At 38.2% G+C, this 105,303-nt stretch carries 114 protein-coding genes, 1 pseudogene and 1 other annotated feature; of the genes and pseudogenes, 28 read left to right on the forward strand and 87 right to left on the reverse strand.

Features of this window, described 5'->3' with window-relative positions; all coding sequences use genetic code 11:
• The first annotated feature begins 85 nt into the window (after positions 1-85).
• The 10 genes from comGA (at position 86) to M5A78_RS12810 (ending at position 5,654) form a co-directional block, all read left to right on the forward strand.
• Entirely contained in the window at positions 86-1,204 is a 1,119-nt protein-coding gene (gene comGA / locus M5A78_RS12770; RefSeq protein ID WP_319942287.1) for a competence type IV pilus ATPase ComGA, read from the forward strand.
• Entirely contained in the window at positions 1,146-2,222 is a 1,077-nt protein-coding gene (gene comGB, locus M5A78_RS12775) for a competence type IV pilus assembly protein ComGB (protein ID WP_319942288.1), read from the forward strand. Before comGA ends, comGB begins: the two co-directional genes overlap by 59 nt.
• 18 nt (positions 2,223-2,240) lie before the next feature.
• The gene (comGC, locus tag M5A78_RS12780) at positions 2,241-2,561 is read left to right on the forward strand and encodes a competence type IV pilus major pilin ComGC (RefSeq protein WP_248735658.1); all 321 of its coding nucleotides are present in this window, start codon (positions 2,241-2,243) and stop codon (positions 2,559-2,561) included.
• Entirely contained in the window at positions 2,558-2,998 is a 441-nt protein-coding gene (gene comGD / locus M5A78_RS12785; protein ID WP_248735659.1) for a competence type IV pilus minor pilin ComGD, read from the forward strand. The genes comGC and comGD overlap by 4 nt, the downstream gene beginning before the upstream one ends.
• Before the next feature lie 46 nt (positions 2,999-3,044).
• Complete coding sequence (locus M5A78_RS24955; RefSeq protein ID WP_406603697.1) at positions 3,045-3,320, forward strand: hypothetical protein; 276 nt, start codon at positions 3,045-3,047, stop codon at positions 3,318-3,320.
• A complete protein-coding gene (gene comGF / locus M5A78_RS12790; protein ID WP_248735759.1) occupies positions 3,277-3,744 on the forward strand; it encodes a competence type IV pilus minor pilin ComGF in 468 nt (155 codons plus the stop codon). Before M5A78_RS24955 ends, comGF begins: the two co-directional genes overlap by 44 nt.
• Positions 3,741-4,124, forward strand: coding sequence for a competence type IV pilus minor pilin ComGG (gene comGG / locus M5A78_RS12795; protein ID WP_248735660.1), 384 nt, complete (start codon positions 3,741-3,743; stop codon positions 4,122-4,124). Before comGF ends, comGG begins: the two co-directional genes overlap by 4 nt.
• A 93-nt stretch (positions 4,125-4,217) precedes the next feature.
• On the forward strand, positions 4,218-4,403 hold the full coding sequence (locus tag M5A78_RS12800; RefSeq protein WP_248735661.1) for a YqzE family protein: 186 nt from the start codon (positions 4,218-4,220) through the stop codon (positions 4,401-4,403).
• A gap of 225 nt (positions 4,404-4,628) precedes the next feature.
• On the forward strand, positions 4,629-5,327 hold the full coding sequence (locus M5A78_RS12805; RefSeq protein ID WP_248735662.1) for a helix-turn-helix transcriptional regulator: 699 nt from the start codon (positions 4,629-4,631) through the stop codon (positions 5,325-5,327).
• 84 nt (positions 5,328-5,411) lie between these two features.
• Complete coding sequence (locus M5A78_RS12810; protein ID WP_248735663.1) at positions 5,412-5,654, forward strand: DUF2626 domain-containing protein; 243 nt, start codon at positions 5,412-5,414, stop codon at positions 5,652-5,654.
• Positions 5,655-5,691: 37 nt separating this feature from the next.
• Here M5A78_RS12810 and M5A78_RS12815 read toward each other — a convergent pair whose 3' ends face one another.
• Together M5A78_RS12815 and M5A78_RS12820 are read right to left on the reverse strand one after the other, a co-directional pair.
• The gene (locus tag M5A78_RS12815) at positions 5,692-6,786 is read right to left on the reverse strand and encodes a class I SAM-dependent methyltransferase (protein WP_248735664.1); all 1,095 of its coding nucleotides are present in this window, start codon (positions 6,784-6,786) and stop codon (positions 5,692-5,694) included.
• Positions 6,787-6,935: 149 nt separating this feature from the next.
• Positions 6,936-7,571 (reverse strand): MBL fold metallo-hydrolase, encoded by a 636-nt coding sequence (locus M5A78_RS12820; protein ID WP_248735665.1) that lies wholly within the window; start codon positions 7,569-7,571, stop codon positions 6,936-6,938.
• Positions 7,572-7,781: 210 nt separating this feature from the next.
• Here M5A78_RS12820 and M5A78_RS12825 point away from each other — a divergent pair, with 210 nt between their 5' ends.
• Positions 7,782-7,958 carry a DUF2759 domain-containing protein gene (locus M5A78_RS12825; RefSeq protein ID WP_248735666.1) on the forward strand — a complete coding sequence of 59 codons (177 nt, stop codon included), beginning with the start codon at positions 7,782-7,784 and terminating at the stop codon, positions 7,956-7,958.
• Positions 7,959-8,010: 52 nt separating this feature from the next.
• On the opposite strand, the gene M5A78_RS12830 is transcribed toward M5A78_RS12825, so the two are convergent.
• The 3 genes from M5A78_RS12830 to M5A78_RS12840 all read right to left on the reverse strand — a co-directional run bounded on the left by M5A78_RS12830 (position 8,011) and on the right by M5A78_RS12840 (position 10,532).
• Positions 8,011-9,138 carry a YqgU-like beta propeller domain-containing protein gene (locus M5A78_RS12830; RefSeq protein ID WP_248735667.1) on the reverse strand — a complete coding sequence of 376 codons (1,128 nt, stop codon included), beginning with the start codon at positions 9,136-9,138 and terminating at the stop codon, positions 8,011-8,013.
• Positions 9,139-9,342: 204 nt separating this feature from the next.
• Positions 9,343-10,317, reverse strand: a complete 975-nt coding sequence (locus tag M5A78_RS12835; protein ID WP_248735668.1) for an ROK family glucokinase — start codon at positions 10,315-10,317, stop codon at positions 9,343-9,345.
• A gap of 5 nt (positions 10,318-10,322) precedes the next feature.
• Positions 10,323-10,532: a YqgQ family protein gene (locus tag M5A78_RS12840; RefSeq protein WP_248735669.1), complete on the reverse strand. Its 210-nt coding sequence runs from the start codon at positions 10,530-10,532 to the stop codon at positions 10,323-10,325.
• 228 nt (positions 10,533-10,760) lie between these two features.
• Here M5A78_RS12840 and M5A78_RS12845 point away from each other — a divergent pair, with 228 nt between their 5' ends.
• Positions 10,761-11,624, forward strand: coding sequence for a hypothetical protein (locus tag M5A78_RS12845; RefSeq protein ID WP_248735670.1), 864 nt, complete (start codon positions 10,761-10,763; stop codon positions 11,622-11,624).
• Here the strand turns inward: M5A78_RS12845 and M5A78_RS12850 are convergent.
• The 19 genes from M5A78_RS12850 to M5A78_RS12940 form a co-directional block, all read right to left on the reverse strand.
• Positions 11,587-13,149 carry a rhomboid family protein gene (locus tag M5A78_RS12850; RefSeq protein WP_248735671.1) on the reverse strand — a complete coding sequence of 521 codons (1,563 nt, stop codon included), beginning with the start codon at positions 13,147-13,149 and terminating at the stop codon, positions 11,587-11,589. The genes M5A78_RS12845 and M5A78_RS12850 overlap by 38 nt on opposite strands.
• Before the next feature lie 194 nt (positions 13,150-13,343).
• The gene (locus M5A78_RS12855) at positions 13,344-13,538 is read right to left on the reverse strand and encodes a hypothetical protein (protein WP_248735672.1); all 195 of its coding nucleotides are present in this window, start codon (positions 13,536-13,538) and stop codon (positions 13,344-13,346) included.
• Positions 13,539-13,636: 98 nt separating this feature from the next.
• The gene (locus tag M5A78_RS12860; protein WP_248735673.1) at positions 13,637-14,590 is read right to left on the reverse strand and encodes an L-lactate dehydrogenase; all 954 of its coding nucleotides are present in this window, start codon (positions 14,588-14,590) and stop codon (positions 13,637-13,639) included.
• A gap of 135 nt (positions 14,591-14,725) precedes the next feature.
• Complete coding sequence (locus M5A78_RS12865) at positions 14,726-15,535, reverse strand: DUF92 domain-containing protein (RefSeq protein ID WP_319942289.1); 810 nt, start codon at positions 15,533-15,535, stop codon at positions 14,726-14,728.
• Positions 15,532-16,098 (reverse strand): 5-formyltetrahydrofolate cyclo-ligase, encoded by a 567-nt coding sequence (locus tag M5A78_RS12870; protein WP_248735674.1) that lies wholly within the window; start codon positions 16,096-16,098, stop codon positions 15,532-15,534. The genes M5A78_RS12865 and M5A78_RS12870 overlap by 4 nt, the downstream gene beginning before the upstream one ends.
• Positions 16,099-16,248: 150 nt before the next feature.
• Positions 16,249-16,398: a 50S ribosomal protein L33 gene (rpmG, locus tag M5A78_RS12875; protein WP_015594975.1), complete on the reverse strand. Its 150-nt coding sequence runs from the start codon at positions 16,396-16,398 to the stop codon at positions 16,249-16,251.
• Positions 16,399-16,452: 54 nt separating this feature from the next.
• Positions 16,453-17,085, reverse strand: a complete 633-nt coding sequence (locus M5A78_RS12880) for a hypothetical protein (protein ID WP_248735675.1) — start codon at positions 17,083-17,085, stop codon at positions 16,453-16,455.
• A gap of 17 nt (positions 17,086-17,102) precedes the next feature.
• Positions 17,103-18,353 carry a glycosyltransferase family 4 protein gene (locus M5A78_RS12885; protein WP_248735676.1) on the reverse strand — a complete coding sequence of 417 codons (1,251 nt, stop codon included), beginning with the start codon at positions 18,351-18,353 and terminating at the stop codon, positions 17,103-17,105.
• Complete coding sequence (locus M5A78_RS12890; protein ID WP_248735677.1) at positions 18,346-19,029, reverse strand: DUF4912 domain-containing protein; 684 nt, start codon at positions 19,027-19,029, stop codon at positions 18,346-18,348. Before M5A78_RS12890 ends, M5A78_RS12885 begins: the two co-directional genes overlap by 8 nt.
• A gap of 487 nt (positions 19,030-19,516) precedes the next feature.
• Complete coding sequence (gene phoU / locus M5A78_RS12895; RefSeq protein WP_248735678.1) at positions 19,517-20,176, reverse strand: phosphate signaling complex protein PhoU; 660 nt, start codon at positions 20,174-20,176, stop codon at positions 19,517-19,519.
• A gap of 13 nt (positions 20,177-20,189) precedes the next feature.
• Positions 20,190-20,963 (reverse strand): phosphate ABC transporter ATP-binding protein PstB, encoded by a 774-nt coding sequence (gene pstB / locus M5A78_RS12900; protein ID WP_248735679.1) that lies wholly within the window; start codon positions 20,961-20,963, stop codon positions 20,190-20,192.
• A 12-nt stretch (positions 20,964-20,975) separates the two neighbouring features.
• On the reverse strand, positions 20,976-21,782 hold the full coding sequence (pstB, locus tag M5A78_RS12905; protein WP_248735761.1) for a phosphate ABC transporter ATP-binding protein PstB: 807 nt from the start codon (positions 21,780-21,782) through the stop codon (positions 20,976-20,978).
• A gap of 32 nt (positions 21,783-21,814) precedes the next feature.
• Positions 21,815-22,702: a phosphate ABC transporter permease PstA gene (pstA, locus tag M5A78_RS12910; protein WP_248735680.1), complete on the reverse strand. Its 888-nt coding sequence runs from the start codon at positions 22,700-22,702 to the stop codon at positions 21,815-21,817.
• Positions 22,702-23,568, reverse strand: coding sequence for a phosphate ABC transporter permease subunit PstC (gene pstC, locus M5A78_RS12915; protein ID WP_406603698.1), 867 nt, complete (start codon positions 23,566-23,568; stop codon positions 22,702-22,704). Before pstC ends, pstA begins: the two co-directional genes overlap by 1 nt.
• Positions 23,569-23,705: 137 nt before the next feature.
• The gene (locus M5A78_RS12920) at positions 23,706-24,635 is read right to left on the reverse strand and encodes a phosphate ABC transporter substrate-binding protein (RefSeq protein WP_248735682.1); all 930 of its coding nucleotides are present in this window, start codon (positions 24,633-24,635) and stop codon (positions 23,706-23,708) included.
• 310 nt (positions 24,636-24,945) lie between these two features.
• Complete coding sequence (locus tag M5A78_RS12925) at positions 24,946-27,129, reverse strand: peptidoglycan D,D-transpeptidase FtsI family protein (RefSeq protein ID WP_248735683.1); 2,184 nt, start codon at positions 27,127-27,129, stop codon at positions 24,946-24,948.
• Positions 27,130-27,320: 191 nt separating this feature from the next.
• Positions 27,321-29,414 (reverse strand): peptidoglycan D,D-transpeptidase FtsI family protein, encoded by a 2,094-nt coding sequence (locus M5A78_RS12930; protein ID WP_248735762.1) that lies wholly within the window; start codon positions 29,412-29,414, stop codon positions 27,321-27,323.
• 212 nt (positions 29,415-29,626) lie between these two features.
• Positions 29,627-30,844, reverse strand: a complete 1,218-nt coding sequence (locus tag M5A78_RS12935; protein ID WP_248735684.1) for an MFS transporter — start codon at positions 30,842-30,844, stop codon at positions 29,627-29,629.
• A gap of 121 nt (positions 30,845-30,965) precedes the next feature.
• Positions 30,966-31,574 carry a superoxide dismutase gene (locus M5A78_RS12940; RefSeq protein ID WP_248735685.1) on the reverse strand — a complete coding sequence of 203 codons (609 nt, stop codon included), beginning with the start codon at positions 31,572-31,574 and terminating at the stop codon, positions 30,966-30,968.
• 373 nt (positions 31,575-31,947) lie between these two features.
• Between M5A78_RS12940 and M5A78_RS12945 the strand changes: the two genes are divergently transcribed.
• Entirely contained in the window at positions 31,948-32,643 is a 696-nt protein-coding gene (locus M5A78_RS12945) for a Crp/Fnr family transcriptional regulator (protein ID WP_248735686.1), read from the forward strand.
• Positions 32,644-32,670: 27 nt separating this feature from the next.
• Here M5A78_RS12945 and M5A78_RS12950 read toward each other — a convergent pair whose 3' ends face one another.
• Positions 32,671-33,153: a DUF456 domain-containing protein gene (locus tag M5A78_RS12950; RefSeq protein ID WP_248735687.1), complete on the reverse strand. Its 483-nt coding sequence runs from the start codon at positions 33,151-33,153 to the stop codon at positions 32,671-32,673.
• A 172-nt stretch (positions 33,154-33,325) separates the two neighbouring features.
• Here M5A78_RS12950 and M5A78_RS12955 point away from each other — a divergent pair, with 172 nt between their 5' ends.
• From M5A78_RS12955 to ispG, 3 genes are all read left to right on the forward strand, one after another.
• Positions 33,326-34,102, forward strand: a complete 777-nt coding sequence (locus M5A78_RS12955; protein ID WP_248735688.1) for a DUF1189 domain-containing protein — start codon at positions 33,326-33,328, stop codon at positions 34,100-34,102.
• 96 nt (positions 34,103-34,198) lie between these two features.
• On the forward strand, positions 34,199-34,531 hold the full coding sequence (locus tag M5A78_RS12960) for a hypothetical protein (RefSeq protein ID WP_248735689.1): 333 nt from the start codon (positions 34,199-34,201) through the stop codon (positions 34,529-34,531).
• A 115-nt stretch (positions 34,532-34,646) separates the two neighbouring features.
• Positions 34,647-35,747, forward strand: coding sequence for a flavodoxin-dependent (E)-4-hydroxy-3-methylbut-2-enyl-diphosphate synthase (gene ispG / locus M5A78_RS12965; protein WP_248735763.1), 1,101 nt, complete (start codon positions 34,647-34,649; stop codon positions 35,745-35,747).
• Positions 35,748-35,804: 57 nt separating this feature from the next.
• On the opposite strand, the gene M5A78_RS12970 is transcribed toward ispG, so the two are convergent.
• Positions 35,805-36,158 carry a hypothetical protein gene (locus M5A78_RS12970; protein WP_248735764.1) on the reverse strand — a complete coding sequence of 118 codons (354 nt, stop codon included), beginning with the start codon at positions 36,156-36,158 and terminating at the stop codon, positions 35,805-35,807.
• A gap of 380 nt (positions 36,159-36,538) precedes the next feature.
• Between M5A78_RS12970 and M5A78_RS12975 the strand changes: the two genes are divergently transcribed.
• Positions 36,539-37,198, forward strand: coding sequence for a hypothetical protein (locus M5A78_RS12975; RefSeq protein WP_248735690.1), 660 nt, complete (start codon positions 36,539-36,541; stop codon positions 37,196-37,198).
• A 267-nt stretch (positions 37,199-37,465) separates the two neighbouring features.
• Here the strand turns inward: M5A78_RS12975 and M5A78_RS12980 are convergent, their stop codons facing one another.
• Genes M5A78_RS12980 through M5A78_RS12990 form a run of 3 tightly spaced genes read right to left on the reverse strand, consistent with a single transcriptional unit; the run spans position 37,466 to position 39,506 of the window.
• Positions 37,466-37,876: a Fur family transcriptional regulator gene (locus M5A78_RS12980; protein WP_248735691.1), complete on the reverse strand. Its 411-nt coding sequence runs from the start codon at positions 37,874-37,876 to the stop codon at positions 37,466-37,468.
• Positions 37,873-38,736, reverse strand: a complete 864-nt coding sequence (locus M5A78_RS12985) for a metal ABC transporter permease (RefSeq protein ID WP_248735692.1) — start codon at positions 38,734-38,736, stop codon at positions 37,873-37,875. Before M5A78_RS12985 ends, M5A78_RS12980 begins: the two co-directional genes overlap by 4 nt.
• Before the next feature lie 2 nt (positions 38,737-38,738).
• Positions 38,739-39,506 (reverse strand): metal ABC transporter ATP-binding protein, encoded by a 768-nt coding sequence (locus M5A78_RS12990; RefSeq protein ID WP_248735693.1) that lies wholly within the window; start codon positions 39,504-39,506, stop codon positions 38,739-38,741.
• A 165-nt stretch (positions 39,507-39,671) separates the two neighbouring features.
• Between M5A78_RS12990 and M5A78_RS12995 the strand changes: the two genes are divergently transcribed.
• Complete coding sequence (locus tag M5A78_RS12995; protein WP_248735694.1) at positions 39,672-39,929, forward strand: DUF2624 domain-containing protein; 258 nt, start codon at positions 39,672-39,674, stop codon at positions 39,927-39,929.
• 36 nt (positions 39,930-39,965) lie between these two features.
• Here M5A78_RS12995 and M5A78_RS13000 read toward each other — a convergent pair whose 3' ends face one another.
• On the reverse strand, positions 39,966-40,859 hold the full coding sequence (locus M5A78_RS13000; protein WP_248735695.1) for a deoxyribonuclease IV: 894 nt from the start codon (positions 40,857-40,859) through the stop codon (positions 39,966-39,968).
• Positions 40,860-40,881: 22 nt separating this feature from the next.
• Entirely contained in the window at positions 40,882-42,198 is a 1,317-nt protein-coding gene (locus M5A78_RS13005) for a DEAD/DEAH box helicase (RefSeq protein ID WP_248735696.1), read from the reverse strand.
• Positions 42,199-42,462: 264 nt separating this feature from the next.
• Between M5A78_RS13005 and M5A78_RS13010 the strand changes: the two genes are divergently transcribed.
• Both M5A78_RS13010 and M5A78_RS13015 read left to right on the forward strand, forming a co-directional pair.
• Complete coding sequence (locus M5A78_RS13010) at positions 42,463-43,227, forward strand: YqfQ family protein (protein ID WP_248735697.1); 765 nt, start codon at positions 42,463-42,465, stop codon at positions 43,225-43,227.
• A gap of 139 nt (positions 43,228-43,366) precedes the next feature.
• Positions 43,367-44,314: a 4-hydroxy-3-methylbut-2-enyl diphosphate reductase gene (locus tag M5A78_RS13015; RefSeq protein ID WP_248735698.1), complete on the forward strand. Its 948-nt coding sequence runs from the start codon at positions 43,367-43,369 to the stop codon at positions 44,312-44,314.
• An 88-nt stretch (positions 44,315-44,402) separates the two neighbouring features.
• Here M5A78_RS13015 and M5A78_RS13020 read toward each other — a convergent pair whose 3' ends face one another.
• From M5A78_RS13020 to rpsU, 25 genes are all read right to left on the reverse strand, one after another.
• A complete protein-coding gene (locus M5A78_RS13020) occupies positions 44,403-45,518 on the reverse strand; it encodes a Nif3-like dinuclear metal center hexameric protein (RefSeq protein ID WP_248735699.1) in 1,116 nt (371 codons plus the stop codon).
• A complete protein-coding gene (locus M5A78_RS13025) occupies positions 45,505-46,224 on the reverse strand; it encodes a tRNA (adenine(22)-N(1))-methyltransferase (RefSeq protein ID WP_248735700.1) in 720 nt (239 codons plus the stop codon). Before M5A78_RS13025 ends, M5A78_RS13020 begins: the two co-directional genes overlap by 14 nt.
• Before the next feature lie 89 nt (positions 46,225-46,313).
• Complete coding sequence (gene cccA / locus M5A78_RS13030; protein ID WP_248735701.1) at positions 46,314-46,676, reverse strand: cytochrome c550; 363 nt, start codon at positions 46,674-46,676, stop codon at positions 46,314-46,316.
• A gap of 187 nt (positions 46,677-46,863) precedes the next feature.
• Complete coding sequence (locus tag M5A78_RS13035; protein ID WP_248735702.1) at positions 46,864-48,006, reverse strand: acyl-CoA dehydrogenase family protein; 1,143 nt, start codon at positions 48,004-48,006, stop codon at positions 46,864-46,866.
• A 526-nt stretch (positions 48,007-48,532) separates the two neighbouring features.
• The gene (gene rpoD, locus M5A78_RS13040; protein WP_248735703.1) at positions 48,533-49,663 is read right to left on the reverse strand and encodes an RNA polymerase sigma factor RpoD; all 1,131 of its coding nucleotides are present in this window, start codon (positions 49,661-49,663) and stop codon (positions 48,533-48,535) included.
• Between the two features lie 40 nt (positions 49,664-49,703).
• Complete coding sequence (gene dnaG, locus M5A78_RS13045; protein ID WP_248735704.1) at positions 49,704-51,512, reverse strand: DNA primase; 1,809 nt, start codon at positions 51,510-51,512, stop codon at positions 49,704-49,706.
• A gap of 96 nt (positions 51,513-51,608) precedes the next feature.
• Complete coding sequence (locus tag M5A78_RS24810; protein ID WP_319942290.1) at positions 51,609-51,824, reverse strand: DUF188 domain-containing protein; 216 nt, start codon at positions 51,822-51,824, stop codon at positions 51,609-51,611.
• 457 nt (positions 51,825-52,281) lie between these two features.
• Positions 52,282-53,091, reverse strand: coding sequence for a pyruvate, water dikinase regulatory protein (locus M5A78_RS13055; RefSeq protein WP_248735705.1), 810 nt, complete (start codon positions 53,089-53,091; stop codon positions 52,282-52,284).
• Positions 53,092-53,120: 29 nt separating this feature from the next.
• The gene (locus M5A78_RS13060; protein ID WP_319942291.1) at positions 53,121-53,753 is read right to left on the reverse strand and encodes a helix-turn-helix transcriptional regulator; all 633 of its coding nucleotides are present in this window, start codon (positions 53,751-53,753) and stop codon (positions 53,121-53,123) included.
• A gap of 131 nt (positions 53,754-53,884) precedes the next feature.
• Positions 53,885-55,267 carry a glycine--tRNA ligase gene (locus M5A78_RS13065; protein ID WP_248735706.1) on the reverse strand — a complete coding sequence of 461 codons (1,383 nt, stop codon included), beginning with the start codon at positions 55,265-55,267 and terminating at the stop codon, positions 53,885-53,887.
• Between the two features lie 105 nt (positions 55,268-55,372).
• Positions 55,373-55,559, reverse strand: a binding site (T-box leader).
• A gap of 50 nt (positions 55,560-55,609) precedes the next feature.
• The gene (gene recO, locus M5A78_RS13070; RefSeq protein WP_248735707.1) at positions 55,610-56,362 is read right to left on the reverse strand and encodes a DNA repair protein RecO; all 753 of its coding nucleotides are present in this window, start codon (positions 56,360-56,362) and stop codon (positions 55,610-55,612) included.
• 34 nt (positions 56,363-56,396) lie between these two features.
• Positions 56,397-56,540 carry a YqzL family protein gene (locus tag M5A78_RS13075; protein WP_248735708.1) on the reverse strand — a complete coding sequence of 48 codons (144 nt, stop codon included), beginning with the start codon at positions 56,538-56,540 and terminating at the stop codon, positions 56,397-56,399.
• A gap of 159 nt (positions 56,541-56,699) precedes the next feature.
• Positions 56,700-57,620: a GTPase Era gene (gene era / locus M5A78_RS13080; RefSeq protein WP_248735709.1), complete on the reverse strand. Its 921-nt coding sequence runs from the start codon at positions 57,618-57,620 to the stop codon at positions 56,700-56,702.
• On the reverse strand, positions 57,610-58,011 hold the full coding sequence (locus tag M5A78_RS13085) for a cytidine deaminase (RefSeq protein WP_248735710.1): 402 nt from the start codon (positions 58,009-58,011) through the stop codon (positions 57,610-57,612). The genes era and M5A78_RS13085 overlap by 11 nt, the downstream gene beginning before the upstream one ends.
• Positions 58,012-58,212: 201 nt before the next feature.
• Complete coding sequence (locus tag M5A78_RS13090; protein WP_248735711.1) at positions 58,213-58,593, reverse strand: diacylglycerol kinase family protein; 381 nt, start codon at positions 58,591-58,593, stop codon at positions 58,213-58,215.
• Positions 58,577-59,047: an rRNA maturation RNase YbeY gene (gene ybeY / locus M5A78_RS13095; protein WP_248735712.1), complete on the reverse strand. Its 471-nt coding sequence runs from the start codon at positions 59,045-59,047 to the stop codon at positions 58,577-58,579. The genes M5A78_RS13090 and ybeY overlap by 17 nt, the downstream gene beginning before the upstream one ends.
• Complete coding sequence (locus M5A78_RS13100) at positions 59,044-61,218, reverse strand: HD family phosphohydrolase (protein WP_248735713.1); 2,175 nt, start codon at positions 61,216-61,218, stop codon at positions 59,044-59,046. The genes ybeY and M5A78_RS13100 overlap by 4 nt, the downstream gene beginning before the upstream one ends.
• 172 nt (positions 61,219-61,390) lie before the next feature.
• On the reverse strand, positions 61,391-62,371 hold the full coding sequence (locus tag M5A78_RS13105) for a PhoH family protein (protein ID WP_248735714.1): 981 nt from the start codon (positions 62,369-62,371) through the stop codon (positions 61,391-61,393).
• Positions 62,368-63,561: a sporulation protein YqfD gene (gene yqfD, locus M5A78_RS13110; RefSeq protein ID WP_248735715.1), complete on the reverse strand. Its 1,194-nt coding sequence runs from the start codon at positions 63,559-63,561 to the stop codon at positions 62,368-62,370. The genes M5A78_RS13105 and yqfD overlap by 4 nt, the downstream gene beginning before the upstream one ends.
• On the reverse strand, positions 63,558-63,860 hold the full coding sequence (yqfC, locus tag M5A78_RS13115; RefSeq protein ID WP_248735716.1) for a sporulation protein YqfC: 303 nt from the start codon (positions 63,858-63,860) through the stop codon (positions 63,558-63,560). Before yqfC ends, yqfD begins: the two co-directional genes overlap by 4 nt.
• An 88-nt stretch (positions 63,861-63,948) precedes the next feature.
• Positions 63,949-64,431, reverse strand: coding sequence for a hypothetical protein (locus M5A78_RS13120; RefSeq protein WP_248735717.1), 483 nt, complete (start codon positions 64,429-64,431; stop codon positions 63,949-63,951).
• A 34-nt stretch (positions 64,432-64,465) separates the two neighbouring features.
• Positions 64,466-65,461 carry a flotillin-like protein FloA gene (floA, locus tag M5A78_RS13125; protein ID WP_248735718.1) on the reverse strand — a complete coding sequence of 332 codons (996 nt, stop codon included), beginning with the start codon at positions 65,459-65,461 and terminating at the stop codon, positions 64,466-64,468.
• 15 nt (positions 65,462-65,476) lie between these two features.
• Positions 65,477-66,112, reverse strand: coding sequence for an NfeD family protein (locus M5A78_RS13130; RefSeq protein WP_248735719.1), 636 nt, complete (start codon positions 66,110-66,112; stop codon positions 65,477-65,479).
• Between the two features lie 126 nt (positions 66,113-66,238).
• On the reverse strand, positions 66,239-66,685 hold the full coding sequence (locus tag M5A78_RS13135) for a GatB/YqeY domain-containing protein (protein ID WP_248735720.1): 447 nt from the start codon (positions 66,683-66,685) through the stop codon (positions 66,239-66,241).
• 15 nt (positions 66,686-66,700) lie between these two features.
• On the reverse strand, positions 66,701-66,874 hold the full coding sequence (rpsU, locus tag M5A78_RS13140) for a 30S ribosomal protein S21 (RefSeq protein ID WP_007087607.1): 174 nt from the start codon (positions 66,872-66,874) through the stop codon (positions 66,701-66,703).
• Between the two features lie 216 nt (positions 66,875-67,090).
• On the opposite strand from rpsU, the gene M5A78_RS13145 reads away from it, so the two are divergent.
• Positions 67,091-68,032, forward strand: a complete 942-nt coding sequence (locus tag M5A78_RS13145) for a Na/Pi symporter (protein ID WP_248735721.1) — start codon at positions 67,091-67,093, stop codon at positions 68,030-68,032.
• Positions 68,033-68,062: 30 nt separating this feature from the next.
• Here the strand turns inward: M5A78_RS13145 and deoC are convergent, their stop codons facing one another.
• The 13 genes from deoC to gpr form a co-directional block, all read right to left on the reverse strand.
• Entirely contained in the window at positions 68,063-68,737 is a 675-nt protein-coding gene (deoC, locus tag M5A78_RS13150; RefSeq protein ID WP_248735722.1) for a deoxyribose-phosphate aldolase, read from the reverse strand.
• A 112-nt stretch (positions 68,738-68,849) separates the two neighbouring features.
• Complete coding sequence (mtaB, locus tag M5A78_RS13155) at positions 68,850-70,223, reverse strand: tRNA (N(6)-L-threonylcarbamoyladenosine(37)-C(2))-methylthiotransferase MtaB (protein ID WP_248735723.1); 1,374 nt, start codon at positions 70,221-70,223, stop codon at positions 68,850-68,852.
• Positions 70,224-70,230: 7 nt separating this feature from the next.
• Positions 70,231-70,980, reverse strand: a complete 750-nt coding sequence (locus tag M5A78_RS13160; RefSeq protein WP_248735724.1) for a 16S rRNA (uracil(1498)-N(3))-methyltransferase — start codon at positions 70,978-70,980, stop codon at positions 70,231-70,233.
• A gap of 97 nt (positions 70,981-71,077) precedes the next feature.
• Positions 71,078-72,019 carry a 50S ribosomal protein L11 methyltransferase gene (gene prmA, locus M5A78_RS13165; RefSeq protein WP_248735725.1) on the reverse strand — a complete coding sequence of 314 codons (942 nt, stop codon included), beginning with the start codon at positions 72,017-72,019 and terminating at the stop codon, positions 71,078-71,080.
• 16 nt (positions 72,020-72,035) lie between these two features.
• The gene (gene dnaJ, locus M5A78_RS13170) at positions 72,036-73,169 is read right to left on the reverse strand and encodes a molecular chaperone DnaJ (RefSeq protein WP_248735726.1); all 1,134 of its coding nucleotides are present in this window, start codon (positions 73,167-73,169) and stop codon (positions 72,036-72,038) included.
• A gap of 179 nt (positions 73,170-73,348) precedes the next feature.
• Positions 73,349-75,184 (reverse strand): molecular chaperone DnaK, encoded by a 1,836-nt coding sequence (gene dnaK, locus M5A78_RS13175; protein WP_248735727.1) that lies wholly within the window; start codon positions 75,182-75,184, stop codon positions 73,349-73,351.
• 30 nt (positions 75,185-75,214) lie between these two features.
• Entirely contained in the window at positions 75,215-75,811 is a 597-nt protein-coding gene (grpE, locus tag M5A78_RS13180; protein WP_248735766.1) for a nucleotide exchange factor GrpE, read from the reverse strand.
• Between the two features lie 110 nt (positions 75,812-75,921).
• A complete protein-coding gene (hrcA, locus tag M5A78_RS13185; protein ID WP_248735767.1) occupies positions 75,922-76,953 on the reverse strand; it encodes a heat-inducible transcriptional repressor HrcA in 1,032 nt (343 codons plus the stop codon).
• 120 nt (positions 76,954-77,073) lie between these two features.
• Positions 77,074-78,213, reverse strand: a complete 1,140-nt coding sequence (hemW, locus tag M5A78_RS13190; protein WP_248735728.1) for a radical SAM family heme chaperone HemW — start codon at positions 78,211-78,213, stop codon at positions 77,074-77,076.
• Positions 78,214-78,294: 81 nt separating this feature from the next.
• Positions 78,295-80,130 carry a translation elongation factor 4 gene (lepA, locus tag M5A78_RS13195; RefSeq protein ID WP_248735729.1) on the reverse strand — a complete coding sequence of 612 codons (1,836 nt, stop codon included), beginning with the start codon at positions 80,128-80,130 and terminating at the stop codon, positions 78,295-78,297.
• Between the two features lie 553 nt (positions 80,131-80,683).
• The gene (locus M5A78_RS13200) at positions 80,684-81,010 is read right to left on the reverse strand and encodes a DUF3679 domain-containing protein (protein WP_248735730.1); all 327 of its coding nucleotides are present in this window, start codon (positions 81,008-81,010) and stop codon (positions 80,684-80,686) included.
• Between the two features lie 18 nt (positions 81,011-81,028).
• Positions 81,029-82,234: a stage II sporulation protein P gene (spoIIP, locus tag M5A78_RS13205; RefSeq protein WP_248735731.1), complete on the reverse strand. Its 1,206-nt coding sequence runs from the start codon at positions 82,232-82,234 to the stop codon at positions 81,029-81,031.
• Positions 82,235-82,805: 571 nt separating this feature from the next.
• The gene (gpr, locus tag M5A78_RS13210; RefSeq protein WP_248735732.1) at positions 82,806-83,930 is read right to left on the reverse strand and encodes a GPR endopeptidase; all 1,125 of its coding nucleotides are present in this window, start codon (positions 83,928-83,930) and stop codon (positions 82,806-82,808) included.
• A gap of 194 nt (positions 83,931-84,124) precedes the next feature.
• Between gpr and rpsT the strand changes: the two genes are divergently transcribed.
• Positions 84,125-84,385 (forward strand): 30S ribosomal protein S20, encoded by a 261-nt coding sequence (gene rpsT / locus M5A78_RS13215; protein ID WP_248735733.1) that lies wholly within the window; start codon positions 84,125-84,127, stop codon positions 84,383-84,385.
• Positions 84,386-84,483: 98 nt separating this feature from the next.
• On the opposite strand, the gene holA is transcribed toward rpsT, so the two are convergent.
• Positions 84,484-85,500, reverse strand: coding sequence for a DNA polymerase III subunit delta (gene holA, locus M5A78_RS13220; RefSeq protein ID WP_248735734.1), 1,017 nt, complete (start codon positions 85,498-85,500; stop codon positions 84,484-84,486).
• A gap of 315 nt (positions 85,501-85,815) precedes the next feature.
• Here holA and M5A78_RS13225 point away from each other — a divergent pair, with 315 nt between their 5' ends.
• Positions 85,816-85,950: a YqzM family protein gene (locus tag M5A78_RS13225; protein WP_248735735.1), complete on the forward strand. Its 135-nt coding sequence runs from the start codon at positions 85,816-85,818 to the stop codon at positions 85,948-85,950.
• 156 nt (positions 85,951-86,106) lie between these two features.
• Here M5A78_RS13225 and M5A78_RS13230 read toward each other — a convergent pair whose 3' ends face one another.
• From M5A78_RS13230 to M5A78_RS13240, 3 genes and pseudogenes are all read right to left on the reverse strand, one after another.
• On the reverse strand, positions 86,107-88,434 hold the full coding sequence (locus tag M5A78_RS13230) for a DNA internalization-related competence protein ComEC/Rec2 (protein ID WP_248735736.1): 2,328 nt from the start codon (positions 88,432-88,434) through the stop codon (positions 86,107-86,109).
• Between the two features lie 104 nt (positions 88,435-88,538).
• Positions 88,539-88,985: pseudogene (locus M5A78_RS13235) on the reverse strand (ComE operon protein 2); the annotation flags it as partial.
• A 71-nt stretch (positions 88,986-89,056) separates the two neighbouring features.
• Complete coding sequence (locus M5A78_RS13240; protein ID WP_248735738.1) at positions 89,057-89,701, reverse strand: helix-hairpin-helix domain-containing protein; 645 nt, start codon at positions 89,699-89,701, stop codon at positions 89,057-89,059.
• 86 nt (positions 89,702-89,787) lie between these two features.
• On the opposite strand from M5A78_RS13240, the gene comER reads away from it, so the two are divergent.
• Complete coding sequence (gene comER, locus M5A78_RS13245; protein ID WP_248735739.1) at positions 89,788-90,612, forward strand: late competence protein ComER; 825 nt, start codon at positions 89,788-89,790, stop codon at positions 90,610-90,612.
• A gap of 69 nt (positions 90,613-90,681) precedes the next feature.
• Here comER and M5A78_RS13250 read toward each other — a convergent pair whose 3' ends face one another.
• The 8 genes from M5A78_RS13250 to M5A78_RS13285 are packed head-to-tail and all read right to left on the reverse strand — an operon-like array spanning position 90,682 to position 95,727.
• Positions 90,682-91,437, reverse strand: coding sequence for a class I SAM-dependent DNA methyltransferase (locus M5A78_RS13250; RefSeq protein ID WP_248735740.1), 756 nt, complete (start codon positions 91,435-91,437; stop codon positions 90,682-90,684).
• A complete protein-coding gene (gene rsfS / locus M5A78_RS13255) occupies positions 91,434-91,790 on the reverse strand; it encodes a ribosome silencing factor (RefSeq protein WP_248735741.1) in 357 nt (118 codons plus the stop codon). The genes M5A78_RS13250 and rsfS overlap by 4 nt, the downstream gene beginning before the upstream one ends.
• A 3-nt stretch (positions 91,791-91,793) precedes the next feature.
• Positions 91,794-92,360 (reverse strand): bis(5'-nucleosyl)-tetraphosphatase (symmetrical) YqeK, encoded by a 567-nt coding sequence (gene yqeK / locus M5A78_RS13260; RefSeq protein ID WP_248735742.1) that lies wholly within the window; start codon positions 92,358-92,360, stop codon positions 91,794-91,796.
• On the reverse strand, positions 92,350-92,919 hold the full coding sequence (locus M5A78_RS13265; protein ID WP_248735743.1) for a nicotinate-nucleotide adenylyltransferase: 570 nt from the start codon (positions 92,917-92,919) through the stop codon (positions 92,350-92,352). The genes yqeK and M5A78_RS13265 overlap by 11 nt, the downstream gene beginning before the upstream one ends.
• A 27-nt stretch (positions 92,920-92,946) precedes the next feature.
• Complete coding sequence (yhbY, locus tag M5A78_RS13270) at positions 92,947-93,237, reverse strand: ribosome assembly RNA-binding protein YhbY (RefSeq protein ID WP_248735744.1); 291 nt, start codon at positions 93,235-93,237, stop codon at positions 92,947-92,949.
• Positions 93,237-94,070: a shikimate dehydrogenase gene (aroE, locus tag M5A78_RS13275; protein ID WP_248735745.1), complete on the reverse strand. Its 834-nt coding sequence runs from the start codon at positions 94,068-94,070 to the stop codon at positions 93,237-93,239. The genes yhbY and aroE overlap by 1 nt, the downstream gene beginning before the upstream one ends.
• A 31-nt stretch (positions 94,071-94,101) precedes the next feature.
• On the reverse strand, positions 94,102-95,208 hold the full coding sequence (gene yqeH / locus M5A78_RS13280) for a ribosome biogenesis GTPase YqeH (RefSeq protein ID WP_248735746.1): 1,107 nt from the start codon (positions 95,206-95,208) through the stop codon (positions 94,102-94,104).
• Positions 95,209-95,211: 3 nt separating this feature from the next.
• Entirely contained in the window at positions 95,212-95,727 is a 516-nt protein-coding gene (locus tag M5A78_RS13285; protein ID WP_248735747.1) for a YqeG family HAD IIIA-type phosphatase, read from the reverse strand.
• Positions 95,728-96,203: 476 nt separating this feature from the next.
• On the opposite strand from M5A78_RS13285, the gene M5A78_RS13290 reads away from it, so the two are divergent.
• A complete protein-coding gene (locus tag M5A78_RS13290) occupies positions 96,204-96,344 on the forward strand; it encodes a sporulation histidine kinase inhibitor Sda (RefSeq protein WP_248735748.1) in 141 nt (46 codons plus the stop codon).
• Positions 96,345-96,429: 85 nt separating this feature from the next.
• Here the strand turns inward: M5A78_RS13290 and M5A78_RS13295 are convergent, their stop codons facing one another.
• Entirely contained in the window at positions 96,430-97,212 is a 783-nt protein-coding gene (locus M5A78_RS13295; protein ID WP_248735749.1) for a phosphatidylserine decarboxylase, read from the reverse strand.
• Between the two features lie 121 nt (positions 97,213-97,333).
• On the opposite strand from M5A78_RS13295, the gene pssA reads away from it, so the two are divergent.
• Both pssA and sigK read left to right on the forward strand, forming a co-directional pair.
• Positions 97,334-97,873 carry a CDP-diacylglycerol--serine O-phosphatidyltransferase gene (pssA, locus tag M5A78_RS13300; protein ID WP_248735750.1) on the forward strand — a complete coding sequence of 180 codons (540 nt, stop codon included), beginning with the start codon at positions 97,334-97,336 and terminating at the stop codon, positions 97,871-97,873.
• A gap of 344 nt (positions 97,874-98,217) precedes the next feature.
• Entirely contained in the window at positions 98,218-98,934 is a 717-nt protein-coding gene (gene sigK, locus M5A78_RS13305; protein WP_066090313.1) for an RNA polymerase sporulation sigma factor SigK, read from the forward strand.
• Between the two features lie 1,183 nt (positions 98,935-100,117).
• Here sigK and M5A78_RS13310 read toward each other — a convergent pair.
• Together M5A78_RS13310 and M5A78_RS13315 are read right to left on the reverse strand one after the other, a co-directional pair.
• Positions 100,118-101,092 carry a F510_1955 family glycosylhydrolase gene (locus M5A78_RS13310; RefSeq protein WP_248735751.1) on the reverse strand — a complete coding sequence of 325 codons (975 nt, stop codon included), beginning with the start codon at positions 101,090-101,092 and terminating at the stop codon, positions 100,118-100,120.
• A gap of 43 nt (positions 101,093-101,135) precedes the next feature.
• The gene (locus M5A78_RS13315) at positions 101,136-101,816 is read right to left on the reverse strand and encodes a response regulator transcription factor (RefSeq protein ID WP_248735752.1); all 681 of its coding nucleotides are present in this window, start codon (positions 101,814-101,816) and stop codon (positions 101,136-101,138) included.
• A gap of 198 nt (positions 101,817-102,014) precedes the next feature.
• Here M5A78_RS13315 and M5A78_RS13320 point away from each other — a divergent pair, with 198 nt between their 5' ends.
• Positions 102,015-103,814 carry a M3 family oligoendopeptidase gene (locus M5A78_RS13320; protein ID WP_248735753.1) on the forward strand — a complete coding sequence of 600 codons (1,800 nt, stop codon included), beginning with the start codon at positions 102,015-102,017 and terminating at the stop codon, positions 103,812-103,814.
• Between the two features lie 480 nt (positions 103,815-104,294).
• Here M5A78_RS13320 and M5A78_RS13325 read toward each other — a convergent pair whose 3' ends face one another.
• The 3 genes from M5A78_RS13325 to M5A78_RS13335 are packed head-to-tail and all read right to left on the reverse strand — an operon-like array spanning position 104,295 to position 104,776.
• Complete coding sequence (locus M5A78_RS13325) at positions 104,295-104,435, reverse strand: YrzI family small protein (protein WP_248735754.1); 141 nt, start codon at positions 104,433-104,435, stop codon at positions 104,295-104,297.
• A gap of 29 nt (positions 104,436-104,464) precedes the next feature.
• A complete protein-coding gene (locus M5A78_RS13330) occupies positions 104,465-104,605 on the reverse strand; it encodes a YrzI family small protein (RefSeq protein ID WP_248735755.1) in 141 nt (46 codons plus the stop codon).
• 30 nt (positions 104,606-104,635) lie between these two features.
• Positions 104,636-104,776 carry a YrzI family small protein gene (locus M5A78_RS13335; protein WP_248735756.1) on the reverse strand — a complete coding sequence of 47 codons (141 nt, stop codon included), beginning with the start codon at positions 104,774-104,776 and terminating at the stop codon, positions 104,636-104,638.
• Between the last annotated feature and the right edge of the window lie 527 nt (positions 104,777-105,303).

Here is a 105,303-nt window from a genome sequence, read left to right on the forward strand (position 1 = left end):
ATGTGAAAATTTCACATGGTGCCTGACACCCTTATACATATCTTTGTAAAAAAAATTTAAAAATAAAGAAGGAAAAGATAGAAACGTGTCGAATAGTAAGCAAAGACAATATAAAAAGGTGGTGTTTGCCATTGTTAGTGCAATTGAAATATTAGCAAACAGGATTGTCACAGATGCGGCACGAAACCAGGCGACAGATATTCACATTATTCCAAGGAAAAACGACACACTTATTCAGATCCGTTTAACCAACAAGCTTATTCCTCGATTATCCCTTCCAAAAGATGAATGCGACAGATTAATCTCACATTTTAAATTCACAGCCAATATGGATATCGGAGAAAGACGACGCCCCCAAAGCGGAGCCATTTTTTGCGAGGTAAACGGTCAATTAATGGGCCTTAGACTTTCGACACTCCCATCTAACAACAGAGAAAGCCTTGTCATCCGGCTTTTACCCCAACAAGAACAGATTCCCTTTCATCAGCTCTCATTATTCCCAGCAATGACACGAAAACTACTTGCCCTACTCAAACATGCTCATGGTTTAATAATCTTCACCGGGCCGACTGGCAGCGGAAAAACGACCACCCTCTACTCCCTATTAAATGAAACGGCCCACTTATTTCATCGCAATGTCATCACACTCGAAGATCCAATCGAAAAAAACTATGACTCTGTTCTGCAAGTTCAAGTCAACGAAAAAGCAGGTGTTACCTATGCTGCAGGCCTTAAGGCAATTCTTCGTCATGACCCCGACATCATAATGGTCGGTGAAATCCGGGATGCCGAAACAGCGAAAATTGCTGTTCGAGCCGCTTTAACGGGCCATTTAGTTCTCTCTACCATGCATACCCGGGATGCTAAGGGAGCGGTTTACAGACTCCGTGAATTTGGCGTGAATTGGCTAGAAGTTGAGCAGACATTGATTGCCGTTACCGCACAAAGACTAGTAGAACTTACATGTCCATTTTGCGGAAGAGAGTGCTCCCCATATTGTTATTCCTACGGCAGATGGAAACGGGCAAGTGTGTTTGAGCTATTATCAGGCCGGAATTTAAACAGCGCCATGAAAGCTGCAAAGGGCGAAAAAATTGAAACACATTACCGAACGATTAAAGAAGTGATTAACAAGGGCATCGCACTTGGATACATTCAAGAATCAGAATATGAACGGCTGGTGTATGATGATGAAACGTCATAAATGGTCTGTAAATGAACAAGCCAGTTTCTTGAAAAGAACTGGTGAATTACTCGCAAGGGGATATCCAATTGCGGAAGCAATTGAGTCCATAGCATTACAATTACCTTTGAAACGAAAGGAGGAATTAAATCGTTGTTTAGTAGAGTTAAAAAATGGCTCACCCTTTCATGATGTCTTAAGTAATCTTAGTTTTCACAAAGATCTAATTGGGTATGTTTATTTTGCCGAACAGCATGGCAGCTTTTCGGACGCCTTACTTGAGGGCAGTGAACTCGCCTTATTAAAGGATAAGGATTTAAGAAAGCTTTTAAAATTACTGCAATATCCCATGCTGCTCCTAATGATAACTGGCTTTCTTTTTGTTTTCGTGGAAAACACATTACTGCCAAAGTTTACAAGCCTTTTTTCATCTCTCGGTCTTGAAGAGAATTTTTTCACAAAGGTCATCAATAAGTTTGATCAATATTTCCCAATTGTGATTGAGTCTGTCCTGATTATCCTATTAATAGGGGTATTCTATTATTTTTTTGTATTTCGTAAGATCTCCGTCCTTCAACAAAGGTCACAACTCGTTCGCATTCCAATTGCAGGCAGGATCCTCAAATTACTGTTTACCCACTACTTTTCCATTCAACTCAGCTTCCTTTTATCCGGTGGAATATCGGTCTCTGAAGCATTAAGTCTCTTTGAAAAAAACCAACGACAACCTTTTTACAGCAATCTGGCAAAGGAAATTAAATATAAGCTTGTAACCGGAGAAAAATTGGAGACCATCATTGCCGCTTTTTCATTTTTTGAAAGAGAATTCCCGATGATTGTCAAACATGGACAAGAAAATGGAAAATTAGAACAGGAGTTATTATTTTTCAGCAAGCACTGTGTTACGAATATGGAGGAAATGATTGAAAAAAACTTCAAAACCATCCAGCCTATTTTATATTTGTTTATTGGATTTCTTGTAGTGTCAATGTATTTAGCAATACTACTACCAATGTTCCATCTATTGGATGGAATTTAAAAAATGGAGGTTTAAAAAATGAATTTAAAAAAGAGGAATAATGAAAAGGGGTTCACATTAATCGAAATGTTGATTGTCATGCTTGTTATTTCTGTTTTGCTAATTGTTACGATTCCGAACGTCGCCAAACATAATTCAAATATCAACAATAAAGGCTGTCAGGCATACGTGAAAATGGTTCAAGCTCAAGTCCAAGCGTATGAAATGGATAAGAACAAGATTCCAACACTTGCGGAGCTTAAAACAGAGGGATATCTAAAGGAAGATGCAAAAGGCTGTCCAAACGGTAATGAAGTAGTAATTGATTTAGAGGGAAATGTTACAACTGTTGAAAAATGATTATCAATCAAAAGGGGTTCACATTAATTGAGTCATTAGTGGTTCTCTCGATATTTATGATTATTTCCTCGGTAACAGTCTTCTCCTTAAAGCCACAGCACTCCATGATTGAAGATGAGGCCTTTTTAACCCAACTAAAAGCAGATTTATATTATGCGCAAAACTATGCAATATCGCATCAGCATGAGGTATCTGTTGTTTTTGTGCCAAGTCAATACAGGTACTATATGATTTTGGATACAGAGCTGCCACCGATTGTCGAGAGAAATTACTCAACCAATATTTATCTCACCGAAGGATCCATTCCCTTATATTTCAAATTCTTAATTGATGGGAATATAAACAAGTTTGGCTCCTTCTTTATCCAAACAAAAAAGAGGAACTATAAAATTAATTTTTTGATCGGAAAGGGACGGTTCTATGTTGCGGAACAATAAAGGTTTTTTTTTACTTGAACTGCTCCTGTCATTATCAGCGTTGATTATGCTTAGTTTGTTTTTGCTCCCGTTATTGATGGAGCTAAGGGGCCAATCGATAAAATTGGAAATCGAGAATAGGACAAGGCAAATTATGTATGAAGAATTACAAGCAAAATTAATCGAAAATCAAACTTTTGTAAATTACACATTGAGACAAAATCGAGTGGAATACAAAATTATCTGGAAAGATTCTCGAGTGGCTGGCCAAATGGAGGTGTGCGTGAAAGTTGAAAGAAATGCTTTTCTACCCCAAACCGAAATATGCGGTTTGCTCGAATGAAAAAGCCTTTACGCTCCTTGAGGTGTTATTTGCCTTTTCTATTTTTACCATCATTATTTTCTTTATGACACCTGTTTTTCAAATTATCCTAAACAATAAGGATTCGCATGCACAAATACAAGCAATGGAGTGGGAAGTTTTTTGTAGCCAAATAAAAAAGGAAATTCGCCTGTCCACCCGGGCACAAGTAATCGCAAACCGATTGATTTTAACAAAGGATACGGAAACCATTCAATATGAGAAGTATGGTTCAAACCTAAGAAGGCGTGTGAATTCCACTGGACATGAAATTCTCCTCCAAAATGTATCACAATACTCCTTCACTCTTTTAAATAATGCCGTTAAGGTAAATGTCACGGATCTCTGGGGAAAAGAATATTCGGTTGTAGTCTACTCATTAGTCGACTGGAATACAGTCCCATGAAAAATAATGAAAAGGGGTTTACTTATCCACTTACGTTGTGCTTATTGTTACTTTTTCTATTATTTTTCTCGATACACGTTGAACAATTACTAACCGAAAGAAAGATGGCACATGAAACAGCTGCTATTTTACAACAGGAATATTATTTCCTTTCTTCTGTAAAAAAAATTGAAGGGATATTTCAGACTGGAGGAACCATCCCTTCAAAAGGAACAATTACCTATGTAAATGGAAACATGGATTACCAAGCCGAAACACCAACTGGGTATGTTCAAAAGGTCAATTTCACCCTTCGCCTCCGATCTGATGAACCTATCATCGGGCGTGGATTTTTTGATACAAGGACCAAAAAATTAATAAAATGGGTAGAATTGAAATAAAAATAATGGGCATACTGAAAGAAAAGCGCAAGTGCCCTTTTAGCGGCGTCGAAGTATAAATATAATACTCCTTCATAAAAAGGTGGTATGTCCATGAAGACAAATGACTATGTAAAATACATGACCCAAACCATTGTTAAATATGCGGATCAACCAAAAGATGAAAGAAAACGGATCCGTACTGAACGAAAACAAGCAAGAGCTTCTTTTTGGTATCGCTGGTTCGGAATTCTCCCCTATATCCTCTATTGGGAAGTTAAGAAAAGACGGAAGGTTTAAAGAAGCGAACAATACTTGCTTCTTTTTTTCTTTAAATCTATAAAACAAGTGGTAACAAACACAAACCTTTTAAAATATACATCATTTTTATAATATTGTTACAATATAAAGGCAGTAATTGTGAACATTTTCTAAACATATAGTGTTAACATTGTTAACCTCATTCCTTTGTTATTATCTCTGTATTATAATGTAGTAAATTATGGGGGTCCGAGGTGAATAGAGATGGAACAAACATTAAAAATTACAAACGTTTTGTCAGATCCAACACGATACTATATTTATCAGTACATTACGAAACGCCATCAAGAAGTAACCGTACAAGAGGTAGCCGAAAATTTTAATATTCATCCGAATGTAGCTAGACTGCATCTATCAAAGCTTGAGGATGTTAACATGTTAGCATCTGAAACAAAGAAAACGGGTAAAGGTGGAAGACCAAGCCGATTATATCGTCTGTCTGACGACGTTATTCAGCTGCATTTTCCGTACCGTGACTACATGCTTTTGTCCAAAGTGGCCATTCAAACGATGATTTCACTTGGTGAAGTTGGCAAGGAAGCACTTTTCTTAACAGGTAAACGGTTTGGTACCGAAGTGATTGAGCAGGAAATGGCAAAAAGATCACTTGGTGAGGAATTAGAATTCGATCAAAAGCTAACGATATTAAAGAGTGCTGCAACCCTTGCAGGTTTCTATCCTGAATTTGAAGCAAACGGTGAAAAAACAAAAATCTACTTCCAAATATTTAATTGTCCGTTTAAAGAGGTGGCCGAAGATCATTCGGAAACAGTTTGCAGTATGCACCATGAGTTTCTCAAAGGAATGTTCGGTGCTCTTTTCGAAACAGTTGAGTTAATTGAAAAAGAAAATATGATTACAGGCTGTGAAACTTGCTCTTATCAAGCACTTGTAACAAACTAATTCGAAACCATTATTTACATTACACCTCCTTTTACTTTATAATATTGTAATGATGGTATCGATGGGGTAAAAGGAGGGATACATATGGATCGCATGTTCAGAGTATGTGGTTTCTGGACGGGCATTTTTACCGTAATGTTTTATCTAGGTGGTATGGATAAAACCGCAATGTTATTCTTAGCCCAAACAGGATTCTTCGTTCTGCTTAGCTATCTTAAACTTTCTGAGCGAATGTACTTATGGGTATTCGGAGGATATTTAACAGTTTTCTTCGCAGGCTTCACCTATTGGACTACGTTCATGATGCCGCTTGGCGGAGGTCAATAAGCAGTAAAAAACGCCGGTTATAGCTCCGGCGTTTTTTCTATTTGTCAGGAAACACGTCCCTTTCACTCAAAGATAAACCTTTTTGCTGAATAATTATGTGAAAATAGGAGCTCATTCCCGCTGGCATAATTAAACTCCGAATCGCCCGGTTGCGCTTACTGACCTCTGAAAATGGATTCGGGTCATAATTATTTTCTAATTCGTTCAAGATACCTGCCTTTAATAAAAATTCATCCTGCCTTAACTTTGTTAGCAACTCCAAATTTACTTGCTCACCTTTTTGAATCAGATAATCAAAATGGATATGGGTGGTAATATCCATTTCTCCCGGATACTTCAATACATCATCAATCATATTATGCTGATAATATCCTCTTAAACTCCCCTTTGCTCTACGCGGGTCCTTCCATTCCGCGTTCGTATACCCATAATCAGCTGTGACAACCAATCCTTTTGTTAAAGTTCGCGAAATCTCTTGGAGTATCATCTCCATTGCTAAGGGAATCTCTATCCGCTGATTTTCTTTTAATTCGATGTGACTCTCCGTTAAAAAGGAATAGATTTCTGGATTTGATAATGGAATTTGCTGTTCAAACAATTCATCGTCTTGATAGCCGACCATCACCTCAAAAAGCTGGCCGTCGTTCTTTTCAATTACATGGACAGGCAATGCATCAAAAAGTTCGTTCGAAAAGATTATTCCTTGAAATTCCTTCATCTGGTCCAAACTCTCTATCTGGACCACCGAAAAATCGGGCATCAGTAATTCGCTTTGCAGTTTTCGATGAAAAGGACTGCTTTCTACAATATAATATTGTAAAGGAACTTTAATGGATTCATTCCATTCTTGTAAAAAAGCTTTTGCAAAACGGCCATTTCCAGCTCCAATTTCGCAAAAGATCGGTTCCAAATTTGTTTCGTTACAGACATTGGAAAACCATTTTGCCATCAATCTACCGTAAACATCAGAAATATTGCTAGTGGTAATGAAATCTCCTTGCCGCCCAATTTTCTGCTTGTCCTTCATGTAATAACCAAGTTCAGGATGATATAGAACAGCTCCGATATAATCAGCATAGGAAATCAGCTTTGTTGGAGAAAGTGAAATTAACTGCTGTAAATATGTAATCATAGAAGCTCCTTTTCGAATTAACACTATTGACACAGTGAAAACTTTATTATATTGTTAGGATAGTAGCTTAACAATATCCCCTCCCATTATATGAAATAGAACATCCCCCAGAAAAGCCCTTCTCTTAATCTGAGAAGGGCTTTTCTTTTTTAAAATCCATTTAAAAATGGATTGCTGTCCATTTCATCACCAATTGCTGTTACAGGGCCATGTCCCGACAAGACATACGTTTCTTCTGGCAGGGCCAAAAGCTTGTCATGAATGCTTTTTATCAATTGTGATTGATTACCACCCGGAAGGTCAGTACGGCCGATACTGCCTTGAAATAAGGCATCACCTGAGATAACAAACCTTTCCTTCTCAAAATAGTAAGAAACACTTCCCGGGGAATGACCAGGCGTATGAAAAACACTGAATGTAAAATCATTGATTTCCATCGGTCCCTCATTTTTTATGATATGGTCGGCAGGACTTACTCTGATTGAATCCTGAAACATAAATAATTGTGAGCCATTTAAGGCAGGGTCACTTAACCACTTTTCTTCCTTTTTGTGTATGTATACGGGGATCTTATAGGTATCTCTTACTTCATTAACCGCTCCAATATGATCGAAATGTGCATGTGTTAAAAAAATCGCACAAGGTGTTAATTTTCTCTGATTCAGCAAATGAATCAGCTTTTTTCCTTCACTTCCAGGATCGAAAATTAAACAGGAACGTTGAGAATTTTCTACGATATAACAGTTTGTTTGCAGAGTCCCTAAGGGAATTTGCTGCCATTTCATTAATAATACCTCCAATAACAAATTGCGATACCATCATTTTACACTATTTTACCTAAAGTAAGAAAGCAATGCTTAACATTCCACGTTTTTGCCCTCGACAAATGAAAGAAAAAAATATAAAATAGGAAACGAATGTATATAATATAGTTACATAATTTTCTTTGAATTATTAGGCGTTTGCCTGCTTACGACTAAAAAGGGGGATTTTCCATGGGTTTAGTTATTATTTTTGCTATCGTAACCCTGCTTGCAGCATTCGGAGCATATAGTGCAATAAAGAATAAAAACTTATTAGGCGCTTTTTGGGGTTTAGCTTCTTTCGTTGTTTTTGGCTGGTTTGTCTTTATGACAATTAAAGAATCTGGATTTCCAATGGGGACCCACTAAGATAAAAGACTGCCGGTTGGCAGTCTTTTTTTTTCAATAAATAAGGATAAAGTCATTCCTTAATTAGCTTATATATTTTTCTTCCCTTTATGTCGATAATTTTTTCATATCGATTGCCATAAAGAAGCGCCTCTCCTGAGGGTGAAAAATTGATTGGCTCATTTTCCAGACCGGTCATAATCCGTTCGCTGCTCCCTTTCTTAAGATAATAAGCCATGAGTTCGAATCCACCCCTATAGGAATCAACCTCCCCGCTATTTAAGGGCTTAAAAGTCATAAATTGACCCTTTTGCTCATTAAAGTCATAAAAAGGAACTAACCAATCGGAAAACTTTGTTAGCTGCGGGATGGAAAACGTAAATATCTCTTTATTCTGCTTATCAAAAAAAGAATATGTTGCTTTTGTTTGATCTTGATCATTAACTGTGATTGTCATCAGGAGGTGACGAAAGGTAGAAAATTGGAACACTTTTGGAAACAATGTTTGTTCGTTTTCATTATCTAAACCCTTTACCATTAAGGGAGCAAATAATGCAGGATTATCTTCATCCCAATTTAGAAATGCAAGTTTTTTTTCATCCAGCCACTTAACAAAAGGCTGTGGCAAGGAAACTACGGTTGATTTTGAATTTTTCATGTCCAATAACATGATTTGAAAGGTCCAATCTTCATTAAATTTTGAAACAAGGACTTGTGATTCATTAATTGGATTCCATTCAAATACAAGGTCATAGGAGGGGATGGCTTCTCGATATTTCTCATTTCCCTTTGCATCGATGATGGTAATTAATCCTTCATAAGATGACGGTGCTGAATGGATCAAGATAAATTTCTTGGATGGACTAATTTGCACGTTAACAATTGGACATTCACTTTTATAAATTAATTCACTTTTGCCAGTTAAAAGCTGATACCGATATACCATTGAAGTTTGTTCTAAATTAGTGATATAAAGAACCTCTTCATCAGAAATCCAGCCACTAAGCTTGTAAAATTCCCCTTCTGGGATAGAAATAGGTAATTTCCATTCACTCCCTGTTAAAAGAGAAGCCTTCGGTTTTTCATTTTTAGCGGGAATTTTAGGCTTTGCCTGTTCCTTATTTGTACACGCACTTAAAAGGAGGGGCAAAAAAATAAAAACGAGTATTAACATATACTTTCCATACTTTAGTCGATTCAATTTAAACCAATTCCCCCTCCCTTTAAACCTCACATATGTTAGTACGTTTTTTTGACAAAAATGTTTCAAGGTTTTCATAATGTTTCAATAAATAGGAAAAAAGCCGTAAATTGCCGGCTTTTTTAAAGTATTAGAATTTATATCATTCGACTTTGAGAATTGTCCAGCGCAAGTACCAAGGCGCTTGTGTTTTTCTTGAATAACTTATTGATTTAATTTATTTTTTATCAACCAGGCAGCGCCAAGAACCCCTGCATCATTTCCTAAGGTTGCTAGAGCGAGTTGTGTGGACTTCCTAACGGCTGAAAAGGCAAACTTAGCAAAGTATTCTTTTACGGAGTCTAATAAAATATCTCCAGCTTTTGAAACTCCGCCGCCAAGAACGATTTTTTCTGGATTAAGGGTATTGGCAATATTTGCTGTGACGAACCCTAAATGAAAGGAAACTTCATTCAATACCTGTTGCGCCAATTCATCACCATTACGAGCAGTATCGAAAACATCTTTGGCGGTAACTTTTCCGTTCTTTACAAGCAGTGCTCTTAATTCACCCGTTGACTCAGCTTTTTTAAGTTCACCCATCGCTAACCGGACAATCCCAGTCGCAGAAGCAACCGTTTCAAGACACCCTGTCTTACCACAATTACAAGGAGCACCATCAAATGGGATTACCGTGATATGGCCTATTTCTCCTGCGGCACCGTTGATACCCTGAATAATATTTCCATTTGCGATGACCCCGCCACCAACACCAGTTCCCAGTGTAACACAAACAAGATCCTTCGCTCCATTCCCTGCACCCTTCCACATCTCACCCAATGCCGCGCAGTTTGCGTCATTTTCAACTGCCGCTTTTAGTGAAGTGGAAGCTTCAAGACTTTCCTTTAGTGGAAAGTTATCCTTCCAGCCTAAATTCACCGCGTTTAAAATTGTCCCAGTTTCATAGTCCACTGGTCCTGGTGCACCCATGCCAATGCCTAATAATTTTGCCTTTGTTTGGCCAAGGTCATTAAGTTTTTCATTGATAGCCTTTTCTATATTGGAAGTAATGAATTGTCCCTCATTTGAATTATCAGTCGATATTTCCCATTTATAAACAATTTCCCCATCCATTGTAATAAAAGCTAATTTCGTAGTGGTTCCACCTAAGTCAACCCCTACAATCCATTGATTAGACAATTTATTCACCTATCTTTATTTTTTTCTTTTTGAAATTGAATTTCGTGACGTATTATTAAAAGTGCTGTTTGAAATTCACGTGTTTCTATCAACTGTGATTGATATAGCTCTTTTAGCTCTGTTTCCATTAATTCAAGGTCGGCAACTCGATCGCCTATATAAATAATCGTGCCAAATTGCTTTAAAAATTGCTGAATTTCATAAACCGTTTTCATCAAGGGAGTCCCACCTTAATTTTAATAATGGAGAAAAATAATTAAGATTTCTAAAAAAAGTATAACCCATGCGGCATTTCCCCTCAAGGCAATAATGTTAATAAATATTTTTATTGACCCTTTCTGGGATAAAACATCCTCAACTGTCATTTCTTCAATAGATTTCCCATATAACAGTAATAGGACAAACAAGGTATGTACGTAAAACCACGGGAGGATGAAGTCATTGTGAAAAAAATATATTTTCTAATTGGCATATTGATTTTAGGTATTACTGCAATGGTTTTTTTCCATTCCAAAAATCCTAAAGCACAGGAAAGTATTACTTTTTTCCCAATTGATCCAAAAGTAACCTTTATAACAACTGAAACGTCCCTTGAGCTTGTAAACCATAATTCTTTACTTTGGAAAATTGACTCTACTCTTGATCGAAAAGCTTATCTACGCCAAGATGTCGGATTTTTATTTTCAAATGGCAGGCTAATCGGACAACTTGGGAATTGGAAACAAAACAAGGCTACAATTATCCAAGAAAAACGGGTATCCAGTGATAAAAGTGCCTTTTTGCAAGCAATCAGCTTCCATTATGCCGAGCTTCATAAGAATGAAGGACAGATTTACAGTTCACAGGCCTTATCGGCTGATCAATTGTATATCGTCCTTCAAGACGAAAACACAGATTATTCCTTTCGGGATCCAAAAACAAGAGAACAGAACAAATCGAAACAGGAATTGGATGAACAGACAGAACGAATGCTACAATACAGCTGGAATAAGGGTGTCAGGCACTATGGTATTCATTTACGTGACTATCAGGCTTTTCCTTTAAATCAATTCAACAAACGGGCAAAGTCCGGTCTTCCAGGTTTTACAAAACAAGAAACGGATACGATTGTTGGTCAATTATGGGAAGGCCTTTATAAAAATTATTTCCTTGGAATAAAAAGGCAAGATGGGACAACTGTAAATCCGATTGGCAGCACCCTCCCACTTATCCTATTAGCCAATAACAAATCACATCTATTAGTATTAACTGAGACAGTAAGAGGCGAGCCTATTCTCTTACGCCAGATGATTGAAGATATTGATTAATTTCATGAACTAAATTCGTATATTCCTTTTTATTCGGGTTTAGCTCAGCTGCTTTTTCAGCGTACTTTTTCGCCTGTACAAAATCATTCTGTTCAAGATAAATAAGAGCCAGATTATAATTGGCCTCAGGGAAATCAGGATCCAATTGTAAAACCTTATGCAAATGGATCCGAGCATCATCAAGCATGTTCTGCTTGATTTCAGTAAAGGATAATAAAAAATATATTTGTGTTGAAGGATGATCTGATTTTTCTTCCACTTTCTTCAATTCATTATATGCTTGTTGATAGTTCTCTTGTTTAATATTTTCCTGCGCCAACAATAGCATAGAGTTTTCATCCATACTTTTTGCTGAATGACTAAATCCGTAAGATAAGGAACCCCAAACTAAAGAAAGGGATAAAATTAGAAATGCCATCTGCACTAGTGGCTTTTTCTGCTTAGGAAGATGCAACATTCCTGCAGCAAGGAACCCCCCGATTAATCCACCGATATGTCCTGCATTATCAATGCCATTACGTGAAAATCCAAAGAATAAATTGATTAAAATAATGACAATGAAAGCCGGACCCAATGTCCGGGAAAAAAGCTTCGGATTCATTAAACCAAAATAAAGCAATGCACCTGCGCAGCCAAAAATGGCTCCACTTGCTCCTGCAGAAATATTATCAACAAACAAAAAACTACCTATGAACCCAAGTATTCCAGCAAAAAAGTAGATAAATAAAAAGCGGATATTGCCAAAGATTCGTTCAACCATTGTTCCTAAGAAATACAAGCTGATTGTATTCATTGCTAGATGTGCAAATCCAATATGAAGAAAGATTGGTGTAAGGAATCGCCACCATTCTCCGTTATAAATATATGGATTAAATTTTGCCCCATACTTAATTAAAGTCGATGTATTGGTACTCCCTCCATGTGTCTCAAGCCAGAAAAACATAGCCACCTGAATGAGCATTAATAAATAGGTAAATAAAGGTTTGCCATTAGTAAAAATCGCCTTTTCTGATTTTACTTTTTCCATGGCATATTCGAGGGTAGCTTTTTTTTGATTCTCGGCTTCCTCCACGGAGTATTCATCATTAATCGGGAAGGTTAACTCGCTTTTAAGCCAATCTGTCAGCCGTTGAAAACCCGGCTCATAATCTTCACTCGTCAATAATATCGAGTTTACTTCCGTCTTATTTCCGTCTGGATTGATAAATGGCTTAGCAAGTCGATATTCATATTCATCAACCGGCGGAAATTGGCTGATGTAAATGTTGATCACCTTTAATTCATTTCGACCTATTTGCTTGCGCACTCTTTCCCCATTGGAAGCAGTAAATTCGATATCTCTTTGCATGGCATTGCTCCAGTCTAAATCATGGAGCAGCATTCGTATGATGGGAGCTTTCTTATTTTCTAATTTTTCAAGCCATAGTTCTTTTTGATTTTCAAATAATTGAATAATACGATAACCATGATCAGAGATGAAAGAATAGGCCAGCCTCCAAAAGATGTAACTCTCTCTAGTATTCATTTCTCCCCTACTTTCTATCACTAGTGCCATATTGGCTTCATCGATAAATGACAATCAGATAATAAATATACATTCATTTTACCGTGTTTCTTTCATTATAGACTAAATTCAGAGTTTACATAAATGTAACAACGTGAAATGATAATAATTAACTATTTAGACAAATTACCAAAATAAAAAACCATCTGTGGTTTTCACCATTCAGATGGTCCTCCAAATACTGATTTCATCATTTTGTTTTTTATTCCTGGAAAGCTCATAATCGAGCCTACCGCAAGACGGCGCATCCAGCCAGAAGCAAGTAGAACATTGAGAATCCGGTATCTGTACCGGAAGGCAAAATAACCAATGGAACCAATCATCAAAATGGATGTTAACATGCGAGACATTGTCATCCCTCCTACGACTATTCTGTGAAGATGACATCAATTTTATCCCTATGTCAGTAAAAAAAGGCCAAATTCAAAAGAATCTGCCCCTTTTCGTTTTATATTTTCTGAAAAACTGGCTCCATTGTTTTCTTTAATACATTAACAGAGTTCGTGAATTTTACCTGTTCATCATCATTTAAGTCTAACTCTACTATTTGTTTAATCCCTTTACGATTAACCACTGCAGGAACACCAATGTATATATCCTTTTGCCCATATTCACCTTCAAGATAGGCAGAAACAGTTAAAACTGAGTTTTCATTTTGCAAAATCGCTTTTGTTAATCTCACTAAGCCCATAGCAATTCCATAGTAGGTGGCACCTTTTCGTTCAATAATATGGTATGCAGCATCGCGAACATTCAAAAAGATTTGATTAAGGTCTTCTTTGTTATATCCCTCTTTATTTTTTGTCCAATCCGAGATGGACGTACCTGCAATATCGGCGTGGCTCCAAACCGGCAATTCGGTATCCCCATGTTCACCAATAATATAGGCATGGACGTTACGGGTATCCACATCAAAATAGTCTCCTAGCAAATAGCGAAAACGAGCCGTATCTAAAATCGTACCAGAACCGATCACTCGCTCTTTTGGAAGTCCGGAAAACTTCCAAACTGCATAGGTTAAGATATCCACCGGATTAGTAGCAACGAGGAAAATACCATCAAATCCACTTGCCATAATTTCTTCGACAATGGCTTTAAAAATCCTTGTATTTTTCTCTACAAGGTCAAGTCTCGTCTCACCAGGCTTTTGGTTTGCTCCTGCAGTGATTACAACAAGATCTGCTTCACCACAATCAGCATAGCTGCCATACCAAATTTTTGTACGTGAAGGTGCGAATGGAAGTCCGTGATTTAGATCCATTGCGTCTCCTTCAGCCTTTTCTTTATTTAAATCAATTAAGACAAGCTCTTCTGTTATTCCTTGATTCAACATGGCAAAGGCATAGCTTGAACCAACAAAGCCTGTTCCTATAAGAGCAACTCTATTCACACGTTTCAACATAAAGATTCCTCCTAACAAAGATATAAAAGTAGGATAAAGCTTGGGTTATTTTCTCCTACAACTATATTGTATATTATTTCATAAATTTTTTTCACTAAGTATTTCAATGTAACCGTTGTCTATTTATAAATTTTGTTAAAATAAATGGCTGGGAAAATTAATGAACAAATGAATAAGGAAAATCGCCATCATCGCCGCAAGAAACCCTGAAAGGAAATTAACCATATCATTATCCACATAAGCAGTCCCTTTGATTCGCCTCGTCGGTAAATGGCAATGTACTTCTTTTTCGGTTTCCATTCCACATTGATCACAATGATATACTTGTTGATAAAAGGCGCCAATGAAGGTATCAATTATATTTCCGATAAAACCAAATAAAAAAATAAGGAAACTAAGCAGGATGTCCAAATGGAACAGCCAAAAACTGAGCAGTGAAATGAGCAGCGAACCAGCAACTGCAGCTAGAGTTCCTAATAAACTTATTGCTCCTGATGTTCCCTTTTCAACTCGTTTTAAGGTTCGTATGTAGATGGGAGCCTTTTTGCTGAGCGGACCAATTTCCGATGCCCATGTATCAGAGTTTGCACTGGCAAGGCTAACAGCAAAGCCAATTAACCAAGTACTATCTGGGTTAAAATAATAGATGAAACTAAAAAGCCCGGCAGCCCCGCCATTTGCGAGCACTTGACGCCAATCTCTTGTTGCACCTTTTGCCAATTTTTCTTCGATTGGATTTTTTACAGAACTTTTATATTTGGACCAAAGACTTGAAGTCAAAAAGAATGCACCAAGTAGAACCAGACCGTTTACACCAAATCCAAGGAAGACGGCAAGTCCTACCATTACAGCAGCAAAAGCACCAGATTTAGTCAATGATTTGAGTTTATTTCCCAATAGTCCTGTTAGAATAATAACAGCGAAAATAATCGTTGTTTCCATCATTTTGGTACTATGACCTCAAGATTTGTAATAATTTTCGAAACGGGTATATCGTGTTCTTCCACAGGGATTCCAGGAATTACTTGCTCATTAAAAGCAAGTGATAGGGTTTGGTTGGAGTAACTAGGTAAATATCGGTCATAATAACCTCCACCAAAGCCTAAGCGATATCCTTCCCTTGTAAAGGCTGCTCCGGGAACAATTAAGAGATTCATTTTTTCAGAAGGAACTTCCGTTGTCAATTCGGCAATCGGCTCCAATAACCCATAGTATACGGATTCCAGTTGGGAAAATTCGCTTAAGGTTCTGAAAGATAACTTCCTTTCCTTCGGATAACATTTTGGAATAGCCACTTGTTTTCCTAATTCCCATGCCTTTCGAATAATTTGAAAGGTATCTACTTCTGGTGCCTTCGAAACAGTAATACCAACGACTTGTGCTTGAATCCAGTTCTCATCTTCAAAGAGCTTAGTTGCAATTTTATAGGAATAATCTTCATAGAGGGGTTTTGAAAGCGTTGAGAGTGTTTCTTTCATCTGTTTTCGAAGGGAGTTTTTATCAATCATATTAGAAACCTCCTAAATTTTAGCTAAAGAAAACTCGCCAATTGGCGAGCTTAAAATGCGAAGACAGAGGTGTAGTTACCCCCTTATGCCTGATAGGAAATTTATCGTTTCCTATCAGCCAACAAAAAAAGCAGCAGGAAGCCCTACTGCTTATTTTGTTTCGCGATGTGCTGTTGTACGCTTCTCTCTTGGGCAATATTTCTTAAGCTCAAGACGATCTGGGTTATTACGTTTATTTTTTGTTGAAATATAGTTACGATCTCCACACTCAGTGCAAGCTAATGTAATATTCACACGCATGTTAATTTCCCTCCAAACGATTAAGCTATTCATTCATACGACTTTTCTATAATATCATTTTTCAAAAGGAAATGCTAGTGCGTTTTTAAAAAGTCCTTCCTCCATTGCAAGTAATTCATTTTTACTTGAGCCTGTAATAGTCCATGTATTCATTTTACTGGTTTCTTGTTGCTGGATTGACATTTTAATAGCGAATATACTAGCTGCTGGTCCCTTAGCAATCGGCTGATATTTTAAGCTTCCCTTTTGCAATGAATTCCATATTTGATCTGTATAAGCATACCATTGAGGTATTGCCGTATACTCAGTCAAACCGTCTCCCTTAAATAGCCCATTAACTAAATAGACATTTTTTTTCGTGTGGTGAAAAATCCGATTATCGATTGGTGAAATATATGTGATGTTATCTTGACTTACATTTGAAAAATGGTGCATCGCTAAAACCTTTACCTCTTTCGTTTGCATGCTATGATTACTAACATATATATGACAAAAGCGGATTTTCGAGTGGAGCTGCTCTTGCTTTACCTTAATAATGATCTCTTCATCGTAAAGGACCATTTCTGTGCGATTCTGCAGCCAATAGTATTGTCCATTTACCCATATTCCAGGAATAAATTGCAGTGTATCGTTTAACAGCTGGTGTTTTGGGGTCAGTTGATTTTTTTCAGTATTAGTTAGATTCATCATCATTTACACCTTATTTACAATGTATTTGGTGTTTCTATTTCCTTATTCCCTTTTACACGTTTAGATAACAAAGAGTCTTCCATAACTCGCATGGTTTCTGTAGCCACTCGCTTCCATCCATACAAACTAATCACAATTTGCCTTCCTCTTCCGCCAATAGCTTTTGCCGCGAGCGGGTTTTTCAATAAATAATCAATTTGTTCCTGCAAGCTGTGGGCATTCCCTGGGACCATCAGCAATCCCGTTTGTAGATGTTTCACAATCCCTTTCATCCCCCCCGTATTGGAAACAATCGTGGGTTTCCCGAGGCTCATGGTTTCAAGGGCAACAATACCAAATGGTTCATACAAGCTTGGAATGACTGCCATCTCACATCCCTCAATTAGAGCATTCCTTTGTTCATCACTAATATATCCTACAAACTCAACATAGTTTTCTAATTTCCAATCAACAATCTGCCGTCGATAAGTTTCTAGCATCGGTCCTTTCCCCGCAACAACAAAAAAAGAGTCCAAACCCTTTTCCTTAGCTATAGCTGCTGCCTCAATAATCGTTTCAAATCCTTTTTCGCGTACCATCCTCCCAATTGAAAAAATATATTTTTTTTGCTTAAGATTAGGAAAAATCTCCTCTGCATGGTCTTTTATTGTCAACGGTTCAATTCCATTTGGGATAACGGAAACTTTTTCAGCAGATGCTTTAAAAATTGAAATGAGTCCATCCTTCATGTAATCACTGCAAACGATTAACTGATCAGTTTCATTTATTAATTGTTGTTCCTTATCATGAATAAATTGCTGCATTTCGGAATGAATGCCATTATTTCTTCCGTGCTCTGTAGCATGGATTGTCGTTAATAACGGAATTGATAGCGACTCTTTTAAAGCCATAGCCGCTGAACCAACTAGCCAATCATGGGCATGTATGAAGTCAAATTGAATCCCTTCTGTTAATTTCTCGGCCTTAAACGCCATGACTAAATTAAGTCCGCCAATCCAGGAAAGAAAGTCATCATCGAAAGCATGAATGGGTTTAACCCGATGAACATCCACACCATTCATTTTTTCATAGGGTGAAAGATCACCATTTCCCGCAGTCAAAACATGCACTTCATGCCCCATTTCGGCCAATTGAACAGATAAGCCGAACACATGCCTTGATAGACCTCCTACCATATTGGGCGGATATTCCCAGCAAAGCATTAGTATTCTAAATTTCCAGCCATTAAGACTGTTAGTAACATGCTGGGATACTATTTTATCCATTCCCCCCCTCCAAGGTAGCAGATTCCAAATAATAGCTGTAGGTACTTACATGATCAATCCATTTGGGAGGATGGTCCTCAAACTGTTGATATTGAATCATATCCCGACACATTTCAGTTTCGTTCAATAAAACATTCGCTGGAGTTTGCAGGCAATTTGACCGATAAATAGGAAAAAAGCTCGTTTCAGAAAGATAAACTCCTAATTCCGCTACATAGCTGCGATTTGCTGTCAATCCTCTAATAAACCAATACCCCCTTTGATAGGGCACGGTGATTTCATAAAAGTGGTGGGCGTTTTTTCCATTAAAGATGATATCCGTTACATCATAAATTCTGGAAACCGGAACGAGGTCTGAAAACTTTCTGTTAAAAAAAAGTTCTATCATTCTTTTTGGTGTTTCGGAAACCTCCCACCAAATGAACATCTTTCGAGGCGTGACAAGCTTTGCGGCAAGCTCACCCTTTTTAGGTACAAAAGCTTGTGTCATGTTGCTGTCGGAGATTTTTTCATCTTTACTGTTTTGAAGACAACCGTTAGTCATATGATTTGGTCTTTCACTATCCTGACATTTATTCAAGCTGTATTGAACCTTACCAACCGTTGTGTCCAGTTCTGAGGAGATTTTTCGAAATGATAAACCATCCTCTCTTAGTTTAATAAGTTCCTCTTTCATAACTTCCTCCATTCCGTAATCAATCAATATATGCTAAAATAGCCAAATTATTCATTTTCGTTGATAATTTAATCGTAACACCAGTTTGACAGGCACACAATAAACGCAATTTGTCGTATTGCGCATGCCCTTACTGCCAGCAAATGTAGGGGAGGGAATTTTTTAAAAAGGACTTGAAATAACTCTTTTTCCAACAAAAATCAACATTTCCCTTTGTTGTTTCTCTATTTATTTCGACATTTTTTCAAAAAAAAGATCATGAGCCTCAACTCCCAACCCTACCATGGAAATAAATTTAGAGAATAAGCCGTAGTCACCTAATAAAGGCGGTGAGAGCAGAGCAAGACTTCACATCTTTCGTCTAGTGAAATGGGTATTTCACTTTAACTGGTTAAAGTGATTCATTTTTGCGGCGCTCCGCCCCTTTTCCACAAAAAAAGATGAAGCCTCCATATCAGCTCCATCTTAAAAAATCTCTATTTATATTCTAATCATTTAAATTAATCCGTTCTCCTGTTACAAGGTAAACAACATTCTCTGCGATATTGGTTGAATGGTCTGCGATCCTCTCAATAAACCTACAAACAAACGCTAATTGGATAATTTGGTTCGTCGAGTTTGGATTATGCGGAATAAAGCTCAAAAGTTCCTGAATCAAACTTCCAAACATTTTATCCACCTGATCATCTCTTTTCGCACATCTTTGGGCAAGTGAAATATCTTCAGAATAGAAGGCCGTAATGGACTCAGTTACCATTTCTAACGCTATTTCCATCATTTTGTGTATATCAACAATTTCTGTAATATGCTTTTCCCTGCCAATGTGTATCGCAGATTTCGCGATATTCACTGCCATATCAGCCATTCTCTCAACTTCTGATGAAACTTTTAATGCTACATTTATTTTTCTAAGATCCGTTGCTACCGGAGATTCTCTGGCAATTAGTAATAATGCTTTATCATGAATTTCATGTTCCATATCATCAATTTCATTATCACCATCAATAACAGCTTTTGCCTGCTCCATATCCTGATTGATTAATGCAAGCATTGCCTCTTTTATTGCTTTTTCTGTTTGACTGGCCATGTTTAAAAGCAATTCATTTAACTGTTTTAAATTATTGTCAAAATTAGATCTGGTACTCAAATTAGTCACCCCATCATCCGAATCTTCCTGTAATATAACCTTCAGTACGTGAGTCATGTGGATTAGAAAAAATAGTAGAAGTTGTATCTAGTTCAATTAGTTCACCCATTAAAAAGAAAGCAGTCTTATCTGATACCCGTGAAGCTTGTTGCATATTATGGGTAACAATAACAATGGTATATTTTTCTTTTAATTCTAATATCAATTCCTCAATTTTCAAGGTGGAAATCGGATCCAAGGCAGAAGTTGGCTCATCCATTAACAAAACACCTGGTTTTGTAGCTAATGCTCTTGCGATACATAACCTTTGTTGCTGTCCTCCTGATAGCCCTAAAGCAGGAGTATTTAATCGGTCCTTTACTTCATCCCATAAAGCCACATCCATTAATGATTTGATGACAACCTCATCAAGATGAGTCTTTTTTTTGATTCCATGAATTCTTGGACCATAGGCAACATTATCATAAATTGATTGTGGAAATGGATTTCCCTTCTGAAAAACCATTCCTACGTTTTTCCGAAGTTCTACCAGATCCATTTTCTCATCTAATATATTTTGTCCATTAAAATTAATTTCGCCTGTCATTTTTACATTCGGAACCATATTAATCATCAAATTTAGTGTTTTTATGAAAGTTGATTTTCCGCAGCCGGATGGACCGATAATGGCTGTGACCTCTTTTTTATTTATCGGAAAGTTAATATTTTTTAAAGCGTGATGTTCTCCGTACCATAAATTCAAATCATTAATATCATACACTTGTCTTGTTAACGTGTTAATTGACACAACATTCCCCCCTTATCCGAACCGTCCAGAAATATATTCTTCCGTCTTTTTTACAGAAGGATTTGTAAAGATTTTTTCCGTAGCATCATATTCAATTAAATCTCCCTTAAAAAAGAAGGCCGTTTTATCTGAGATACGTGAAGCCTGCTGCATATTATGTGTCACAATAATAATTGAATAGTCTTTTTTCAAGTCGATGATCAACTCTTCTACCTTTGCATTGGAAATAGGATCGAGTGCTGAGGAAGGTTCATCAAGGAGCATGATGGTTGGCTTCATCGCAATGGTCCTTGCAATACAAAGTCGTTGCTGTTGTCCACCCGAAAGTGAGAGTGCAGATTTATGAAGTCTGTCCTTTACCTCATCCCATAAAGCCGCTTTCTGTAAGCTTTCTTCGACAATTTCATCTAGCATGCTTTTCTTTTTAATTCCTGCAAACTTTAGGGCATGTGTAATATTCTCATATATTGATTTTGGAAATGGGTTGGGTTTTTGGAATACCATGCCAATTTCCTTGCGTAAAGCAACAACATTTATCTGCTCAGACAAAATATTGAGATCTTCATAAATAATTTCACCTTCAGCCCTTGCACCAGGGATCAGGTCATTCATTCTATTAATACTACGTAAAAAGGTTGATTTTCCACAACCTGAAGGTCCAATTAAAGCGGTAATTGAATTTTTCTCAATTACCATTGATATTTCGTTTACGGCACGTTTTTCACCATAGAAAATCTCTAAATTATTTACTTCTAAAATCAGTTCCTTGTTAATTTGCCTGACTGATTGTACTTCTTGCTTACCAGTGGGTTTATTCATTAATGCTGAAGCCAACAGTTCTCACCCGCCCTTTATTTAGTCGCCGTGATTTTTTTATGAATAAGTCTTCCAATCCATCTAGCTAGTAGGTTGAATAGTAAAACCGAGATCACTAACACCGCTGCAGAACCATTCGAAACCTCTTCCACGTCGGGAATTAATCCTTGCGTATTTACAGACCAAATATGAACGGCAAGTGTTTCCGCAGGACGAAATATATTCAATGGTGATTGATCAGAAAATGGATTCCAATTTGTATAATCGAGCCTTGGTGTGGAAAGACCGGCTGTAAATAATAGGGCTGCTGCTTCTCCAAACACCCTTCCTGCTGCAAGAATGACACCCGTTAGAATAGATGGGAAAGCACTAGGTAAAATAACGGTTTTTATTGTATGCCAATGGGTAATTCCTAAGGCAAGACTGGCCTCCTTCAGATCACGTGGAACGGCACGAATCGAGTCTTCACTTACTCGCACGATGACAGGCAAATTAAAGACTGTAAGTGCTAAGGCTCCACCTAATATCGTATAGCCCCATCCTGTAACATTAACAAACATCAATAAACCGAACATTCCTATCACGATAGATGGCAGCGATGCTAAAACTTCAATACAGGAACGAATGATATCCGTTACTTTGCCTGGCTTTGCATACTCTGCCATATAGATTCCCCCACCGACCCCAAGTGGGACTGCAATAATCATCGTAATCAGTAAAATATAAAACGAATTGAATAATTGGTCGCGTATTCCCCCACCTGCACGAATATTGCTTGAAGGGGTGGTTAAAAACTCCCATGAAATATGTTTAAGTCCATTAACCAAAATATATGAGAATAATCCGACAAGAATTGAAATGATAATAATGGCAATAGCAACAAATACTCCGGTTGCAATTCGGTCAGCTGTTTTACTGTTCATTACAGCTTCCTCCTTGATGATAGATAGCGGATGAGTAGAATAAACGCAAAGGACATTACCAAAAGAATTAAGCCCATAGACCAAAGCGTATTATTTTCAACACTTCCGTACGTCGTATGTCCCATATTTAATGTAATAATCGTTGTTAAAGTTGCTGACGCATCCAAAATACTTGATGGTAAATTTCTGACGTTTCCGATTACCATTTGAACGGCTAAAGCTTCACCAAATGCTCGCGCCATACCTAAAACAATGGCTGTCAGCAAGGTTGGCAGTGCAGCAGGGATAAGCACTTTTCTAATGGTTTGCCACCGGGTTGCGCCAAGAGCATATGAACCTTCTCTTAAGCTATTTGGCAGCGAACTTATTGCGTCCGTAGCAATGGTAGTAATGGTTGGCAATATCATGATTGAAAGAACAATCATACCAGATAATAAGCTGAAGCCTAATCCTCCCACATGTTCTCTGATAAAAGGAACTAGTACTGTAAGCCCGATGAATCCATAAACAACAGACGGTATACCAACTAAAAGCTCAACAACTGGCTGTAATATTTTCCTCCCCCAGGATGGAGCAATTTCGGTCATAAATATCGCGCCACCAATCCCTAATGGTGCAGCAACAAGTGCTGATAGAAAGGTAACAGCAAAGGAGCCAAAAATAAACGGAAGAGCTCCATATTCAGGCTTAGCTTGATCGGTAGGATTCCAGTGCGTACTGGTTAAGAACTCAAAAAGACTTACACCATTTTTTATGAAAGACTGCAGACCTTTTGTTCCTATGAATATTGTTATTGATATGGTTGCTGATATCATAATCACTGCACACAAAATAACAAGAACTTTCCCTCGTAGTTCACCGTCCATCCAATTATTTTTAGATTTCAACAACCTGTCCTTGGCAGGAATCAACTTTTCCATAATGCACCAAACACCCCTAAAATACGTCATAATAGGGTAAATGCACAATCGCATTTACCCCGTTCCTTATTTGAACCATATTATTACTTATTTTTTTGATTCCCTTTAGCGTCGCGTTCAACTTGCATTTTTGTTACAGGAAGATATCCTTGTTCTTTTAATAGAGTGTTTTGGATATCATCTGACATTAGATAGTCTAGAAACGCTTTTGCTAAACCGTCAGCCTCACCTTTAGTATAAGAATGTTGGTAAGCCCAAACTGGGAATTTTCCTGATTGTACATTTTCAGCAGTTGGTTCAACACCATCGATTGCAAGAGGTGTTACAGAATTATCGGTAAAGTATGAGAATGCAAGGTAACCAATTGCACCGTCAGTTTCGTTAATAATCTTTTTAACAGTGTTTGAAGAATCTTCTGTAATTCCTTCAGCAGGCTTTGCTCCATCAAGGGCAAACTTATTGAAGATTGCACGTGTTCCTGAAGAGTCAGGACGGTTTACTAGAACGATCTTTTGGTCTTTTCCACCAAGTTCTTTCCAGTTTGTGATTTTTCCTGTAAATACTTTAATTAAATCAGCTTTTTTAATATCTTTAATGCCAACTTTAGGATTAACTGCAGCTGTCATACCTACAACCGCTACTTTATGGTCAACTAGTTGATCGGCAGGAATACCTTGCTTTTCTTCAGCAAATACGTCTGAGTTACCAATTTGCACAGATCCTTCAGCAACTTGTGATAAGCCAGTACCAGATCCACCAGCATTTACTTGTATATCAACTTTTGGATTTGCATTCATAAATTCTTCTGCTGCTGCTGCTACTAATGGCTGCATGGCAGATGAACCAGAGACAGATAAAGAGCCCGAAAGTTCTTGCTTTTCTTCAGTTTTTGGTGTAGTTGGTTTGTCTTTTTCTGTTGTTTTATCTGTAGAAGCTCCGCCTCCACAAGCAGCCGTGAATACCATTAACGCGGCTAATAATGTAAGTAGGCTTAATTTTTTCAAACTTTTCATTTCCTTTATTCCCCCTAAGGTTTTTGGTATTGATTATGTTTGTCTGCCTTACATGTATTAGAATAACGGATTACTGTAAACGGAGTTTTAATGAATTGTAAAGGTTTTGTAAATAAATATTGTTCTTTTGTAAAATCAACAAATTCATTCTACTAGCCATCTTTTCTGACATAGGATTACAAATTCCTTTATAGTAGGTTGCTCATTTATGATGATAAATATGAAAAAACACCTGTCTCTTTTTTAGAGACAGGTGTTAGAAACTAATTACCTAATGTTGGACACCATGATTTAATCAATCTGAATTTGATCATTCGGAAGGGCTTTTTTCCTTATCCTCATTCATTTCTTTCTTTTGAAGTGGATCCTGTCCATCTATTCCTTCTTTGTCCTTCTTTTCTTTTAAATCAAAATAGGCTTTAAAAACTTCATCAGCTATTTCTAAATTAGTATGTGTTTTATCAGTAGTTGACCATGGGACGACAACTGAAATAGCAATTTCAGGATTGTCATATGGAGCATAGCCGACAAAGGTTACATTCCATAACATTGGGTGGCCTGGTAAAGGCCCGTCATATAATGCTTCTGCTGTTCCTGTTTTTCCAGCAATCTTATATTGTTTATTTTTGATTGTGCCATATCCTGTGCCTTGGGGATCATTGACGACCAATTTTAATCCATCTTGAACATGTTTAATCCAAGCATCTTTCATATCAATTTTGTTCAAAATTTTAGGATTTATTTCTTGAATAATCGGACCCAATTCATCTGTATTACTATTTGGCTCACGAATTTCTTTTGCTAAGTGAGGTTGAATCCTAAAACCACCATTTGCAATAGTAGAAATATACTGAACAAGTTGCAATGGTGTATAGGTATCATATTGTCCTATGGCAAAGTCCAATACTTTTCCGGCGTCAGGCGGAATTTGACCAGCACCGTATCCCGTTTGTTCACCAGGGAGATCAATCCCCGTTCTAACCCCTAATCCAAATTGAGCAAAGTTTTTTCGGAATTTATTTATAGCTGGAACTTTGTCTATGCTTAACGGCCCATTTGGAATATACGTTTGTTGCCCGCCAATTTTCATAGCCGTTAAGAACATATATACGTTGGATGATCTTTTTAAAGCATATAAATCATCAATTAAGCCAAAACCTACTGAGTTCCATGATTTTTTAACATTTGTACTCTTAAACTTCAAAGGTTGGTCATATTGTCTTTCCCCTGGAACGATTGCTCCTGTTTGATACCCGGTTAATACGGTTGCTCCCTTAACGACAGAACCCATTGAATAGGAAGTGGTCATGTTTCCTAATGCAAAATCATTCACTTCGGTTTTGTTTGTTTCATTCTCCTTAACATATTGTTTACCAGCCATAGCAAGCATATCTCCAGTTTTGGGATTCATAACAGATACTAGGGCTCGATCCATATATGGTTGACCAACTTTGGCTTTACTAAGTTTATCTTGAATTATCTCATCAACCTTTTGTTGAAGTTCAATATCGATTGATAAAACTAAGTCTTTTCCACTCTTTCCTTCTATAAATAAATTGGATTTGGAAACGTTTCCTGATTTGTCGGTAATATTCTTTACGACTTCCTTTTGACCTTGTAGGACATCTTCATACTGCCACTCAAGATAGCTTTTTCCTACACGATCGTTACGACTATACCCCTTAGCTAGTAAGTAATCAAGGCTATCATTGGGTAAGCCTTCTTTTGAACTTGTGACTTTCCCTAAAACTGAGGTTAATGTCCCATTCCCTTCTTTATCTTTAAATACTTGGAACCTATCCCAATCTGTTGTGGTGTCCACCCCTGGTAAGGACTCAAGGCTTTCACTAACAACCGCAAATTCCTCATTCGTTACATTTTTATTTTTAATGATTTGCGGTGATAGCGTTGTCCCTCTAGACATCTCACTAAAAATTGCTAATACTTCTAGTTCTTGCTTGGTAAAAGAATTTAACTCTTTGTCAGTAATTCTTTCTCTTGTTAAGTTATATATTTCTTTATCAAATTCTTTTTTATCCAACTCTTTTTTCTTTAGTCTGTCTACATCCTTTTTGGTTATTTTGGCCGTAGCTTCATTAGGGTGTTTTATTATCCAAAAATCTTGACGATCACGTTTTGTAATGGATTTAAAATCTTCCTCTGTGTCTTTATTAATTAGTTTAGCTAGTTTTTTTGCAGTGGCTAACATTTCTTCTTGTTTAACAGATTTAGTCCGTGTGTAAGTAATTGCAATTAAAGGTTTGTTTCCAACAACTAACTTTCCATTCGTGTCATATATTTTTCCGCGTGGCACGGATGAATTTACTGATATAACCTCATTTTGTTCTATCTCACGCTGATAATCTTCTCCAAAGACAATCTGTATTGTTCCAAGTCTCAGAATTAATGTTGCAAATAGAACAAAGACTACAAAAAATAGTATGTTTATTCTAATTGATATATTAATATTTTTTTTCTTCTTATTTTCCTTCAATTTGCATATCCTCCTACTTTTTCTCCCCCTTCCATATTAAAGGAAAAGTCATTCTTGTTCTATAGGCGATTTTAAAAATACTTGGGCTCTTTTTGATAAACAAGCAAATTATTGTAGGGAAAGTTTTTTGTATCACTGATTAGTTGGTAAAGAAAAACACCTGCCTCAAATGAGACAGGTGTTTCAAATTATTATTGGCCGGTTTGCTGGGTGTTTTGATTGCTGCCAGTATTTTCTGTTTGCTGGTCAGAAGCTACCGTGCCTTCATTACCCGAACGTGTTTTCTTCAAGTCAAAGTATGCATCTAACACCCTTTTTCCGATGATGTTATTAACGCTTGGACCGCTATTGCCCTGGTATGCCCATGGCACGACAACAGCCATTGCAACTTCAGGATTATCAGATGGTGCAAAGCTTACTAGACTTAAATTCATGACAGGTGTTCCCCACTGACTCCGATTGGAACCATAATAAAACGCCTGTGCTGTTCCTGTTTTTCCAGCTGGATGATAGGGTGCACTCTTAAAAGTACCAACTGCAGTACCGTCACCAACCTGCATCACCATTCGAAACCCTTCTTGAACACGCTTGATCCATTCATCCTTCATATCGAGACGATTTAGTACGGTTGGTTCAATCTCTTTAACAATTGGACCTAATTCATTATTTTCCGTAACTGGTTCGCGAATTTCCTTCACAATATGCGGTTGAATTCGATATCCGCCATTTGCAATAGTCGAAACGTATTGGGCAAGCTGCAAGGGAGTATACATATCATACTGGCCTATGGCAAGGTCCATCAGTAAACCAGGTTTTGTCTCAGTCCCTGTAACCCCAGGTGTTTCATTGGGAAGGTCAATCCCCGTTCTCACACCCAGACCAAACTCACTGAACGTCTTGCGCATCGTATCAAAGGCAGTAATATCGATTGGCAGTGGTTGGTTGGGCACATAATGTCCATGTGCCATTGCAATAACGGTTTTCCACATATAAACGTTGGACGATACCTGAAGGGCCCTTAAGTCATTAATTCTTCCAAAGGTTTTCCAAGATTTCTTTACTGGTGTGTTTGCTATCTTTATTGGTTCATCCACTTGGGTATCCCCAGGACTAATCGCCCCAGTTTTATAACCGGTTAGAATGGTCGCACCTTTAACTGCAGAACCAACGTTATAGGAGGAGGTAAAATTCCCAAGAGCATAGTCATCCATAACCGTTTTTCCCTTGTCATCCTTGTGAAGTTGCTTGCCGCCCATCGAAAGAATTTCACCTGTGTGGGGATCCATTACGACAACAAAGGCCCGGTCTAATAGGCCGGTATTTGATTTTTTCTTGGCATTCCACATTTCTTCTTCAATAATTTTATCTACCTGTGCCTGAAGATCCATGTCAATGGTTAAAACAAGATCACTTCCCCGTTTCCCTTCAGAAACCACTTCTGTAGATAATATTTTCCCAGACTTATCGGTAACATTTTTTACCTTTGCCTTTTGACCATGAAGTACATCTTCGTATTGCAATTCCAGATAACTTTTTCCTACTCGATCATTTCGACTGTAATCTTGGGCAAGATACTTTTCGACCTCATCCTTTGGCAAACCTGCTTCTGAGGACGAAACATCACCGAGAATAGATTTTAACGTATCTCCAAAAACATAGTTTCGAACCCAATCTGTTGTTGTATCAACACCCTGAAGATTCTCTAAATTTTCACTGACGGCAGCGAATTCTTCCGGGGTTACATCTTTATTTTTGACAATTTGCGGTGTTAAGGCGTACCCACTATTAAATTGCTTTAAAATGGCAATCGTTTTGAGTTCATAATTATTAAAACTAGCGATTTCAGATTCGGGAATTCTTTTAAGCTGCATATTATAAATTTGCTTATATTCATATTTTTTTTCGTCGTACAACGTCCATTCTTTTTTGGTGATTAATTTTTTTGCTTTGTCAGGATTATTTAAAATCCAGTAATCTTGTTTATCGCGTTCACGGACTTTTGTCGTATCAATACTAATGATATTTGCCAGTTTTTTAGCTGTATCGAGCATTTCCTTTTGATTGGCATTCTGGTATTTAGTATAAGTGATCGCATTCATTGGGGTATTGTCGACAATAGTTTTTCCATTTCGATCAAACATTTTCCCCCTAGGTACTGGATTACTAACGGTTATATCTTCAGTCCGCTGAAGTTCACGTTTAAAATCATCGCCAAAAACAATTTGAATTTCACCGAGACGAAATATCAAAATAGAGAATAGTATGAACACAACAAAGAATAACATGTTCAAGCGAAAGGAAACATGTGACTTCTTCTTTTTCTTTTTCTTATTCAATGTTTATATACACTTCCTTTTTACAACGCTTAACGATACTTTCTCTATTTTATTTGATAATGCTCCATTTTTCTATGAATAACCCTTACCAATTTTAAAAAGAATAGCCATAGCGCCCGAGGGCACTAAAAAAAGTGCGATGAGTATAAAAACTCATCGCATTACGCCACAGGTAATTGTACCTTCTTAATGAAAAAATAAATCATTGAATGACCTGCACCCAAAAACAATAGTAAAATGGGAATGCTTCTGTCTTCATTAAACCAAGTTACTGCGGCTAAAAAGGCCAGGATCGAAACAATCCGCCCTAAATTTAAGAATATTTCACGGACAACAATGTACTCGATTCTCATTTCTGCCGCCTTCCACCCTATTCCAATCACATCGTATGTAGTTGAATTATACGGAACGAGCAGGAGTGGATAACCAATTGCAATCATAACGGCATAAATTAACAGCTTAGCAAAATTCATATCCCAGACAATCAGCAGGACGGCTGCATAGAGGATAATCCCGCCAATAAGAATCGCTTTTTTTCGATGATTTTTCTTAATAAACCTCGAGGCTAAATAGTAGGCAACAAATGATATTCCCGAATTAATCAGACCAAAAGTCCCTAACGACAGTTCACTCCCCGTTGAAATATAAACAAAGACAGAGATAACAAATAAAAACGTCCCTTCCCTTAAGCCCTGGAAAAAATGAGCATTTGTAATGAGACGCCAATTTTCATTTAGTTTTCTTTCTTCTAAAATCCTTTTAAAACAATAACTTCCCGCCGCAGGTCGTGGTTTCAATGAAAAACTCATAAACACCGCAAGAGCAAATAAAGCTAATGACAAGCCAAAAACAATAGTATAACCGGTGAACTTTTCAAATCTTGTAATGATGAATCCCGCAGAAAGCGGGCCAATCATTCCTCCAGCAGACGATAACGCCCCTAAAAATCCATTAAAAAAATCCCTCGTCTCCGGTTCAGTGATTTCAAAGGTTAAAACATTAAAGGCAAGCCAATAAAATCCGTAACCTATGCCAAGAAGGCTTCCTAAAACAAGTAAATACGTGGCTGCTTTTGATCCTGTTACAAGAACTGCGAGGTAAAAAAGCGCCAAAAAGATAACACCAATTCTAAGGACAATCACCCTGTCAATTTTTTTGGCCCATCGGCCCGCTAAAATAAATGTAAGAGGCTGCAATACGACGATTGAGAGATTATAAAGGGCCAAATCCGAATACTTTCCCGTTTGTTTCCAAAGATAAATATTCACAAAAGTGTTGGATAGAGCGATGCTTAATGAATATAACCCACCAATAATTAGCAGTAGTGACAAATCTTTTGTTAGTTCTACATCACCTAAAATCTTAAATTTTTTTACCATAAAAACTCCCCTTTATCTAAAGGGTAGTCTTTAACAAGTCAGTAGTTCTTATTCAAACTTCCAGGAAATAGACAAAAAAAGGCAGCTTTCAGCTGCCTTTTTTCACAATAATCAAATTCAATTATTTTGCTGCGCTATAACGCTTAGCTACTTCGTCCCAGTTAACGACATTCCAGAATGCACCGATGTAGTCTGGACGCTTGTTTTGATATTTTAGGTAGTAAGCATGCTCCCAAACATCAAGACCAAGAAGAGGCGTTTTACCTTCCATTAATGGAGAATCTTGGTTAGGAGTGCTAGAAACCTCTAATTCACCATTGTTCACAGATAACCATGCCCAGCCGGAGCCGAAGCGAGTCGTTGCTGCTTTTGCAAACTCTTCTTTAAAGTTTTCAAGGCTGCCAAATTTATTGTTGATAGCATCTGCTAACTCACCAGCAGGGGCACCGCCGCCATTTGGAGAAAGAATTTGCCAGAATAAAGAATGGTTAGCATGGCCGCCGCCATTGTTACGTACGGCAGTACGAGCAGCTTCTGGAACAGCATCTAAGTTTGAAATAACTTCTTCAACAGATTTCGATAATAGTTCTTCATTACCTGCTAAAGCATTGTTTAAGTTAGTTACATAAGTGTTGTGGTGTCTAGTGTGGTGAATATTCATTGTTTCTTTATCAATGTGTGGCTCAAGTGCATCTTCTGCATAAGGTAATTGTGGTAATTCAAATGCCATGGTAATTCCTCCTATGTAAATCGTATTTTTTAGCTTTAGCGTCACCTTAAAATCAAAATGATTTTTAAGAATATTTCTAAAGCTTTGTTCTAAAGATACCAAAATTGGTTAAGCGATTCAAATAAAATGCTTAGATTCCCAACAACAATACATTACCCATTGGAATCAATTTTATTCGCAAATTTTTATAAAAACGAAAACCAAAACATCAGCTATCATTTTTCGAAAAATTGTCATGATTCACCTGAACAGCATTCTGTCAACGATTTTTGTCATATCCCCCTTTACTCACTTCCAGTTCATGTAAATCCCTTATTGACATGTTGTTAATAATTCATTTTAATCAAACTGAAAGGGATAAAGGGTGATAAACATGCAAGATACCAATTCTTCTATATATAGTTTAATGGTTCAATTTTTCCAAAAAAGAGAACCCATCCAAAAAGTTAAATCAGGCTCCGTTCTATTTCAGGAAAAGGAATCTGCCCAATATGTGTACTTATTGCTTAAAGGAAGTATTGCGCTTGGAAGAGTCCATTTGCGAGGAAAAGAATTTATTTTAAAAATCTTAAACGATAGAGAACTCATTGTCGAGTATCAGCTTTTTAAGGCAAATCCCCGCTATCAGTTTTATGCCAAAACAATAACCGACTGTGAACTCCTAATCATAAAAAGGGAGCAATTTGAAGAATTTGTTTTAACGGACCCCGAGGCAATGAATGCTCTTGTTTCCTGGCTAAGTACTGGATATTTAAAGGCTCAAATGAAATGCCAGGACTTAATTATGAACGGGAAGAAAGGTGGCTTATACTCCATCCTCATCCGCCTTTGCAACACTTATGGGGTAAAAACAGAGGATGGCATCCTGATTAACCTGCCGTTAACACATCAAGAGTTAGCCAATCTAACCTACGGAACCAGGGAAGTCATTCAACGCTCCTTAAAAGAGCTTCGTGAGAAGGATATTATTTCTTACGAAAACCAATTGTTCACCGTGAAAAACTTAAGCTATTTAAGAGAAGAAGTAGATTGCCAAAATTGTTCCTTTGAAATTTGCGGGATTAATTAGGAAAAGCCACCCCTCAGGTGGCTTTTATTATAAAACAACTATAAAAAAGTAGGCAATCATAATTACTTGAATGATTGCTTTTGTCAAAACACTGCTTATAAAGCCAATAACAGAGCCAAAACCTATCTTTAAGCTGTCGCTAAAATTTCTTTTGTTAAAGATTAATTCAGCAGCAATCGCTCCGATAAACGGGCCAATGAGGATTCCGAGAACAGGGATAACAAATGGTCCAAGGATAATACCAATCGTACTTCCCCCAATTCCTGCTTTAGAACCGCCATATTTTTTTATTCCAATCATATTGGCAATATAATCTGCGACAAACAAAAGCACAATGAACAAACCCTGAATAACCCAAAACAGCCAATGGAATGACTCGAAACTAAAGAAGACGCCATATAATAAAAACCCAGCTAACAAAAATAATACACTGGGGATGATGGGGTACACCAGTCCGACGAAAGCAACAATAAAAAGAACACTTATGACAATCCAATAAACAATATCCATATCTTCCATCCTTCTTTAATTTTTCTTGTTAATTTAGCCAACTTTTCATTTCGTACACTATCAACTAAATACGGATAACAATAATTTTAGTTTCACAAATAATTGGACATTCTTGTATATACCGTTCACAAAAGCTACAATAGAATGGTGAATCTGTGTAAAGGTGGTCATTATGAATATTTTTAAACAATTAATTAAAAGTATCTATTCTCCAAAGGATATTGCCCTATTTCGTTTTCAAGGAATCGGAAAAACCATTTTATTTGTCTTCTTCCTGACTTTCATTTCCATTCTGCCATCAATTATTTTCTTAAGTACCGCCCTTTCTACTGGAATAAATTCCGCTAGAACCATCATAAGTGATGAATTACCTGCTTTTTCAATAAAGAACGGTCAACTTACTGCCGATACAAAGGTTCCCGTTACGAGTAATCATGATGACTTAACGATTATTCTCGATCCAACAGGGGCAGTTTCAGACACTGATGTTGAGAATGAAGGAAATGCCTTTGCTTTATTAAAGGATGAATTTGTCCTTGCTTCAGGGGGCAGGAGTAATACATATCCTTATTCCATGCTACAGGGGTTAAATTTCTCTAAAGAAGATTTGCTGGAATTTATTGATACAATGGGTGAAAATCGGGGGATTATCATCCCAATTATCTCCGTGTTACTCTTTTTATTTTCTAGTGCAGCCAGTTTTATCGAAGTTTCCGTTCTAGCATTAATTGGATTAGCATTAAAAAACCTGTTAGGCAGAAAGTTAACATATCGTCAATTATGGAGAATGGCCGCCTACAGCGAAACCTTGCCTACTCTATTTTTCACCATTATGGCTGCCATTAAAACAACAGTCCCTAACAGTTTTATGATTAATTGGTTGGTCGTGATTATCGTCTTATACCTAGCAATTAACGAAATACCGAAACCAAAACAGAAGATTAATTAAAAAGCGTCCATTGGATGCTTTTTTTTATCCAGTAGTTCTTTTTGAAAGTGGACAAGCATAGGAATGTACAAACATTCCATTTTGGAGGCTTGTCCGATGAAAAAAATTTTGGGTTTCCTACTCACTGTTCTTGTCATATATGTTATTTATTTCGATTTAACAATTGGCACGCTTCCAACTGCATCAACTCAGCAGCAAGTGGATGCCAACGTTGAAACAACGGGAAAACCAAAAATCGATATTCCTTCTTTTGACGCAAAAGTAAAGCCTGGTGAAACAGTGATCTCAATTGTTGAGCATAAGATAAATAAACCACTGCCGGTTTCGATTGCCGATCTGATAGTCGACTTTCGTAAACTAAATCCTGGTCAAACACCTGAAAAAATTCATATTGGGTCTACCTATCATTTTCCTGATTACTCACACTAAAGCGGATAGACGCTAATTCTTGTCAAAAACAGTAGTAGACTGATAAAATAGAGTCGAATTGTTTTTTATCCCCTATTCGAATTCCAATTAAAGGAGCGAATGAAAGTTGAATGAAATTATCCATCGCACAAAGACCCGACCAATAAAAGTTGGTAATTTAACGATTGGCGGGAGCAATGAATTAATTATACAAAGTATGACAACAACCAAAACCCATGATGTTGAGGCAACTGTTGCTGAGATAAAACGCCTAGAGGATGCAGGCTGTCAAATTGTTCGAGTTGCCTGCCCGGATGAACGTGCAGCAAATGCCATCCCAGAAATTAAAAAAAGAATCAATATTCCCCTTGTTGTTGATATTCACTTTGATTATAAATTAGCCCTCAAAGCGATTGAAGGCGGGGCTGATAAAATCAGGATTAACCCTGGGAACATTGGGAAACGGGAAAAGGTTGAAGCAGTCGTAAAAGCCGCAAAAAAACGCGGTATTCCAATCCGAATTGGGGTAAATGCTGGTTCTCTTGAAAAGAAGATACTAGACAAATATGGTTATCCAACTGCAGATGGTATGGTTGAGAGCGCGCTCCACCATATTAAAATTCTTGAGGATTTAGATTTTCATGATATTATCGTCTCCATGAAGGCATCTGACGTAAATCTGGCAATTGAAGCTTACGATAAGGCAGCACGAGCTTTCGATTATCCGTTGCATTTAGGAATAACTGAATCAGGAACACTTTTTTCCGGTACTGTAAAAAGCGCTGCAGGACTTGGTGCCATCATCAATAAAGGAATTGGAAACACACTTCGGATCTCCTTAAGTGCCGACCCTGTTCAAGAGGTAAAAGTAGCACGAGAGCTCTTAAAGGTATTTGGTCTTTCATCTAATGCTGCAACACTTATTTCTTGTCCAACCTGCGGACGTATCGAGATTGACCTGATTAGTATTGCAAATGAAGTCGAGGAATATATTCAAAATATTAAGGCACCCATAAAGGTTTCTGTCCTTGGCTGCGCCGTTAATGGACCAGGTGAAGCTCGAGAAGCTGACATCGGTATTGCTGGTGCACGAGGGGAAGGACTATTATTCCGGAAGGGCGAAATTGTCCGAAAGGTCCCGGAAGCGCAAATGGTTGAAGAATTGAAAAAGGAAATCGATCAAGTCGCAGAAGAATACTTCCGAAAAAAAGCCGAGGAAGAAAAAATAACAAAATAAACAATAAGAAACCCGGTGATTTTACCGGGTTTCTTTTTGCTCCTATGCAGTATCGTGTTAAAAAAAGGGAAGAATAAAGATACCGACAATAATCGACATCGCCCCAATTCCGATTGCCCATGCACCAAGTCCTGTAGCACCTCTGCTTCTTGCAACGAACCCTAACACAATACCTGCAGCACCAAAAAGAATAGGCATTACAAACAGTGATAAAATCGAAAGCGCTAAAGCAAGTGTACCCATTCCGGTTCCACCTGCAGTACTTTCCCTTTCGTCATCCCGTTCTCTTCCTCGTACGACTGGAACAGGCGCCGCAATTTCTGCGGCTGTTTCTTCCTGATAAGCTGATTTAATTGGTACCGTAGCACCTATTTCCGGAGATATTTCTTCTTGATAAGCTGAAGATTTCATTGGAACAGACGCACCAATTATCGAGTCAGCATTTTCCCTATTCGTTGTGGATTCAGTAGTTACTGGTTGATCATTTTCCGCTGCTGCATCCCTAAACTCTGAAGGGAAATTTGGGATATCTTCACCGATATTAGCATTTTGGAGAGCTTCTTGTACTTTCTTGTCTCTTTCATCCGCCATCCGAATCCCTCGCTTTCAGTAATAGGAGCATTTATTATTATTTGCCCTTAGCGCAATTTTAATATGTTAATGTTTGTCACATCTAGTTAATAATTTCTTCTCCAGATGAGATTTTCCACTAAATAGATACTTTATTGAAACCTCGACTTTGGTAAAATAAAAGTAGATATTCTACAGCAATTTGAAGGTGAGCATAACTAATGAAAAAAAGATTTGGAATGGACATCGATGGGACAATCACATGCCCTAAATCAATAATACCTTATATTAATAAAGCTTTTAGCATGAACATTGCTTATGAGGAGGTTGATCAATACGAATTAACCCCTTTCGTTAATGTTCCTGAAGAGGTATTTGCAAAATGGTTTAGCGAAAATGAGCCGATTATTTACCAGGGCTCCCCGCCCGCACATGGAGTAATAAAAGTACTTAATAACTGGAAAAAGGACCATGAATTGTATTTTATTAGTGCACGATCATCCTATTTATTAGAAGTGACTGAAAAATGGTTCCTTGATCATGGATTAACTTTTCATCACATCGAACTAATCGGTTCCCATGATAAAGTTGAAACAGCCAAAAAGCATGAAGTGGATATCTTTTTTGAAGATAAACATGATAATGCCGTAATGATTCATGAAGAATGTCAAATTCCTGTTATATTATTTGATACACCTTATAATCAGCAACCAATTCCAAAAGGTGTCATCCGCGTCAATGATTGGAAAGAGGCAAATATTTGGGTAGAAAACTGGCTAAAGAACGAAAAATATCGCCAACAACTGGTTTTGGAACATAATAAGAAAAGCGCAAGCGCCCTGGTCAGCGACGTAAGGGCTGGACTGAACCGACTGAGATAAATGTAAACTCGCCGACTGCCAAGCCGTTAGGCGAAGACAGAGGCGTAGTTGAATTTATGCGTTCAGAATTTAGGGAATAAATTCTGATTAGCTAAAGGAAACACGGTGAGCGTTAGCGAACCGATGTTGACTTATCGTAGGGAGGTGAGGGAAGCACTCTAGTCGCTAGGGCGCTGGAGCTGGACAATTCTCAAAGTCGAAAATCTTATACTTTCATATTTTTTTAATAAAAAAAACTCGCCGTTTTTGAAATTGGCGAGTTTTCTTTTACAAGCATTCCGGACAACGTCCATAAATCTCGAATTTATGTCCGGAAATATCATATCCTTTTAAGTTTTCGCTTAATCCATTCATAGGGCATGTATCAATTTCTTTCGTTTTGCCACAGTCAAGACAGATAAAATGATGGTGATGTTGGTGTCTAGAACAAGTAAAGCGGAAGTGCTTTTCTCCTGATAACTCGGTCATTTCTAAAATTCCCATATTCACAAATAACGTCAAGTTTCGATAAATAGTATCAAAGCTCAAGCCCGGATATTCATCCTTTAACTGATCAAGGACTTCCTTTGCCGTTAAATATTTATCACTATCAGCAAATAGTTGAAGCATATCTTCACGTTTTCCTGTCTGTTTAAATCCATGTTCTTTTAAATATTGAATAGCCTCCTGTACGTTCACTTGGCTTCCCCCCCTATATCTACGTGTTTATTAATCATTATTTTTTTATAAAAGATTACCAACACTAATATTAGCACCGCTAGCATAACAATGGTTCCACCAGGAGCTAGGTCTAGATAATAGGCTGTGAAAAGCCCTCCAAGCACGGAAATTTCCCCAAAAAGGATGGATAAGAATATCGTCTGTTTAAAACCTTTAGCAATGCGAATACTTGCTGCAACTGGTAACGTCATTAACGAGGAAACCAAAAGGATCCCGACAATTCTCATCGAAGCCGCAATCACAAGCGCAACCATGATAATAAATATGAAATGAATGCTTTTCGCTGCAATTCCTGAGGCCTTCGCATGCTCTTCATCAAAGGAAAGTAAAAATAGCTCTTTATACAATGAAATAATCACGATAATGACTACGATACTAATGATAAAAATAACCCATAAATCGGCCCGGCTGACGGCGGATACACTTCCAAATAAATAACTGAATAAATCAGTATTAAATCCATTTGCCAGCGAAATAAAAATCACCCCTAGCCCAATGCCACTTGAAAGGATAATTGGAATCGCCAATTCTTGATAGTGTTTATAGACACCTCTTAGCTTTTCAATGAACAACGATCCGCCAACTGAAAAAACCATCCCTAAGTAAAGAGGATTTAGACCGGCCATCATCGGAAAATTATTTTCGATGAGTAGGCTTGCAGCAATACCTGCCAGTGTCACATGACTAAGGGCATCAGCAATCAAGGATAATCTTCGAACGACGATAAATACCCCAAGGAGCGGGGCAAGGATTCCAATCATTATCCCTGTTAGGAAAGCATTTTGTAAAAATTCATAATGAAAAAGTCCTTGAATCATTTTTAAACGCCTCCGTGCTCATGGTGATGGGCAAGCAAATGAACATCATGACCATAAAACTCAGAAACCCCTTCAGTTCTAAGCTGTTCAAATTCCTTTGTTTCACCGTGAAAATGCAAATGTTTATTTAAACAGGCAACATGTGAGACCCTATCCGATATCGTACCAATATCATGGGTAACCAATAGGAGGGCAATATTTCTGCTCTTATTTAATTCACCAAGCATTTGATAGAAAGAATTGACATTCTCGGCATCGACCCCAACAGTTGGTTCATCAAGGATAAGCAGCCGTGGTTCACTCACGAGGGCGCGGGCAATAAAAATCCTTTGCTGCTGTCCTCCTGAGAGTTCGCCAATATTTCTGTTACTATACCCTTTCATTCCGACAGCATCTAGAGCCTCGTTTACTTTTATTGCATGTTCTTTTTTAAAAAATGTAAACAGGCCTAATTTTTTTGTTAAACCACTTGCGACGACTTCAAAAACAGTAGCTGGAAAACCTGTATTAAAGGAATTAGCCTTTTGCGATACATATCCAACTTCCTGCCAATCCTTAAACTTAGTTATTTCCTGACCAAATAAAAGAATCTGCCCTTTTTGCAGCTTTAGCAAGCCTAATATTAACTTTAAAAGTGTTGATTTCCCTGACCCATTTGGGCCGACAATCGCCAAAAAAGAACCATAAGGAATAGTCATATTGATATTCTCAAGGACAGTATCTTTTTCATAGCGATAGGTTAGCTGTTTTATTTCAATAATTGATTGCATAGTCTTTATTCTCACCTTTAATTTTAAGAATCATTCCGATTTAACTTTAAGTAGTATACAATAGGCCCAACTGATTTGTAAAGGGTACAGCCTTGTTGCTTTAACAATAATCGATTGTCACACTCCTGTATCTTCTTCATACATTAACATGGAGGAGTGGTGAGAGTGAAAATTTTTGAAAACATCATTAATCATAAGATTAACACGATTACAGCTGAAGAATTATTAAAGTACGCCCATCAATTTAATATTGCCGTTAGCAGGCATCAGGCTAGAAAAATCGCCGAATACTTAAAAGGGAAAAATGTGAATATATTTGATGATGCAGAGCGTGCACGATTAGTAAAACAAATAGCCAAATCAGCCGGACCCGAGACGGCACGTGAAGTTAATAAATTATTTCTACAGTTTACAAAACAGTAAAAGCTGTGCACTAGGCACAGCTTTTTATTCCGATAATTATGCTTGGATAATTTTATCAAGTAAATCCGCGTCAAACTCCCTACTTTGAAGCATGGCTATTTCGAATTGATAGGGTGCTTTTTTATTATTTTTATCTTCACCTACATAGGGGGTTTCTAAAATTTTGGGCACATCAGCTAACTGTGGATGATGAACAATGTATTGGAGTGCCTGAAAACCGATATGACCAAACCCGATATTTTCATGTCTGTCCTTCCGCATACCCACTGCATTTTTGCTGTCATTAATATGGAGCACCTTTAATTTGTCGAGGCCAATGATTTTATCAAACTCATTTAATACACCGTCAAAATCTTCGATAAGGTTATAGCCAGCGTCATGGGTATGGCAGGTATCGAAACACACAGACAACCTATCACTATAGTTGACACCATCGATGATCATCGCGAGTTCCTCGAATGACTTACCACACTCAGAGCCTTTTCCTGCCATTGTTTCCAAAGCAATTTGAACCTGCTCCTTACCCGTTAATACTTCATTTAAACCCTCAATAATCTTCTTAATCCCCGCCTCTGTGCCTGCACCAACATGGGCCCCAGGGTGGAGGACAATTTGTTGTGCCCCAATCGCTTCTGTTCGTTCTATTTCACTGCGAAGGAACCTAACCCCCAATTCAAATGTGTCCGGATTGGTAGTATTGCCGATATTGATGATATAGGGCGCATGGACAACAATTTCGGAGATCCCGTTTGCCTCCATATGTCGTCTCCCTGCTTCAATATTTAGGTCTTCAATTTTCTTTCGTCTTGTATTTTGCGGTGCGCCCGTGTAGACCATAAACGTATTGGCGCCATATGATACCGCCTCTTCACTTGCGGCAAGCAGCATATTTTTCCCACTCATAGAAACATGTGAGCCAATTTTTAACATCCCTACCCTCTCCAATCCTTCCTTATTTCTTTCTCTGATCTATTTTTCTTTGACGTTTTTTAATTTTATCCATTTCCCATTGCATTTTCTTTTTATAGCCTGGTTTCACATTTTGCGGTTTCTTAATCATTGATTTGGCTTTTTTATCAGCCTCATCTTCTTTCCTCACGCGGGTCTTTCTTTTATTTCGATCATCCGCTTCGACAAAACCGTCTTTCTTTAGATCCACATAGTTAAATTGAATACCCATTTTTTCTAATCGATTTAATGCATCTTCATCGGAAAGTTCAAACACAGTAAGAGCAATCCCTGAATTTCCTGCTCGCGCTGTTCTTCCCACCCTGTGAATATAAAAATCTAAATCAGAAGGCAATTCATAGTTAATAACATGGCTGACTCCTTCAATATCAATCCCTCTGGAAGCTAGGTCAGTGGCAACAATATATTGGTATTCCAAATCCTGAATCTGTTTCATCATCTTTTTTCGTTCACGCGGGTTTAAATCACCATGAACGCGGCCAACCTTTAATCCTTTTCCAGTTAAAAAGCCGGCCACTTCTTCAGCCATTTTTTTGGTATTTGTAAAAACAATGGCCAAATATGGATTGTACTGAATGAGTGCATCATGAACAAGCTGCTTTTTATTACGATGCCTTGATGGCAGAAGATAATGCTGCAGGTTTTCAGCCGCTTTTATTTTTGAATCAATCTGAACCGTCTTTGGATTTTCCATATACTTTTTTAGAAATGGTTTTAATTTCTCAGGAATAGTTGCTGAAAAAACGAGCATCTGCAGGTTTACCGGCATTTTAGCAGCTACTTGATCCATATCTTCAATAAATCCCATATCGAGCATCATATCTGCTTCATCCACCACCAGGATACTCGATGTATGGATAAAAAGAGCCTTCTCAATCATTAGATCCTTAATTCTCCCCGGCGTTCCTACGACAATATGCGGCTGCACCTTCAATTTCTCAATTGTACGTTGCTTGTCCGTGCCCCCGACATAGCATCTTGTCCTGATAGGGTTTTCCGGGTTGCATTGTTCTGTAACTTTCAGGATTTGGTGATAAATTTGGGTTGCTAGTTCTCTGGTCGGTGCGGTAATAACAGCCTGAACTTCCTGTCGCTGTGGATTGATTTTTTCGAGGATGGGCAAAACATAGGCAAATGTTTTACCCGTCCCTGTTTGCGATTGACCGATGGCACTTTCTCCCTTTAAAACGACTGGAATCATCCGCTCCTGAATTTCCGTCGGCTCAAAAAAGCCAAATTTATTCATGGATTCTATAATAAAAGACTGAAACTTAAAACGCTCAAATTGGTTTACTTTCATATAATTGCTCCTTATTTTAAAAATTCTCTAGTGATTTTGACGTAGTTTTCTTCCCTCAGCATGAGCTTTCACTTTCTTTCCATCCTGTAATTATAGTAGAGTTTCTCTAAAATCACCAGTTAACATTTCTTTTATCCTCATCTTTTACCTTTCGTCCACTTTTTAAAAAGGTAAATTTAGTTTTTTCTATGTGTTTAATACCTAAACCAAATTAGGTTAATTGCATATTTTAATGTATGAAGGATATTGAAAGGAGTAGTTTGTATGCAGCCAAGACCAAGAATGCCCATGCAAGGCGGGATGGGCCAAGGTCTGTTTGGAGGAAGAGGTCCAATGATGGGACCAGGCGGGAATCCATTTGGCGGGAGGGGACCGATGATGGGGGCTCCACCCAATTTTATGGGTGGTAGGAATCCGATGATGGGGCAAATGATGGGACCCTCACAAATGAATAGGGGCGGTGGTGGTTTACTCTCGAAAATTCTCGGCAGAGGCGGCACCCAAGCTGGCGGTTCAGGTGGACTTTTGGGAATGCAAGGAGCGGGAAGAGCAGCAGGAGGCGGTCCAGGTGGTCTTTTGGGTATGCAAGGAGCGGGAAGAGCTGCAGGCGGCGGAGGCTTGCTCAAATCATTAAGTAATCCTGGAGGAATATCTGGCTTTCTGAACAATACACAGCAGGTATTAAAGACAGCACAGTCAATTGGACCGATGGTTCAACAGTACGGCCCTATGGTCAGAAATATCCCAGCCATTTGGAAATTATATAGAGGCTTCAAAAATGCCTCAAAAAGCACTGAAAATTCAGCAGATGAAACTAAAAAAGCAACAGAAGCATTTATCGATGAGTCGTCAAGCACTGAATCTAAAGAAAACAAGACTACCACTTTGGTAAAAACCAGCCGAAAAAAAGAGCAACAGCCCCGTTCTGAAAAAAGAAGTAAGCCTAGTTCCGAAAAAAGAAGTAAGCCTAGCTCCGAAAAAAGAAATCACCACCAAAGGGGAACTTCGAGACCTAAATTGTATATATAAATTGAGAATGCTGAAAAACAGCATTCTTTTTTACTTCCCAAAGCTTAAAAGGTAAAATGTATCTTTGTATTATATCTATTAGTTTTATATAATACATACATAGACTATTAAACAATGTCTTTTTAGGGGGACTTCCTATATGCAAATTATCAAAATCTCACCAAGAGGTTACTGTTATGGTGTTGTCGATGCAATGGTTATTGCCAGAAATGCCGCATTAGATAAATCACTGCCACGGCCAATCTACATTTTAGGGATGATTGTTCATAATAAACATGTTACTGATGCTTTCGAAGAGGAAGGAATTATTACCCTTGACGGGAAAAATCGGAAAGATATACTCGATAAAGTAGAAAAAGGTACTGTTATTTTTACTGCACATGGAATCTCCCCGGAGGTACGGCAGCTTGCGAAAAAGAAAGGTCTTGTAACGATTGATGCAACCTGTCCTGATGTTACAAGAACACATGACCTGATTGAGGAAAAAACGAAACATGGGTATCAAGTCATATACATTGGAAAAAAAGGACATCCAGAACCAGAGGGAGCCGTTGGTGTTGCTCCAGGTATGGTCCATCTTGTTGAAACTCCAAAGGATGTTCTAGCGTTAACATTGGATAGTGATAACCTTATTGTTACAAACCAAACAACCATGAGCCAATGGGACGTTTCCGATACGATGAAAAAAGTAAAGGAAAAATATCCCCATGTAGAAGTTTATAATGAAATTTGCCATGCAACTCAAATTCGTCAGGAAGCGGTTGCTGAACAGGCAACCGAAGCGGATGTGACTATTGTGGTTGGCGATCCGAAAAGTAACAATTCCAATCGATTAGCACAGGTTTCTGAGGAAATTGCCGGAACAAAGGCCTATCGTATTGCTGATATCACTGAATTAGAAATAGAATGGATTAAAGAGGCCAAAAATGTTGCAGTAACATCCGGAGCCTCCACCCCAACACCGATAACAAAAGAAGTGATTACGTTCCTTGAACAATTCGACCCAAATAATGAAGCTACCTGGGAACGCAGAAAAAAGGTCCAATTAAGCAGGATTCTACCACGGGTTAAAAAAGCTGAGGTTTAAAATTAGAAAGAACCGTGTCATTGACCGGTTCTTTTTGTTTGTCTATGTTAAAAAATCGCTTACAACCCTAAAGAAGTTTCACAAAACTCTATAAAAATTGAAACGGGTCAGTATTTACTTCGGAAGGAAAAATCTCTACTTCAAAGCCAGATTCTTGGCACATCCATTGTAGCTTCGCTGTCAGACCTTTTTTCATTACCTTTTCAACGTTATGACCGGGATCAATCATATTCAAGCCTTGCATCATGGCGTCATGGGCAGTGTGATAATAAATATCTCCTGTCACATATACATCTGCCCCTTTAAACTTGGCATTCATGAAATATTTATTGCCATCTCCACCTAATACAGCAACCTTTTTCACTATTGATGTTAAATCTCCGACCACGCGAACATTTTTGACTTCCAGTGCTGTTTTTACCTTTTCTGCAAATTCTCCAAGGGTCATTTCAGTAACTTTGCCGATTCTGCCAAGACCAAGAACTTCACCTTTATTTTCAACCGGATACACATCATATGCGACCTCTTCATATGGATGCGCTTTGAGCATCGCAGTTATGGTCTTCTTTAAAAGCGGTTCGGGCACAATTGTCTCAATCCTGACCTCATCCACTTCTTCTAACAGCCTGGGCTGGCCAACAAACGGGTTTGTATTATCACCAGGTAAGAACCTGCCTGTCCCCTCTGCCGTGAAGGAACAGTGGCTGTAACCGCCGATATAGCCTGCTCCTGCATCACCCAGCACCTTCCTAATTACTTCAGCGTGACTTTTAGGGACGAAAACGACAATTTTCTTTAGTGTTGTCTCAAAAGTAGGCACAAGCACCTCAGCATCTTCTAATCCTAATGCCTCTGCAAGCCAGTCATTTACTCCACCCTTTGCAACATCAAGGTTTGTATGGGCAGCATATACAGCGATATTATGCTTTAGTATCTTTTCAATCATTTTCCCTTGAACAGTATCAGTTAACAAATTTTTAAGTGGGCGATAAATGATGGGGTGATGGGCGATAATCAGCTGCACTTTTTTTTCGATGGCCTCGTCGATTACATTCTCGAGAACATCGAGGGCAATCATAATTCGCTCAACCTTTTGGTTTAAGCGGCCGATTTGTAAGCCTATCTTATCACCCTCCATCGCCAAACCCTTCGGTGAAAACTGTTCAAACAGCTGAATAACCTCATAACCATTAGGATTCTTCATTCTTCAAAGCCTCCTCTACTAATTTTATTTTTTCGCTTATTTCTTGCTTTTTTTCAATTGTCTCCACGGTTTCAGCTGCACCCTCAAGAGCAGCATATATGCGCTGCCAATTTATCTTCTCAGCTGTCCATTTCTTAATAAATATTTCGTCCTGTTTTTTTACAAGAAATGGTCCTAATAAGAGCCCAGTTTCCAGATCTGATTTATAAGATCTGTCAGGCACACCCTTTTCGCCAACCAAAACCTCATAAATCTTTCCGTCTTCTTCGATTATTTCTTCCGAGGTGAGCTCCCAGTTGTTATCCAAAAACCACTTCCGAATCGATATCGCACTGATATTTGGTTGTAAAATAAGACGATTGACTGAACCTAGCTTATCTTTTCCCCGTTCTAAAATATTTGTAATTAAGGCACCGCCCATACCGGCAATTGTCACACAATCAACCTCACCAGACTGAATAACGTCAAGACCGTCACCCAAACGAACAGAAATAATTTCTGATAATCCTTCTGATAAAACATTCCTTTCAGCCGATTGATATGGACCCGCAGCCACTTCACCAGCTACGGCAAATCGTATCTCCGCGTTCTTCACTAAGTAACAAGGTAAATAAGCATGATCGGAACCAATATCCGCCATTCTTGCTCCTTTGGGTACATATTTAGCAACCGTAGCCAATCGGACTGATAACTTATCTGTATTCAAAAAAACCACCACTTTTTAATTTATGTATTTAGATTCTTTTAAGTATAAAAAAAGTCCTTTACAGATGCAAAGGACCTTTCATGTAAAAGTTACTTAATTTTTGATACCCATTCTGCCATGGCATCCGCTTGTTCAGGTTTTACAAGGTTAGGTGGCATACCACCTTTTCCATGGGTAATTATATCCTTGATTTGGTCTTTTGTTATTTTACTTCCAATACCTTTTAACGCAGGACCCATTCCCCCTTGATACTGATCACCGTGGCAACCAATACAAGTAGATTTATAAATATCCTCTGGGTTGGATGAAGCTACTTCTGTTGTCTTACCGCCTTCCCCTTTATCCTTAGCGACTTCTTTCATATCTCCAAGGCCTTTGAAGGACAAGATAAAGACAAGAACAATTCCAAAAACCAGGATGAGAATGTAAGGAATAACCGGATTTTTTTTCATGATATAACCTCCCTATGTACGTAAATCTGTTAAATATAAAAACCGTCTACAAACAACTACTATTTTACTTGAAAAAGAACAGAAGGAAAAGCCCTAAACTTATTTTATCACTATAATCTTTGTAAAAAAGAACAAGAGGCGAAATATATATATTAACTTCAGCCTCTTGTTATCTTCCCCTTTTTAGTTATTTACAACCAATTAATCGTGAAATAACCATTCGTTGAACTTCAGACGTACCCTCGCCAATTTCAAGTAGTTTCGCATCACGCATCATTCTTTCAACGTGATATTCCTTCATATAGCCGTAACCTCCATGAATTTGCACGGCTTGATCCGTCACTTCCATACAAATTTCTGAAGCATATAGTTTACACATCGCAGCTTCTTTTGAAAATGGTCTTCCCTGGTCTTTTAACCATGCTGCCTTATATACCATATTTCGTGCTAATTCAATTTTCATCGCCATATCGGCAAGCTTAAATTGAATCGCTTGAAAGGAGGAAATCGATTTGCCAAACTGTTTCCGTTCCTTCGAGTAGGCAAGGGCCTTATCAAATGCTCCCTGAGCAATCCCTACTGCCATTGCGCCAATTCCAATACGTCCGCCATCAAGTGTAATTAAAAACTGCCTAAAGCCCTCTCCACGCTTCCCTAAGAGGTTTTCGACCGGGACTCGTACATCCTCTAACACAAGCTCTGTCGTATTAGAAGAATTCAAGCCCATTTTTTCATAGTTATCAATAACCGTAAAACCCGCCTCGTGAGTAGGGACGATTATAGCTGTAATCTCCTTTTCTCCCTCCTTCTCACCAGTTACAGCCGTTAACGCTAAATGGTTTGCGTAGCTAGCATTGGTAATAAAACACTTATTACCATTAATAATAAATTCACCGTTTTCTTCCTTGGCAGATGTTCTTGTTCCGCCTGCATCAGAACCAGCATTCGGTTCCGTCAAACCAAAAGCACCAAAAGATTCTCCTCTACAAATCGGAGTTAAATATTTTTGTTTTTGCTCCTCCGTTCCAAACAAATAGAGCGGTGCCCCTCCTAAGGAAATATGGGCTGAATAGGTAATACCTGTCGAACCGCAAGCTCTGCTTAATTCTTCGACTACAATAGCAAAACTGACAGTATCTGCACCACCACCACCATATTCTTCAGGAAAAGGAAGCCCCATAATCCCCATTTCTGCTAATTCCTTAAATATCTCTACAGGAAATCTTTTCGTTCTATCGCGTTCTATGGCACCAGGTGCAACTTCTTCGTCAGCAAACTGGCTGATCATGCGTTTAATCATTTCTTGTTCAGAAGTTAAATCAAAATTCATTTCCATCCCCCTCATGCACTTTGTATGCGCTTTCTCTATTATTATAAGAGTAATTATCTTATTTTCTCAACATTTAAAAATTTTTAAAAATAAAATATTATCTAAATATAATAAATGCAACAAAATAGCTTTTAGGATAAAGATAATTGAATGGGGATTTTAAACACTGCCTATAACATAGAAAATCTGTTAGTCAGTTTTCACAAAAATAAAAACCTTAATAATTTGCTAATATTTCCATAAGGCTATTTGCAAAATGAAAGACAATTCAGTAAAATAAACAGAAAGTGCTTCGACTAAGATAAAGGAAACATAATGAGCATTAGCGAACTGATGTTAACTTATCGTAGTGTGAAGCGTGAAGTTCACTAGCCGCTAGGCGCTCGATCTGAACAATTTCCAAAGCCTAAATGATATAAATTCTGGTAATAAAAAAAAATAGTTCACTCCTATTAAGAAGTAAACTATTTTTTCGCGATCTTTGTCTAGTTTGTCGCGCCTAGACAAGTTGCTTCCGCTTTTCTATTTATTCTAAAAAGTCTTTTAATCGTTTGCTACGGCTCGGGTGGCGTAATTTCCGCAGTGCCTTCGCTTCAATTTGACGAATACGTTCACGGGTTACACCAAAAACCTTACCTACCTCTTCAAGGGTACGAGTCCGGCCATCATCCAGTCCAAAACGGAGGCGAAGAACATTTTCTTCCCGATCTGTTAGCGTATCAAGGACATCTTCAAGCTGCTCTTTTAATAATTCATAGGCTGCGTGCTCTGAAGGCGAAGTAGCATCCTGGTCTTCAATAAAATCTCCAAGGTGTGAATCATCTTCTTCACCAATCGGTGTTTCAAGTGATACAGGCTCTTGGGCAATTTTTAGTATTTCCCTTACCTTATCTGGTGTTAAATCCATATCTTCACCAATTTCTTCAGGTGTAGGTTCACGTCCAAGATCCTGAAGTAACTGACGCTGGACACGAATCAATTTATTAATGGTCTCAACCATATGCACGGGAATACGAATCGTCCTAGCTTGGTCAGCAATCGCACGGGTAATCGCTTGACGAATCCACCACGTTGCGTAAGTACTAAACTTAAAGCCTTTTCGATAGTCAAATTTTTCAACGGCTTTAATCAGACCCATATTTCCTTCTTGAATCAAATCAAGAAACAACATTCCCCGACCCACATACCGTTTGGCAATACTAACAACAAGGCGTAGGTTTGCTTCAGCCAGACGTCGTTTAGCTTCTTCGTCGCCCTCTTCAATTCGATTAGCGAGTTTAATTTCTTCTTCAGCAGAAAGCAAATCAACCCGGCCAATTTCTTTTAAGTACATGCGAACAGGATCATTAATCTTAACTCCTGGAGGAACACTAAGATCATTTAAATCAAATTCCTCATCATCTTCTTTTGCTAATTTTTTAATATTTGGATCTTCCTCGTCACTTTCACCGACTAATTCGATTCCTTGATCACCAAGAAATTCTAAGAATTCATCCATTTGATCGGATTCTAATTCGAAATTTGCCATTTTTTCAGCAATATCATCATAGGCAAGGACGCCGGTCTTTTTACCCAGTGCCGTTAACTGGTCTTTCACTTGTTCAAAAGTTAATTCATTTTCAACCTCTTTTGAACGGGCTGATTTTTCAGCAGCCATATGGGCCCCTCCTTCCAGTATCAAAACAATAAAATGGAATCTATAGCGATTTACGTAATCGAATGATTTCAATTCCAATTGCTGCAGCTTTCGTAAAATCACTTTGACGCTCAGCTTCTTTTTGTTCCGCTTCTTTTTCTTTTATCATTAACAACTTTGGATAATTCAACACCTGTTTGATATAATCAGTTAATTCCTGATTGCTTAGCTCTTCATTTAATGACATCATTTCGATATTGGCAATCATTCTTCTAAGATTATCATCTTGAATATAGGTTAAAAACGCGCTTGAGTCTGGTTCTAAGTGATCTTCATAAAAACCTAACAGATATGTGATTATTGCCTGATGTTCATCAATATTAAACGAATTCCCTGCAAGCAAATCCTGAACCTTATAAGCAATCTCCCGATTTTTCAACATATGGGCAATTAAACACCGTTCAGCCGTATAATGAGCTGGCTTTAGCTTATTTGCTGGCTGAGTTAGTAAAATTGGCTTGTTTTTCGGTTCACTTTTACCCTTTGAAAGTCTCTTTTCAGCAAAGAAAATTTGCTTTTGCTGTTGGTTTAAAGCATCTAACGAAAGCGAAAATTCTGCTGCAAGCTGCCGCAAATAGTGATCTTTTTCAACAGCTTTAGTTAATTTGCTGATTTCTTTAATTATGACTTCGATATATGCAAGCCGTTCTCCTTCAATCTGAAGATTTTTTCCTCTTCGAAAGTAAAGAAATTTAAAGGCCATCCAGGTTAAACTTGCCCCTAACACTTCATTGCGGAATTTTTCAGGACCATTTTTCTTAATGTATTCATCCGGGTCCATTCCATCTGACATCATTGCGATCTTGATTTGAAAACCCGCATCATTAAGGTGATTTCCTGCCCTGAAAGCAGCTTCAATTCCCGCTTTGTCAGAATCATAGCAGATAGTTACGGATTGAGAGCTTTGCCTAAGTAGGGATATATGTTCATCTGTCAAGGATGTCCCCATTGTGGCAATACCATTCTCTACTCCAGACCGTTGTGCAGCTATACAATCGGCAAATCCCTCAAATAAAATAGCGTGCTGCATTTTTTTTATACTTGGTTTAGCCAAATGATAATTATATAAAATTTTGCTTTTATTAAAGATTGCTGTCTCAGGGCTATTTAAATATTTTGGCTCATCAAGCCCGAGTGATCTCCCTGAAAAAGCAATCGTATTGCCATGTCGGTCAAAAATCGGAAACATAATGCGATCCCGGAAGCGATCGAAATAAGTTCCATCCCTTTCACGCTTGATAATTAATCCGGCTTTTTCCATCCATTCAGGCAAAAAATCCCTTTTTGCAAGGAATTTATAAACAAAATCCCATGAATTTAAAGAGTAGCCAATTTGAAACTTATCAATTGATTCCCTAGTAAAGCCTCTCCCGAGTAAATACTCCAACGCATGCTGACCTTCTTTTGTATTTACCAGCAAGTGATGATAAAATTTCCGTAACAACTCATGAGCATCATACATGGCTTGAAGTTCTTTGGAAACTTTTTTCTCACCAAGTGCCGGAGACAAGTTAATTTCAAGGTCAATATTTACCTTTTCCGCTAGTTTAATGGCGGCTTCCTGGAATGTAATCCCCTCAAGCTCCATTAAAAAAGAAAAAACATTTCCACCAGCTCCGCAGCCAAAGCAATGGAAAATTTGTTTGTCGGGTGACACTGAAAATGATGGGGTACTTTCTCCATGGAAAGGACATAGTCCGAAGTAATTTCGCCCCTGTTTTTTCAGCTGAACATAATCACTGATTATCTCGACAATATCAACAGTCTGACGAATTTGATCAATCTTTTCTTCGGCAATACGGTCTGCCATGAAAACAACTCCAATTGTATTACAGGTATTCGGCAGAAACTAATTAAATTCCTGCAAATTTCGACAAAATTTTTGTTAATTCTACCGTAAATTAACTCAATCTTCGGATTGAAAAGGTTTTGGGCCTTTTCCATAAACTCCTCTTTTTCTTGCCTTCGCATTTAGGAAACGTAAGTCAAGGGCAGTTTGTATCGCTTTTTCCTCAAATACAACCCCCCTCGGGGATAAAACTTGAACACCCTTAAGCAGTATTGTGGATGCAAGTCCAATATCCTGTGTTATGGTAATATTTCCTTTACTTGCATGGTTCATAATAAACAGGTCGGCGGCTTCCTTTCCAGAATCAACATATTTCTAGGCTGCATATGTAGTCTTGTCTTTCACATGATGATCATAGGAAGCAACAAAAAGGAAAGGTGTGGAAAAATTGTAAGCAATTTCGACAATCTCCTCTTTAACCGGACATGAATCTGCATCGACAAAAATTGTCGGAATGCTTTTTACTTAAGTATTAATTCTACATCACTCCGCATATTCCTTCTTTAAGAAATAACTTTTATAAAAGGATTTATGTCGAATTTTTTTTAGGGGCTTGCCTTGACATCTAACAATAAATAGTTTATTCGTTCCCAAGCAACTCTAAACCTAAAAAGATATATTTTTATCACAATTTTTTATTATAGTATATTCAATATCATTTTGCCATAATTTTTTCTTATAATTTTTCTTTTTCTTTTGTTTAAAAAACACATAATCAACAGATTATGTGTTAGGGTCTACCTTTTTGAATATAATTTAGAATGACATTTGCTGTTTCTTCAACAGCTTTATTGGTCACATCAATAACTGGACATTTAATTTTGTTCATTACATTTTCGAAGAAGGTTAATTCCTCTTTAATTCGCTCAATATTCGCATAACTCGCCTGATCATTTAAACCTAATGAGATTAATCGTTCCCGTCTAATATTATTTAGCTTTTCCGGGCTAATTTTTAACCCAAAGCACTTTTCAATTGGAACTTTATAAAGTTCTTCCGGTGGGTCAACCTCTGGAACGAGCGGGACATTCGCCACTTTTAGGCGCTTATGGGCCAAGTATTGTGATAATGGCGTTTTGGAGGTTCTGGACACCCCAATCAAAACAATATCTGCTTTTAATATTCCCCTTGGGTCGCGGCCATCATCATATTTGACAGCAAATTCGATGGCTTCCACCTTTTTAAAGTAATCCTCATCGAGTTTTCTGACAAGTCCTGGTTCACATAATGGTGCCTTACCAGTGAAAACCTGGATTTGATCCATGATTGGACCCATTAAATCAACAGCGATAATCGCTTCTTGTTCCGCTTTTTGCTTTATATATGTACGCATTTCTGGTTTAACAAGTGTAAAGGCAATCATTCCCTTATCAAGAGACACAAGCGATAATACTTCATCAATATGTTCATTATCTTCTACATACGGAAACCTTTTTAACGTCATACCAACACCATTAAACTGGCTTATCGCCGCTTTTGTAACTAATTCAGCAGTTTCACCTACAGAATCAGAAACAACATAAATAATTGGCAAATTCATTCTTCCTCAACAGCTCCTCTTATATTGTTTTACTCGTCGCTTAACGAAACAAACGCTTTAATGATGTTTGTTTTTGTTACTCTGCCAATTACCTCGTAACCTTTTTCTGATTTTTTTACCACCGGTAGGGCATCTATTTGCTTTTCAATCAATTTTTTAGCGACCTCAATTAATAAATCATCTCGTTCACACATGGTAATATTGGGCATCCTTGTCATAATAATATGTACAGGGATACTTGTAAGTTCCTGTTTTCCAATGCTAGCTCTAAGCAAATCCTTTCTTGAAAGAACGCCAACTAGAATAGAGTTTGGGTCAACTACAAATAATGTACCAACATCTTCAAGGAACATCGTGCAAATGGCATCGTAAACTGATACATTTTCACTCACCACTACAGGGATAGACTGATAATCCTTGACATAAATCTTCTGCAGATTTTCCGTCAGTAGTTGTGTACCTGATTTCCCTGAATAAAAATAGCCGACACGCGGTCTGGCATCTAAAAAGCCAGCCATCGTTAAGATAGCAAGATCCGGCCTTAATGTAGCTCTAGTCAAGCTAAGTTGGTCAGCAATTTGTTCACCCGTTATCGGTCCATTGTCTTTAACGATTTGCAATATATGTTCTTGGCGTTTAGTCAGTTCGATTGTCCTCACCACCTTGAGATTTCTCTATGTTTTTATTAAATGACATACTTTAATAGGAATATTATATCCTAATTTTATTTTATTTGAAATGGATTCGCAGTCTATACTACAGAAAAGGTGCGGTAGAAAACCGCACCTTTTCATTAAAACATTATCTTTTCCTGCAAAAAGCTGACAAGTTCAGCAATCGGTATACGTTTTTGTTCCATAGTATCCCGGTCTCTGACTGTAACCATGTTGTCTTCTTTTGAATCAAAATCATAAGTAATACAGTATGGTGTACCAATTTCATCATGGCGACGATATCGTTTACCGATGGAACCGGCTTCGTCATAATCCACCGTGAAGTGCTTAGATAAAGCGGTAAATACTTCTCTTGCTTCTTCTGACAGCTTCTTCGATAAAGGAAGAATTGCTGCTTTGAATGGCGCTAACGCCGGGTGGAAATGCATAACCGTCCTAGAAGTTCCATCTTCAAGTTGCTCTTCTTCATAGGCATCAATCAAGAATGCAAGCGTTACCCGGTCCGCACCCAGTGATGGTTCAATACAGTATGGGACATATTTCTCATTCGTTTCCGGATCAAGATAATGGAAGTCCTCACCGGAATACTCCATATGCTGCTTCAAATCATAGTCCGTTCTTGAAGCAACTCCCCATAATTCTCCCCACCCAAACGGGAATTTAAATTCAAAATCAGTTGTCGCATTGCTGTAGTGAGAAAGTTCATCTTCAGAATGGTCGCGCAGTCTTAAATTTTCTTCAGTAAGACCTAATGCCAGTAACCATCCTTTGGCAAATTGCTTCCAATAATCGAACCATTTTAATTCTTCACCTGGTTTGCAGAAAAATTCAAGCTCCATTTGTTCAAACTCTCTTGTACGGAAGGTAAAATTACCAGGGGTAATTTCATTGCGGAAACTCTTTCCGATTTGTGCAATACCAAATGGCAATTTCTTTCTCATTGTGCGCTGAACATTTTTAAAGTTTACAAAAATACCTTGAGCAGTCTCAGGGCGAAGGAAGATTTCATTTGTGCTTGATTCGGTAACTCCCTGAAAGGTTTTAAACATTAAATTGAACTGGCGGATGCCGGTAAAATCATGGCTACCACAGTCAGGGCAAGCGATGTTATGCTCTTTAACCAACTCTTCCATTTTTTCAAACGGTAAGCCATCTACGACCATTTCAATGCCTTTTTCATCTAGCGCATTTTCAATTAATTTATCTGCCCGATGTCGTGCTTTACAATTTTTACAGTCGATCATCGGGTCATTAAAGTTGCCAATATGTCCAGATGCTTCCCAAGTGCGGGGATTCATCAGGATACTGGCGTCAAGACCAACATTATAAGGAGACTCCTGTACGAATTTTCTCCACCATGCCTGTTTTATATTGTTTTTAAATTCAACGCCTAGCGGACCGTAATCCCAAGTGTTGGCAAGACCACCGTAAATCTCTGATCCTGGAAAAATAAATCCTCTATGCTTAGCATGTGATACAATTTGCTCCATCGATACCTTCATTGTTTTTCGCTCCTTCTTTTTAATTGTCTAGCTACAGTGCCTAGCCCTCGAGGTCGCTTCCGCTTTTCTAAAAAATAAAAAACTCCCGTCCCTATGCTATTGAAGCATAGGGACGAGAGTTACCCGCGGTTCCACCCTATTTGCTGCTATGAAAGCAGCCTCTTTAATTTGTGTTTACTAACACTTATTTGCTCAGGAACGCCTTCCTTAGTACCCTATACCCTAGCTCACACCATCCTAGGTTCGCTTTTTATAGAAATAACTAAATACTCTTTTCCATCACTGCAATTATGATATTAAACAGAATTTTAACCAAAACTCCAACCATTGTCAACAAGGCAATTATAAGAGATTGCGAAAATGGTCCATGGAGTTAAGAAACTTCTTAGTTTTAAGGTAAAGACCGGAATATTCTTCATAGTAGGCAGTGATCACATTTTTTAATTCAGTTTTTGTTTCCTCTTTAACAGTAATATTGCCTAACCTTGAAAGATCAAAAAAATAAAATAGCCGTAATAATTTTACAGTAGCTGGTGATAATTTAAAATGGTACGGATCTTTATCTAGACATCGATGGCAAATAAACCCGCCTTCTCGAATCGAAAAAGAAAAATGCCCGTCTGTACTGCCACAAACGGAACACTGATTTAAAATTGGATACAATCCCATCACATTTAACATCTTCATCTCATATATATTCATGAGGATGTCTGGTTCATAGCCTTCATTCATGTAATTCAATGTTTGAAAAAGCAATTCAAAATGGAAAGGGTTTGGCTTTTTTTCTTCCGTAACTTTATCGGTTAATTCCGCAATATAACTGGCATAGGCAGTTAAAAATATGTCTTCACCGATTGATCTCATAGAGGAAATGATTTCACCCTGCTGCAGACTTCCTAATCCTGACCCACGTTGAATGAGAAAATATCCGTGTGTAAAAAGTTGGGAAATCGAGGAGAGACGGCTGTTTGGCTTTTTAGCTCCCCTTGCCATTACACCAATCTTTCCCCATTCCCTTGTATATATGGTCACAATTTTATTGGTTTCACCATAATCTGTAGTTCTAATGACGATGCCTTCACACTTTTGAAGCATTAAAAGTCACCTTCTAAGTAGCGCAAAGACAAACTTATGAAACGGGAAAATCGATGTTTGCTAGCTCTTCATTCAGATTTCCGGGTATTTCTTGGTTTTCCTTCTCCATCTCTTTGAAGAGAAGATATGTGTCAATATTACCTGTTTGAAGGAATACTTTCCACGTAAAATCCATCAACGAAAACCCCACCTTTCAATATTTAGACTAGCCTTATAACTATCCCAAACCTTACAATTATCATAGCCTGCCAGCGCAAAAATCATAAGACGAAAAATTTGTTAATGTTGTCCATGCATAATCTTGTCAATTAGGTAATATTTTAATTAGGGTTATTAGTTAGTATTCATCCTCATTGAAGCCATAATCACGAAGCTGGGACATCTTATTTCGCCAGTCCTTTTGAACCTTAACCCAAAGCTCTAAAAACACCTTTGACCCTAGTAGATTTTCAATATCCACCCGGGCACGCTTTCCAATTTCTTTTAGCATACTTCCTTGTTTTCCAATAACAATTCCTTTTTGAGAATCTCTTTCCACAATCACAGTGGCCATGACATGAATGATATCTTTACCCTGTTGCCGCTCCATTTTGTCTAGGACAACAGCCAATGAATGAGGAATTTCTTCTCTCGTTAAGTGCAGTGCCTTTTCCCTTATCAGCTCGGTAATGATAAATCGTTCCGGATGATCGGTAACTTGGTCGGCAGGATAATATTGTGGACCCTCAGGTAAAAACATTTTTATTTGGTCTAAGAGGCGTTCCACATTATTTCCATCAAGAGCAGAAATAGGGACTATTTCTTTAAAGGCGTATTTTTCTTTATAGGATTCAATAATTGGTAGCAAATCATCCGGATGAATTTGGTCAATTTTATTAATCACTAGAAAGATTGGAGTGTTTACTGTTTGGAATTTTTCAAGAATAAATTCTTCCCCACGTCCAAATCCCTCTTCTGCATTTACCATAAATAAAATCAAATCAACTTCTTTAAGGGTATTTTGTGCAACCTTCATCATAAAGTCGCCCAATTTGTGTTTTGGTTTATGAATACCTGGTGTATCAATAAAAACCATTTGTGAATCATTCAGAGTTAATACCCCTTGAATTTTATTGCGGGTGGTTTGAGGTTTATCACTCATAATGGCGATTTTCTGACCAATTACACGGTTAAGGAAAGTAGACTTCCCAACATTTGGTCTGCCAATAATAGAGATAAATCCTGACTTGTATTCGGTTTCACTCCTATTATTCAGCATGTAGGTCCTCCGGTGTAAAAGCCCCTGGTAATAAATTTTCAACTGTGGTTTCAAGAATATCACCTTTTAGGTTGGTTAAAACCACCTTCATGTCTTTGGAGCATAATTCAGATATAACTTGCCGGCATGCACCACATGGAGAGCAGGGCCGGTCTGTATCAGCAACAACAGCTAATAGTGCGAAATCCCGATCGCCTTCCGAATAGGCTTTAAATAAGGCAGTACGTTCGGCACAGTTACACATACTATAAGCGGCATTTTCTATATTACAGCCATGATATACTTTGCCATCCGTTGTTAACAATGCTGCTCCTACTCCAAACTTCGAATAGGGAACATAGGCTTTTTCTCTTGCCTTTTTTGCTTCTTCAATTAATTGTTCAATGTGCACTAGTCTTCTTCCCTTCCAGCAGAAATCTGCTGTTCCTTTATTTTACATCAAAAATCCGAGAAAATCATTACTTGCAACAAAAAAGTAATATAAAATTTAAAATAATTAGAATTTTCCCACAAATCAACTTGGCTTTTTTATAGCAAGCTGATAAATTATTTTACCGAATTTACCATTCGATTTCAAATCGATAAAACCAACTCAAAACATATGTAAGGCATACGGCAAAAAGATGACAATCCCAATGGCAACCGCGAGAGCAGCATAAACCAAGACAGCCCCTGCTGCCAAGTCCTTTGCCTGCTTAGCAAGCGGATGATATTCTACTGTGACAAGATCTACTACACGCTCGATCGCGGTATTAATTAATTCTAAAGCAAACATGCCGCCAATTACGAAAAGGATAAATAGCCACTCCATTTTTGTAATGGAAAAGTAAAAAGAAAGAACTAAAACTATAACCGAGCTAATGAAATGGATGCGCATATTTCTTTCAGTTTTAAGTGCTGTCATGATTCCTGAAACGGCAAATGAAAACGAGCTAATGAATGGTATAGGTTTTCGTTTATCTTGTAAGTCCATACTCGTTTAATATTTCCTTTTGCAATGTGAACATTTCCTTTTCCTCATCCTCAGTCATGTGATCATAACCTAACAGATGCAGGAATCCATGAACCGCAAGAAACCCTAGCTCTCGAATAAAAGAATGGCCATACTCCTCTGCCTGCACTTTTGCCTTGGGAATTGAGATGATAATATCTCCTAAGACACGTGGCATTTCAGCACCTACTAATTCAACTTCACCTTCACCAAGCTCCTCCATCGCAAAAGAAATGACATCTGTTGGTATATCTTTATCACGATATTCTCGGTTAATTTCCTGAATTCTTTCATTTGAAACAAATGTAACAGAAACTTCGCTTTGCTCTTCAACATTCTGTTTATTGGCGGCAAAATTAATTAACCTTTCGATTTCAAGCATTTGGTCTTCTGCTAATTCATTCGTTTCGTCTATACAATCAATTAATAAACTCATCCTTGCTTCACCTTTTTCTTCGTCATTTCTGGATACTCAATCCGAGAGTGAAAAATCCCTTTTAGGGTCTCACATAATGTATGGGAGACTATTTCAATTTCCTTTATTGTGATATCACATTCATTTAACTGACCATCCTGCAACCGGTCTGCCACAATTTTTTTTACAAGTGATTCAATTAACTCTGGAGTCGGCTGTGATAAAGAGCGGACAGCTGCCTCAACGCTATCGGCAATTCCTACTACTGCCGACTCTTTTGACTGTGCCTTTGGACCTGGATAACGGAACTCCTCCTCCTTAATTTCGGCATCACTTTGAAGTGCTTTATGATAAAAGAATTTAAGCAGTGTTGTCCCATGATGCTGTTCGGCAATATCAACAATTTCTTTAGGCATATGGTGTTTCATTAACATATTTGCTCCATCTGTCACATGGGCAATAATTATATGTGCACTTTTGTCTGGCGGCAAACGATCATGGGGATTCTCATGATGCATTTGATTTTCAATAAAAAAGTTCGGTCTTTTTGTTTTTCCAATATCGTGATAATAGCTTCCAACCCTTGCCAAAAGGCCATTTGCTCCAATTGCCTCACAGGCAGTTTCGGCTAAATTTGCTACCATCACGCTGTGATGATAAGTACCGGGTGCTTCGATTAAAATTTTCCTTAAAAGCGGATGGTTAGGGTTTGAAAGTTCAATTAGTCTCATTGTTGAAAGAATCCCAAAACTTGCCTCAAGGAAAGGCAGAAATCCAATTGTTAACACAGCAGATCCAATTCCTGAGACAAGAGCAGTAATAAAATAGTAACCATATTCAAGCCATGAAAACTGTCCATTTGGCAAAAACAGTAACGCTTGAATCGTCAACAGATTGACAATTGCCGCAAAAGAACCAGCTTGTAATATCTTAGAACGGTGATTTTGACCGCTTAAAAATAGGATACCCGCTAAAGCACTGAAAAGGAAATAGATCCCCTCTGAAAAGTTAAGAGTTCCCGTAACCCCTTCATTGAAAAGAATACTGCCACAAACCGCCATAATAATCGACATAAGAATGGCAAGCTTCTCATCAATTAATATTTTGATTATCATACCTCCCATTGCAGCAGGGAATATGTAGCCAATTCCGGAATAATTAAATATTTGCAGCATGCTAACAATTTTCATAATAAAAATGGAGAGGATAAAAATAATCCCAAACAATAATAAGTGCGTTTGTCTCTTTTCAGGATGAGATTTCATTTGATAAAAATAATAGTAGATAGCCGAAAGCATGATGATAATCAACATACCTAAGCCAATGAAGGGCTTAAATGATTTTTCATTATTTAACAGACCAACCAGCTTTAACTGCCGATAAATATCCTGATTAATTAATTTTCCTTCTTCAACAATAATCTGTCCCTGGAGAATTTTCACAGGTTCTACACTTTCCGCAGCCTGCTGCCTGAGCTCTTCTGTGGCAACGGAATCATAAAACTCATTCTGAATAACTGCATATCTTCCTAATTCAATCGCAGCTATTCTTAAATTATCATTCAGTGTTGTATATTTTATTTCCTCTTCCACTCTTTTTTTAGCGTTTTCTACTTCATCGGCAGAAATTCTTTTTGTCATGACATTGTTGATGGCTGTAACAGTCAAATCCTTTGCGATCGACAATTCATCTTTACTTGATTGAACCAAAGCAGAGAAAACCTGATCAGATAGATCATCGGACACAGTGGATGTCAATTTTGCTTTTAACTTAGTTACTTTGTCTGATACACTTGGTTCCCCTTTTGCCGGTTTTTCCACAGTTGCTGTTTCTTGCTGCTTCTTCATTTCCTCCTTTATTTCATCATTGACCTCTACCGCTGATTGAAAGATGGAGGAAATTAAATCGACTCGGTTTTGGGTGTATTCTTTTTTTAAGGCATAGACATCCTGCACTTGGTCAAGAGCATCTTTACGCTTATTTTCAGTACTTTTTTTGTCCTCTACTGTCCCTGGGGAACGGATTGTTTTCTCAGCAACTGAAAACAAACTTACATTTAGTTTTTCTGGTTTCACATTACTATACATAGCTGCATAAAGGACAATCCCTAATATGATAAAAAATAGTATTCGAAAAAAAGTATTATCAAGCAGTTTTCGTATCCGTATGAAATATTTCTGTAGTTTATCCAACTAAATCCCCCTAACCACAGCCCAGGATATATTTTCATGTGATTCCAAAAGAATAAGCTAATATTGGTGAAAGTGTGCTTTATGTAAAATGATAACAGTTTTTCCGAGAAGTTTCACCTTATTAAAGTTGAAGTTTAATTTAAGGAGAAAAAGGGATAAACCTTCAACAGGCTTACCCCTCATTTTTATTTTGGATAGCTTTTTTCTCATAAGCTTCAATGATTCGGCCGACCAGCGGATGACGGACAACGTCACTTTGTTCTAATAAGATAAATGAAATGCCATTAACATTTTGTAAAATTTCTTCTGCCACAATTAGCCCGGATTTTGCACCTCTTGGCAAATCAACTTGTGTTTGGTCACCCGTTATCACCATTTTCGATCCAAAACCGAGTCTAGTCAAAAACATTTTCATTTGCTTATCAGTAGTATTTTGAGCCTCATCTAATATCACAAAGGCATCATCTAACGTGCGGCCTCTCATATATGCAAGAGGAGCAATTTCAATCGTCCCACGTTCGATTAACCTTTGTGTATGCTCTGCCCCTAAAACGTCATTTAAAGCATCATACAACGGTCTTAAATAAGGATCTACCTTTTCTTTTAAGTCCCCCGGCAGAAACCCAAGACTTTCCCCTGCCTCAACCGCTGGTCTTGTTAAGATGATTTTATTCACCTGACCATTTTTTAAGGCATTGACGGCCATAACAACAGCAAGATAAGTTTTTCCTGTTCCTGCTGGCCCAATCCCAAAGACAAGGTCATGCTTCTTAATAGCCATAACATATTGCCTTTGTCCGAGGGTTTTAATCCGAATAGATTTGCCTTTGACATTTTTGCCGATTTCCTCGTCATACAAATTGACAAAGTAATCAAGCGTTCCCTTATTTGCCATTTGGATAGCATATAAGACGTCTCTTTGACTAATATTAATACCCTTGCGAATGACAAACATTAATTTATCTATTATTTGTCCGGCTAGACTGACCTTCTCCGTGTCGCCTGACAAGCTAACAGATTCACCTCTTGTGATGATGGAAACATCAAGCTCTTGTTCAATAATTTTTAAATTTTGATCAGAATTTCCCAGCAGGGTAATGGCCTCCGCTGGATTCTCAAGCTGCACATTTATTGTTGTTAACTTTTCTATCATTCAGGAGTCTCCTTGGAAATCGGGTGTCCGACTGCAATATTTTCAATTATCTTAAAATGGATATCTAGTATAACTTTACCATTTTTAATTACCTTGTGTAAAATTTTTTCATCTTTTATAATAGCATCTTCATCTAAATCGTTTTTTATATCTTTTTTAGCCAACTCAAGCGCAATTTGTTCGGCCTGTTCATTAGTATATTCGCGGGTAAATGGTTCCCGCTCCCGTATCGTTTTATGAATATAAGATATTGGCAATTCCCACTTTAAAAAATGAATTTTGCGAACATCCTTTTCTGTTTCAAATTCTTTGAATTCCGTTTTTCCAAAACCCCAAACAGGTATTTCTAATTTTCCCAGTAAAATAGAGTGCTTTCGCTTTTCCTTGCCCGTATATACGTGAAATTTGGTTACCAGAGGGAGTTTTACATGGCTTTTATACCAGGTTTCTCCCCAAACCTCTCCATTTGCTGCAACTAGCTCTTGTTTCCCTTCTTGTCCAAATGAACCTGAAACAAGCAATTGACCCTCTTCCACATGATCATGAATATCTACAACCTTTTGGCCATTCTCAATAAACATTTTAACAATAATAGCCTTCTTCTTGGCAATAAGATTTTGCGGTGCTAAATGCTCCTGCTTTTTGGGTTCATTTTTTTCAACCACTTGAAGATGGTAGGTTGTCCCGTTTAATTCCACACCAACCCAGGTAAGGTCACCGATATTATTAGTTAATTTCCTTTGAATACCTTCGACATTATCAACAAAGAATTGAACCTTGCCAATTTTTACACCCATCTTGTCCAATTCTTTTCGAATTTTATACTCTGTAGCTGGTTTGGCCCCTTTTATCTCAATGCCCCAAATCACATTCGATAAGAAAAAAATGATGAACAGGAAAATAGCTGCTCCTATCATAAAGCCGCTATTTTTTAACAATCTTTTGAATAAAAAAGGAACTCCGCTTCTTTGTAAAAATCTAATCGAACAGTCACTTTTCCTTGCATAAATTCTAATGTTCTTGGCATCCCGAAGTCTCATCTTAAAGGTAATGGTTTCCGTTCCATGCCGTTTTACGTTCCAAATATGAAGACCATCCCTCGTCAGCACATTTAAAAAGCGCTCAAGCCCCTTTCCAGATACTTTTACTATAACCCTGCCATAGAGAAATTCAATCCATTGGTTTTTCATTTTGTTCCTCCTGGATTTTCCGTTATATAAATGACCTGATCAATTTTACCTTCTAATAATATTTCTTCGGGTAAAATCGTTTTAATCACAAAAGACTTACCCTTTATCAACAATTGGCCCTTCTTTAACAGCAAACGGAGTTCTTTATCTGTAAAGGCAAGCAAGCCTCGGTGGTTCTCAATATATACATGGATTTGGCCAATCATCGTAATACGAGGCAGATCCATCATGACATCTTGAGGAAGATCCATTTTATTAGCCATCCAGTTCCGGATCCGTTGGCTCCATTTTTTTGCCATAAAAAAAGAACCCCCTTTCATCTCATATTTATGAAATGAAAGGGGGTTCTAGCACATCTTTTTCTATTTGGTACCTTTTTAAATCAAACTAGCCTCTTTTTGCAAAATAAGGTTTCTTTGAGCGTGGCTCTCCAAGAATTTCTGACCATACAATTCCATTCACCAGTGTTTTTGCATCTGGATATTCAGAAATAATGGTTGCTCCTTCTTCATGCCTTTCAGTCTTTGCCTGATCTTTGAGTTTTTCGCTTTGCTGCCGAGATATAGCCATTCCAATTCGACTGGATTCTGACTCTTGTCGCACTTTTACGTATTCTTTTTCGAGACTATTTAAATTAGGTTGTAGCTTTTCCGCTTTTTGTTCAGCCTTAATTGGACTTATTTTGCTTGATTTTTCCATCGGGCTCGTTTCTCTTGGCTCATTATTGGTAAGCTCGTTAAAAAGTTTTCGAATATCTTCCATCCCATTCATTGAAAACGGCTTTTTTTTCGATTGTCCTTGATTACTTTTTGCTTTACCAAAGATAGCTGAGATGATACCTACAATGATCATAAATAATAGTGCTTCCAAAAACTCCACCCTCCTTTTTTAAACAAAGTGGGTTTTACTGATCGTTCTTTTTCTCGCCTGTTATCTTCCCGATGGATCCTCGCATATCTGTATCTGCGGAGATGTTTTTAATGTTCATATAGTCCATGACACCAATATTACCTGATTTAAGCGCTTCAGCCATCGCAAGTGGTACCTCTGCTTCCGCCTCGACAACTTTTGCTCTCATTTCTTGTACTTTTGCCTTCATTTCTTGTTCTTGTGCTACTGCCATTGCCCTGCGCTCTTCAGCCTTTGCTTGGGCAATTTTCTTATCTGCTTCCGCTTGTTCTGTTTGAAGCTCGGCACCGATATTTTTACCGATATCAACATCCGCAATATCAATCGACAGAATTTCAAAAGCTGTACCAGCATCAAGTCCTTTTGCAAGCACCGTTTGCGAGATTAAATCGGGATTTTCCAAGACCTTGCTATGACTATCGGATGAACCGATTGTCGAAACAACCCCTTCGCCAACACGGGCAACAACGGTTTCTTCACCAGCCCCACCGACGAGACGGTCGATATTTGCACGTACAGTAATTCTTGCTTTTGCTTTTACTTCAATCCCATTCATGGCAACACCCGCAATGAATGGTGTTTCAATTACTTTTGGATTAACACTCATTTGCACCGCTTCTAAAACATCACGACCAGCAAGATCAATCGCAGCACAACGCTCAAATGATAGTTCGATGTTGGCACGGTGTGCAGCAATCAGTGCATTTACCACTCTGTCTACATTACCACCAGCTAAATAGTGGCTTTCAAGCTGATTGATTGTTACATTGATTCCAGCTTTATGGGCTTTAATAAGCGGATTTACTACCCGACTAGGGGTTACCCTTCTAAGCCTCATCCCTACAAGTGTAAAAATGCTAATTCTAACACCAGCAGCCAGTGCAGAAATCCAAAGCATAACCGGTACAAAGGATAATAATATTCCTAAGAAAATTAAAGCAACAACGACAACAGCAACGATAAAAATAGTTCCTCCAGATACCACATCCATTACAAAAACCTCCTTTTATTCAATCTCTCTAACAACAATTCGGGCTCCTTCTACCTTAATAACCTTTATTGTTGCATTTTGTTCAATAAAGCCACCTTCACTCACCACGTCAACTCGTTCATTATTAATAATCATGGTTCCGGCAGGCCGTAAAATAGTTAAGGCTGTCCCTTGCTTTCCTAAAAGGTCCGTACGGTTAATATTAGAAACATAACCATCTTCTTTTTTAGCTGAGTCAAACAATACTATTTTATTAAATAGAACAAGTTTTTTACCAAAAATCTTAATCATCATAAAGAAAACCAGGATAGAAAAGAAAATGGCAATTAATATGGAAACACCTATTTGTAGGACATCTCCACTCGCTAAAAAAAGGCTTAAAATCAAGGCAGCAACACCGAGCGTTCCTGAAACAGCTCCAGGCAAAAAGAACTCCAAAAAGATAAGCAGAATTCCTGCCACAAATAAAAGTAATGTTCCATATCCCGCTAGCCCCGCTTGAAAATGCCCATAAAAGAAGATAATTAGCGCCAAAACACCGATAAATCCGGCAATACCAAACTTCGCTGAAAACAGTTCCAATACGATTCCAACTCCCGCAATCGTTAAGAGAACGGTTACAATAACCGGGTTTGTCAGAAATTCAATCATCTGATGAACCCCCCTTTCTAGTTTTCATCTGACTGTAATCAATACGGATGAATGCAAAAAAAGTTTCATTTTTTAAAAAATTAAAAGACCGCAGACAGAATTGCCTGCGATCTCAGTGTCAGAATACTATGAAAGGTGTTGTTGTACAAATTTATTTACAAGTGATCCGTCTGCTTTTCCCTTTACTTTAGGCATAATCGCAGCCATCACTTTTCCCATTTCCGCTTTTGATGTTGCACCGACTTCAGCAATCGTTTCTTTTACAATTACGGACAGCTCATCTTCAGAAAGCTGTTTCGGCATATACAGTTCGACGATAGCCAACTCTGTACGCAATTTTTCAACTAGATCTTCACGACCAGCTTTATCAAATTCATGGAGGGAGTCTTTGCGTTGTTTTAATTCGCGAGAAAGGACTGTAAGCTCCACATCTTCGGAAAGCTCTTTTGTACCAAGCTTAATGGCTTCATTTTGCAATGAGGCTTTAACCATCCGAATAACTGAGAGTCTGTCTTTTTCCTTGTTTTTCATCGCTTGTTTCATATCATTATTTAAACGCTCGAGAAGACTCATGTATTACACCCTCTCTTAAAACTTACGTTTTCTTGCTGCTTCAGACTTTTTCTTACGTTTTACACTTGGCTTTTCATAGAATTCGCGCTTTCTTGCCTCTTGCAAAGTACCAGTTTTTGATACTGTACGTTTGAAGCGACGAAGAGCATCTTCAAGCGATTCGTTTTTACGAACGACGGTTTTAGACATTCTCTTTCCCTCCCTCCGAAACACAACACACTAACATTCAATCCATGTACTTTGCAATTATAATATAACCTTGATACAAGGTCAACTGAAAATCGTATAGTTAAAACAACCTTTTCACTTTTTTATACTCATAAACATAATAGCCTGTCTTTATTTTCTGTAAAAGTGGCATGTCCCTTTATATATGACCATACACTGAAAGAAGGGGGCCAAAACATGCAATACATACTTTTATTTGTTCTTTGTATTTTTTTATTTATTTTTGGAATGACGATTATTAGGTTTGGCCTATTTAATTTGTCAGCAACTAAATTGAAAACATGGTTGATAAAACTAACCAAGACACCATTAAAAGGAATGTTGACCGGGACGTTTATTACAGCCCTTCTTCAAAGCAGCTCCGCTGTTATGGTCATAACCATTGGATTAATTTCCGCAAGAATCATGACCTTTCCTCAGTCTATCGGAATTATTCTCGGAACTAATATTGGAACGACCTTTAAAACAGAGTTAATTACGTTTAATTTGGATGCCATCCTTGTTCCTCTGGCTATTAGCGGTGCCCTACTTATTTTATTTAAAAACAAAAAAGTCAGAAGTATTGGCATGCTGCTGTTTGGAATCGCCTCTGTTTTTACTGCGATGAAAGGATTCGAGTTACTAGCGCATCCATTAACAACAATGAACTATATTAATAAATTTATTTTATCCATCAATGACAATATCATCTTCAGTTTATTAACGGGGGCCATAATCACGGCTATTATTCAGTCAAGCACTGCAATGACTGGAATGGCCATGGGCTTTCTAACTGCAGGCCTTTTGCAGCTGGATGCGGGAATTGCCATTGTGCTTGGCGCTAATATTGGAACATGCATTACAGCCGTCATTGCTTCCATGGGAGGAGGAACAGAATCAAGACTGGCTGCTTTTGCCCATGTTTGGCTCAATGTTTTTGGCGTTTTGCTATTTATCCCTCTGATTCCACTTCTCACCGAAAACGCGACAATACTAGCTAGTAAAAAAGACGTTCAATTAGCTCATATTAGTGTGATTTTTAATGTGGCCACATCATTGGTCGTTTTACCATTTGCAACAAGATTTGGTGAGATGATTTTATTTTTACACTATAGAAAGCCTAAGCGACCTATTTCTTGAACAAAAAAACGGCTTAATCGCCGTTTTTTTTTAGTAATCAGAGCTTACTGTAAGTCCATTTATGATCGCAACACTTGAACTTGCACCAATCCTCGTTGCCCCAGCCTCAATCATTTTTTGGGCATCCTCTGTGCTTCGTACACCACCGGAAGCTTTGACACCGATATCCGGCCCCACTGTTAGTCTCAAGAGAGCAATGTCATCAGCGGTTGCTCCTCCTGTTGAAAATCCTGTAGAGGTTTTCACATAGTCAGCACCTGCTTTTACGGAAAGCTCACAGGCACGGATTTTTTCTTCCCTTGTTAATAAACATGTTTCAATAATCACTTTTGAGAGTGCCCTGCCCTTTGCCACTTCGACAACAGCACGGATGTCACTTTCCACTAGTTCATCGTTTCGATCTTTTAGCGCACCAATATTGATGACCATATCCACTTCATCGGCACCATGATCAATTACATTTTTCGTTTCGAACTCTTTTGTTTCAGAAGTTGTCGCCCCTAAAGGAAATCCTATGACAGTACAGACCTTCACACCGCTGCCCGCTAATAATTCTTTTGCCGTACTGACCCAGAATGGATTAATACATACGGAAAAGAATTTGTTCTCCTTAGCTTCTTGGCATAAGGTCTCAATTTGCTGCCTCGTTGCTTCTGGCTTTAGTAAGGTGTGGTCAATCATTGCAGCAACATTTGTAGTAGTCATTTGTATGCCTCCTTCAAATATCAGTCTAAAAATTAAATGGTTTAGATAGAAATTTGCTGCTGATGATAGTATGCCCCAAAATAAAAAGGACCCGCAAGAGGTCCTTTTTTCCTTAAATAGCAGCTTCTTCTTTATGAAAAACTTCATTCTTCACTAGCGAAGCATCTTCAACAACTCTTACAAATTGGCCTTCATTGTGAGGATAGCCGGCTTTTGTGATTTTAATTTTAACAATTTTACCAATCAACTCTTCAGGGCCTGAAAAAACAACTTTCATGTAATTATCAGAGTATCCCAGCAACAAACCAGAATTAGCTTCTTCCATGGATACCTCTTCAGGAATCACATCCAATACTTCACCTTCAAATAAGGATGCATATTCCTTTGCCAGCTGATCAGAAAGGGAAATTAAGCGATGAACCCGTTCATTTTTCACATCTTCATCCACTTGGTCCTCCATGCGGGCAGCCGGTGTACCAGTACGCTTAGAATATGGGAAAACGTGAAGCTCAGAGAATTTATGGTCTTTAATAAAATTATACGTTTCCATGAATTCTTCTTCTGTTTCTCCAGGGAATCCAACAATGACATCAGAGGTAACCGCAAGTCCTGGAAGTACCTCTTTCAGGCGATCAAGTCTCTCTCCAAAGAATTCCATCGTATATTTCCGACGCATTCGTTTTAGGACGGAATTGGAACCAGATTGCAATGGAATGTGCAAATGACGAACAACGATATTCGAGTGCTTAATAACTTCAATTACTTCATCAGTAATCTGACTCGCTTCAATCGACGAAATACGGAGGCGTTCTATCCCCTTTACCTCTGCTTCTAAATCACGAAGCAATAAAGCTAGATTATAGTCCTTCAAGTCTTCTCCATAACCGCCAGTGTGTATTCCAGTTAAGACGATTTCCTTGTACCCAGCATCCACTAACTGCTGGGCTTGGCGGATCACTTCCTTTGGATCACGAGATCTCATCAGACCGCGGGCCCAAGGGATGATACAGAAGGTACAAAAATTGTTACAGCCCTCCTGAATTTTTAACGAGGCACGTGTCCTGTCGGTAAAAGCGGGAACATCAAGCTCTTCGTAAACACGATTTTTCATGATATTGCCAACACCATTAATCGGCTGGCGTTCCGCTTTATATTGCTCAATATAATCAAGCATTTTCACACGGTCCTGTGTACCTACAACAATATCGACACCAGGAATCGCCATAATTTCCGCAGGTGATGTTTGTGCATAACACCCAGTTACACAAATAACAGCATCAGGATTTTTCCTTACAGCACGTCTAATGACTTGACGACTTTTTTTATCACCAGTATTCGTTACTGTACAAGTATTAATAATATATACATCCGAGATTGATTCAAATTCAACTCGATCGTAGCCTTCCTGCTTAAACAACTGCCAGATGGCTTCAGTTTCATAATGGTTCACCTTGCATCCAAGAGTATGAAACGCGACTGTTGCCATTGCAAACTCACCTCAATAATTCAAAATGATAGGAAATAGCCGCAAGAGAATATAATGGCGCCGTTTCCGTTCTTAAAATTCGTGGGCCTAATCCGCAAAGACCAAACCCATAATTCCGTAATTGCTGAACCTCTTCATCCGCTAAGCCGCCTTCTGGACCAAAAACCAAAAGGAGGGATTCCCCTTTTTTCATTTGTTGGAGGGTTGAAGAAAAAACGGAAATTTCACCGTTTCTACTCTCTTCTTCAAAAGCAGCTAATTTATAATCAAAATCCTTACTTATTCCCATTAAAGCTTTAAAGCTCATTGGGCTAACGATTTTAGGCATGACAGCACGATGGGATTGTTCAGCAGCTTCTTTAGCAATCTTTTTCCACCTATCTATTTTCTTGGCAGCTTTTTTTTCATCCCATTTCACGACTGAGCGGGCAGCTGAAAATGGAAGAAACTGTTGTGCGCCGAGTTCCGTTCCCTTTTGGATAATCCATTCTAGCTTGTCCCCTTTAGGCAGACCACTCGCAATCGTAATAAAAATCGGAAGCTCCGGAATCGCTTCTATCCATTGTACAATGTCTGCAACGACACTTTCATCGGTAATTTCTGCAAGCCTGCAAACTGCTTGTCTCCCTTCAGGGTCAACGCAAATAATTTGATCGCCAATTTGCATCCGCATCACCTTAACGATATGATGGCGGTCTTCTTCATCGATGAAAAAACGATCCTCATTTGCTTTTTTGTTAACAAAGTAGCGTTGCACACAATTGCACCCTCTCTAAAACGTTTACTCATTATTTTACTAAAAAAATACTTATTTTGAAAGCAGAAAAAGGGGTATTCCCCCTTTCTCACCATTGTTATATCCTTTTTGCGATAAGCGCAACCCAATCTTCCATAAGATTGGTTTCGGTAATCTCGAATCCTGAAGCTATTAAAGCCTCTTTCACCTGATCTTTTTTCGGCTGAATGATTCCAGATGCGATAAACACTCCACCCGGCTTGACTATACGAGCAACATCATCTGTAAACCGTAAGATGACTTCTGCTAAAATATTCGCGACAATCACATCGGCTGAGTTTTCCTCGACACCATCTAAAAGATTGTTTTGGGAAATTGATACAGTTTTACTTACCTTATTTAACTTAATATTTAGCTTCGCAGATGTTACCGCTACTTCATCGAGGTCATAGGCTCTAACATCTTCCGCACCAAGCATTGCCGCGGCAATACTTAATACTCCTGATCCAGTCCCGACATCAATAACCCTGTCACCCGGTCGGACAATTCTTTCAAGGGCTTGAATACACAGGACCGTTGTTGGATGTGTTCCAGTACCGAAAGCCATCCCAGGGTCTAATTCAATGATTAATTCATCACTGCTGACAGGCTCATAAATCTCCCAAGTTGGGACAATGGTAAATTTCTCAGAAATTTTCACCGGATTATAGTATTTCTTCCAAGCGGTTGCCCACTCTTCTTCGTGGACTTCACTAATGGTCACTTTGTTTTTTCCTAAATCAATATCATAAATAATGAGATTATTAATTGATTCCTTTATGGCCTCAACGGTCTCTCCTAAGAAACTGTTGACAGGAAGGTAGGCTTTAACCATAACGCCTTCCTCCGGATAATCATCTGGATTAAGTTGGTAGATTTCTCCGAATTGATCTTCCCTTTCCTTCGTCAATTCAAATGGATCTTCAATAACTACACCGCTCGCACCAGATTCATGCAAAATATAAGAAATAGGTTCGATCGCCTCGTTTGTTGTGTGGATACTAATTTCTGACCACTTCATTCTACCAACTCCATCCTTACTCGCTTTTAAAGGCACGTTTTACTTTTGAGAAAAAACTTTCTTCATGTTCACCAATCGGAGAATTACCGCTGAGCTCCGCAAATTCTCTTAAAAGCTGCTTTTGTTTCTCAGAGAGCTTCGTTGGTGTAATAATGCGAACAATAATATACTGATCTCCGACACCATATCCGCGGACATTTGGTACACCTTTTCCTTTTAAACGGAATTTCTTACCCGTTTGCGTACCAGTAGGGATTTTCAGCTTTACTTTTCCATGCAAAGTTGGGACTTCAATTTCATCACCCAGCGATGCTTGAACAAACGTGATTGGCATTTCACAATAAATATCATCGCCATCTCGTTCAAAAAACTCATGTTGACGGACATGAAATACCACATAAAGGTCTCCAGATGGTCCTCCATTAATCCCGGCTTCCCCTTGACCAGCCATACGTAGCTGCTGACCGTCATCAATACCTGCTGGAATTTTAACGTGAATTTTCTTGCGTTTTTTCACTTTCCCTGCACCGCCGCAGGTTGAACACTTATGCTTTATTTCTTTCCCGGAACCATTACAATGGTGACATGTACGGCGATTTACAATCCTGCCGAAAGGAGTGTTTTGCTCTACATTCAATTGGCCAGTTCCTTGGCAATGCTGACAAGTCTCTGGTTTTGTTCCTGGTTTTGCGCCTGATCCACTGCAAGTTTCGCATGTTTCTTCCCGTGGAATTTCAATATCTGTTTCTTTACCAAACGCTGCTTCTTCAAATGAAACAGTCATCGTGTACTGAAGGTCTGCCCCTTGTCTCGGTGCATTTGGATCACGTCGTCTCGAACTGCCGCCTCCGCTACCAAAGAAGGTATTAAAGATATCTTCAAAACCTCCAAAACCGCCGCCGAAATCAGAACCACCGCCAAACCCTTGGTTCGGGTCCGTATGGCCAAACTGGTCATAATGGGACTTTTTTTGATCATCGCTTAATACTTCATAAGCTTCGGTAATTTCCTTGAATTTATCTGCCGCATCTGGCTCTTTATTAATATCTGGATGATATTGTTTAGACAGTTTACGATAAGCTTTTTTTATTTCATCCTTTGAAGCACTCTTACTAATCCCTAGCACTTCATAGTAATCCCGTTTATTCATTGATTACCACTCCCGAATTCTTTCACATAAAGATTATTCTAACACCCTTAAGATAGTTAAAGCAACAAAAAAGCCAAAGCCATGAGACTGACTTTGACTTTTTAGCGAGTTAACAAATAATTACATATAACAAAGGTACCTGTCTAGCTACAGCGCCAAGGCACTTCCGTTTATCTGTATTATTTATCGTCTTTTACTTCTTCAAATTCTGCATCGACAACATCGTCGTCTTTAGCCGTGGTATTTCCATCTTCTTGGCCGCCTTGCTGTGCTTGTGCCTGTTTAGCTGCTTCTTCATAAAGTTTAACGGTCAAGGCTTGAACGATTTCTTGTAATGCATCCTTTTTAGTACGGATTTCATTAAGATCATTTTTCTCAATCGCTTCTTTTAAAGCATCCTTAGCTTCATTTGCTTTTGCAACTTCACCCGCATCAACTTTACCTTCAAGGTCTTTTAATGTTTTTTCTGTTGTAAAGACAAGTTGGTCTGCTTCATTGCGAAGCTCCACTTCTTCCTTACGTTGTTTATCTGCATCCGCGTTTTCTTCCGCTTCTCTGACCATTTTTTGAATTTCTTCGTCAGAAAGTCCTGTTGAAGATTTAATCGTAATTTGTTGTTCTTTATTTGTGCCAAGGTCTTTCGCACGTACATTTACAATACCATTTTTATCAATATCAAAGTTCACTTCGATTTGTGGAATTCCACGTGGTGCTGGTGGAATATCCGATAACTGGAAGCGGCCTAATGTTTTATTATTAGCTGCCATTGGACGTTCCCCTTGAAGGACATGAATATCCACAGCAGTTTGGCTGTCAGCAGCTGTTGAGAATACCTGTGATTTTGATGTAGGGATAGTGGTATTACGATCAATTAATTTCGTAAATACGCCGCCCATTGTTTCAATACCAAGCGATAATGGAGTAACATCAAGCAAGACAACATCTTTAACATCACCAGTGATAACTCCACCCTGAATAGCAGCACCCATTGCTACTACTTCATCTGGGTTTACGCCGCGGTGAGGCTCCTGTCCAGTTGCTTTTTTAATTGCTTCTTGCACAGCAGGAATTCGTGTAGAGCCACCTACAAGAATTACTTTATCAATTTGTGATGGCGACATGCCAGCATCGCTAAGAGCTTGACGAGTTGGACCCATTGTCCGTTCCACGAGATGAGCGGATAATTCATCAAATTTCGCTCTGGACATGGTTACTTCAAGGTGAAGCGGTCCAGCAGCCCCAGCAGTGATAAATGGAAGCGAAATTTGTGTTGAAGTTACACCAGATAAATCTTTTTTCGCTTTTTCTGCAGCATCCTTTAATCGCTGTAAAGCCATTTTATCTTGAGAAAGGTCAATACCATTTTCTTTCTTGAATTGGTCAACTAAATAATCAATAATCACTTGGTCAAAATCGTCACCGCCAAGGCGATTATCACCTGCAGTTGCTTTAACTTGGAATACGCCGTCCCCTAGTTCAAGAATGGAAACGTCAAATGTACCACCACCAAGATCGTAAACAAGGATTGTATGATCATGATCGGTTTTATCTAAACCGTAAGCAAGCGCTGCAGCAGTCGGTTCATTGATAATACGTTCTACTTCAAGGCCAGCAATTTTTCCGGCATCTTTAGTAGCTTGGCGTTCTGCATCATTAAAATAGGCCGGTACCGTAATAACAGCCTTTGTTACTGGCTCACCAAGATAATCTTCAGCAAATGATTTTAAATATTGAAGAATGATGGCAGATAGTTCCTGTGGAGTATAATTCTTGCCTTCAATCTCTTGCTTAAAACTTGTGCCCATATGACGTTTGATTGACATGATTGTATTTGGATTCGTAATTGCTTGGCGCTTTGCCACTTCTCCGACTTGACGCTCTCCATTTTTAAATGCAATAACGGACGGAGTTGTACGATTTCCTTCTGGATTCGGAATTACTTTTGGTTCTCCGCCTTCAAGCACGGACACACAAGAGTTTGTTGTTCCAAGGTCAATACCAATTATTTTACTCATTGACTTTTCCTCCTTAATAAATATGTAAACTTATTGATTTACTTTTACCATTGCTGGGCGAATAACACGGTCCTTTAATAGATAACCCTTTTGAAATTCATCAGTAATAATATTGGATCCATAATTCTCATCCTCACCCTGCATCACGGCATGATGCTGATGTGGATCAAACTCTTTACCAACAGCTTCAATCTGTTCAACACCTTCTTTTTTCAAGGCATCTATAAGACTACGATACACCATATCCATACCTTGCAAAAGTGACTTTGTTTGTTCATTGTCAGCTTCTATATTCATTGCCCTTTCAAAATTATCTAATGCAGGCAACAAATCGGTAATTAATGCTTGAGCTCTATATTTTTCGCTCGCATCTAGATCCAATCTAGTGCGACGGCGGAAATTATCAAAATCTGCTTGAAGTCGTAGATAACGATTATCTGCCAACTCTAACTTATCGTTTAGCTGTTGAATTTCTTGGAGTTGCTCTTCAATGGGATTTACATCCGTTTGTTCCGTTGTTTCCATCTCATCTGAAACAGTCTCTGCTGCTTTTTCTTCAGTAAGTTCAACGTGATCAGTACTCTCAGTTTCTACTTCTTCATTCAATGTTTCGTTTCTCTCATTCATCAACTTACTCACCTCCCTTAAAGCATTTGCTTTTTTTACAAAAAAATCAATATTCATGGTTAAAGGGGTGAAACAAACAGGCATTTCACCCTTACTCAATATTACCTTTGCTAATTGGTTTGATACAGCTTCGTTAAGACCGCGGTCAAATCCTTGCTAAAAAATTGCAGCAGGCTAATCACACGTGAATATTCCATTCTTGTTGGACCAAGGATGGCAATGGTGCCTAAATTTTCAACACCTGCCGAATAGGTAGCTGTAATTAAACTACAATTATCCATAATACTATTATTGTTTTCCCTGCCAATTTTGATATGAATACCTGCCGATTCAGTTCTGATTAAATTATATATCCACTCTTCTTGATCAATCATTGTTAGAAGACTGCGGATTTTTGTAATATCATGAAATTCCGGCTGGCTTAACATATTTGTTTTTCCCCCGAAGAAAAGCTTTTCGGTTGCTGGCATTTTTAAAGAATCTGCAATTGTATGCAGCATTAAATCGTAGTTATGGATATGCTGTCTTAACAGCATCGCCACTTCCTTATAGATCTTATCGTTTAAATCATCAAGAGGCACTCCTGCTAAACGATTGTTCAAAATATTAACGGTTTTTTCTAAATCACTTGCATCAACGGAGGCAGGCAATGTAAAGGTTCGATTTTCAACATGGCCTGTATCGGTAACAAAAATAGCGACTGCTGTTTCTTTATTTAACGGTATGATTTGGATTTTTTTCAACTTATTGATACTCACGGCTGGTCCAAGAACAATCGAAGTATAATTGGTTAGATCCGATAGAATTTTAGCAGATCGTTGAATGATTTTTTCAAACTCAAAAATTTTCTCTGCAAAAATAGATTGAATAATCGTGATATCTTGCTGATTTAAAACCTGAGGCGACAGTAAATGATCAACATAATACCGATACCCTTTCTCCGATGGAACACGCCCTGAAGAGGTATGCGTTTTTTCAATAAATCCCAACTCTTCAAGGTCAGCCATTTCATTGCGAATCGTTGCTGAACTGAAGGAAATTTCCTCCTTTTTCGACAAACTCCTCGAGCCAACTGGTTGGGCAGAACGAATAAAGTCATCAACAATAACCTGAAGAATTAACAATTGACGATCTGTTAACAACATTCATCACCTCTGTTAGCACTCCCAGTTACCGAGTGCTAATTATACTAATAAATTATCAAAAAAGGGGGGATGGTGTCAATCATTTGATACTAAGAAAAAGCAGAACCTACCTCCAAGTCAAACAGTAACTAAGAAGGATTGAAAAACTTCATTTCCTAATAGCCGGCCCTTTTTTGTTAAAAATATTTTTTCTTTCTCCACTTCGATCCATTGTTTAGTAATTAAGTCGGCAATCTCATTCCTAAATATGTCTCGTGGATCCCGGTCAAATTTCTCGATAAATTGAGAAATCGAAACTCCCTCTGTTTTACGTAACCCAAGGAACATTTCCTCTTCCATTTGTTCAGCTTTGGTTACCAGATGGTCTTCTAAAATCGGAAGAACACCGCTGTTTATTTGCTCGATATATTTTTTCAACGGACCTGAATTGGAACGTCTGATTCCATTGAGATAACTATGGGCACCAGCCCCAAAGCCATAATAATATTCATTATTCCAATAGGTTAAGTTGTGCTTGCTTTCAAATCCAGGTTTTGAAAAATTGCTTATTTCATATTGTTTAAATCCTTGTTTTTCCATTTTCTCCATCAAAAGCTCATACATCGCAGCTTCTACATCTTCACCTGGCGTTAGTAGTTTGCCTTTTTTCAGTAAGTTATAAAAAACCGTCTTTGGTTCAATGATTAAGGAATAAGCGGAATAATGAGTAATATCTAAGGAAAATGCCTCAATTAATGATTCTTCAAAGTCTGCAATGGTTTGTGTTGGCAAGCTAAAGATGAGATCTATACTGATATTTTCAAATCCTACCTTTTTGGCATTTTCTACGGATTGATAAATATCCTTTGCCCGATGAACACGGCCGATTTTCTTTAACAGTTCATCATTAAAGGTTTGGACTCCAAGACTGATTCGGTTTACACCCGCATCCTTTAATATTTGTAATTTCTCCTTTGTTAAATCACCAGGATTTGCTTCAAAGGTGAATTCCAGCTTTTCGGCTTTAGGTAAATTCCTGTTAATACCTTCACAAAATCGATATAGCTGTTGTTCATTTAAAGAGGTCGGCGTGCCACCCCCAACAAATATCGTTTGCAGTTGATTTGTCGGATATTGAGCAAGAGTCATCTTCATTTCTTGGTCAAGAGCCTGCAAATAGTCATCTACAGGCTGTCCTTTTAGAAACACCTTATTAAAATCACAATAATGGCAAATATGTTCACAAAAAGGGATGTGAATATAGGCAGCTTGAATCATGTTTACACCTTCTCTTCTAATAACAAAAAGAGGCTGGATTTCGCCTTTAAGTAGACTAGTCCCACCCTCCCAATTAATTTTTTATTTCTTTGTATTATTATCATCCATTTTTAAGACAGCCATAAATGCCTCTTGCGGTACTTCAACAGATCCAACTTGTTTCATCCGTTTTTTACCTTCTTTTTGTTTCTCGAGCAATTTACGCTTTCGGGAGATATCCCCACCATAACATTTTGCCAATACGTTTTTCCGCATAGCTTTAATGGTGGAACGAGCAACAATTTTTTGACCGATAGCAGCTTGGATTGGAACCTCAAATTGCTGTCTTGGGATTAGTTCCTTCAACTTTTCAACGATTACTTTACCGCGGTCATAAGCAAAATCCTTGTGGACAATAAAGCTTAAGGCATCGACTTTTTCAGCGTTTAACAAGATATCCATTTTAACCAAGCTGGATGGTTTATAGCCAATCAGTTCATAATCGAAGGAGGCGTAACCCCTTGTACTTGATTTCAGTTGATCAAAGAAATCATATACAATTTCAGCCAATGGAATTTCATAAATAATGCTAACCCGATTTTCCCCTTGGTACTGCATATCAATAAAAATTCCTCGCTTGAACTGGCATAGCTCCATAATGGCTCCAACATACTCGTTTGGTGCCATCATTGTTGCTTTCACATATGGCTCTTCGACACGATCAATTTTCTGCGGGTCCGGTAAATTAGACGGATTATCCACTTTCAACTCGGAGCCATCTGTCATATGAACATGATAAATTACACTTGGTGCTGTTGTAATTAAATCAATTTTGAATTCACGTTCAATCCGTTCTTGGATGATTTCCATGTGAAGCAGTCCGAGGAACCCGCATCGGAAGCCAAAACCAAGTGCCTGAGAGGTTTCTGGTTCGAATTGTAAGGCCGAATCATTCAATTGTAACTTTTCAAGTGCTTCACGAAGGTCATTAAATTTGGCCGTGTCGATTGGGTAAAGACCGCAATAAACCATCGGATTAAGCTTTCGATAACCTGGAAGCGGCTCAGTAGCCCCATTCTTCGCATTTGTGATCGTATCCCCGACACGTGTATCGCCAACGTTTTTAATAGATGCTGTCAAAAAGCCTACATCACCAACGGTTAACTCATCAAGCAACGTCGATTTCGGTGAAAAAACACCTACTTCATTTACTTCAAACTCTTTTCCGGTTGCCATCATTTTTATTTTGTCGCCCACTTTAACAGAACCATCGACAACACGAATATAGGCAACAACTCCGCGATAGGCATCATATAAGGAGTCAAAAATCAAGGCCTTTAACGGTGCATCCGGATCCCCAATTGGCGCCGGCACAGTTTTGACAACTTGTTCAAGGATTTCTTCAATGCCAATTCCTGCTTTGGCGGAGGCTAAGACAGCTTCTGAGGCATCTAAGCCAATTACTTCTTCAATCTCACCGCGAACCCTTTCAGGCTCGGCACTTGGTAAGTCGATTTTATTAATAACCGGCAATATTTCAAGGTCGTTATCAAGGGCAAGGTATACGTTCGCTAGTGTCTGTGCTTCAATTCCCTGCGCAGCGTCAACGACTAAAATAGCCCCTTCGCATGCAGCAAGGCTCCTTGATACCTCATATGTGAAATCGACGTGCCCCGGTGTATCAATTAGATGAAAAATATATTCTTCTCCATCTTTTGCTTTATATTTTAACTGAACGGCATTTAACTTGATTGTAATCCCGCGTTCTCTCTCTAAATCCATTGAATCCAAGAGCTGGTCTTTCATTTCTCGAGATGACAACGCATTGGTTTTTTCCAAAATACGATCTGCCAATGTGGATTTCCCATGGTCAATATGAGCAATAATCGAGAAATTTCTTATCTTTGCTTGTCGTTTGAGTCTTTCTTCTCTGTTCATGGTCGTTCACTCCTACTTTACTCGCACATGTACACTATTGTTGATTATATCAGCAAAGAAAAGTGGAAATCAATGTTTTTAGAACAAGAAACTGCCTACGTAGGACACCTCTACATCGACTTTCGCCTTCTTTTTTCGAGGAATTGCCTACGTAGAACACTTCTACATCGGCTTTTGCCTTCTTTTTTCGTGGAAACACCTACGTAGAACACCTCTACATCGACTTTTGCCTTCTTTTTTCGTGGAAATGCTTACGTAGAACACTTCTACATCGGCTTTCGCCTTCTTTTTTCGATGGATGCCTACGTAGAACACTTCTACATCGGCTTTCGCCTTCTTTTTTCGATGAATTGCCTACGTAGAACACTTCTACATCGACTTTCGCCTTCTTTTTTCGAGGAAACACCTACGTAGAACACCTCTACATCGACTTTTGCTTTCTTTTTTCGTGGAAATGCCTGCGTAGAACACTTCTACATCGGCTTTCGCCTTCTTTTTTCGATGAATTGCTTAACCACAAAATAGCGGCACCATTGCGGCGCCGCTTTCATGACTAATCCGTTATTAGTTGAATAAGTTTTTCGGAGGCGCTGGAAATACCGTTTGACATTTTCTTTCCCATCGAAGAGAAGAAATTAAACGCACTTATTTCCTCTAATTTCTTCTTTTTCGCCTCTATATCATGACTAGAGATATCGTTACCTAGAAAGGAGGCCATAAATTGATTGTTCGTTTCATTTATGGAAACAGCATTTTGAAAGTTTGGATCGTCATAGCCCTTCATTTTATGAATTCCGCCATTGGCAATTTGCATTCCGGTTAAAACGGAGATGAACATAAGAGCGGCAATTCCAAAACTTTTCAGGATAAACATTTTCATAAATATGCTCCCTTACAGCTATTGTTTTTTGGTCGATTGGTCAACATCCTTGTTCACTTTCTCTGCCTGCCAGTAATATTCACTAAACACATCTGCAAGAGCGTCAGCCGAACGATTTAACTCTTCAAATGTGTTATCCACCCCGCCAAATTCGATTAAAATAGCATTTTCTGAAAGGTTTTGATTATAAACACCGTTGGAATCAGGATCTCTTTTCACCTGTACTCCTCTGCTTAATCCCTCATATTTTTTTTCTAAAAGATTATGGAGTTCAGTTGCCAGTTTTTGGTTTTTTTCGTAATTAGGGTTTTTACCTCCAATGATGAAGAAAATTCTTGCATATGATTTCCCGTTAATCGTAATGGTCGTTTTGTCTTTCCTCTGCGAATCCCGATGAATATCGATTAAATATTGTAAATCACGATTGGAGGACATTGCTGTTTGAACAACCGAACGTGATTCTAGGTAGGATTTCCCAAATTTCCAGCCTTTTTTATTTAAGTTCGCCTGAATATCCGTTTTATCAACAAAAGTTCCAATTCCTCTATCCTCTAGACTGGTTTTTAATTGGTCACCAATTTTGGTAACGTTAATTTGTGAGTGGTAGGCTAAATTGGAATTAGTGACCCCTTTAAGATATGGTAAATAAGATTCCCGATTATGTGAAAAGTAAAGGTATATGACCTTACGATCACCAGTTGTTTGCCCGGGTGCAACAGGTGGCTTTTCATCCGCCCCCTTTTCTAAACCTTCAAGATTCTGCAGCGCTGCCTCCCGCTCGGCTTTCATTATTTCAATCGGTGGCGAAGACTCAATTGGCATATTCGTATAATTCGTCCCTTCGCCAGCAACAACAATTTTTCCATCAAATTGAAAGAATCCGGGGAGCTCCCTGCCCAGAAGACTCCGTGGGTCATTCAGATTAATATTGCTTGCTAACTTAATTACCAAACTGGTCAGCTTGGGGGTTGCCGCCCACTTTTTTTCCACCTTCAAAAAATTATGGTTTTCCCAACCCATTAGTTGATATAGCAATTCACCGTTTACATTTATAGTTGCTTGATTTACCGAGGAAGACATTAGTCTATATTGTGGCTTTAACGAAGTTAAGAGCCCGCTGATTGAAAAGACCAATATCATAAATAATGATAGAGCCGCGACAATTTTTAGAATACTTGTTCCTTGTACGCTCAGAAACGTACTTGATGTTCTAGTATTTTTCATGGTTCCACCCCGCTTCAACAATTCTAGTAAATCTTATGACATTACTAGAATTGATAGAACCATTTATTTATAAATAGAGTGTGATTATCTACGGACAACTGCTAAAAATAACTATTGCTTTTTCTGTGGAAAAGGGGCGGAGCGCCGCAAAAATAAATCACTTTAACCAGTTTAAGTGAAATACCCATTTCACTAGACGAAAGATGTGAAGTTTAGCTCTGCTCTCACCGCCTTTATTAGGTGACTACGGCTTGTTCTCTAAATTTATTTCCATGGTAGGGTTGGGAGTTGAGGCTCATGATAGTTTTTTGTAGTGAAAATTTAGATTCACTTTACAAATCATCTACAAAATAGCTAGATGAGCTTGAGCGAATTTATCCCTCATGTTCTTTAGGTCCTCATTCCCCTTCATGAGGACCGTTTTCTCGGCTTTTTCTCTTTTTCTGTCCATATAATCCCACTTCGTCTTTATTCCTTTTTCAGGCTTCATGAAGCCAAATAAGCAACCATTAAATCACTCTGCCTCTAAAAATAATTTTAGTTGAACAAGCTAGCCAGTTATTAGTAATAACTATTTTGTCATAAATCCAGCATTCTCTTGATTAACCACACTGTGAAGTGAGGCATTCAACCCGTTCGCCAGCAGATTTGCCATATCCTCTATGAAAACGTCTACTTCCTTTGGTGTCACCATTAAATTGTGGCCGATTGGGGACAGGACCTCATAGATTAACTTTCGTTTTTCATCATCTGACAAGGTGCCTATCATACCGAGAAACGTCTTCCGATGTTTTTCTTCAGGTAAATCTTCTTCCGTAAGCTTTCTTTTTTCGCCAAAGCTCATTCCTGCTGGTGCAAGTGCCCTTGAAGGGCGATTACCTTCTCTCAACTCTTTCCCAAAATGTTTTAGAATGAAATCGATTGTGTCACTTGTAATTGACACAGCATCTACAACCGTTGGAACTCCGATGGCAATGACAGGAATTCCCAATGTTTCTTTACTGAGTTCCTTTCTTTTGTTACCAACTCCTGAACCAGGGTGAATGCCAGTATCGGAAATTTGGATGGTCGAATTTACTCTCTCAATGGATCTTGAAGCCAAAGCGTCAATGGCAATCACAAAATCAGGTTTTGTTTTTTCAACAACGCCAAAAATAATATCACTTGTCTCAATCCCTGTCAGACCCATAACACCTGGAGATAATGCACTTACGGAGCGATATCCTTCCTCCACATTTTCCGGCTGTAACTGGAATAAATGACGTGTGACAAGTAAGTTTTCGCAAACCAACGGTCCAAGTGCATCTGGGGTTACATTCCAATTCCCAAGACCAACAACAAGACATGAATCTGTTTTTTTAATCCCGGAGCCTTCTAAAAAATATGAAAACTCCCTTGCAAATATCTCACCAACCTGCTTCTGGACCTCCGTATTTTGCTGACGGATTCCTTGTACCTCAACTGTTAAGTATCTGCCTGCTTTTTTACCGAGCTGCGTTTCTCCCTGTTTAGTTACTTCAACTAATGAAATTTTTATATCATCGACATCTTTTTCCTTGATGATGACGCCCTCAATTTGTGAAAGGTTTTCCTCGTGCCCGACTGTCCCCGCCCTACCGGCAATGACCATTTCCCTTGCTTCAATCGCTAAATCGGTTCGAACAGAATATTGACTTAAGTCAATCGACTCACCCATTTTTTTATTCACTCCTAAGCCTATAAATTGAAACTATTTCCTATTTTTGCCCTTTTCGTCCTAAAACATGCAATTTATAAACAAGTATTGCAATATAGGCCTCTATTTGATAAAATACTTCTTGTTCTGAATTATTATGGATGAATGTATAGTCGAGTTCATATAGTCTCGATTCTTTGTAGGAGGTGAATGGAATGCCTAACATTAAATCTGCTATTAAGCGTGTAAAAACAAATGAAGCTAAAAATGCTCAAAATACAACTGCTAAATCCGCAATGCGTACGGCTGTTAAAAAAGTAGAAGCTGCGGTTTCAACTAACGACGCTGTTGTTGCGAAAGAAGCATTAGTAACTGCTGCTAGTAAATTAGACAAGGCTGCTGCAAAAGGTCTTATCCACAAAAATGCTGCTGCTCGTAAAAAATCACGTCTAATGAAAAAATCTAACGCTTTATAAAAAACGGAAGCTGCCTTTGCGCGAAGTATACTAGCGCAGGAACACCAATTAATAAATAAGCGTAAAAAAACGATTCCCGCTTACAGGAATCGTTTTTTTTACTTTTTTAACCGAAACAATAACATTTCAATTAGTAATGATTTATTCATACCGCCAGTTTTCATTTGATAGTCCGCATCGGCAAGCAGTTCCATAAGGCTTGCTAATTCTTCATCAGAAAATTTATTAGCCTGGCCAAGTGCCAGCTTGACACGGAACGGATGTGTTTTCAAATAACCAGCTATTTGCTGCTGCCCGTAGCCCCGTCTAGAAAGCTCCTTCACTTGGTAAATTAATCGGAATTGACCTGCCATGAGCGCCAAGATTTTGATTGGTTCTTCATTTTGCTTTAATAAGTCATAATAAATCCGTAAAGCCTCATCAAGCTTTCGCTGCACAACTTTTTCTATCAAGGAGAATATATTTTGCTCTAGCGATCTGGCCACTAACATTTCCACTAAATTTACATCAATTCTCTTTTGATCCGCGGCATATAAGGCCAGTTTATCTACTTCATTGGTAATCATAAACATATTTGTACCCACAAGTGCCAGTAGCTTTTCCACTGCCTCGGGTTCGAATTCTATCCCGCTGGCTTTCGACCGGTCTTTTACCCAATTGATTAATTCGTGGTCTCGTAACTTTTTTGCTTCAACAATTTCGGCATTTCGTTTTAATTCTTTAGTTACTTTTTTTCGTTCGTCTAGTTTTTCATAAGGAGCAGAAATGACCATTACCGTATATGGCGCTGGTTCCTTCAGATAAGCCTCAAATTTGGCTAAATTATGATCAACCTTCTCTTTTGATTTTTCTGCAGTTAAAAAAGCTGGATTATGTAAAAAAACTACTTTTCTTTCACCAAAGAACGGAAATGTTTCGGCATCTTCTAAGGCCACATCGATTGGAGTTTCTTCTAAATCATACGCTGAAAAATTAAAATCCTTTTCTTCTTCGTTTAAAACATGGTTAAGTAGTAATTGTTTCGTTTCATTAATTAAATACGCCTCTGTTCCATATAATAAATAAATAGGAGCAAAATCCCTTTTTTTAATTTTTCGCCAAATATCTAATACCATTGTCCGCGCTCCCCTACATTTCACTCACTACTTATCGTAATGAAGCTTGGACCATTTGACAAGTATTAAAAGGGAATTAGCTACTTTTCCAAAAATCCAAAAAGCGCCAATTCCCGCTCTATAATAAACGCCTGCAATATTTTGACCTAGGATCTTTTATTGCCTGGCGGAGTTCCCTTTCGTAATTATAGTGTAGCCTTCCTTGAGTCAAACTATTTTGACAACTCTTGTCAGTACAGGAAAACCAATTCGAGGTAGGCTGGATTTTTTTTAACGAATGACTTATACTATATGTTGAAATAGGGGGGGTAGACTGTGAACGAATTTGAAAAAAATCCGCAGAGTAAGCGTAACGATGCAATCGATTCTGGAGTAGGATTTGGGGTTTCTTTTGGCCTTTTTGCTTTAATGTTTATCATTGCAACAGTAATTAAGCTAATCGGTTCATAATTGGATGGCTACATATGTGTAATTTCTAGGGCTGCGAATGCAGCCTCTTTTATTTATCCAAAAGCAATGGTATAAATTTCCTATCAGGGAGAAGTGCAATCATACCCCTGTCTTCGCCTTACGGCTTGCCGATCGTAAGTTTTCTTTATTTTTATCCTATGGCAAATAAGTAGAAAAGGTTCCTTTATTTCGATAAAAACGGAAAGTTATCGCCCCCTTCAGATCCGTCCGGTAAATCGTGGCGTTCGTTTCTCTTAAACGCTCTAATACCTCTTGATGGGGATGTCCATATCGATTTTTTTCACCGGCAGAAATCAACGCAGTACTCGGTTTTATTTGCTTGATGAACACTTCGGCACTAGAGGTTTTACTTCCATGATGACCTGCTTTTAAAACATCAACCATTAAATTTGGATATTTTTTAATGATTTTCATTTCTCCTTCTTGGTCAAGGTCTCCTCCAAAGAACCAGTTAACTCCCCCAATTGGAACAATTATTGTAATCGATCCACTGTTTCGTTCACCGCTAAAATTTTTTTCGGGTGAAAGAACATAAAATATACTCTGTTCAGTTTGCCATTGATCCCCTTCAGATACTTTGAGGATTGGGATTCCCTTTTTATTTGCTGCTTGGATAATGTTTATTTCATTTTCAGAGGGGGCTGTGACAGATGGGAGGAGTATTTGCTTTACGTTAAGCTCTTTTATAATCGAAAAAGCCCCGTCCATATGGTCCATATCACCATGGGTAAGAATAAGTTTGTCGATTTTCGTGATTCCCTTTGCTTTCAAAAAAGGAACAACAACATCTCTGCCCACTTCATACGGTTTTGACCTTTGTCGCCACTCTTCTTCAGCAAACGCTATCGTCCCTCCTGTATCGATGAGATAGGTTCCCTTACCATACGGGAAATGAATCAAAATACTATCACCTTGCCCCACATCAATTATCGTTACTTCACCAAACGGGTATAACCAATTCCAGACATGTTGAAAGGTGAACAGGATCACAATCAGCGTGATAAGGTGGACTTTTCTTTTTGGATAAGACTTTGTTTCCCAGAGGTAGAAAATGCCTATTACGATAAGAATGTATATAATTATCTGGATTACGCTCGGCCTGCCAGAAACAAACCGGGCGAAACTTAAATCGGCAAGAGAACCAATAAGTTGATTAGATAAATAAATGATTTTCAAAAAAACAGCGATTAGGATTTGCGGCGTTTTTCCGAATAGAATTTGAATCATAAACAGGAAATATAATCCAGGTAGATAAATAAAGGAAAAAAGTGGGATGTACAACAGATTGGCTACTATACCTATCAAAGACATTTCGAAATAATGATACAGCAATAATGGTAGAGCAGCCAATTGAGCTGTAACAGAAGTAGCCAGCATTCCTGCAAGATTTTCTTGAAACTGCCGCAATATAAACGGCGCTGACAGAATGATAGCAATACTTACTGTAAAGGAAAGCTGAAAGCCAACATCAAAAATGACCTTGGGGGTAAAAAATAAAAAAATCATAAACGCCAAACTAATCGCATCAATTGCTAGAAGCTTTAGTTTGCTTTTCCATTTTACAGTAATTAAGACAAGAAAAATCATTAATGCTGCCCGGATGACAGATGATGAAGCCCCAGTAAGAATAACATAAATTGGTAAAATAATGAGAAGAAAATTCATCATAAACTGTCTTGTTAATCCGATGCGAAGTCCAAGATAAGAAACCATTCCTATCAATATCGATACATGAAGGCCGGAAATGGCAAGCAAATGGACGATGCCGGTTTTTTGATAATCTCCTAATAAAACCGGATCAAGCATGCTTCGGTCACCAAATATTAAAGCGGACGATAGTGAGGCAATTTCCTTTGGGAAATGGGCTTCAAGATAATGAATACCTGAAAAACGCAGCTGTTTAATCATGGTCATGGGAGAAGGTCTTATCGGGGAACAAGTTTGAAGTGGATTACCCTGAATTTCTACAATCCAATAAATATTCTTCGAGGCTAGATAGGCACGATAGTTAAAGCCATTAGGATTTTTTACAGGGGAGGGTTTCTTCATGGTGCCTGACACCTTGCATAAACAGTCGTACATACTTTTATTTTTTACAGCTTGTTTTTCTTCTTCTGATTTGATTTTGTAGCGGATGAGCAGTTTTTCTTTGAATTGTTTTTCGACTGCCGGCACCAGCAGCAGGTCGCCATCTATTTTGGGGTCTTGGATAAATTCGAGATGAAAGGTGGTGGTTGTTTCGGGAATGATCGTCTTATTTATTGTTACTGCATGGTATCCAACTAGCAAAAAAAGCAACCAAATAGCCATTACTAGAATTAGCTGTGTTTTCTTAAATTGTTTGTTTTTGGATAAGGCCAAAAGATAAATAAAAAATAATAAAAAGAAAGGTAGAAATTTAATAAATGTGCAAAGTGCAGCTAATAAAGCGGCTATTGCAAAATATAGATATTTTCCATTCATAATCTTTTCTCCATTTGTGATTTTCAATTTAGACGGACTTTTCTTAATAGTGTGAAACGCCGGCTTTTAACCGGCGTCTACAAAGGAATTTACTGATTAATCTTTCGAAAATCGATGACCGGTTCTTTCAGTTCAACCTTTTCTACTTTCACGTTTGCTTGTTCAAATAATTCGATAGCATACGGGTGATTCTTATAATCCACCGCATAATAGACCTTTTTAATACCTGCTTGGATAATCGCTTTACAGCATTGTAGGCAAGGAAAATGTGTGACATAAACTTCTGCCTCAGAGGTAGGCACACCAAACTTGGCACATTGTAGTAGTGCATTTATTTCCGCATGAATGGTCCTTACACAATGATTATCAATCACATAACAACCTTTTTCAATACAATGATCCCCGCCAGCTATCGAGCCGTTGTAGCCGCCGGCAATAATACGTTTATCTCTGACAATCGTTGCTCCAACAGACAATCTTGTGCATGTGCTTCTTAATGCAAGCAAATGACTTTGGGCCATAAAATATTGATCCCATGAAATCCTGGTCACTAATTCCACTCCTTACAAATACCTTTTATTTTAAGTGTAATGGGGCTTGTCCAATTTGGTCAATAAAAGAATCAGTGAACCATAATCAAATCCTTTAATTTTTCAAACGTTTTATCTCCAATACCGCTTATATTTTTTAAATCCTCCACTGCTTTAAACGGCCCGCTCGTATTCCGATATTCAACGATGGCCTTCGCTTTTGCGGGACCTATTCCAGGAAGCTTTTGCAGCTCCGCTTCATCGGCTTTATTGATATTAATCTTCCCTTGGTTTTGACTAGTGCCTCCTGATACGGTGGGTGGCCCTCCTGCTGTGCCAGAAGATGTGAAACCCTCTTCCCCCTTTGCTGGGATGTAAACAACCATTTCATCCTGGACATGCTCGGCAAAATTCACCTGACTTTGGTCTGCTTGGTCTGTTAATCCACCTGCCCGATTAATCACATCCATTACCCGTTCACCCTGTGTGGCTAGATAAACCCCTGGCAATTTAATCTGCCCCTTTACATCAACCATGATTTTTTCTGGCAGTTCAGCCTGTTTTGATTGATTGTTATTTTCTGCTTCCTTGCCAACAGGCTCTAGCTTATTGTCTAGCTGACTAAGGGAAGAATTGGCTGGAGATTCTTCAAGGATATATAAATAATAATAACTCCCAAAAGCAATCAAAACAGCAGCCACTACATAAAACTTGTGTTCAATTAACCAGTCTTTCAACTGAATTCATCCTTTCTAAAGGTATATTTTATTACCCGTTTTCATATGGTTATAAAAGAATATTTCATGCGAAGGAGGGTCGGAAGATGAATATAGGTATCATTGGTACCGGTAATATGGGGAGTATTTTGGTTGAGGGCTTAATTGACGGAAATGCCATATCCCCTTCTTCCATAATGATTACCAACAGAACAAAAGCAAAAGCGATGTTGCTTAAAAATAAATATAGGGAAATTAGGATAGGGGCAAATGCAGAAGAAGTAGCGGCGGGGTCCGATTTGGTATTTATTTGCGTTAAACCATTAGATGTATATAAAATTCTCGATGAAATCAATCCACATTTAGGTACAGAAAAATGTCTCATTTCGATAACGAGTCCTGTCAGTACAAGCCAAATTGAACAAAAGGTATCCTGTTCAACCGTCCGGGTTATCCCAAGCATCACAAATCGTGCTTTATCCGGGGTGTCATTAATTACTTACGGAAAAAATTGCAATGAACTGTGGAGAGAAAAAATAGACCAATTAATTACGAAGATTTCTGTCCCGGTTTATATTGATGATAAAATTACGAGGGTTGCCTCTGATATCGTAAGTTGTGGCCCTGCCTTCTTCAGCTATCTCCTTCAGTGCTTCATCCAAGCAGCAGTAAAAGAAACAGAAATTGACAAAAATACAGCGACCATCTTTGCCAGTGAAATGATTGTCGGCCTTGGTGAGTTAATAAAACAAGGACATTATACCTTACCGTCGCTACAAGAAAAAGTTTGTGTAAAAGGTGGAATAACAGGTGAAGGAATAAAAGTATTGGAAAATGAGCTAGGGGAAGTGTTTGAACACCTGTTTCAGGCGACACATGCAAAGTTCAAAGAGGATCTGGATAAAGTAGAATTGCAGTTCTCTACTCATTAATTCGTGTTAACTTGACAAATTCCTGCTTTCTTTTTATAAAAGGCCATCTTTTTTAAAAGATGGCCTTTTTTACTTTTCCGTTTTCCGTACTACGAAGAAAATTCGCTCTGAATTGGATTGCGGCGGCGAAGGTGCAAAATCAGCACAGATCTCGAGTATGTCAAAACCTGACTCCAGTAACCAAGTGGAATATTGCTGCACCGGATATGTTCGCTGAAAATGGAGTTCATCATAGCGGTCATATTTATCTGTTCGTTCATCCAAAACAAAAAAGCTTAGCTCATGTTCAACACTGTCAGGGAGCTCGCCAGGGAAACTATTCCATATATAGGATATCTTTTCCTCATTTAAAGCGAAGGTTTGATTCATGAAACCATGGGATAGTTTATCGATGGAGTGCACATCAAAAAAGAAAAGCCCTCCACTCCGCAAATGCTGAAAAACGGAAGAAAAAGTATCGATTACTTCTTCTTCTGTCTCCAGATAATTTAATGAATCACAAAAAATGCCGATCACATCAAATTGCTCCTGACCTTCTAAATCCCTCATATTCTGCTGGAAAAAGGGAATTCTCTCACCTTGGGATTCTGCTTTAGCCTGGGCTACTGCGAGCATATCTTCTGATAAATCCACACCAGTAACCTGAAAGCCTTCTTTGGCAAAACGAACAGAGAGTTCACCTGTCCCGCAAGCTAAATCAAGCAGATGTGGCGCTTCATTAATATTGTATTTTACCAGCATTTCTTTAACAAACTTCACCCACTCACCATAAGGGGCATCCCTCATCAATTCATCATATAGGTAAGCGAATTGCTGATAACTCATGAATTTATCTCACTAAGGACATCTTCTAACGGTGCATCGCCCCATAACCGCTCCAAATTGTAATAGCTTCTTTCCTCACGATGGAAGACGTGGGCAACAACATCGCCTAAATCAATTAATATCCATCTTGCTTCATCGAAGCCCTCGATTCTTTTGACATCGTAGCCGTTTTCCTGTGCTTTTTCTTTCATTTCTCTGGCAATCGCCTGGACTTGTTTATCGGAATTACCATGGCAAATAATAAAATAATCAGCAATTAAGGAAATTCCCTGCATGTTAAGGGCCAGAATGTCTTCCGCCCGTTTGTCGTCCGCCGCTTTTACCGCAATTTTTAGTAATTCTTGATTATCCATTCATCAAGCCTCCAGTTTATTAATAAGGTCATTGTAGGTATAAAATGTATCAGGATACACAGTTTGATTCTTTTTCAGTAAAAATAGAATTGTATTTTGAACCGCTTTAATTAATGCTTTATCCATGTTTTCTTTGGCCATCTCTCTAACTTCTACGACTCCAGGAAAATGCCTGCCTGGTTCAATATAATCAGCTAAATAGATGATTTTTTCAAGCAAGGTCATCCCTATTCTTCCTGATGTATGGTAACGGATTGCATCCAAAACTTCCTGGTCGGTGATGCCTGCTTCCTTTTCCACTAGATAAGCTCCAACAGGCGCATGCCATAATTCAGCATTAAACTCAAGCAAATCCTGTGGAAATCCCTGGACGATAATGATTTCTCTCATTTCATCCTTTGACCGAAATTTCGCATAGTCATGAAAAATCGCCGCCAGTTCTGCCTTCTGTTCATCTGCACCATATTGTCTAGCCAATGTGATAGCTGTTTCTGTTACACCTAACGTATGCTGATAACGATGCTCCGTTAATTGTTCCTTTACAAGCTTTAAGGCCTCTTCACGTTCCATATAATTGATTCTCCTCGATATATTGGATAACCGAATCAGGCAATAAATAACGAACCGTCTTTCCACTTGTCAATCTATCTCTAATCATACTAGATGACACATCCAAAGTAGGTACGTCCACATAAAGAATAGGATAGTTGGCTTGAAGGCTGTAGGACGGTCTATCAACGCCAATAAATTGGACAAGGTGGACAAGCTCATCAATTTTGTGCCATTTAGGTAAATATTCGATCATATCTGCCCCAATAATAAAGAAAAAATGATAGTCAACATATTCAGCGTTAATCATTTTCATGGTATTAACTGTATACGAAGGTCCTTCGCGTTCGAGTTCTATTGGTTGAATCTTAAAAGCTGGATTCCCTTCGATTGCCAGTTTTAACATCTTTAGTCTGTCCTCATCTTTAACCGATTCTGGTTTTTTCTTGTGTGGTGGCTCATGATTCGGCATAAACCAAATTTCATCCAATTGTAGTTCGGATAGAACTTCATTGGCAATCAAAAGATGTCCAAAATGCGGCGGATCAAACGTTCCACCCAATATTCCAACTTTTTTCATCCATTCGCCATCCTTTGCTCCATTAGATTAAGGAAGTTTGATTGTTTTTTTCTCGACTGACTCCTTATAAAGGACAATCGTGTTGCCAATAATTTGAACGATTTCAGCGCCAGCACCACCTGCTAACTGCTCGGCGACTACTGTTTTATCTTCTTCACAATTTTGTAAAATACTTACTTTAAAAAGTTCTCTTGCTTCAAGTGCTTCGGCTATTTGTTTAATCATATTCTCATTTACTCCGCCTTTTCCTACTTGAAAAATAGGATCTAAGTGATGAGCTTTTGAGCGTAAAAATCTTTTTTGTTTACCTGTTAACATTATTTTCCTCCTAATTGTCCTAACACATTTTCTCTCATTCTTTCTACATCAGGGAAAATTCCTGTCCATTTTTCAAAAGCAAGTGCTCCCTGATAGACAAACATATCTATTCCGTTTTGAATCCTTGCTCCTTTTATACTTGCATCATGTAAAAATTGCGTTTCAAACGGATTATAAATTATATCACAAACCATTGACTGTTTACTTAGATTGTCCAAATAAATGGGCTGTTCAGCAATTTTCGGGGACATACCAATCATCGTCGTTTGAATAATTAAATCGTAATCCGCTAATTTTTTTTCTGCATCAGCTAAAGACAAAGCACTTGATGAAATGGAATAGGGACAATCATTAATTAGACTCCAGGCTTTATCGATGGTACGGTTAGCAATGTCCACAGCTTGTGGCTCTTCCTTGGCTAAAGTGAAATAAATCGCTCTAGCCGCTCCACCTGCCCCAAGCACTAATACCTTTTTCCCCTTTATTACAGGCAAATAAGCATGTAATCCCTTTAAAAAGCCCGGACCATCGGTATTGTAGCCAATCAGGCATCCATCTTCATTAACAACAGTATTAACTGCGCCAATACTAGCGGCTAATTCATCTACCCCATCAAGAAAAGGAATGATGCTACTTTTATGGGGGATCGTGACATTAAATCCACCTGCTCCAAGCGCCTTTAATCCGTTGACGGCATCCTGTAAATCTTCTTCCTGCACTTGGAAAGGGAGATAGTGGGCATCAATGTTAAAAAAAGAAAATAAATCATTGTGCATGACCGGGGACATAGAATGCCCAATTGGATTTCCTAGGACAGCGAATAGCTTCTTCATTTGTTCTCCCCACCAGTATCAAAATGGACAATTATATTAATGATTTTCGAAGTAACGTTTGGACACCTTTTGGAACGTAGGCAATCACTTTTGCCCCTGGCTCATTTACCGTTATCCATCCAAGACCAGAAAAAACAATATCTGTCTTCGCTTCTTTTATGAAAAATTCTTGTTTCACAAGCTCTGGAAACGAGTTTAATTGTTCCTGCCGAGGCGGTGTCAGCATTTCCCCCACATGCTTTTCATAAAGGTCTGTTGCATTTTCTATTTTCGTCCTATGAATATTTATTTCATTGGAAACATAACAAACAAATGATCTTCTACCGCCGCTGACATAATCAAACCTGGCTAAGCCCCCAAAGAATAAAGTTTGTCCTTCATTTAATTGAAACACCTTGGGCTTTATTTCTTTTTTAGGCGTGATAATTTTCAAATCCCTCTTATCAACAAAATGCGCCATCTGATGATGATTGATAATCCCTGGTGAGTCAATTAATGACTTATCATCATCTAGCGGGATTTTAATAATATCCAGTGTCGTCCCGGGAAAATGGGAGGTCGTAATAACATCTTCTTCCCCTGTTACTTCCTTAATAATTCTATTAATAAAAGTAGATTTCCCAACATTTGTGCAGCCTACGACATACACGTCTTTCCCGTTCCGAATTTCGTCAATGGCTGCCGCTGTTTCTTTCACATTTAAACCTCTAGCTGCACTGACAAGGAAAACTTCTTCAGGTCTTAGCCCCAGTTCCTTTGCTTCATGCTTCATCCAGTTAATCAATTTGTTATGCTTGATAGATTTTGGTAATAAATCAACCTTATTTCCAACAAGTAAGACTTTGTTATTGCCAACAAAGCGGTGCAACCCAGGAAGCCAGCTGCCATTAAAATCAAAAATGTCAACAATCATCACAATGAGTGCGTCTGACCTGCCAATTTCATTTAATATTTTTAAAAAGTCATCGTCCGTTAAATTAACATCTTGAACCTCGTTGTAATGCTTGAGACGAAAACATCTTTGACAAATAATCATTTCTTTTTCTAATGCTGAAGCTGGTGCATAGCCTATTTCCTCTGGGTTTACCGTTTGAACTTGAACACCGCAGCCCATGCAAATATATTGTTGTTCACTCACTGATTAGTCCTCCCACTGAAGCATGCCTTTTTTTCGAAACCAATTTAAAATCCTTCGTTCCGCGAAGCGATTAAATTTTGTCCAAAAACCGTCTGTTTGCGCAACCGGCACAACAAGGATCGTATGAAATCCACTACGGTTTCCGCCAAGTACATCAGTTAATAATTGGTCCCCGATAACCACGGCATCTTCTTTTTTAATGCCCATTTGAGAAATTGCTCTGTGAAAGGCAGGTCCCATCGGCTTCCGTGCCCGAAAAATAAACGGGATATCGAGCGGGTCAGAAAAAGCCTTTACTCGTTCTTCATTATTATTTGAAACAATCGTAACGAGGATATTTTGTTTTTTTATTTCGTCAAACCATTTTATTAATTGTGGAGTGGCAGTTGGGCGATCCCATTCCACTAATGTATTATCCAAATCCGTAATAATTCCTTTAACTCCTCTTGATTTTAACTCTTCAGGAGATATATCCAGAATGCTTTTCACATGTTCATTCGGTAAAAATTGTTTTAACACTAAGCTTACACCTCATTATAATTCTAAATATGAGCACTAAATTTATCTTTAGCACCTATCTTCACTTGTACCATCATAACCAATTTTAATCTTTGATTCAAAGAATTAATGCTTACATCTTATTGTTTATCAAATTTAGGAAAGACATGATTCAATTACTTCCTCTAATTTTAAAAAATAACCTAGTTTAAACTTATATGATTATTTTTTAAACAAAAAAATATTTTTCGACAAATCTCCACTTTTCCCATTCCTGTGGATAACGTTATTAACATTTTACCTATTGTATCTTTTAAATTTTGTGACTTTATAAACATAATATTCACAAGTTATCCACAATTAATCGTGGATAACTTGAGTGATTGTTCAAAAGGAATAAATTTGGTAGATTTAGGGTACACCAATTGAACGTACTATTTTATGTTTACATGACAGCCAATAGAACCATTTATTTTTAATCGGAGGTGGATTCTGACGTGCGGAAACTGTCAGATGAATTATTAATTGAATCATATTTTAAAGCAAGAGATCTAAACTTAAGTCCGGATTTTATTGGGCTCATTGAGTCCGAAATTCAGCGACGTTCCTTGTTCAATAAAATTAAATTGTCTTGCTAATTTTTCCACACTGCCCTATAGTGGGCTTTTCTTTTTGTCTATCTAACATGGCGCGTAAAAACACCGTGCCGGCTTAAACGGTTATTTACTTTTTCAATATCCCGATTTTTTCTCCGACCTTTATTTCTTTAGGTGTGTTTATTGTGGCATCGAGTTGAAAAATATCCTTTTCAAATAATAAGACAACAGTCGATCCAAAACTAAAATAGGCCATCTCTCTGCCCTTTTCTAATTCTGTCCCCTTATGTGTGGTTTCAATTGAATTTACGAACATGGCTCCAACCTTTACTATTGCGACATGCCCATATTCCGTTTGGACCTCCGTCATGACTCTATAATTCTTTGACAGCGTTCGAACCCCATATTTTAGCCCCCATTTATTCACCGGGTATGATTTCTTCCCAAGTGTCCACTGCTTAGTGACGATTCCATCCACTGGACTATGAATTCGGTGGTAATGGCTAGGGCTTAAATAAAGAATCATATATGTACCATTTAAATATTTTGTTAACAGCTCACGATTCCCGAGCATCTCTTCAATTGAATACGTCTTTTCCTTTACGATAATTTCACTTGTTTCCCTTATCGGACCAATATCCTCGATGACCGCATCAACAGGACTGACAACAGAATCATGATTTTTATCGATTTCGCGCGCGTCCTTTCTCAGCGTCCTTATAAATAAATCATGAAGAGTAGGAAATTCAGTTAAGCTTTTCTCCATTTCTTCTTGATTCAAATGATAGATTTTGGCGAAGGACGGGACGACGAAACGACTAACCCGAGCACGGGCAAACCGCTTTAAAATACTGGATGTCCACCTTCCATTCGTTAACTCAATTAATAGGCGATAAAAAGTTTGTAACATTGAACTACCCCCAAAAAGTGTAAAAATACTCTTTACGAAATGACATATAAGGCTTAGAATTAAATAATATAAAATAAGGAAAATTATTCCCTTCTGGCATAAAAAAGGAGTGGTGTGGAGAATGTTTTTATTGAACGTACTCGATCAGACAATTAAAAAACTTAAATCTCAAACAGCTAATGTTATTACTTTATTGAATTTATCGTTAGGCGGATTCGCAATTGTATTCGGACTTCATGGCAATTTAAGACTAAGCTTACTGCTCATTTTTATTGCAGCCTTAGCGGATCGCTTTGACGGCATGATTGCACGAAAATTTAATATTGAATCAGAGTTGGGAAAACAATTGGATTCCATGAGTGATATTATATCATTCGGAGTGGCACCTGCACTATTACTATATCAAGGAATTTTAAATGAATTTGGCGGGCCTGGTTCATTTTTCACTGTATTCTACATTGGCTGTGGTGCATTCAGATTAGCGCGGTTCAACATTACCGAAAGCAATGGATATTTTACTGGTCTACCCATTACAGCTGCAGGATGCTTAGCCACATTAAGCTTTTTGGCCATACCCTACGTTCCTTCCCAAACGTTCTTATTCATTATCATCATTCTATCATTCCTAATGGTTAGTTCCTTTAAACTTAAAAAAGTATAATTTATTCAGAAAAAATGACCAATTTATGCGGTTTGCAGGTGGTCATTTTTTTTTGCATCCAATACGAAAATGGAGTTAAACGCCACCATTTATTGTGGAAATACATTCATTCTAAGCACTAGACTAACTTCATAAAGGCGGTGTTAGCAGAGCTGAATTTCACACAATTCTTCGTGAATAAATGAATGTTTTTCAATCAGATTGGATATAGTGATTTATTTATGAACGTTTCTCCCCTTTTCCAAAACACTAAAATTAAATTTTATGGACAGACACAATTTCCCATTTTCTTCATAGGAATGATTAATAGGCGATAGTCCATAACAAGACGGGGGTGGCTTTATATGTCCGGAATCTTAACAGCTCTCGGTTATTTAGTGAAAGAATTTCTTTTCCTTGTTTCCTATGTAAAGAATAATGCCTTTCCGCAACCCCTATCTGCTGCAGAAGAAAGAAAGTATTTACGGTTAATGGCAGAAGGGGATTCACACGCACGTAATATGTTAATTGAACACAATTTACGACTTGTTGCGCATATCGTGAAAAAATTTGAAAATACCGGCGAGGATTCCGAGGATTTAATCTCGATTGGAACAATTGGTTTAATCAAGGCCATTGAGAGCTACTCAGAGGGTAAAGGAACAAAACTCGCCACATATGCCGCTCGTTGTATAGAAAATGAAATCCTCATGCATCTTCGGGCACTTAAAAAGACAAAAAAGGATGTTTCCCTGCATGACCCGATTGGTCAGGATAAGGAGGGAAATGAAATTTCGTTGATTGATGTGCTTAAATCAGAATCTGAGGATGTCATTGATACCATCCAGCTTAACATGGAGCTTGAGAAAATTAAAAAATATATAGAAGTTTTGGATAATCGGGAAAAAGAAGTCATCATTGGTCGCTTTGGACTTGATTTACAAAAGGAAAAAACACAGCGGGAAATTGCCAAAGAATTAGGAATTTCACGGAGCTATGTTTCAAGAATTGAGAAACGAGCCCTGATGAAAATGTTCCACGAATTTTATCGTGCCGAGAAGGAACGGAAGAAAAAAAATTAACATCGAAAAGCGGAAGCGCGCTAGCGATTCGATATTGATTTATCGTAAGGAGGAGAAGGCTAGTACACTAGTCACTGAGCGCTGGAGCTAGGCTGTTATTAAAGTTCAATACTTTTACTATAATAATACTCAAACTTCGCACCTAAATAACTTGGGGAAATCCTTGAGTTTGTTTGGGTAGCTATTTTTTTATCATGTTCCTTGACAAAAGCTCTAATGATTGAAAAAACATCACATCGATTGGAATAGTGTGATTGTCGAGAAATCACGACCACTAAGAAGATTTGTCTCCTATATGAGATCATAGTGAACAAAACAATCAACTACCAAAAGGATTATATTGTGCTTTCAGTTAATTAGAGATTCGTATTCGTACAGGGCAAGGGTCAGATAACGAAATTCTGTCTGAATCCCGGTCCTATTCGGACAGGTCGAGGGACATAAAACGAAAATCTGTCTGAACCCCGGTCGTATTCGGACAGGTTGAGGGACCAAAAACGAAATCCTGTCTGAACCCCGGTCGTATTCGGACAGGTTGAGGGACCAAAAACGAAATCCTGTCTGAATCCCAGTCCTATTCGGACAGGTCGAGGGACCAAAAGTGAAATCCTGTCTGAATCCCTGTCATATTCGGACAGGTCGGGGACCCAAAAACGAAATCCTGTCTGAATCCCGGTCCTATTCGGACAGGTCGAGGGACCAAAAGTGAAATCCTGTCTGAATACCGGTCGTATTCGGACAGGTCGAGGAACCAAAAACGAAATCCTGTCTGAATACCGGTCCTATTCGGACAGGTCGAGGGCCCAAAAACGAAATCCTGTCTGAATACCGGTCCTATTCGGACAGGTCGAGGGCCCAAAAACGAAATCCTGTCTGAATACCGGTCGAATTTGATACTATATTTATACAGCAAAAAAGGTATACTTCCCTCTGAATATGAGGTATTATACCTTTTTTACTTTGGATATGTTAAGGGTCATTGTTGATTTATTAACACTGTTGATTGGAGCGGAAGGTGCGAGACTCCTGCGGGAGTACGGGGCTGGGGAGACCCCACAGGCGCTTAAAGCGCCGAGGAGGCTCCCCGGCACGCCCGCGGAAAGCGAAGCGCCTGGAGCGCAAATCAACAACCAAGTTTAAAAGTGCCTTTAATTTAATAGGTACTTTTTCAGTGCCCTCAAAATTATTTCATCTCTTTTTTTCCGTCTTTCATAAGGTTGTTCCAATTAGTACCACCATCAATTGATTCAAATAAATCATTTTTATAGGTGGTAAACGCTATTTGCTTGTCATTTTTCGGATTAATGGCTAAATACGTAATTGGATTATCATAATCCAAGAAGGGAAAAGTAATGTTCGTTTGTTCACCCGAGGTAGGATTTAACGTCTTTAAAACTATTTGATCATTTTCAACACTTGAATATAAAATGGAATCCCCAGTAAACGTTAATGCTGTAACCATAAATGGATCAGTTATCAGCTTCATCGTATTCCCGTTATCGGTTGAATAATATATCCCTGACCTAGTAGACATTGCCATAATAGCACCGTTTTTCGGGTGGACCGCCATCATTCCAAGCGAGTCTGCATTAAAATCCTTGAACGCACTTTTTTTCCAAGTGCCTCCTCCATCTGTCGAGTAGTTCACGCCTAAATTTAAAGCATCATTCGGCTGTTCACTAATCACATATAACCCCTCGCCTGAAAAACTGGCTGCCATGAAATGAAAATTCACTTTCCCATAGAAAGCTAATTTTTGAAGAGTTTCCCCTTTATCAACACTTTGCACCAACCCAAGCGGGTCCTTTAAGCCTGTCCCTTTTTGCGGATGCCCACTAGATAGAAAACCAGATTGTACCGCTTGAAATCCAATATAATCATGTTGATTCGTTGTTGTTTTGTACCACTTTCCATCTTTGTACATTTTTATGCCGTCATTTGCTGCCACATAAAGGGCATTATCATTGCCTGGATAGCCAATCCCACGAATATTTTTTACTTTAAAGGATTTTGCTTCCACTATCTCATATTTTGCTTTTGTTTCAGCCTGATTTTTAAGATTGGTCTTTTTTGTATCCTCACTTTTGTTTGTGCAGCCTGAGACTACAAATAATATTCCTGTAAGAATAGCAAAAATCACTTTCATTTGAAGCTTCACTTTTTTTCCTCCTGAAACATTATCTAAATCTATTAGTATTCGTTTATGAATCCTTATCCATCCACTTATACCCCAGTCCCCATACGGTTGTCAAATATTCATCAACTTGAAAACCTGTTTTTCGCAATTTATCTCGTAGATTGCGTACATGTGAATCAATAGTGCGATCTTCTGTACCAACAGAATAACCCCAAATCGTCGTCAGTAGCTGATCCCTGGTAAATACCTTGTTCCTATTTTGTAGGAATAAGTTTAATAAGGAAAACTCCTTCGGGGTTACAGGCACTTGTTGATGGTTGTATGAAACATTAAAGGATTCTTCATTGAGGGAAAGACCATGAAATCCAATCGTTCCTCCATTTCCTTTTTTCCTTCTTAACATTGCTTCAATTCGAGCAATTAGCTCCTCTTCGTCAAAGGGCTTTGAAATGTAATCATCCGCACCTATCTTCAACCCTCTTACGACATCCATTTTTTCGCTACGCGCTGTAAGCATGATAATCGGAATATCCCAATTTTTCCGGATTTCCTTGCAAGCCTCCCAACCGTCCATTTCCGGCATCATAACATCTAACAGAATAAGATCCGCTTTATCCTCTTCTAAAAATCGGATGGCTTCAAGAGCAGATGTCTTTTTAATACAGTTATACCCTTTCGGTGCTAAATAGAGGGAAAGTAAATCTAACATTCTTATTTCATCGTCCACTAACAGAATTTTTTTCAATTGTTTTCCACTCCCGATTACTAAATCTAGGTTTAAATTATACTACAAATATATGAAAACAAATGTGAAATTTCAGTTGAAACGCACCTGGATATACACTTTTGCATGAGCCCTCTTTATTTCGAAAACCGTAAATCATAGAATTTTTCGAAAAGTTATTTTATAATGAAAAGATGCATAATAAAGGGGGTAAATAACATGACAGCCACTACATATTCAGATATTTGGAACTTAGAAGTATTTTTTAATGGGGGCAGTGATTCCACAGAATTCGCAGACCACCTTGAGCGAACTGGACAATTAATTGAACTTTTTGCGACAAAGGTAGACAACTGGACTCCACTCAATTCACTGGAGGATCGCCAGTTTCTTAAAGAGGTACTAGAAGATTTAGAAAATGCGGTAGTAAAACTTATTCAAGCTGGAGCTTTCGTGGGCTGCCTACTAGCACAAAATACCGAAGATAAGAAAGCGTATACCCATGATGCGAAAGTGACCAGCTTGAGTGCGGCTTTCCAAACAGCACTTGGATCCTTCGATAACCTGCTAACAACAATTGACGATGAGGTTTGGCAGGAGTTATTAGCGAATGAGCCATTAGTAGAACTCTCCTTTGTGTTAACCGAAAGCCGCGAGCGGGCAAAGGAAAAGCTGTCAAAAGAAGAAGAAGCGCTAATCAGTGCACTTGAGGTTGACGGCTATCATAGCTGGGGCCAGTTATATGATTTAATTGTTAGTAAAATTAAAATCTCGATTAATGAAAACGGTGAGGAGAAGCAGCTTTCTGTCGGACAGGCTTCTAACAAATTCTCCAGTCCAGACCGTGACGAACGTGCAGTTATTTTTCAAAATTGGGAAAAGGCTTGGGGTGCTCAGGCAGATTTCCTGGCAAAAACCTTAAATCATCTCTCAGGCTTCCGTTTAAGTGTTTATGAAAAAAGAGGCTGGGATGATGTGCTGAAGGAGCCGCTGAACATAAACCGGATGGAAAAAGAAACACTAGAAACGATGTGGGCAGTGATTTCCGAAAACAAACTGAAGCTTGTCGCCTATTTAGAACGGAAAGCCAAACTTCTTGGTGTTGAAAAACTGAGCTGGTATGATCTAGAAGCACCTTTTGGAACTACAGCCTCCAAGCTTTCCTATCAAGAAGGTGCAAAATTTATTGAACAGAATTTTGCCGCTTTTGGTGAAAGAATGGCTACATTTGCCCGAGATGCATTTGAAGATCAATGGATTGAAGGCGAAGACCGCCCTGGAAAAGCACCAGGAGGATTTTGTACCTTCTTCCCTGAAAGTGAACAATCTCGTATCTTTATGACTTATTCTGGAACACCATCAAATGTATCAACACTCGCACACGAGCTTGGACATGGCTTCCATACGTTTGCCATGAGAGGAGTTCCACTCCTTAATCGCAATTATGCCATGAATGTGGCTGAAACAGCCTCAACCTTTGCGGAAATGATTGTCGCTGATGCTGCTGTAAAAAACGCAAAAGACACAGAAGAAAAGCTGGCACTACTTGATGATAAAGTTCAAAGAACCGTAGCCCTGTTAATGAATATTCATGCCCGCTACTTATTTGAAACACGTTTTTATGAAGAAAGAAAACAAGGTCCTGTTTCGGTAGAGAGATTAAATGATTTAATGCTAACTGCACAGAAAGATGCCTACTGCGATGCCTTAGAAGAATATCATCCATTATTTTGGGCTTCGAAGTTACACTTCTTTATCACTGATGTACCGTTCTATAACTTCCCATACACCTTCGGCTATCTTTTCTCACTTGGTATTTATGCTGAGGCCCTCGAGGAAGGTAAAGGATATGAGGATAAATATATTTCCTTGTTAAGGGACACTGCCTCAATGCCGGTCGAGGAACTGGCACAGAAACATTTACAGGTAGATTTAACACAAAAGGATTTCTGGGAAAAAGCAGTTCACATTTGTATCGATGATATTGATGAGTTCTTAGAGTTAACGAAAGATATTTAATAGCATTTAAAAAGCATCGGCCGAACGAATGGCCGATGCTTCTAATTTTTTTGGTTTATTCCACACTTATTTCAGCAATAATTACGCAGCCAATCGCCCCAGTAATGACAATTGCCATCACAACCATGAACATATTCTCCACCCCTTAGATAGATCCTGCTATTTCTAATTTGAATTTATCATATTTTCACAGTACCTACCTTAGGGAAAAGTGAACATTTTGTTAACGAACATTTTGAACTATTAGCAATTTGATTTATCTTTCCATGATTGGGTTATGAGTTGAAACTCTTGTTTGTTTTCTTTGGTTTAAAGATAAGTGACAAGAATAAAATATGCAGCGGCATGTACATTACCTCCTATTTTTTGCTTCCTTAGCTAGGTGGTATCCTTCATATCCCATAGGCTATCACCACGACCTTGCATTAGAAAAAACAACATTTAAAAAACCACCCTTCCATTCATCGATTTTTTTATTCCTTACATGAAGCGGTACATGGATACTTGACGATCTTTGTTTTTTTCATAAAGCCTTTCAACCATTTCTTGATGTACAGCTTCTTCGAGATTCATACTACGTTTATTAATGGTAATTGTTAAAAAGAATATATTCAGTGTCATTTTAATTCACTTCCTTTTTTAAAGCTTTCTTACATGAAATGAAGCATGGAAATTTGACGGTCTCTATTTTCCTCATAGAGTTTTTCAACCATTTCCTGTTGAACCGCCTCTTGGAGACTCACTTCACGTTTTTTAAATGTAATTGAGAAAAAGAATATATTTAATGTCATTTTGATTCACTTCCTTTATTTAAAGCGATATTACATTAAATGATGCATGGAAATTTGACGGTCTCTATTTTGCTGATAAAGTTTTTCAACCACTTCCTGTTGTGCCGCCTCTTGGAGACTTACTTCTCGTTTTTTGAAGGTAATCGAGAAAAAGAATATATTAAGAGTCATATTTACCACCTCCTTTTAAAAATATTTCTGTAAAGCTCAGCAACAACATTTCCAATTTATGCAACACATATCTAATTTGCGCGAAAAAAGGGCACAAAAAGGCCGCAAGAAAATTCTTCCTTGCGGCCAGCCTTTTTTAGACACAAAAATACCGCAAGGCGTCATTCTCCCTGCGGCATGGATATGTATTGTAACAAAAAGTTAAGCAATCCATTCCAGTCTGGTCGAATGCGTGATATTCAAATATACAGTTTTCATGCCAGTTAATACTAAACTCATCTTCTTCGACCTCCTTTGGAATTTTTTACTTACTAGGGTAATTATATCCACGCAGCTATACTTTGTAAACCTTTTTACTGAATTTTTTCAAAAAATAATTAAAAAGCCTTTATCATTCACAAAAAAAAATAAGCGTCCCTTTTGTATGAAAATAACTTGGTAAAAATGCCATACGAAAGCAGGCCCTCCATCTATTAATTTTTTTTTGAAGAGCTAATTTATAATGTTTTATATATTATTATTTAGGC

Origin of the sequence: Neobacillus rhizosphaerae, from assembly GCF_937468385.1 — a bacterium.
GTDB classification, from domain to species: Bacteria; Bacillota; Bacilli; order Bacillales; family Cytobacillaceae; genus Neobacillus; species Neobacillus rhizosphaerae.

Coding starts and splice junctions, on each gene's coding strand:
- M5A78_RS12865 (WP_319942289.1), bottom strand. CDS start 15,535: ATGATGGAAACAACGATTATTTTCGCTGTTATTATTCTAACAGGACTA.
- M5A78_RS13130 (WP_248735719.1), bottom strand. CDS start 66,112: ATGATTGAATTTCTGACAAACCCGGTTATTGTAACCGTTCTCTTAACG.
- M5A78_RS12975 (WP_248735690.1), top strand. CDS start 36,539: ATGAAAAAAAGATTTGGAATGGACATCGATGGGACAATCACATGCCCT.
- M5A78_RS12890 (WP_248735677.1), bottom strand. CDS start 19,029: ATGAAAGAGGAACTTATTAAACTAAGAGAGGATGGTTTATCATTTCGA.
- grpE (WP_248735766.1), bottom strand. CDS start 75,811: ATGAATGAGAGAAACGAAACATTGAATGAAGAAGTAGAAACTGAGAGT.
- era (WP_248735709.1), bottom strand. CDS start 57,620: ATGCTGAATAATAGGAGTGAAACCGAATACAAGTCAGGATTTATCTCT.
- deoC (WP_248735722.1), bottom strand. CDS start 68,737: ATGACTACTACAAATGTTGCTGCAATGATTGACCACACCTTACTAAAG.
- M5A78_RS24955 (WP_406603697.1), top strand. CDS start 3,045: ATGCTTAGTTTGTTTTTGCTCCCGTTATTGATGGAGCTAAGGGGCCAA.
- prmA (WP_248735725.1), bottom strand. CDS start 72,019: ATGAAGTGGTCAGAAATTAGTATCCACACAACAAACGAGGCGATCGAA.
- comGG (WP_248735660.1), top strand. CDS start 3,741: ATGAAAAATAATGAAAAGGGGTTTACTTATCCACTTACGTTGTGCTTA.
- recO (WP_248735707.1), bottom strand. CDS start 56,362: ATGCTTCAAAAGTGTGAAGGCATCGTCATTAGAACTACAGATTATGGT.
- M5A78_RS13065 (WP_248735706.1), bottom strand. CDS start 55,267: ATGAAGGTATCGATGGAGCAAATTGTATCACATGCTAAGCATAGAGGA.
- M5A78_RS12945 (WP_248735686.1), top strand. CDS start 31,948: ATGCAAGATACCAATTCTTCTATATATAGTTTAATGGTTCAATTTTTC.
- M5A78_RS13145 (WP_248735721.1), top strand. CDS start 67,091: ATGCAATACATACTTTTATTTGTTCTTTGTATTTTTTTATTTATTTTT.
- M5A78_RS12855 (WP_248735672.1), bottom strand. CDS start 13,538: ATGTCTCGCATGTTAACATCCATTTTGATGATTGGTTCCATTGGTTAT.
- M5A78_RS12920 (WP_248735682.1), bottom strand. CDS start 24,635: ATGAAAAGTTTGAAAAAATTAAGCCTACTTACATTATTAGCCGCGTTA.
- holA (WP_248735734.1), bottom strand. CDS start 85,500: ATGGTATTAGATATTTGGCGAAAAATTAAAAAAAGGGATTTTGCTCCT.
- M5A78_RS13015 (WP_248735698.1), top strand. CDS start 43,367: ATGCAAATTATCAAAATCTCACCAAGAGGTTACTGTTATGGTGTTGTC.
- M5A78_RS13330 (WP_248735755.1), bottom strand. CDS start 104,605: ATGACATTAAATATATTCTTTTTCTCAATTACATTTAAAAAACGTGAA.
- M5A78_RS13010 (WP_248735697.1), top strand. CDS start 42,463: ATGCAGCCAAGACCAAGAATGCCCATGCAAGGCGGGATGGGCCAAGGT.
- M5A78_RS12930 (WP_248735762.1), bottom strand. CDS start 29,414: ATGTTATTCTTTGTTGTGTTCATACTATTCTCTATTTTGATATTTCGT.
- ybeY (WP_248735712.1), bottom strand. CDS start 59,047: ATGAGTTTATTAATTGATTGTATAGACGAAACGAATGAATTAGCAGAA.
- M5A78_RS12950 (WP_248735687.1), bottom strand. CDS start 33,153: ATGGATATTGTTTATTGGATTGTCATAAGTGTTCTTTTTATTGTTGCT.
- M5A78_RS12850 (WP_248735671.1), bottom strand. CDS start 13,149: ATGAATACTAGAGAGAGTTACATCTTTTGGAGGCTGGCCTATTCTTTC.
- lepA (WP_248735729.1), bottom strand. CDS start 80,130: ATGAACAGAGAAGAAAGACTCAAACGACAAGCAAAGATAAGAAATTTC.
- M5A78_RS13230 (WP_248735736.1), bottom strand. CDS start 88,434: ATGAATGGAAAATATCTATATTTTGCAATAGCCGCTTTATTAGCTGCA.
- aroE (WP_248735745.1), bottom strand. CDS start 94,070: ATGAAGAAGCTATTCGCTGTCCTAGGAAATCCAATTGGGCATTCTATG.
- rpsU (WP_007087607.1), bottom strand. CDS start 66,874: ATGTCTAAAACCGTCGTTCGTAAAAACGAATCGCTTGAAGATGCTCTT.
- comGD (WP_248735659.1), top strand. CDS start 2,558: ATGATTATCAATCAAAAGGGGTTCACATTAATTGAGTCATTAGTGGTT.
- M5A78_RS12820 (WP_248735665.1), bottom strand. CDS start 7,571: ATGAAATGGCAGCAAATTCCCTTAGGGACTCTGCAAACAAACTGTTAT.
- rpmG (WP_015594975.1), bottom strand. CDS start 16,398: ATGCGTGTGAATATTACATTAGCTTGCACTGAGTGTGGAGATCGTAAC.
- hemW (WP_248735728.1), bottom strand. CDS start 78,213: ATGATTCAAGCTGCCTATATTCACATCCCTTTTTGTGAACATATTTGC.
- M5A78_RS12840 (WP_248735669.1), bottom strand. CDS start 10,532: ATGAAAACGGTTTATGAAATTCAGCAATTTTTAAAGCAATTTGGCACG.
- M5A78_RS13295 (WP_248735749.1), bottom strand. CDS start 97,212: ATGTTACAAACTTTTTATCGCCTATTAATTGAGTTAACGAATGGAAGG.
- gpr (WP_248735732.1), bottom strand. CDS start 83,930: ATGGGTGAGTCGATTGACTTAAGTCAATATTCTGTTCGAACCGATTTA.
- M5A78_RS12800 (WP_248735661.1), top strand. CDS start 4,218: ATGAAGACAAATGACTATGTAAAATACATGACCCAAACCATTGTTAAA.
- M5A78_RS13105 (WP_248735714.1), bottom strand. CDS start 62,371: ATGATAGAAAAGTTAACAACAATAAATGTGCAGCTTGAGAATCCAGCG.
- pstB (WP_248735761.1), bottom strand. CDS start 21,782: ATGAATAAACCCACTGGTAAGCAAGAAGTACAATCAGTCAGGCAAATT.
- M5A78_RS13200 (WP_248735730.1), bottom strand. CDS start 81,010: ATGAAAATGTTTATCCTGAAAAGTTTTGGAATTGCCGCTCTTATGTTC.
- rpoD (WP_248735703.1), bottom strand. CDS start 49,663: ATGGCTGCTGAAAAATCAGCCCGTTCAAAAGAGGTTGAAAATGAATTA.
- pstA (WP_248735680.1), bottom strand. CDS start 22,702: ATGAACAGTAAAACAGCTGACCGAATTGCAACCGGAGTATTTGTTGCT.
- M5A78_RS12825 (WP_248735666.1), top strand. CDS start 7,782: ATGGGTTTAGTTATTATTTTTGCTATCGTAACCCTGCTTGCAGCATTC.
- M5A78_RS12885 (WP_248735676.1), bottom strand. CDS start 18,353: ATGGATAAAATAGTATCCCAGCATGTTACTAACAGTCTTAATGGCTGG.
- M5A78_RS24810 (WP_319942290.1), bottom strand. CDS start 51,824: ATGAACCATGCAAGTAAAGGAAATATTACCATAACACAGGATATTGGA.
- cccA (WP_248735701.1), bottom strand. CDS start 46,676: ATGAAAAAAAATCCGGTTATTCCTTACATTCTCATCCTGGTTTTTGGA.
- dnaG (WP_248735704.1), bottom strand. CDS start 51,512: ATGGCAGACCGTATTGCCGAAGAAAAGATTGATCAAATTCGTCAGACT.
- dnaK (WP_248735727.1), bottom strand. CDS start 75,184: ATGAGTAAAATAATTGGTATTGACCTTGGAACAACAAACTCTTGTGTG.
- M5A78_RS12805 (WP_248735662.1), top strand. CDS start 4,629: ATGGAACAAACATTAAAAATTACAAACGTTTTGTCAGATCCAACACGA.
- M5A78_RS13055 (WP_248735705.1), bottom strand. CDS start 53,091: ATGAATTTGCCAATTATTTATGTTGTTTCTGATTCTGTAGGTGAAACT.
- M5A78_RS13135 (WP_248735720.1), bottom strand. CDS start 66,685: ATGAGTCTTCTCGAGCGTTTAAATAATGATATGAAACAAGCGATGAAA.
- M5A78_RS13090 (WP_248735711.1), bottom strand. CDS start 58,593: ATGGACTTACAAGATAAACGAAAACCTATACCATTCATTAGCTCGTTT.
- M5A78_RS12815 (WP_248735664.1), bottom strand. CDS start 6,786: ATGATTACATATTTACAGCAGTTAATTTCACTTTCTCCAACAAAGCTG.
- M5A78_RS12970 (WP_248735764.1), bottom strand. CDS start 36,158: ATGAAATCTTCAGCTTATCAAGAAGAAATATCTCCGGAAATAGGTGCT.
- M5A78_RS12870 (WP_248735674.1), bottom strand. CDS start 16,098: ATGATTGATAAAAACTCCCTTCGAAAACAGATGAAAGAAACACTCTCA.
- pstC (WP_406603698.1), bottom strand. CDS start 23,568: ATGGACGGTGAACTACGAGGGAAAGTTCTTGTTATTTTGTGTGCAGTG.
- M5A78_RS12940 (WP_248735685.1), bottom strand. CDS start 31,574: ATGGCATTTGAATTACCACAATTACCTTATGCAGAAGATGCACTTGAG.
- M5A78_RS13020 (WP_248735699.1), bottom strand. CDS start 45,518: ATGAAGAATCCTAATGGTTATGAGGTTATTCAGCTGTTTGAACAGTTT.
- M5A78_RS13250 (WP_248735740.1), bottom strand. CDS start 91,437: ATGAGTTATCAGCAATTCGCTTACCTATATGATGAATTGATGAGGGAT.
- M5A78_RS13335 (WP_248735756.1), bottom strand. CDS start 104,776: ATGACTCTTAATATATTCTTTTTCTCGATTACCTTCAAAAAACGAGAA.
- pssA (WP_248735750.1), top strand. CDS start 97,334: ATGTTTTTATTGAACGTACTCGATCAGACAATTAAAAAACTTAAATCT.
- M5A78_RS12810 (WP_248735663.1), top strand. CDS start 5,412: ATGGATCGCATGTTCAGAGTATGTGGTTTCTGGACGGGCATTTTTACC.
- M5A78_RS13005 (WP_248735696.1), bottom strand. CDS start 42,198: ATGAAAGTAAACCAATTTGAGCGTTTTAAGTTTCAGTCTTTTATTATA.
- M5A78_RS12985 (WP_248735692.1), bottom strand. CDS start 38,736: ATGATTCAAGGACTTTTTCATTATGAATTTTTACAAAATGCTTTCCTA.
- M5A78_RS13325 (WP_248735754.1), bottom strand. CDS start 104,435: ATGACACTGAATATATTCTTTTTAACAATTACCATTAATAAACGTAGT.
- comER (WP_248735739.1), top strand. CDS start 89,788: ATGAATATAGGTATCATTGGTACCGGTAATATGGGGAGTATTTTGGTT.
- comGF (WP_248735759.1), top strand. CDS start 3,277: ATGCTTTTCTACCCCAAACCGAAATATGCGGTTTGCTCGAATGAAAAA.
- mtaB (WP_248735723.1), bottom strand. CDS start 70,223: ATGGCAACAGTCGCGTTTCATACTCTTGGATGCAAGGTGAACCATTAT.
- M5A78_RS12860 (WP_248735673.1), bottom strand. CDS start 14,590: ATGTTGAAACGTGTGAATAGAGTTGCTCTTATAGGAACAGGCTTTGTT.
- M5A78_RS13035 (WP_248735702.1), bottom strand. CDS start 48,006: ATGAATTTTGATTTAACTTCTGAACAAGAAATGATTAAACGCATGATC.
- comGC (WP_248735658.1), top strand. CDS start 2,241: ATGAATTTAAAAAAGAGGAATAATGAAAAGGGGTTCACATTAATCGAA.
- floA (WP_248735718.1), bottom strand. CDS start 65,461: ATGGATGTGGTATCTGGAGGAACTATTTTTATCGTTGCTGTTGTCGTT.
- yhbY (WP_248735744.1), bottom strand. CDS start 93,237: ATGTTAACAGGTAAACAAAAAAGATTTTTACGCTCAAAAGCTCATCAC.
- M5A78_RS13265 (WP_248735743.1), bottom strand. CDS start 92,919: ATGAAAAAAGTTGGAATATTGGGTGGAACGTTTGATCCGCCGCATTTT.
- dnaJ (WP_248735726.1), bottom strand. CDS start 73,169: ATGAATAAACGGGATTACTATGAAGTGCTAGGGATTAGTAAGAGTGCT.
- M5A78_RS12955 (WP_248735688.1), top strand. CDS start 33,326: ATGAATATTTTTAAACAATTAATTAAAAGTATCTATTCTCCAAAGGAT.
- M5A78_RS12880 (WP_248735675.1), bottom strand. CDS start 17,085: ATGAATCTAACTAATACTGAAAAAAATCAACTGACCCCAAAACACCAG.
- yqfC (WP_248735716.1), bottom strand. CDS start 63,860: ATGGCAAAAAAATGGAGCCAACGGATCCGGAACTGGATGGCTAATAAA.
- M5A78_RS13000 (WP_248735695.1), bottom strand. CDS start 40,859: ATGTTAAAAATTGGCTCACATGTTTCTATGAGTGGGAAAAATATGCTG.
- rsfS (WP_248735741.1), bottom strand. CDS start 91,790: ATGGATAATCAAGAATTACTAAAAATTGCGGTAAAAGCGGCGGACGAC.
- yqfD (WP_248735715.1), bottom strand. CDS start 63,561: ATGAAAAACCAATGGATTGAATTTCTCTATGGCAGGGTTATAGTAAAA.
- M5A78_RS13320 (WP_248735753.1), top strand. CDS start 102,015: ATGACAGCCACTACATATTCAGATATTTGGAACTTAGAAGTATTTTTT.
- spoIIP (WP_248735731.1), bottom strand. CDS start 82,234: ATGAAAAATACTAGAACATCAAGTACGTTTCTGAGCGTACAAGGAACA.
- sigK (WP_066090313.1), top strand. CDS start 98,218: ATGTCCGGAATCTTAACAGCTCTCGGTTATTTAGTGAAAGAATTTCTT.
- M5A78_RS12935 (WP_248735684.1), bottom strand. CDS start 30,844: ATGGTAAAAAAATTTAAGATTTTAGGTGATGTAGAACTAACAAAAGAT.
- M5A78_RS12990 (WP_248735693.1), bottom strand. CDS start 39,506: ATGCAATCAATTATTGAAATAAAACAGCTAACCTATCGCTATGAAAAA.
- M5A78_RS12960 (WP_248735689.1), top strand. CDS start 34,199: ATGAAAAAAATTTTGGGTTTCCTACTCACTGTTCTTGTCATATATGTT.
- rpsT (WP_248735733.1), top strand. CDS start 84,125: ATGCCTAACATTAAATCTGCTATTAAGCGTGTAAAAACAAATGAAGCT.
- yqeK (WP_248735742.1), bottom strand. CDS start 92,360: ATGGAACGTGAAGAGGCCTTAAAGCTTGTAAAGGAACAATTAACGGAG.